Source organism: Bacillus sp. LM 4-2, assembly GCF_000978495.1.
Classification (GTDB): Bacteria; Bacillota; Bacilli; order Bacillales; family Bacillaceae; genus Bacillus; species Bacillus subtilis.
This window is the reverse complement of the sequence record NZ_CP011101.1, coordinates 1,559,256-1,674,598: the sequence shown is the minus strand read 5'-3', so window position 1 is coordinate 1,674,598 and position 115,343 is coordinate 1,559,256. Positions and strand designations below refer to the sequence as shown.

The following is a 115,343-nucleotide window of genomic DNA, read 5'->3' as shown; positions in this document are numbered from 1 at the left end:
AATCCTGATTTAAGAGCACCAGTTCCGCCGTCACCAGGCTGGTTCGCTGCACTGGCCGTTCCAGAGTTTAAAGATTCACGGTATAGGTTGCTTCCGATTTTATCCAATCCATCACTGTTGGCAAAAGTAACAATCCCGATTTGTCCCCCGTCTTGTGTTTTCCCCTCAGCATCAACAATTGACACCTTTCCATCAGAACCAATGCTAAAGCTTTGAGCATCAGTAGGAATTTTAATTGTTCCGCCATTCATATTTAGTACATGGTAGCCATCACCTGTAACCAGTGTTCCAGTATTATCTAAATAGAAGTTCCCTGCTCTTGTATAAGCTGTCCCGTCACCTGTATCAATTCGGAAGTAACCGTCGCCGTCAATTGCTAAATCAAGTGTTCTTCCTGTGCTTTGTGTCGCGCTTGTTGAATGAATTGTATCAATTGTGCCAGATGATGAACCTAAACCGATTTGCTTAGAGTTTGTTCCGCCGATTGTTGCACCAGCAGCAGAACCGCCGGCAATGGTTTGGCTTACCATATCTTTAAAGGTCACACGGCTCTTTTTGAATCCTACTGTATTTACGTTGGCAATGTTGTTACCGATTACGTCAAGCTTTGTTTGAAAGTTCTTCATACCGCTGATTCCAGAATAAAGTGAACGTAACATAATATATTCCCCCAGATGTTTTTATTTAGATGATTGTCCCACAGACATGACATTCGCAGGACTGATCTCGGTCCCATCATCAAGAACGAGATAATAATTTCCTTTAAAATGTTTAACAGAGCTTACTGTGCCTGTTTTATCTGTTGCACTTTTACCATCAGTCCAAGATACTTCTTTTCCCATCCAATCAACATACGTTGTAAACGGATCTTGGTTTTCAACGAATTGAGTCATTGTCGTATTCAGATTCATCATTTGCTCCAAGCTTGAAAAAGTCGCCATCTGGCTGATAAATTCTTTATCGTCAACCGGGTTAAGCGGATCTTGGTTTTGAACTTGAGTCATTAATATTTTTAAAAACTCGTCTTTCCCCAAGCTGCTGTTGTTCGTCGACACAGTGTTCGTTTTTTCAGGCAGTTTATATTCTGAACTTATAGAAGTCATTCTTCTTCCTCCATTTCAACCATCGACACTTCATCGAGCAGATCGCCAAAATCATTTGATTGCTTTTTCTGTCTTTGCTGTCTCTGCCCCTCTTGCTGCTGTTTCTGCTCATCAGCAAGCTGGCCGTATATCGGCTGATCCCCGCTTTGGACCGGAAGAGTAAAACGGTCAATTTGGACGGCCATATTCGGCAATGATTGCTTCAGCTGAGGAAGATGCTGTTCAAGCAATTCTTTTGCTGATTGGCTAGATGCTATGATTTTACTCTGAAACATTCCATTTTCATTTGTCAGCTTGATTGTGACAAATCCTAAATGTTCAGGGTTCAGCCGAATAGTGAAACTTCCCGTCGATCTGCCGAAAGGCGTATATTTCATCTGCTTCCACGCATTAATCACTTGATCAGCCACCGTTTTTGTTTCGGCATTTGGTATATCAGATGACATCTGCTGCAGATCAAGTGTTTGAACTCCTCCTATGCCCCGATACCCCGAAAACAGCATTTGGAGTCCTGATTTACTATCTACAGGCTGAATACTTCCAGAAACATCCGATGCATTTTTGCTGGATGAACTCTGCGAGGGCGGTGTGAGAACACGCTTCCCAAAGTCTTGTGATGATTCGGATGATTTCGATAACAAGAAGGCTTTCAGCTGGCTTTCAGCTAAACTCCATTCTTTGGTCCCTTTTTGAGGAAGCATAGACATTTGATCCATTAAGCTTTGAAAACTTTTCAGCTCTGACGCTGTCATCGAGTAAAGTTTTGAACTTGACTCAGCTTTAGTGAATATTTGCTGTTTAAGATCCTGAATTAGTTGTTGAGATACACCCTTCTTTTCTAATGCAGAAAGGAATTGATCTCCATTTTGGTAAATGGCATGAGCTTCATTGCCATTCCCGCGATCAGTCAGCTTATTCCCTTCTACGAGCTGGCTAATGAACATCTGGATATAGATAAGCTCTTTAGCAGGCTCGGATACTTCATTTTCCTGATTTGATTGCTCTTTATCAGACTTCAGTGCTCCATTAATGTCAGAAGCAGAATCATTGGCACTCAGAGCCGTTTTAGCTTCTGAAAAGATTTTCTCCGTTTCTGTGAGCAATTGATCCGTCCCGCCTGACATTTTTGATTCAACTGCTTGCAAAAGATTTTGCAACATTTGCAGAGCATTCGCATCCAATTGCTTCCCTGTCAGTTTGCTTAATGTTTGCAAAAGATCCGCATTTTGTTTGTCTTGATCTTCAGGACTTGCATTTAGCCATTCACCGATCTTTTTAAGCGCATCTGCTAAAAGCTGATCTTCAGAATTAGGAGTTCCCTTTCCTTGTTCTGAAAGTTCCTTCAATCCAGCCTCAGACATAAGCCAGTTTTGAAAAACTCCCTGGCTACTTTTCATGTTTTTAGCGGCAGAACCCGTTGTGGTTTGCAGCAAAGGTCCGGCTAATTCAAGCAGCTTCACCTTTCATTCCCCCTATTCTTGGCTGGCAGCAATTTTTTCTGTATAGGTTGCTGCTTGCTCAGGAGTCATTTTCGCCAATATGTCAGCAAGCTGCTTTTTGCTTAGGCCATTCAATATTTTCAGTGCTTCTTGCTCCTTTAATTGGGCAATAATTTTAGCAGCCTTTCCGCTGTCCATGCTTTTGTACACACTAATCACTTTGTCATTTTCAGAAGAAGCTTTCGAGTCTGCTGATCCTTCAGTATGATCTTCTGATGACTTTTTTTGATCCTCAGCCGTCTTTTCAAGTGAACGGATCTTTTGATTGAGCCTATCGATTTCTGATTTACTTGTTTCTAAATCTTTATTCAATATACTGATTTCACTTTTTTGATCCTTAATGGTCTTTTCCAGAGCTGCCGTATTACTGCTATCCTTACTTGATGCTGCGCCTTTTTTATTTTCGGTTTCAGGGACCAATTCTTTAAGAACCGGCGTTTTTGCCGCAGCATCCTGTATCGGCTTTAAGACATTGATACCAGCAGCCCAAAGAACAATCCCCCCTGCGATTAATAGAAACATCAGCGGGAGGATAATGATAAGCAAAACCGAACGGAACTTACCTGATTCTTTCTTTTTGCCGGACATTACATTCGCTCCTAATGGCCTTGAATCATAAACTGCTTAATCGAAATATCGTCCATTTCTTTCATTTCTGCAGCTTTATCTTCAAGAGCAAACATTTTAAACTGTTTTTCACGCATTTTTTCAAACTTTTTCACTTCAATGTTTTTCTCTGTCAAAATTTCTTGTTTTTGATTCATTTGATTTCTTTTCATAATGACAAGCTTTTGATAGTGATAGATCGTATTATCAAGATTTGAGACAAATTGTTGGTAGTGCCTCATTTCTTGTACACTCATGCCGCTTTTTAATTTCTTTTCCTTATTTTGTTCCAGCAATTCCTTTTTGCTCATATTCTCATATAATTTTTCAGCAACGTTTTCAAATTCAGAAACTGATTGCTGATATTCGGATAAGGATTGGTCTTTTTCATTTTCTTTTAGTTCCAGCAGCTTTTGGAATCTAAATTGATAAGCCACGTTTATTCCTCATTTCCTGTCAAACTAGTTAATGCAGCAATGCTTTCTTCCAATAAAGCCGGTTCGTCTGTTCCCTGCTTTAAAAATTGAATAAGCTGCGGATAAAATTGTATCGCTTCATCAATTTCTCTGGATGATCCTCTTTTGTAAGCTCCGATATTAATGAGATCTTCCGAATTTTGATATGTCGATAAAAGTTCACGGAATTTATTTGCCGCATCCAGATGCTGTTTTGTTGAAATGTTTGACATCACCCTGCTGATGCTTTTTAGTACGTTAACTGCAGGAAACTGGCCTTTATTGGCAAGCGCCCTGTCCAACACAATATGTCCGTCTAAAATTCCGCGTACGGTATCGGCAATCGGCTCATTCATGTCATCCCCATCTACCAACACTGTATAAAATGCCGTAATGGTTCCATGCTCGTTTGCACCTGTTCGTTCTAGTAAACGAGGTAAAATAGCGAACACTGAAGGTGTATAACCTTTTGTCGTCGGAGGCTCTCCTGCAGCCAGTCCAATCTCTCGCTGCGCCATTGCCACCCTTGTAACAGAATCCATCATAAACATGACGTTTTGGCCTTTATCTCGGAAATACTCGGCAATTGCAGTCGCTGTATATGCCGCTTTCAATCTCATTAATGCTGGCTGGTCTGAGGTGGCAACGACTACAATCGATCGTTTCAGCCCCTCTTTCCCCAGATCTTTTTCAATAAACTCCCGAACCTCTCGTCCGCGTTCTCCGACAAGTGCAATGACGTTTAAGTCAGCCTCTGTCTGCTTGGCGATCATCCCCATTAAGGTGCTTTTTCCGACACCGCTTCCTGCAAAAATTCCAATCCGCTGGCCTTTACCGACTGTCAGCAAGCTGTCAATTGATCTGACTCCAACACCCATCTTTTCACGGATAGGCGGCCGTTTCATCGGGTTGGGCGGTGATTGCTCCGTTGATACAGGCGAAAGCCCTTTAGGCAGAAGTTTTCCGTCAAGCGGTTCTCCAAAAGCATCGATGACTTGTCCGATCAGTCCGGTCCCAACTTTAACCCGAAGTGATTCCCCAGTAGCTTCTACAATGCTGCCAGGTGCAATGCTCGCAGCCTCTAAATAAGGCATAAGCAAAATATTTTCTTCCTGGAAGCCGACTACCTCAGCTTTAATGACTTTCCCAGATTGTCCTTTTGCATAAATCAGGCACACGTCGCCAATTGAGCTTGCTGGCCCTTTTGATTCAATCATCAGGCCGATTACCCGCTTGACTTTTCCGTACCGTTTATACGAGTCTGTCATTTCTATACAATCTATCAGACTCTGTGTCTTCATTCAGCTGCACCTGCTTCCAGCGCTGTCAGAAGTTTATCTTTCAATTGCATCAATTGTGTGTCAACACTCGCATCTACCCTGCCAAAAGGAGTTTCAATATAACAGGTTCCTTTTTGAGCTTTTTCATCAGCATATATGCCAAGCCGGCATTCTTTATAAAGAAGCTGCTGGATTTCATCTTTTTGCTGAAAGATTGTCTCATAGTAATATGGATCAACATAAATTGATATATCGTCATATTCCTTCACTTCGTTTATAACCTGTTGTACAAGCAGGAGGAAAGCCTCTTTATCATCAGACTTTTGCTGCCAAACTTTTTTTGCTAGGGCAACGGCAAGCTCAACGATTTCTTCATTAGCGTCTTCAAGCTTGTCCTCAACAGCTTTTCTGGACATTTCAGTTATACTGTTTGCTTGGCCGATTAGTTCTGCATACTGTTTCATTGCCTCAGCTTTGCCCAGCGCTACTCCTTGTTCAAAGCCCTCGGCTTTTACTTCTTCAATAAGCTTCTGTTTTTCAGCCGCCCAATCGTTTTTCTCCTGTTCAATTTGACGGCGAATATTTTCTATATGACTGTTTGCCTGCTCAGAAATCCGATCAGCTTCCTCTTTCACTCGGGCCATAAGCGCCTCCGGGTTCTCTTCAGCCTGCAAAAGGTGAGAATGATCAATACGCACCTCTTGTATAGAAAGTTTTCTTTTTTCCTTTTGTGGAGAAATAGATGATTCTTGTTTAATGATATTAGACAATAATATCATCCCCTCCGCCTCTTGCTATCACAATTTCACCGGCTTCTTCAAGCTTTCTGACGATGCTTACAATTCTCGATTGAGCTTCTTCTACATCTTTCAAGCGTACAGGGCCCATAAATTCCATTTCTTCTTTGAAGGTTTCAACCATACGCTGTGACATATTGTTGAATACAATTTCTTTGACTTCCTCGCTTGCAACCTTTAATGAAAGGAGCAAATCGTCGTTCTCAACATCGCGAATGACTCTCTGAATGGCACGGTTATCAAGTGTGACAATATCTTCGAAGACAAACATCCGCTTTTTAATCTCTTCAGCAAGATCGGGATCCTGAATTTCCAATGAATCCAAGATCGTCTTCTCTGTCCCTCTGTCTACCCCGTTTAACACTTCCACAACAGCTTCAATTCCGCCTGTTTGTGTATAATCCTGAGTAAATGCAGAAGATAATTTTTGTTCCAGAATCCGTTCTACCTCATTAATTATTTCTGGAGACGTTCTATCCATGACCGCGATTCTTCTCGCAACCTCAGCCTGTACTTCAGGATTCAGCTCGGATAAAATTTGCCCGGCCTGCACTGGATCTAAATAAGACAAGATTAACGCCATCGTCTGCGGATGCTCTTGCTGGATAAAATTCAAAATTTGTTCAGGCTCCGCTTTTCTGGCAAAATCAAATGGTTTAACCTGCAAAGAAGAAGTCAGCCTGTTTAGAATGTTCTCCGCCTTATCCTCTCCAAGCGCCTTTTCCAGAACTTGTCTTGCATAGCTTAAACCGCCTTGAGAAATATAATCTTGCGCAATGGCTATATTATGAAATTCTTCTATGATTTCATCCTTTTTTTGATGATCGACGCTTCGAACACCTGATATTTCCAGAGTAAGCCTTTCAATTTCTTCATCGGTTAAGTGCTTATAGACAGAAGCTGACACATCTAACCCCAAGGAAATCATGAGAATGGCTGCTTTTTGTTTTCCTGTAAGCTTATCTTGATCACGTCTCGCCATTTCTAATTCCTCCTAATCCTCGGCCAGCCAGCTTCTCAGCAGTTTTGCAAAATCTTCCGGCTTGTCTTTCGCCATCTTTTCAAGCTGTTTTCGTCTGACTGATTCCGCTGTTTCATTTTCCTCTTCGTTGATATCAGGCAAATTGATTGGTTCTTGAGGAACCTCATACTCATATTCCTCAAATTCATCCTCTTGCGCCCGTTTCTTTCTGATAAGCATAATGATCAGAACAATGATCGCTGCGATTAAAACACCGCCTACAATATATGCCCACAGCGGGATACCTGAGGATTTTTCCGTATTTGTATCCAAATTGACTTTTCCGTCGAATGGCTGTACGGAGACAACAATCTTATTATTGATATCAGCATCAGATAAATTCTGGTTTTGCGTTTCATCTTTATCCAAAGATGTTCTGACTACAGTTGAAAGGATTTTTTGTATATCATCTTGTCTTTCAGTTGATAGCGACGCTGTGTTTTTGGCATCAGGCGGCTCTACCATTACTTGAATCCCTAAATCTCTGACCTTATAAGGACTTTCAGCGATTTCTTTATGAATTCGGTTAACCTCGTAATTGATTTTGTTGCTGTTTTTTTCATAGTTCCCGCTTTCGATATTTTCACCGTCAGCCTTATAATTTGTTACATCTTCCTCGCCGGTTCCGGCAGTTCCGCCGTTGGCTGCACCGTCGCCCTGATATGTTTCAGATACCTTTTCAGCGCTGACTGCAATGCCTTCCATGTTTTCTTTATCCACAGGTTCGACAATGTCTTCTGTCCGATTTTCTTTTGTGAAATCAATGTCTGCTGTAACGGAGACAACGACTTTATCTTGGCCCATCATCGTACCAAGAAGTGACTGTACATGTTTTTGAATGTCTTTTTCAACTTGAGACTTAATTCCTTGCTGAGAAGAATAACTATCCGCGTAGGACCCTGCATCGCTGTCTGATTTGTCGTAGTATGTAGAATTTTGGTCCATGATGACGATGTTATCTTCTTTTAGGTTTGGCACGCTTTTAGATACCAGATGATATAATCCGTTGATTTGGCTTTGATCAAGTGTATAACCCGGTTGAATTTGCAAAACGATTGATGCAGATGCTGCAGATTGCTCCTCACCGACAAACACAGCGTCTTTCGGGAGATTAATCATTACTTTTGAATTTTTAATACCGTCCATTTCATTGATCAAGTTTGACAGTTCTGTCTGGGTAGCTTTCACTTTCACCATATCAAACTCATTGTCTGTCAAACCAAAGCCGGCATTCTGTCCAAAAAACGAATAATCAATTGATCCCGTTTTAGGAAGTCCTTCTGCAGCCATCTGCACTTTCAAAGAATCAACCTGATCCTCCGGAACACTAATCACTGTACCGCCATTCGAAAGTTCGTTTGGCACTTTTTTTGCATCCAATTCTTCTTTGATTTGTCCTGCTTCTTCGGCAGACAAATCTTTGTACAGCGGCGCCATTTTAGAATTTGAAGCAAAAACACTAATAATAATTCCAATAATAATAATTGCCGCTAAAGCACTAACCATTAAAATCTTTTGTAATTTAGATCTATTTTTCCAAAACTCACTCGTTTTGTTTTTCATTTGCATTAGAGTACGATTCATGTTAACCCCCGGTCATTCCACTCTTTCTCTAAATCGTCAGACCCCCTACATTTGCATTCTCATAATCTCCTGATAAGCTTCCACAGCTTTATTGCGGAACTCTGTTGCTGCAGTTAGAGAGATGCTGGCTTTTTGAGCAGCGATCATGACCTCATCAAGATTTACATCTTTTCCTGCAGCCAAGGCATTAGTCATGTTGTCAGAAGCTACTTGGGACTCATTTAACGAACTAATAGAGTTTTTTAAAAGCTCCGAAAAGCTTGTTTGATTTGAAGAATCTGTTTTTTGGCTATTGTTTACTTGATTTGTTGCATTTTGAGTGTTTTGAGTATTTTGAACCTGAAAAGGAGAAATTGCATTAATCACATTCATTCACCTACTTTCCGATTTCTAACGCCTTCATCAGCATTCCCTTTGTGGCATTCATCGCCGTGACATTCGCCTCGTATGATCTGGTGCTGCTGACAAGATCAACCATTTCCTTTAATGGATCAACATTAGGCTTTTGTACATATCCTTCAGCGTTTGCATCAGGGTCTGTCGGATCATAGACAAGATTAAAATCCGAATCATCCTCCGTAATTTTTGAAACCTTCACACCGTTTCCAGCATTCCCGCTTCCGCTCATTTGAGAATTGAGAATGGAAGAGAACGATTCACCTTTTGACTGAAGGGAGACCATTTTTCTTCTGTAAGGCACCCACTCTCCATTCACCTGCTTAGCTCTTGTCGTATCCATATTTGCTAAGTTAGATGATACAACGTCCATTCTGACTCGCTGAGCTGTTAAAGCCGATGCTGAAACATTTAAGCTATGAAAAGCTGTCATCATTTTCCTCCTGTTAATACGGTCTTCAGCGAATTAAATTTACCGTTCATTCTTTCAACCAAAGCTTGATAGTTGATTTGATTTTGCGCCAATTCTGTCATCTCTTTGTCAACATCAACATTGTTTCCGTTTTGCTGATACGATGTATCTCCGCTCGCAACAATTGAATAATTCGAATCAGTATCAGAAAAATCAACATGACGATAGTCTGTTTTTATCGCTTCAAGACGCGAGGATTCTTGATCTAATAAATTTTGGAAAGAGACTTTTTTCGCCTTATAGTTCGGTGTATCTATATTGGCGATATTATTAGTTATGACTTTTTGCTTAATATCCGCTCTGCTCAAGGCATTTTCAAGATTTTGTATCGTTCCAGAAAATAAGCTCAAATCCACTTACCTCCATTTCAGTTTTTTTCACCCTCAATATCCTTGTCGAGAATTGTAAAACTATATGCTTATTGTAAGAAATAACAGGCATAAAGTCTATGAAGTTCGTGTGAAAAAATGTCCTCACAATTATCTATTTTGCAACTAGGTATAAAGTCCTAGATTGTTAGAACTACATTTCTCGCCTTGATATAAGCCTGAAAATAGCAGAATTTCTGTTTTTTCTCCTTTCTTTTCGGCATTTTTGAAACTTTTTGAAGAAAAATGCAAAATTTATTAAAATTATTACATAGAAAGACTTTCAACCCAGGAAATAAAGCTTATTGATTTCCTTTATTTGAAATAAAAAAAGAACCCTCAAAAAGGGTTCTTTTTGTGATTAATGAGATTTTAGATTTTCTAATTCAATTAGGAATTTGTTGTTAAGTACCTTGATATAAGTACCTTTCATTCCTAATGATCTAGACTCGATAACACCGGCGCTCTCCAGCTTTCTGAGTGCGTTCACAATAACAGAACGGGTAATGCCGACACGGTCAGCAATTTTACTTGCAACAAGAAGACCTTCGTTTCCGTCAAGCTCCTCAAAAATGTGCTCAATTGCTTCAAGCTCACTGTAAGAAAGCGAGCTGATAGCCATTTGTACGACAGCTTTGCTTCTTGCTTCCTCTTCAATTTCTTCTGCTTTTTCTCTTAGGATTTCCATTCCGACAACTGTTGCGCCGTATTCAGCTAGAATTAAGTCATCGTCATTGAATTGATCTTGTAAACGTGAAAGAATAAGTGTTCCTAATCTTTCCCCGCCTCCGATGATCGGCACAATTGTTGTTAAACCAGCTTGGAACAGGTCTCTGTTCTCAACAGGGAAAGCAGTATATTCACTATTAATATCCAAGTTAGAAGATGTTTCAGGGACATTAAACAGATTTTTCGTATATTCTTCAGGGAATTGACGATCCTCAAGCATTTTTTTCATACGATCATTTTCAATTTGCTGGTTAATAGAATACCCAAGGAGTTTCCCTCTGCGGCTTACAACGAAAATATTGGAATCAATTACATCCCGCAGCGTCTCCGCCATTTCCTTGAAGTTTACCGGTTTCCCTGCCGCAGCTTGCAGCATGGAGTTAATAATTCTTGTTTTTTGTAATAAAGCCATGATAAATAATCCTCCTAAACATTCCTCATATTAAATTTTTCACAATATAAATTGACTTAAATCTTTGTTTTTGGCTATCGTTCCGAGCTTTTCTTCGACATACTGTGGTGTAATCGTTATTTTCTCCATCGTTACATCTGGAGCTTCAAACGACAAATCTTCTAATAGGCGTTCAAGTATTGTATGAAGGCGTCTCGCACCGATATTATCTGTGTCCTGGTTCACATGATAAGCAACTTCAGCAATCTTATGAATAGCTTCGTCAGAAAATTCAAGAGATATACCTTCTGTCTGCAATAATGCCTGATATTGTTTCAGCAGCGCATTATCCGGCTCAACCAAAATTCTCACGAAGTCGTCTACCGTGAGTTTGTTCAGTTCTACACGAATCGGGAAACGCCCCTGCAGCTCAGGAATCAAATCAGACGGTTTGGCCATATGAAACGCTCCTGCTGCAATAAATAATACATGGTCTGTTTTTACAGAACCATATTTTGTGACAACGGTTGAACCCTCAACAATCGGCAAGATATCCCGCTGAACGCCTTCTCTTGAAACATCGGCAGAAGAAGATGCACCGCCGTTCTTTGCGATTTTATCAATCTCATCAATAAAGATAATCCCGCTCTCTTCTGCTCTCTGAACAGCTTCCTGGCCGACTTCATCCATATCGATGAGTTTGCTTGCTTCTTCATTCGTCAGGACTTTTCTGGCTTCTCTGACTGTCATTTTGCGTCGCTTCTTTTTCTTTGGCATTAATCCGCTCAGCGCATCCTGCATGTTCATACCCATCTGCTCCATACCCGAGCCCTGCAGCATGTCAAACATAGAAGGCTGCTGTTCTTCGACTTCTACTGTTACATAGTAGTCTTCGAGCTCTCCTAAAGCCAGCTGATGTGCCATTCGTTTTCTTTTTTCTTCGATGTTTGCTTCTTCCTGGCTCTCCGCCTCATCTTCACCATTCGGCTGGCTGCCTCCAAAAAACATTTCAAACGGATTTTTAACGCCAGATTGTTTTTTCTTCCCGGGAACTAACAGACGAACAATGCGTTTGTTTGCATTTTCTTCTGCCTGTTCCTTTACTTCATTCATTTTCTCTTCTTTGATAAGCCGAACAGAAGTCTCCACAAGATCTCTGACCATTGATTCAACATCTCTGCCTACATAGCCGACTTCGGTAAATTTAGTAGCTTCAATTTTGATAAATGGCGCACCTGCAAGCTTAGCGATTCGTCTGGCAATTTCAGTTTTCCCGACGCCGGTAGGACCCATCATTAAAATGTTTTTCGGAACGACCTCGTCCTTCAGCTTTTCATCCAGAAGACTTCTTCTATAGCGGTTTCTTAATGCCACGGCGACAGCTTTTTTCGCATTTTGCTGACCGACAATATATTGGTCTAACCGATCTACAATCTGTCTAGGAGTTAACGGTTTTTTTTCCATGCGCCTCAAGTCCTTTCTATTCAAGCTCTTCCAGTATGATTTGATCGTTCGTGTAAACACAAATTTCGCCTGCTGTTTCTAACGCGGCTCTGGCAATCTCACTTGCAGACATGCTTTCCCCGGCATGCTTTTTCAGTGCTCTTCCCGCTGCCAAAGCGTAATTGCCTCCTGATCCAATCGCGAGAATGCCGTCATCTGGTTCGATCACCTCGCCTGTTCCCGATACGAGAAGCAAAGTATCCTGATTCATAACAATCAGCATGGCTTCGAGCTTTCTTAGCACTTTATCACTGCGCCATTCCTTCGCAAGCTCAACAGCCGCCCGTTTTAAGTTGCCGTTATATTCTTCAAGCTTAGCCTCAAACTTTTCGAATAAAGTGAAAGCGTCTGCAACAGATCCCGCAAAGCCAGCAAGAACTTTGCCGTTAAACAGTTTTCTCACTTTCCGTGCCGTGTGTTTCATGACAACAGCCTGACCAAATGTTACTTGGCCGTCTCCGGACATAGCGCTTCGTCCTTTATGCTGTACGGCAAATATTGTGGTCGCATGAAAAGATGACATAAAGGGCCTCCTTTAATTTTTCTTAAATGCTCTTGGATGGTGAGACATATATGTGTTTCTCAACATTTCCTTCGAAACGTGCGTGTATATCTGTGTAGAAGACAGATTGGAATGCCCGAGCAGTTCTTGAACGCTTCTCAAATCCGCTCCTTCATTTAACAGATGCGTGGCGAACGTATGTCGAAGCATATGCGGATGGATATGTAAAGTGCTTGACGCTTTTTGAACAAGCCCGCTTAAAATATGTCTGATGCCACGGGCTGTAAGCGGTCCGCCTCTTTGATTTACGAATAATAGATCATGAGGTTCTTTTGCCTTCATCAGCAAGCACTGTCTTCCGCTATTCATGTATACCTTCAACGCTTCGCGGGCATAAGACCCAAAGGGGATATAGCGCTGCTTCTTGCCTTTACCGTGAACAAGCACAGTGTCCATAAATAAATCAACGTCGTTAATAGTTATGGAACAGCATTCACTGACCCTCATTCCGGTGGCATAGAGCAGCTCTAACAGCGCTTGATCCCTCATTCCGGCCGGCTGGCTTATATCTGAAACTTCAAACAGCTCCTCAAGCTCTTTTTGATATAGAAACTTCGGTATCCGTTTCTCCTGTTTTGGCAGATGAACAAGCTGAAACGGATTTTCTTCAATAAGCTTTTCCCGCATCAGAAACTTATAAAAGCTTCTTAATGCAGATATCTTTTTGCTTATTGTTCTTCTCGATAAACCTTTTTCATAGGCTTCTGTCAAAAAAATCCTAGTATCTTGATATGCAGCTTCTTCAAATCCATTTATACCTTGAACGCGCAGGAAAGTCTCGAATTCTTCAATTGAATCCACATAATTCACAATAGTATATTGTGAATAATTTTTTTCAATTTGTAAATATTCAACGAATAACTTTACGAAATTCTTAACATTCTCCATGCCTAATACCTCCCCAGGAAGGGCTTTTAAATGGTATCACAAATCGCGCTCAGGTTGCAATCAATACCTATATTGTTTTCGAAATTGTTTGAATTGTTTCAATCGCACGGTTCGCGTATTGTTCATTTCGTTCTTTTTTATTTTTAATTTTAACTGGCAATTCTTTTAAAAGCCCAAAGTTTGCATTCATCGGCTGGAAGTTCTTCTGGTTTGTTGTTGTAATATAATGTGCCATACTGCCAATTGCTGTTTCCTGAGGGAAGATCACAAGCTCTTCTCCCAATACAAGCTTCGCCGCATTAATGCCTGCTACAAGTCCTGAGGCAGCTGATTCCACATATCCTTCTACTCCCGTCATTTGGCCTGCAAAGAACAGATCACTGCGGTTTTTAAATTGATAAGTCGGCTTTAACAGGCTAGGAGAGTTAATAAATGTATTTCTGTGCATCACGCCATATCTGACGATTTCTACATTTTCAAGCCCTGGAATCAACTTGAGGACTTCCTTTTGATCTCCCCATTTTAAATGAGTCTGGAATCCTACAATATTATAAAGTGTTCCCGCAGCATCATCCTGTCTGAGCTGAACGACGGCATAAGGGCGTTTTCCTGTAACAGGATGCTCTAGACCAACTGGTTTCATCGGACCGAAAAGCATTGTTTTCTTACCCCGTTTTGCCATGACTTCAATCGGCATGCAGCCTTCAAAGAAAATCTCTTTTTCAAATTCTTTTAACGGCACTGTTTCTGCTGATGTTAATGCTTCATGAAAACGGTCAAACTCTTCTTCTGTCATCGGGCAGTTCAAATATGCTGCTTCACCTTTATCATAACGGGATTTCAGGTACACTTTATCCATATCAAGGCTGTCTTTTTCTACAATTGGCGCCGCTGCGTCATAAAAATATAAATAGTCCTCTCCAGTCAGCTCCTTCAGCTGGGCAGACAGCGATTCAGATGTTAACGGACCCGTTGCGATGATAGTAGGGCCTTCAGGAATTTCAGTCACTTCTTCATTAATAACGGTTACGTTTGGATGATTTTTCACCCGATTTGTCACACTTGCGGCAAATTCATGACGGTCTACTGCAAGAGCGCCCCCGGCAGGCACCGAACATTCGTCAGCCGCAGCGATAATGGCTGAATCAAGCGCACGCATTTCTTCCTTTAATACACCGACAGCGTTAGCAAGTGTATTAGAGCGAAGAGAGTTGCTGCAGACAAGTTCAGCAAATTTATCTGTATGGTGCGCAGGCGTTTGTTTAACTGGCCGCATTTCATACAATTTGACTTGAATCCCACGTTTGGCAAGCTGCCATGCTGCTTCACTTCCTGCGAGTCCGGCTCCGATTACATTCACTGTTTGTTGGTTCATCTTTCACATCTCCTAGTTTATTATTCAAGGCCTTCTTTTAACACACAAAGAAGGTGAGCAAGACCCTGCTCACCGCTACTTCTGTGGTTCTTCCTTATAATCGCATTCCACGCATTGGACTTGTATGCCTTTTTTGAGTTTTTTCTCGACGAGCATTTTTCCGCATTTCGGGCATTTTCGTTCAATTGGTTTGTCCCATGATACGAATTCACAGTCCGGATAACGGTCACAGCCGTAAAACACCCGTTTCTTTTTCGATTTTCGCTCAACAATGTTTCCTTCTCCGCAGCTCGGGCACTTCACACCGATTTGTTTCACAATCGGTTTCGTGTTCCGGCAGTCAGGGAAGTTGGAGCAAGCTAAGAATTTACCGTACCGTCCCATTTTATATACCATTGGAGAACTGCACAATTCACAATCCTCTCCAGCATACTCTGGTTCAATCTCAACTTCCTTCATTTCCGATTCGGCTTTTTTCACGCGTTTTTCAAAATCGGTGTAGAAATTATCGATAATCTTGACCCATTCGGTATTTCCTTCTTCAACATGATCAAGATCTCTCTCCATTTTAGCTGTAAACTCAACGTTAATGATCTCAGGGAAAAACTCCATGATCAAGTCAAGAACGATCTGACCTAATTCAGTCGGAACGAAACGTTTATTATCCAATGCCACGTAGCCGCGCCGCTGAATAGTATCAAGTGTCGGAGCATATGTGGATGGACGGCCGATACCGCGTTCTTCAAGGGTTTTAACAAGCCGGGCCTCAGTATATCGCGGAGGCGGCTGGGTAAAATGCTGCTCAGGTTCTATATCTTTTGATAATACCGTGTCGCCTTCTTGCAAGTCAGGCAGCATCCGGTCTTTTTCTTCCATTTGATCGTCTTTTCCTTCAACATACACCTTCATAAACCCGGAAAACTTGACTTTACTTCCATTTGCACGAAATGTCAAACCGTTGTTTGTCAGGTCGACACTCATTGTATCGAGAACAGCCGGTGCCATTTGGCTGGCAACAAAACGCTCCCAAATTAATTTATACAGTCTCATTTGGTCTCTGCCGAGGACTGCTTTTAATTCACTTGGTTTTCTAAGAACTGAAGTCGGCCGAATTGCTTCGTGGGCATCCTGGGCGTTTTCATTCTTTTTCGCAGGCTTCCGTTTTCCGCCTAGGAACTCTTTTCCATAAGTCTGATCAATAAATGCAGCTGCTTCATCAACAGCCGTATTTGAAATACGGGTTGAATCCGTTCTCATATACGTGATCAGACCAACCGTTCCTTCTCTTCCTAAATCAATTCCTTCATATAATTGCTGTGCAATCATCATCGTTTTCTTCGCTCTGAAATTGAGCTTGCGAGCCGCTTCCTGCTGCAGGGTAGAAGTGGTAAAAGGCAAAGCAGGATTACGTTTGCGTTCCTTTTTGGTTACTTTTTCAACTGTATATTGATTCCCTTTGAGCTGAGAAAGAATCTCTTTTACATCAGCTTCACTATTTAAAGGAAGTTTTTTGCCGTTTTTCCCGAAAAAGCTCGCTTCAAAGGTTTCTTGACCTTTTAAGAACGTACCGTCAATTGTCCAATATTCCTCAGGCTTAAAGTCGTTAATCCCTTTTTCACGGTCAATAATCAAACGGAGGGCAACGGATTGCACGCGTCCTGCGCTAAGCCCTTTTTTGACTTTTTTCCATAAGATTGGACTGATTTTATATCCGACAAGCCTGTCTAAAATACGTCTCGCTTGCTGTGCATCCACTAAATCCATATTGATCATGCGGGGATGCTTAAACGATTCCTTAATAGCGTCTTTTGTAATTTCGTTAAACACCACACGGCAGTCTGAGTTGAGATCTAAATCAAGACTGTGTGCCAAATGCCATGCAATCGCTTCCCCTTCTCTGTCGGGGTCGGCTGCAAGATACACTTTTTTGGCTTTTTTCGCAGCCGTTTTCAGCTCTTTTAATACCGGGCCTTTACCTCGAATGGTAATATATTTCGGTTCAAAATTCTGTTCTATGTCAACTCCCATTTGACTTTTTGGAAGATCCCGGACATGTCCCATTGATGCTTTTACTTTATATTTTTTACCTAAGTAACGTTCAATCGTTTTCGCCTTAGCGGGCGATTCCACGATGACTAGATAATCAGACATTTTCATCCCCCTCAAGAGGTGTTCTCTCTCTTTTCAAGATATTTCAATTTTATTTTTGCAGCTGTCTTTATTTGGCTTTCAACATTTCATTCTTTATCATGAACGTCATTAATTAAATAGAAAACAATATGCAACTTTAAATCCTCACTATTATTAAATATTACAATACCGTTTGTCAAACGATAATTCAAAAGGGTTCCGTATATTGAACGTTTCTCTCAGGAAGTTCCTCGAAAATATCCTCTGCTGACCATATGGCTTTAGCCCCCTGCTGGATCAGTTTTATAGGACCTCCGGCGTAAGGGTCAAACAATGAACCGGGTACGGCAAATACCTCTCTCCCTTGTTCCAATGCTTGATAGGCAGTAATCAGCGAACCGCTTTTTTCTTTGCCCTGAACGACAATAACGCCTTCACTTAGTCCGCTGATAATACGGTTTCTCATAGGGAAATGCCATTTTTGGGGTTTAGTTTCAGGTGGGTGCTCTGACAGCAGGATATGGTGTTTAGCCATGTGATCTGCTAACTGAAGGTTTTCTCGGGGATAAATGTGTTGAAATCCGCCTGCAATGACGCCAATTGTCCGTCCCTTCGCCTTAATACTTGCAGCATGGGACATTCCGTCTATCCCAGACGCCAGTCCGCTGACAATCACCCAACCTTTACGACAGATCTCTTTTGTAAGATGATTGACAACTTGTTTCCCATAAGCTGTTGGATTTCTTGTCCCTACAATTCCAATTTTTCTCCCTTTCGAAAGAAGAGTCATATCACCTTTTGCAAACAGTACGGCAGGGGGATCATAAATGCTTTTAAGCCAGAAAGGATATTGCTTTGAAGAAATAGGGATGGTGTTAATGCCTTGCTCACGATAAGCAGCAAGTACACGCGGGAGCTTTGGATAAAATTGTTCTATTTCGTTTTTTAATGCAGCTGCTTTTATTTGATCACGAGTAACCGTTTGTAACACGGGTGATGTCAGCGACATAGACGGATCGGCTTTCCACCATTTTAATAGAAGGGATGGGGATAATAATTGATTGATTCTGCAAATCGTTAGGCAGGCAGCGGCCTGATCCAATAGATTGACCTCCTTTTGTTAGAAAAAGCAGGAACAGCCTTGACGGCTGTCCCTTTTTTATTAATGCGTTTTACAAGTTTCGAACAAGTTCTTCTCTTTCAGCACCTTGATTAAGGTTTCACCCATGACAGAAGGTGTCTCTGCAACTTCGATTCCGCATGCATTAAGGGTTTTGATTTTTTCATCAGCTGTCCCTTTTCCGCCGGAAATAATGGCGCCTGCATGCCCCATGCGCTTCCCAGGAGGTGCTGTTTTACCGCCGATAAAACCGACTACCGGTTTTGTCATGTTGGCTTTTACCCACTCTGCCGCTTCCTCTTCGGCAGTACCGCCGATTTCGCCAATCATGATGACTGCGTGTGTGTCAGGATCTTCGTTAAACGCTTTTAAAACGTCAATAAAGTTTGTTCCATTTACAGGGTCGCCACCGATTCCAACAGCTGTAGATTGCCCTACACCCGCTTCTGAGAGCTGGTGCACCGCTTCGTATGTTAATGTTCCTGAACGTGATACAACGCCTACATGACCCTTTTTATGGATGTATCCGGGCATAATGCCGATTTTACATTCTTCAGGCGTAATGACACCAGGACAGTTCGGCCCTATCAGTCTCGTTTTCTTGCCTTCCATGAAGCGTTTGACCTTCACCATATCCAAAACCGGGATATGTTCTGTGATACAAATCACGAGATCAAGCTCCGCATCTACCGCTTCCATAATCGCATCAGCTGCAAACGGTGCGGGCACATATATAACAGACGCGTTAGCGCCGGTTGTTTGAACTGCTTCAGCCACTGTATTAAATACAGGAACACCTTCCGCTTCTGTTCCGCCTTTTCCAGGTGTTACACCGCCAACGATATTTGTGCCGTATTCAAGCATCTGCTTCGTATGAAATAAAGCGGTAGAACCTGTAATCCCTTGCACAATAACTCTTGTATCTTTATTAATGAAAACACTCATTATTTGGTCCCCTGCCTTTCATTCTTTCTTAAACTAAGGATACGATTTTCTGCGCGCCGTCAGCCATTGATTCCGCAGATGTAATGTTTAATCCTGATTCACTAAGGATTTTCTTCCCTAGATCCACGTTTGTGCCTTCAAGACGGACGACAAGCGGCAATGTCAAACCAACTTGTCTAGTCGCTTCAACAACCCCTTCTGCGATGACATCACATTTCATAATGCCGCCGAAAATGTTGACAAAAATCCCTTTAACGTTTTGATCAGAAAGAATGATTTTAAATGCTTCCGTGACTTTTTCAGCGGTTGCACCGCCGCCCACATCAAGGAAGTTGGCCGGTTCTCCTCCATAATGCTTGATAATATCCATCGTGGACATTGCAAGCCCCGCGCCGTTTACCATACAGCCGATATTTCCATCAAGGGAAATGTAGCTTAGATCATATTTGGACGCTTCAATTTCTTTCGGATCTTCTTCATCCAAATCTCTGTATTCCATAATGTCCTTTTGTCGGTACAACGCATTGCTGTCAAAATTCAATTTTGCATCAAGCGCCATCACATTTCCGTCGCCGGTAACAACAAGCGGATTGATTTCGGCGATTGAGCAATCTTTCTCAACAAACGCTTTATATAGTCCAAGCATAAATTTAGCAGCTTTTCCCACGAGCTCTTTTGGAATATTAATAGCGAATGCAATTTCTCTGGCTTGATAGCCTTGAAGGCCGACAGCCGGATCAATGACAGCTTTTTTGATTTTTTCCGGTGTTTTCTCCGCAACCTCTTCAATTTCCGTTCCGCCTTCTTCAGAAGCCATCAAAACGATTCTTGAAGTGGCGCGGTCAAGCACTAGACCGATGTAATATTCTTTTTTAATATCGCAGCCTTCTTCAATAAGTAAGCGTTTTATTACTTGGCCGTCCGGACCCGTCTGATGTGTAACTAGGGTCTTCCCTAATAGTTCTTCGGCATACGCTTTTACTTCGTCTAATGATTTTGCTATTTTTACCCCACCAGCTTTGCCTCGACCGCCAGCATGAATTTGAGCCTTTACGACATAAACCGAGCTGGATAAGCTCTTTGCACTCTCAACTGCTTCTTCTGCTGTAAAAGCCACTTTACCTTCAGGAACAGATACCCCATATTTTCTGAGGACTTCTTTTCCCTGGTACTCATGGATATTCATTTCCCATCCTCCTAACTTATGTAACAAAACTAAAATAGACTGCGCTTTCATTCTATAATAATACTGGAAGAATTGTCTACAGTTCGATGCAAAATCTTTTAATCCTTCTAAACATTCAAACTTTTACTTTATTAAAAACATAAATTTCAAAGGAGGATGGGGAATATTTTAGCTATTTTTTGTTTTTTACGCTTTCGTCCAATTTGTAAATGAATGAAAAAATCTCGGCTACCGTTTCATAAAGAGCTTCAGGGATTTGATCATCTACCGTCAAATGGCGCATTAATTCGACAAGGGTCCGATCTTCTTGAATCGGGACCCCTGCTTTTTTCGCTTCTTTGATAATGTTGTCAGCTACATGGCCCTTCCCTGTGGCAATCACTCTCGGCGCCTTGTCTTTTTGTTCGTCATAATGGAGAGCAACAGCTTTTCTGATCGGTGTCTGCTCTTTCATATTTTCACATCCACTTCCTGATCACTGATACTTGTTATATATTGATCGATTGAAGCCTTTTCTTCGGTGTGAACCCTTTTTTTAGCGTTTACCCCTGAAAGGCTGTACCCCATTTCCTTTAGCCCCTGTTTAAGCGCGGGCACCATCGGATCGATCGCAGCCTGCAGCTCGAAATCAGTCTCTATTGTAATGGTCATGACTTTTTGTTGTACCAAGCAATCAACGACGGTTTCTTTTAGTGTATCAAGCTGCAGCAAAAACAAAAGGCGGCAATGGGAAGGATCAAGCTTTCCATCCGCTTCTTTCTTTCCTTTAAACAGAACAGTCATGTCCTGAACCCCTGACTTCGAAAACATCGGAAATGACATTACAATTTGGCTGTATGATGGATGGTCCTGCTGCATGAAAAGCTGGCCATTTAATTTATGAAAAAGCTGATCGGCTTCTTGTTTGACTGGTTCGGCTACCTCATGCGATGCTCTTAAGGCAGAAAGAGCCAGCTTGATGGATTGCATTTCGCCAGATGTGACTGCGCTTCCTTGTTCAAACGCTTTAATGAACGCAACCTCGTCCCTTGCGCCGATTGCCGTTTTCACTTTGGATAAGAAAGAAAGAACATCTGCCTTATCCGCCAAATGGGGTGCTGTCTGCTGAACAGCCTTTAAAAAGACTTCGGCTTCCTGGTCTGTGACTTGTGCCGCTTGTAAAACAGCTGAAGCTGCAAGTGACTTACTATCACCCGATGAAGCAGCCGCTTTAATCCAATTTGCTGCTTCTTTCACAATTTGGAGACTGTTTTTTTCAGCAGATTCCGTCAGCTTCACCAGCAGCTGGCGGGCTTCTTTAATTGGAATGTCTGCTGCTGTTTTAACAAGCTCTTCTTGTATGCTTCCCTGTTCTGCTGTGTGATTTGCAATCGGCAGGCTGGCTTTTCCGGGGGAGCCAGCTGGTGTGCTAAGCTCCCTGCTTCCAGCTGTATTCGCCGGAGAAGGTGCTTTCGTATTGTCGGTTAAAGAAATAAGCTTATCAATTAGCCGTTCTGCATGGACATCGATTTCACTATTTAAAAGCACCGTAACTGCTTCCTTTAGCTTTGACATCATTTGGCTCTGCTGAGGGTTTTGGTCGATTGCCTGTAGCAGCTGGGATACGTGCTGATGCAACGGAACAGGCGATTTCACAGCGTGAACACCATTCAAAATCTCGGAGTGAATGGGAAGATCACGCTTTAAAGCGAAGAGAACCGTTTCAACTGCTTTTTTTGTGTCTTGCGAAGGCAGCGTGTCCATCCAGCGGACAGCTGTTTTGATATCATTTTCTGTTACGGGTGTTTTGCTCTTCAGCATCGCTCCTGTCATCATGAGAGCTGCGTTTGACGTCTTCACTGACATGGCATTTAAAAGCTTGCCAGCTGCATCCTGAATGGTTTTAGGATTTTGATCAAAGCTTTGAACGACCTGAAGACGGCCTGTTTGCTCTGCCGTTTTTTTTTCGTAGGAAAACCAATAGTATGCCTGAGGACGAAGCTGGGTTTCAAGTTTTCCCTGAACAGTTTGATTGCCGACTTGGATCAGGGCATGCTGATCTCCTAGTAAACGAAGCACTTTTCCTAAGAGGAGACGCTTCTCCCCGTTTAGCGCTTCGTTTACTTTTGATGTAACCTGCGGGTCGGCTGTACGCCCGAAAAGGTGCTGCAGCGCCTTTTGCACATCATTTCGTATGTTCATTTTAAAAAGGTGCCTCCTTGTCCATGGTGATTTATCTGAAAGATTGAACAGGAGCGAAAGTTTTGCGGTGCAATTCAGTTGGGCCGTATGCAGCGAGAGCTTCCAAATGTTCTTTTGTCCCATAGCCTTTATTTTTTTCAAAGCCGTACATGGGATACGTTTCAGCATAAGCGCTCATCATTCGGTCCCTCGTCACTTTTGCGATACACGCACCTGCCGCAATAGACACGCTTTTGGCATCGCCTTTTATAATTGACGCCTGAGCCGTGTCGAGCGGAAGTGTCATTGCGTCAACAAGCAAATAATCAGGTGTATCCGACAAATCCTGTATCGCTTTCACCATTGCCATTTTTGAAGCTTCATATATATTGATCTCATCAATCACAGTAGCTTCTACAATTCCTATCCCGACCGCCAGTGCTTCCTTCATAATAAGCTCGTAATATTCCTCGCGTTTTTTCTCTGAAAGCTTTTTGGAGTCTGTCAGCCCAAGTATTTCACATTCCTCTGGAAGGATGACTGCGCTGGCGACAACTGGTCCTGCCAATGGTCCCCGGCCGACCTCGTCAACACCTGCAATCAAGCGAAATCCTTTGTTTCTTGCCAGCCTTTCATAGGAAGTCATATTCACCCATTGTTCTTTCAGCGCTTTTTCTTTCGCTTGCTTTTTAAGCCATTGCTCTACAAGCGTTTGAACGCTTTTTCTCGGGTCGTTTTCGCATTGGGCAATAAATGGGTCTCGTGCATCCTTCACTTCCTGCAAACGGTCTTTAATGTCCTTTACGGTTAATGTATTCACTTTCTCTTCTCCCTTACTGTATGTATCGGTTCAGCCAAGAAAAAATAAAGACCCGCATTTCTGCGCGCCTTTACATCGTCGGCTGTTCAAATGACAGCCTGCCGAACTTTTCAGTGCGAATATCGCGAATGATGACTTCAGTCGTCTTATCGTAGTTAATAAGCCCACCGCTCATGAGACAGCCCCGCTTTTCACCTATTGCATCAAACAGCTCAGCAATGTCCTCTGGGATCTCCTCAAGGCCATAACGCTCTTTAAGCCGTTCTGGGTAATGTTCTTCGAGAAAACGAAGACCAAACACGGCCACGTCCTGCAAATTGATAATCGAGTCTTTAATAGCCCCAGTGACTGCAAGTCTCAAACCGACAAGCTCATCCTCAAATTTAGGCCACAAAATCCCCGGTGTATCTAATAGCTCTAATTCTTTCCCAACTTTGACCCACTGTTGAGAAGTCGTAATACCAGGTCTGTCTCCCGTTTTTGCTATGTTTTTCTTTGCAAGCCGGTTGATGAGTGTTGATTTTCCGACGTTTGGAATACCGATAATCAAAGCACGAATCGCTCTCGGCTTCACACCTTTCGCACGCATCCGGTCAAATTTTTCTTGGAGGATCTCTTTTGATGCAGGCACAATTTGATTTAACCCTTGTCCATTTACAGAATTAATAGACAGAGAGCGGATCCCCTGCTTCTCAAAGTGCTCTTTCCACCGCTGTGTAACTGCCGCATCTGCTTTGTCAGCCTTGTTTAACAGCATAATTCGCGGCTTGTTTTTTAGAATATCTTCAATCATTGGGTTTCTTGATGACATTGGAATTCTGGCATCTACCAATTCATATACGATATCGATTAATTTTAATTTTTCGGTTACTTCCCTTCTTGCTTTTGCCATATGGCCCGGGAACCATTGAATTGTCATGTGACACGAACACCGCCTTTATCTTCAGTATGCATGATTCATTGTTGTCCTTTATGTATTTTACGATGCCTGTCCGGCATTTTCAAATTCTGTATAAAAAAAGAGCTTGTTACAGGTAACAAGCTCTTTTCGTTCGTTATCATTATCGTCTGATCTCTTTAATACGAGCCGCTTTTCCGCGAAGTTCACGCAGGTAGTAAAGTTTAGCACGGCGTACTTTACCGTAACGTACAACTTCGATTTTCGCGATTTTTGGTGTGTGTACTGGGAAAGTACGTTCAACGCCAACACCGTAAGAAATCTTACGAACTGTGAACGTTTCGCTGATTCCACCACCACGACGCTTAATCACAACACCTTCAAAGATCTGGATACGCTCACGGTTACCCTCAACAACTTTAACGTGTACACGTAAAGTGTCACCAGGACGGAACGCAGGAAGATCAGTACGAAGCTGTTCTTTTGTGATATCTTCAATTAGTTTTTGCATCGTTTTCAACTCCTTCCAACAGATGCTCTTGGCCACAAAAACCGGCACAGCGGAACATCGTTTTCAAGCTTGCAGCGGATAAGCCCGCTTAAGCCACAAGTAGTATCTTATCACAATTTCATAGCCTATGCAATAAAATCTATTCTTTTTTCCATTCAGAAATCCACTTTCTTTGCTGCTCTGTAAGCGGGTAGTCTTTCAACAGATCCGGACGTCTTAGGTAGGTCCTTCTGATCGATTCTTTATTCCGCCATTCTTCAATTTTTGCATGGTTTCCTGACAAGAGTGTTTCAGGCACTTTTAAACCTTTGTAATCTGCCGGTCTTGTATAATGCGGGTGCTCTAAAAGTCCGGTGCTGAAGGAATCCTCAATATGGGAAGCCTCTTTACCCAGTACACCCGGAAGCAGTCTGACCACACTGTCTGCGATCATCATTGCAGGGAGCTCACCGCCCGTCAGAACAAAGTCGCCAATTGATATTTCATCCGTTACCAAGTGCTCGCGAATGCGTTCATCATAGCCTTCATAGTGGCCGCAAATGAACAGCAAATGCTCTTCCTTAGCTAATTGCTCGGCTTTTTTTTGGGTAAAACGCTCACCTTGCGGACATACGAGGATAATACGCGGAGCAGTGGCTGCCTTTGATGTCAGGTCCTCGACCGCGTCAAAAACAGGCTGAGGCTTGAGAACCATGCCTGCCCCGCCGCCATAAGGATAATCATCAACAGTATTGTGCTTGTTATCAGAGTACTCCCGGAAATTTACGACTTGAAACTGCACCGCATCTTTTTCCTGGGCTTTTTGAAGAATTGATGAGCCGAGCACGCCTTCAAACATTTCGGGAAACAGCGTCAAAAAGTCGATTTTCATTCGTCTATTAACCCTTCCATGAGTTCAATCTCAATTTTCTTTTCCCTGACATCGATATGTTTGACCACTGATTCAATGTAAGGAATGAGTGCGTCTTTTTTTCCTTTTCTTCCGATGACCCAAACGTCATTGGCTCCAGGCGTCAAAATTTCTTTGACCTTTCCGATGAGTTCGCCTTCTTCAGTAAATACTTCACACCCAATAATTTCGTGGAAATAAAATTCACCCTCATTCAGCTCTCCTAATTCTTCTTCAGGAACTTTAATGATTGCGTTTTTCAGCTCTTCTACTTCATTTAGGTTTTGTCTTTCTTTAAACTGCAGGAGATGAAATTGCTTATGCAGTCTATGTGTGTTTACCGTTACCTCCACTGGTTCGTTACGGCCGTCCATAAACAAATACAGCGTGTTTCCCGGCTTGTATCGTTCTTCGGCAAAATCTGTTTTTGAAATCACCCGCACTTCGCCTTTGATTCCGTGGGTATTTACGATTTTGCCTACATTAAACCATCGCTTTGTCATATGATCACCTCTGGCGAATTTCAATTACTTTTCCGTCTTTTATGACGATGGTGTTCGCTGCTGTTTTCTCATGCCAGTCATCCCCGGCTTCAATCGTCAGCAGCGCATCGACTTCCTTTTCTTTCAACTCACTGCCAAGCGGCAATGTATGTACTTGAGCAATTTGAAAATCGATGATTTTTATATCATCTTTTCGCTTTTCTATTGCCTTTTTAAATTGTTCAATCATATCAGGGTTTTGCTGTTCTTTCTCATGTTTTCTAAGCTGAAAATAGAGCTGGCTGCATTCTCGTTCAAGCATTTGTTTCTTCTCGGCAAAAGAAGCTAAAAGCTTTTCTTTACTGCGCTCGGTTAAGACTTGCATAACGGCTACACGGTGAATAATTTGCATCGCACCAAGCTCCCCGCTTTTAAAACTTTTTCTCGCCAAGGCTTTTCTATTTTGCCTAAGCTTCTATCAGTTTACCCTTTTTTTGCGTGTAAAAAAAGGGGAGGTGCCGGCCCTCTCCCTTTTAGTCAAATATTTCAAATTGAACTTTCTTAGAAGACTGTGCGCCAGCTGCAAATACAGCTGTTCGAATCGCTTTTGCAGTCCGGCCTTGCTTTCCGATAACTTTACCGGTATCTGACTTATGGACAGATAAGCGCAGCGCAATCTTTTGATCGGTTTCTTCTCTTATGACGCGAATGTCATCTGGATGATCAACAAGCGGCGTCACAATGTGGACAATCAAATCTTCCAAGTGTTGATCAGTCATTACTTGCCTTGTTTAGCGTTGTGGAATTTTTCCATGATTCCTTGGCTAGAGAACAAGTTGCGAACTGTATCAGATGGTTTCGCTCCAGTTTGAAGCCATTTAAGAGCAAGCTCTTCGTCAATTTTTACTTCCGCTGGTTTTGCAACCGGGTTGTAAGTTCCGACTGTTTCGATGAAACGGCCGTCACGTGGTGAACGAGAATCTGCTACAACAATACGATAGAAAGGAGATTTTTTTGCTCCCATACGTTTTAAACGAATTTTTACTGCCATTTTACTAGCACCTCCGAAAATATTTCAACAAGATAGTATATTAACAATGATAAAAGTGTTTGTAAAGTGTTTTTTCTTAACAACGGTTTTATCATGTATAACCGATTACATAAAAGGTAGCTTAAACCCTTTTTTCTTGCCTTTTGACATGTTTGTCATCTGCTTCATCATTTTTTTCATTTCATCAAACTGCTTAAGCAGACGGTTGACTTCCTGTACGGATGTCCCGCTTCCTTTTGCAATCCGCTTCCGCCGGCTGGCATTGATAATATCCGGCTGTTCTTTTTCAAGAACAGTCATTGATTTGATGATTGCTTCCACATGATTCAGCTGTTTTTCATCAACTTGGATGTTTTTCAGACCTTTCATTTTACCTGCACCCGGCATCATTTGCAGAAGCTCATCAAGCGGCCCCATGTTTCTGACTTGCCCGAGCTGCTCCAGAAAATCGTCCAATGTGAAGCTCATCGTTCTCATTTTTTGTTCCAGCTCTTTGGCTTTGTCTTCATCGACGCTCGCCTGTGCTTTTTCAATCAATGTCAGCACGTCGCCCATGCCGAGAATCCTTGATGCCATGCGTTCAGGATGGAACGGCTCTAACGCATCAAGCTTTTCGCCCAAACCTGCGAACTTAATTGGCGTGTTTGTGACAGCGCGAATAGAAAGCGCAGCTCCGCCGCGTGTGTCTCCATCCAGCTTAGTTAACACAACACCGGTTAAACCGAGCTGTTCATTAAAGCTTTTGGCAACATTCACAGCGTCCTGACCGGTCATTGAATCGACAACCAGGAAAATTTCTTCCGGATTCGCGATTTCTTTGACGTTGGTCAGTTCATCCATCAGTTCATGGTCGATATGCAAGCGCCCTGCCGTATCCAAAATGACATAGTCATAATGTTCTTCCTTGGCTTTCTCAATAGCCTGTTTAGCTATTTCTACAGGACTGACCTGATCGCCAAGAGAGAAAACAGGCATATCAAGCTGTTTGCCGAGTGTTTCCAGCTGCTTAATTGCGGCTGGGCGGTAAATATCGGCAGCAACCAGCATCGGTTTGCGATTATGCTTTTTGCGCAGCAGATTCGCAAGCTTACCGCTTGTTGTCGTTTTACCGGCACCTTGGAGACCGACCATCATAATAACAGTCGGCGGCCTTTTTGCGACGGCGATTTTGCTCTCTTCGCCGCCCATCAGCTCAGTCAGTTCCTCTTGAACAACTTTAATGACCTGCTGGCCGGGCGTCAGACTTTTCATGACGTCTTGGCCTACAGCGCGTTCACTTACTTTTTTGACAAAATCTTTGACTACTTTAAAGTTAACGTCAGCCTCAAGCAGCGCAAGGCGAACCTCACGCATCATATCTTTTACATCTTGTTCGCTGACTTTCCCTTTTCCGCGGATTTTAGAAATCGTCTGCTGCAGTCGGTCGGCTAATCCTTCAAATGCCATAGTTTGCCGCCTCCTAATCTAATTTCTCAAGCGCTTCAATCAGAGCTGTAATTTCTTCCTCTTCTTTTGAACCGGAAGCAAGCTCCTTCAGCTTATTAAACATCTCTTTACGCTCCTGAAACTTTTTCAAAAGGAGCAGCTTTTCTTCATATTGTTCAAGCATTGCTTCTGTTCGTTTGATGTTATCATAAACAGCTTGTCTTGAAACCTCATATTCTTCGGCTATTTCGCCTAGGGAGAAATCGTCCAAATAATAAAGCGACATATAGCTCTTCTGTTTTGACGTCAACAACGACTGATAAAAATCAAACAGATAATTCATTCTCGTTGTCTTTTCGAGTGACATTTGAGCTCTCCCCTTTGTTAAGTCAAATCCCTTTACGATAACTTAGTTTACACGGTTTTATTGACACTGTCAAGTTTTTATCTTGTCAAAGCGGTGATTAACTTTTTCCAAAATACGCTAAATATCATCCAATTTATTCCGATATTGTATATGAACCCTATTTAAAGGAGGATTTTTATGAAAAAAATCGGTTTATTGTTTATGTTATGTCTGGCAGCCCTGTTTACAATAGGTTTTCCGGAGCAAGCAGACGCTGCTGAGGCACCTTATAAGGCTTCGATCACAAATATCAGCACAGATGGAGGGGTTTACGGTAAAATCAATTACGGACAAGGTCAATATTGGCGAGTCAAGTACAATATTACAGTAAGCGGCAAATTACTCGACCAAAACGGACAGCCAGTGCCAAACGCGCCCGTAAGATTTGAAGCGGACACGAAGGTCGGAAACACAACACAAACTGCTTCAGGAACCACTGATGCAAACGGAACATTTGAGGTTCCAATGTATTTGGGGCCAGCTGCTGGTTACTATACGTATTACACATCTGTTTCCGTTCATTACTATGACATCATCCCATTCAGAGTTTTTTCTGGTGAATCAAGACTGGTATCCACTGATAACAGCCTTTATCATTTCGCCTATCAAGTAAGAAGATAAAAAAGAAAAGGCCCCAAGATGTTGGGGCCTTTTTCTTAATCGTCGGCTTTTTCCACTAAATCTGAAAAGAGTCCGTACACATAGGATTCTGGATCAAATTCCTGAAGATCATCAACTTTTTCTCCTAAACCGACTAGTTTAACCGGGATGTGAAGCTCGTTGCGAATCGCAAGGACGATACCGCCTTTTGCCGTACCGTCAAGCTTCGTTAAAGCAATGCCGGTAACATTTGTTGCTTTAGAGAACTCTTTTGCCTGAGCCATTGCATTTTGGCCGGTCGTGGCATCAAGGGCAAGCAGCACCTCATGCGGAGCTTCAGGAACTTCTCTTTCGATAACACGTTTCACTTTTTCAAGCTCTTTCATGAGATTTACTTTGTTTTGGAGACGACCTGCCGTATCACAAATTAATACATCGGCATTTCTTGCTTTCGCAGCATGAACAGCATCGTAGATGACAGCCGCCGGATCGCTTCCGGCCGTCTGCTTAATGACAGGCACTCCTGTACGCTCTCCCCACACTTCCAGCTGTTCAATGGCCCCCGCTCTAAAAGTGTCTCCGGCGGCAAGTACGACAGATTTTCCTTCTTGTTTCATTTTATGAGCAAGCTTTCCGATCGTTGTTGTTTTCCCGACGCCGTTTACACCTACCAGAAGGATTACGTTTAAACGCCCATCCTGGATGTTCAGTTCTGAAATTTGCTCATCTCCACTGTTATAAATCTCGACCAGTTTCTCAGAAATCACTGACTGGACTTCCTTTGGATCTTGAATATTTCTGCGTTTGACTTCTTTTTTCAGCTCATCTATTAATTCCATAACGGTTGTAAAACCGACATCAGCGCTGATAAGAACCTCTTCAAGCTCTTCGAAGAAATCCTCATCCACTTTACGGTAACGGGATACAAGATCATTCACTTTGTTTTGAAAGGAGTTTCTTGTTTTTTCAAGGCCGTCCTTAAACTTTTCAGATACGGAATCTGTCTGTTTTGTGATTTTCTCTTTTAATTTTTTAAAAAAGCTCATCTTTTAACCTCTTTCCTCGTTACTGAACGAATTCTTTTGTTTCTTCCAGCTTAACTGAGATTACCTTGGAAACACCGGATTCCTGCATGGTTACGCCATAAAGCACATCCGCTTCCTCCATCGTTCCTTTTCTGTGGGTAATCACAATAAACTGGGTATCACTACTGTATTTTTTTAAATACTGCGCAAACCGGAACACATTCGCTTCGTCGAGCGCAGCCTCTACTTCGTCAAGGACGCAAAACGGCACAGGACGAACCTTTAGGATTGAGAATAAGAGCGCTATAGCAGTAAGCGCACGCTCTCCGCCTGACAGGAGGTTTAAGTTTTGCAGCTTTTTCCCCGGCGGCTGAGCGATAATCTCGACTCCTGAATGAAGCAGATCGTTAGGATCAGTGAGCCTCAGTTCAGCTCGCCCTCCTCCGAATAAGGAGCGGAAAACTTGATCAAAGTGTGAGCGGATTTGGACGAATGTGTCGTTAAAGCGTTTCGTCATTTCTTCATCCATTTCTTCAATCACTTGGAACAAGGTATTTTTCGCTTCTGTTAAATCTTCTTTTTGTTCCGACAGAAACTTGTACCGTTCGTTGACCCTCTCAAACTCATCTATGCTTCCGAGGTTCACGGTACCAAGCTCTTCAATTGCAAGTTTAATCAGCTTCACGCGCTTTCTGGCTTCCTCTGGATCAGTTTCAAGCTGATATTTCTCTTTTGCTCCCTCAAAGGACAAGCTGTATTCCTCCCGCAAGTACTGGAGTAAATTATCAAGCTCGACTTCCATTCGTCCGAGTTTGACTTCTTCGTCTTTTAAGAGCGTTGTTTTTTGTTTATACAGGCGTTTCATTTCTTTCAGCTCACGCTCATACGTATCAAGCCCATGCTGAAGCTTGATGCGCTGATCGCGCCTTAATGCAATCAGTTCGATCGTTTTCGTTTTGTCATTCAATTTATGTTTTGCTGCTTCTTCCAGCTTTTCTTCGCCGCTGGTGCTAGATGACATCTCTGACGTTAAGAAGCTTAAGTCTTCTTTTGCTTCTTTTAACGCAAGCTCTGTTTCAGTGAGCTCTTTCTTTAATCTGGCAAGGTTGTCCTCTTCCCCCTTGCAAGCCTGCTCTTTTTTGGCCGCTGCGATCTTCAGCTCAGTCAGCTCGTTGGAGAGAGACTCTTTCGTTGAGGATTGCGTTTGTTTTTGTTTTGTCAGTCTGTCTATGTCCTCTTCAAGCTGTTTCATCTTTTCAGATACGGCAGAGAGCTCTTCTTCAAGCTTGCGTTTGCGCACTTTTCTCTCTTCATCGCTTTCTGACAGAGCAGATTTTTCTTGGTCATAGAGCTCTAAATGGGTATTTATATTTTTCTCGGCAACTTGAAGTTCGTACAGCTGGCCTTTCACATCCTGCTGCTTTAACCTTAAGCCTTCCCCGGTTTCTCTTAAGTCAGCCAGTTTTTTCTCCATATCCTGAATGGATTGCTTAAGGGTTTTGACCTCTTGTTCAAGCAGTGCCGTTTTCTCTTCCATTTCAGCGAGCCGTTTCGTCACATCTTCTAGCTCCCGGCTTCTTCCAAGGAGGGAGTTATTTTTCTTTTTAACCGCGCCGCCCGTCATTGAACCACCGGGGTTCACAACATCTCCCTCAAGGGTTACGATGCGGTACCGGTGCCCGAGAAGCTTCGCAAGCTCGTTTGCACCCTTTAAGTCCTCTGTGATCAGAACGGTTCCAAGAAGATTCTGGATGACGCTTCGATACGCAGGATCAAATGTGACAAGTTCACTTGCAACCCCGAGAAATGATGAATGCCGGGCGGCTGTTTCCGCGTCACGGCTTTGAAGCTGGCGGTCTCTAATAACAGAAAGAGGCAGAAACGTCGCCCGGCCGAAGGAATTCTGCTTTAAATATTGAATCGCTTTGCGGGCAGATTGTTCATCGTCGGTCACGACGTGTTGAGCAGAAGCGCCGAGCGCTATTTCAATGGCCGTTTCATACTTCTGTTCTGTAGAAATCAGCTCAAGAACCGCTCCGCGAATTCCGCCAAGGCGCTCTTTCGCTTTCAGCACTTCTTTAACACCTTGATAAAAGCCGGAGAAATCTCCCTGCATCGTCTCAAGCATGTCCTTTTTTGATCTCGCTTGCTGAACGTATTGGTATGCCTGATACAGAGCGGATTCATTTTTTTCGTATTGGCGCTTTTTCTGCTCATATTTTGTCTGCATATCACGATATGCACCGACTTGACTGTGAATCTCCTGCTCAATTCGGGCAAATTCCGTTTCACATGCGGCTTTACGCGCTGAAATATCACGCCGTTCCTGCAGGTGCTTTTCATTGTTGTCCGCAAGTCTCTGCAATGTGACAGCGGATTGGGACATCTGGTCATCAAGAAGCTGGAGTTCGTTGCGTATCGAAGCCTGGCTGTTTAACAGCTCAAAATAATCGCTTTTCAGCTGCTCGATTTTCTCTTCGACATTTTCATTGTGAAGACTGAGAGCCTGCTGTTTTTCTTTTACTTGCGCCCTTAACTGCTTCACCTCAGCCTGAAGCGTTTCGAAGACAGCTTCCTGCTTCGAAAGCTCTTCTTTCAGAACCGTTTCTTTTTGCTGAAACTGAACGATGGCTTCCTCAAGCTGTTCTTGGTTTTGCACAGCGTTTTTCTTTCGTTCTTTCAGGACTTCTTTACGGCCTTCAAGCTTTTCCAGCTCTTCACTAGTTACCAGTAAAACTTGCTGGAGCTCATCTACTGACTCATCAAGCGCTTGTATTTTGTCCCTTGTATCCTCAATCTTTGCTTCTTTCGCAGAAATAGCAGACGATTCAGCAAGCTCTTCTTCTTTTGCCATCTGCACTTTCTCTTTAAGAGTCGACCATTTACCATGCAGCTCTTCGATATCATAGGCAGTCAGCGCAATTTCAACATGCTCCAGCTCTTTCTTTTTCTCAAGGTAGTCTTTCGCTATTGAAGCTTGAATTTTAAGAGGTTCAACCTGTCCTTCAAGCTCATGTAATATATCTTCTACCCGATTTAGATTGTCCTGTGTCTCAAACAGTTTATTTTCTGCTTTTTTCTTTCTCGTTTTATATTTAAGCACCCCGGCCGCTTCTTCAAAGATACTGCGGCGATCCTCCGCTTTGCTGCTCAGGATCTCTTCCACTTTCCCTTGGCTGATAATAGAAAATGCTTCTTTACCAAGGCCAGAGTCCATAAATAAATCAATAATATCCTTCAAGCGGCACGGCTGATTGTTAATCAGAAACTCACTCTCACCTGATCTGTACACACGTCTTGTGACACTCACCTCGTGGAAGTCAATTGGCAAGAAATGATCATCATTATCAAGAGTAAGCGTAACTTCAGCTAGATTTAATCGCTTTCTTGAGTCACTCCCGGCAAAAATGATGTCTTCCATTTTTCCGCCGCGAAGAGAGCGTGCCGATTGTTCGCCGAGAACCCAGCGAATGGCATCCGTGATGTTGCTTTTTCCGCTTCCGTTCGGCCCGACAACTGCTGTCACGCCTTTAACGAAGTCTACGGAAATCCGTTCTGCAAATGATTTAAATCCTATAACGTCTAAACGTTTGAGGAACATAGCGATCCTCCTTATGTAATAAGTATTTCAATTCTATCATAAACATTGGTGAAATAAGACGGCATACATACTGAAATCCCCCTGAGTCATAAGGGGGATTTTATTGTTTCGTATGGTGTTTTTGCAATTTAGCTAAAGCTTCCTGAGCAGCGTGCTGTTCGGCTTCTTTCTTTGAACGGCCGTTTCCGACTCCGAGTGGTTCACCTTTTAGAGATACGATGGCTTCAAATTCACGGTTGTGCGCAGGTCCTTTTTCGTTGGAGATTTTATACTCCAGAGAGCCTTTGCCGTCCCGCTGCACGTATTCCTGCAGCTGGCTTTTGAAATCCATCACATGAGAAAAAGCACCATCGTTAATTTTAGGGAACACATAAACTTTTAAGAAACTTTCGACCGGCTCTAATCCTTGGTCAAGGTACAAGGCTCCGATAAATGCCTCAAAAACATCCGCCAATAGAGCAGGACGCTTTCTTCCGCCTGTCATTTCCTCGCCTTTACCCAACAGGACAAGATCGCCGAATGACAGCTCGTGAGCCAATGAAACGAGAGACGGTTCGCAAACAATTGCGGCTCTCAATTTCGTCAAATCTCCTTCACTCATAGCCGGGTATTTGGCAAATAAGAATCTGGAGATCGTCAGTTCCAAAACAGCGTCACCTAAAAATTCAAGCCTTTCATTATCTTCATACGGCTTTTTCCGATGCTCATTCACATAAGATGAATGTGTAAATGCTTGATACAAAAGCTTTTCATTTTGAAAGTGAACCGAAATCCGTTCTTGAAACTCTTTAAATTGTTCTACTTTTTTATAGAACTTTTTTTTATCTTTATAATGTGAGTGTTTTGACATAGTAACCTCCATAGGCACATCAGGTTCACCGCGCTTCTCTGACTAAACCGGATACAGCGCGCGTAAAAGCGGCATGCTGTAATAACTGCACGAATAAAGGGCTAAAGCCCCGCGTTTCGGCGGGACTTTTAGCATCAGCTTATTGCTGGTTTTGTATGTAGTTCACAGCGTCGCCGACTGTTGCAATCTTTTCAGCATCTTCGTCAGAAATCTCCATATCAAACTCGTCTTCAAGTTCCATAACAAGCTCAACTACATCTAGGGAATCAGCACCTAAGTCTTCCTTGAAAGAAGCTTCAAGTTTGACGTCTGCTTCATCAACGCCAAGGCGATCTACGATGATTTTCGTTACACGCTCTAATGTGTCTGCCATAGCAATTCACCTCCCCTCAAGTATTATAGTGGATTCGTTTTTAAAAAACTAGAGAAACTATGATGAAATTTTCGAGAAAAAACTTACATCACCATTCCGCCGTCAATATGAAGCGTTTGGCCTGTCATATAACGAGCTCCCTCTGAAGCTAGGAACGTGACAACACTGCTGACATCGCTAGGATCACCAAAGCGCGCGAGCGGAATTTGTTTCAGCATTTCGTCTTGAACGTCTTTTGCAAGTTTATCTGTCATATCAGTTGAGATAAATCCTGGCGCTATTGCGTTTACCGTAATATTTCGGCTGGCGAGCTCTTTAGCAGAAGACTTGGTTAAACCGATGACGCCGGCTTTTGCAGCCACATAGTTGGCTTGTCCAGGGTTTCCGCTGACGCCGACGATAGACGATACGTTAATAATGCGGCCTGAACGCTGTTTCATCATTTGTCTTGTAACAGCTTTCGTGCAGTTGAAAACACCCTTCAGGTTAATGTTAATAACGTCATCCCATTCGTCTTCTTTCATTCTCATGATGAGATTGTCTCTTGTAATCCCGGCATTATTAACCAGAATGTCAATCGTAGAAAAAACTGATAGCGTTTCTTTTATCATGTTTTGTACATCTTCGGGATTTGATACATCCGCTTTGACAGCAATTGCGTTTCTGCCCATAGATTTGATTTCATCAACCACTTCATTTGCTTTCGCTTCATTGCCGGAGTAGTTCACGACAACATTGACGCCGCTTTTTGCCAGATCAAGGGCGATTGAGCGGCCGATTCCGCGGGATGCGCCAGTGACAATAGCCGTTTTATCATTAAGCATTATCATTCTCCTCCTTAAGCGTTTGAATTGCCAGCTCGATCGTTTCCGGATCTGATACAGCAATTGTTTTTAACCGTCTATTTACTTTTTTCACAAGGCCTGAAAGCACTTTTCCGGGACCGATTTCAATAAAAGTCGTAACACCCTCTGCGATCAGCTTGTTAATGCTTTCCTCAAAACGAACCGGAGAGTAAAGCTGCTCAATAAGTTTTTCTTTGACATCTGCTTTTTCAGTCATCACGTCAGCAGAAACATTTGAGATGACCGGAACGTCAGCGTCTTTTATGTCACAGGCGTCCAATACCTCTTTCAGCTTTTCAGCAGCCGGTTTCATCAGTTCAGAATGGAACGGACCGCTTACTTCAAGCGGAATTGCGCGTTTTGCGCCGTTCTCTTTTGCCAGTTCAGATGCAAGCTCAACCCCTTTAGCTGTTCCGGAAATGACGATTTGGCCAGGACAGTTGAGATTCGCAAGCTGTACAAGGTTGCCTTCCTCTGTGACTTTATCGGTTACTCGCTTTAATGCTTCAGCATCCATGCCGAGAATCGCAGCCATTGCTCCTTCGCCAGCCGGCACCGCTTCATTCATAAACTCTCCGCGCTTTCTGACGGTATAAACAGCATCTTTGAAAGACAGAGCGCCAGCCGCAACCAGTGCAGAATATTCACCAAGGCTGTGTCCTGCTGTGAAATCAGGTGTAATGCCAGATTCTTTAAATTTCTCAAGAACAGCGATGCTTGTCGTAAGCAAAGCAGGCTGCGCATTGTATGTAAGTGTTAATTCTTCAGCATCCCCCTCAAAAATAAGCGAGCTGAGTTTTGTTTCCAACGTTTCATCGGCTTCATCAAACAGACGCTTTGCAGCAGGCACCTGTTCATAAAGCTCTTTTCCCATGCCGATAAATTGTGATCCCTGACCCGGGAATAAAAATGCAATCTTACTCATGATGTAAAAACCTCCAGACTACTCATCTGTTTTTTCTTCTTTCACTTCTTCCTGAATGAGCGCAGCCACATTTTGGCTGACCATCTCTCTTGCTTGCCGAATCGCATGGAATACAGCATTTGAATCTGAAGAGCCGTGCGCCTTGATCACAGGCGCTTTTAAGCCAAAAAGACTTGCTCCGCCATAATTCGAATACTCCATTTTCATTTTCATTTCTTTCAATTTTGGCTTCAGCACAGCTGCTGCAAGCTTGGATGTCAAAGTAGACGTCATTACGTCTCTCATCATTTTAAAAATAGACAACGCAGAGCCTTCCAGCGTTTTGAGTGTAACATTCCCGGTAAAGCCGTCTGTTACTACAACGTCCGCCACATCATCTAAAAGGTCTCGCGCTTCCACGTTTCCGATAAAATTGATGTTTGCTGTTTCTTTTAAAATTTGAAACGTCTGCTTCGTCAGTTCGTTTCCTTTTTTATCTTCTGTTCCGACATTTAAAAGTCCGACTCTCGGTGAAGTGACACCGCGCACTTGCTGAGAATAAACAGAACCCATGATGGCATATTGAACGAGGTGCTCCGGTTTGGCATCGACATTGGCGCCGACATCAAGGAGAAGAAATCCGTCTCCCGAAACAGTCGGAAGTGTCGGGGCAAGCGCCGGACGGTCAATTCCTTTAATTCTTCCGACAATAAAGAGACCGGCTGTCATTAATGCACCGGTATTTCCTGCTGAAATGCAGGCGTCAGCTCTGTTTTCCGCAACCTCCTGCGCCATAAGAACCATAGATGAGTTCTTTTTTCTTCGCACGGCACGGACAGGTTCATCCGTAGGCTCAATCACTTCATCTGCGTGCAGCACCGTGATGCGATCTGATGTAGTTGTTAAATGTGATTCTATCGTTGTTTTGTCACCGACAAGTGTGATATGGAGATCATCAAATGCCTCTATACCTTTTATAACTCCGTCAATAACAGCTTTGGGAGCGTGGTCTCCTCCCATTGCATCTACAGCTATTCTCATGCATGCTCCACCTTTATGAATGTTTTGAACGATACATGTCAAAGCGTCCAGAAAAAACAATTTCTTCGCCAACGTAGCTGTTCACTTCGACAACCGTTCTTCCTTTTTCTTTTTCGACAGCCGTCACTTTCGCTTTTGCTACGACACGTTCACCCTGCTTTACCTGTCTTGTAAAGCGGATGTCTGCACTTGCAGTCAGCGCCAGCTCGTCATCAATGACTGCAACTGCCAAAGAATTCGCCTGTGCAAATAAATGGTGTCCTCTCGCAATCTGATTCCGGCTGAACACGTGCTCCTGTTTTATTTCTAAAATGGATATCGCCTGATCATCCAGCTCAAGGTCAATAATTTCTCCGATAACTTCATCAAGTGACAGAGACTTCACTTCGTCCTCAAGTGTTTTCTCTGCCACGTTCTTAATTCTTTCTCTCAGTTCAGGTATGGAAAGCTCTAAGCGGTCCAAACGTATCGTCTGGATGCTCACCCCGAATTTACCCGCTAATTCTTCATCTGTAATAAAGGGGGTTGCTTGAATCGTCTGCTGAAGTAATTCCTGGCGTTCTCTCTTATTTCTTCTCATATCTAAACACCATCCGGACAATTAAGACTAGGTACTAATAGTAGTATATAATTTCATAGATTGGAATGCAACGATTGTTTCTGGCTGAACACCAAAAACTTCTGATACTCAGCTTAATTTTTCCCCGTCCATTACTCCGCTCTTCAGCAATTCATCTCTTAACACAGCGTATTCCGGCTCCTTCCAGAACGCGTCAGAAGCCACAAGATTCGCAGCATCCTGCCTTGCCGTTTCAAGCGCTCTGTAATCATGAACCATGTCCGCCACTTTAAATTCCGGCATTCCGCTTTGTTTTTTCCCGAAGAAATCACCGGGACCTCTCAGTTCCAGATCCTTTTCAGACAGCTCGAAACCGTCATTGGTCTCCGACATGATCCTCATCCGTTCTTTCCCTGTTTCTGATTTTGGATCAGCCATCAGAATACAGAAAGATTGATGCTCACCCCGTCCAACACGGCCGCGCAGCTGGTGAAGCTGTGATAGTCCGAAACGGTCGGCGTCATAAATCACCATAATTGTTGCATTCGGAACATTCACGCCAACCTCCACAACAGTGGTTGATACGAGAATTTGACAGTGATTTGCGCTGAATTCTCTCATGACCTGGTCTTTTTCATCGGAATGCAGCTTTCCATGCATAAGGCCGACATTCCATTTTCCCCGAAAAATATCAGAAAGCATATTGTACACGTCAATGGCGTTTTGCACATCAAGCTTGTCTGATTCTTCAATCAGCGGACAGATGATATAAGCCTGCCTGCCTTGCTTTAATTCTTTTTCGACAAATGCCAATATACGATCCAGCATGTCATGTTTTACCCAATAGGTTTCGATTCTCTTTCGTCCAGCCGGCATCTCATCGATGACAGATACATCCATTTCACCGAACACTGTGATCGCTAACGTTCTTGGGATTGGAGTGGCTGTCATAAAGAGAACATCGGGATCCTGCCCTTTGTTCCGAAGCTTTTTGCGCTGCTCAACTCCAAATCTGTGCTGTTCATCAGTAATAACGAGACTCAGCGCCTTAAACTCCACCTCGTCTTGGATTAAAGCGTGGGTTCCTACAAGAATATCAATCTCACCCGCCGCAAGACGCTCAAGCAGTTCTTTTCGCCGCTTCCCTTTAACAGAGCTTGTCAAAAGAGCAACGCTGACGTCCCATTTTTCAAATAGCGAAACGAGCGAATCAGCATGCTGCTCGGCCAGAATTTCTGTCGGCACCATGAGCGCTCCTTGGTATCCGGATAGGATCGCGGCATACAGTGCAATGGCGGCGACTGCCGTTTTTCCTGATCCAACGTCCCCTTGAAGAAGACGGTTCATTCTGTATGGAGAAGACATGTCTGCTGTTATTTCGCGAAGAACGCGTGACTGGGCGTTTGTGAGGGGAAACGGGAGGCTTTTGATAAATCTCATGAGTTCTTCGTTTGAAAAACGCTGCCGTATCCCTTGTGTCTGCTCTCTTTCCGCCTTTCGGAACGCCTGCATTTTCAACTGAAACAACAAAAATTCTTCATAAACAAACCGCCGTCTGGCAAGCTTTAATGCTTCCCTTGTTTCAGGCTGGTGCATTGCTTTTAACGCTTGATAATAGTCAGGCAGTTTATAGCTTTTTCTTAGCTTTTCCGGAAGAGGATCAGGAAGTGAGTCTGCATATTGGGTCAGCGCCTGCTGAATAAACCGCCTCATCATTTTGACGGTAACATTTTCTTTCACAGAATACACTGGTTCAATGCTTTTGTCTTCTTGATGCGGCCCGTTTTTCAACTCCTGAACAGAGATGGTTTGGCGGTGCTTGTCCCATTTACCTGAAACCGTCACCACAGAGCCGAGCGAAAGCTGCTTCTTCAAATAAGGCCGGTTAAAACATACGGCTGTAATTAAATAGTGGCCGACCAGAAGCCTGAATGTCAGCCTGTTTCGTTTTTTTCCGTAATAGGTAAGAGAAGGCTCTGAATGAACCTTCCCTTCAACTGTGACTCTTTCATCATGCTTTACTTCTTCTAAATCCCTCAGCTCGTAGTCATCATAGCGATAAGGGAAATAATTCAGAAGATCAGAAATGTCATAAATACCGAGTTCGTGTAATGTTTTTTCTGTTTCCGGCCCAATACCCTTAATGTTAGCTATACTAGTTTGCTGATGTTGTTTCACGTGAACCTAGCGCTCCTCCGAAAATTTTTTTCTCTAATTCTCTTCCTGTCGGTGTTGCCGCTAAACCGCCCTGGCCTGTTTCTCTAAGTGCAGTTGGCATCGTTTGGCCTATTTTATACATGGCATCGATAACCTCATCACATGGAATACGGCTTGTAATGCCCGCCAATGCCATATCAGCGGCAATCATTGCATTTGACGCGCCCATCGCATTCCGTTTCACGCAAGGCACCTCAACAAGCCCTGCAACAGGGTCGCACACGAGGCCTAGCATATTTTTTAATGTAATGGCCATGGCTTCCGCGCTTTGTTCGGGTGTTCCTCCTGCCATTTCAACAATGGCCGCAGCCGCCATGCCTGAAGCTGATCCAACCTCTGCCTGACATCCTCCGGCGGCGCCGGAAATGCTTGCGTTATTAGCCACGACAAATCCGAAAGCCCCGGCCGTAAACAAAAAGCGGATCATTTGTTCTCTTGTTGGATTCAGCTTTTCTTTTACAGCAAATAACGTACCGGGCACCACACCGGCAGAACCTGCAGTCGGTGTCGCACAGATGGTTCCCATTGCTGCATTTACTTCATTTGTTGCAACGGCTTTCGATACAGCATCTAAAATCAGCGGGCCAGACAGGCTTTTTCCTGATCGAATATAGGCCTGCAATTTAACGGCATCTCCGCCTGTTAAGCCCGTTTGGCTCGTAACTCCCTCGAGTCCTTTCTGAACCGCCGCTTCCATAACAGACAGGTTATGATCCATCTGCTGAAAAATGTCCTCTTTTGTTTTTTCTGTTACTTCCATCTCTTGAGCTATCATCACATCAGAGATCAATATTTGTTTTTCTTTAGTAATCTCAATTAATTCTTTTACATTACGAAACATAACTGGCTCCTCCTGACCCTTTTCGCTAGTCAGCAATCTTTGTCACTTGAATAATATTCGGCAGTTTCGACAGCTCGTCGAGAATGTGGTCGTCAATATTTTGGTCGACCTCTATTGTCATCAGCGCAAGCTGGCCGATATCTTTCCGGGCTACTTCCATATGTCCTACGTTGATTGAAAATTTCGCCAGAACATTGGCAACACCGGCAATTGTGCCAAACTTGTCATTATGAACAACTAATATGGCCGGATGATTTCCTGACAGCCGGAGCTCAAAACCATTCAATTCTGTGATTTCAATCTTTCCTCCGCCAATCGAAATACCCGTCAGTTCCAGCTCACCCTTTTCATCAGAAATGGTGATTTTTGCTGTGTTCGGATGGACCGGGACTGCGTCTTCTACCCGAAACTCTATATCAATTCCTTTAGCTTCTGCAATTTGTATAGCGGTTTTAATCCGTTCATCGAATGTATCAAAATCAAGCAATCCGCCGATAATCGCGACATCTGTGCCGTGGCCCTTATACGTTTCCGCAAACGAGCCGTAAAAAGATACAATGATGCGCTCAGGCTCTCTGCCAAATAAACTTCTGGCCACTCTCCCGATTCTAGCAGCTCCCGCTGTATGAGAGCTGGACGGACCGATCATAACCGGGCCGATAATATCAAAAACGCTTCTGTATTTCATGCTATTCCTCCTTATGAACCAGAGCTTATTAGCGCTTTGCTTCTAGACTAATTGATCAGATATAAAATGGCAAGCGGGCGCGTTACAGCGCTGCCGCACTTAAAAGCAGACATAAGAATAGAAGGGCAAATTGCCCTTCTATTCTGCTGAAACTATATACGAATACAGAGGCTGTTTCCCATTGTGGATCTCAACCTCAATCTCCTCGTACTTTTCACTGAGAAACGCTTCAAGCTGCTCAGCTTCTTCCTGAGACGCATCCTCACCATATAGAATGGTCACGATTTCATCATCTTCTCCGATCATTTCTGACAGCAGCATTTTCGCGGCTGACAGCTGATTTTCAGAAGTGCCGATAATCGTTCCATTCAGAATGCCCATAAAGTCGCCTTTTTTAATATCTTTACCGTCAATATGAGTATCTCTGACTGAGAACGTCACCTGTCCGCTTTTTACTTGCTGAATGGCGCTTAGCATATTGGCCTCGTTCGCTTCAGCTTCTTGATCCGGGTTAAAAGCCAGCAGGGCTGACATCCCTTGCGGAACCGTTTTAGCAGGAATGACAAAAACCTGTTCATCCACTACGCTGGCCGCTTGGTTAGCAGCCATGATAATGTTGGAGTTGTTAGGCAGGATAAATACCGTATCTGCATTTACAGACTTCACGGCATCAACAATATCCTCAGTGCTTGGGTTCATGGTCTGGCCGCCTTCAATCACAACAGAAGCGCCAATGCTTTTGAATAGGTCTGAAATTCCTTCTCCCATCGCCACAGTCACAATGCCATACGGCTGCTTTGCCGGCGGTATTTCGTTGTCTGCAGGTTTGCTTTCTTGACTGATGATAGAGGTATGCTGTTCTCTCATATTTTCTATTTTTATTTTGATCAATTCACCGTAATGCTGGGCGTAGTTTAACACGTTTCCCGGCTCTTCAGCATGAATATGAACCTTCGCCAGCGATTCATCCGCAATCACAAGCAGAGAATCTCCGAACTGGCTGAGGTCTTGCCTGAACGTGCCTTCGTCGAACTCTCTTTTTGTCTGATCAAGCCTAACCATCACTTCGGTACAGAATCCAAATTCAATATCTTCGGTATTCATCATGCTTTGCGCGCTCTTGTGATGCTCTGCGCTGACCATGTCGTCAAGTGACGGAAGAACTGCTTTCTGAGGTACAGTTTCACCTTTTAATGAAGCAAGGAAACCTTCATACACACAGAGCAGGCCTTTGCCCCCGCTATCGACAACTCCTACTTCCTTTAGGACAGGTAGCAATTCAGGGGTGCGGTTTAAAGACGCCTCTGCTTCTTCTGTCACTGCAATCATCAGCGCAGTGATATCGGTTTCTTTTTCTGCTAAGATCATCGCTTTTTTTGCAGCGTCTTTTGCAACTGTTAAAATGGTGCCCTCTACAGGTTTCATGACAGCTTTATACGCCATGTCTACACCTGCTTGCAGCGCAGCGGCAAACTCAAGTGCATTAATTTCTTTTTTCGTTTCAATGCTTTTGCTAAATCCGCGGAACAATTGGGATAGGATAACTCCTGAATTTCCGCGTGCTCCCATGAGCAGCCCTTTAGATAACGCGGAACCCACCTTCCCGATATCATCCGTATCCATTTGTTCAACTTCTCTTGCTCCGGAAGTCATCGACAGGTTCATATTTGTTCCCGTATCACCGTCCGGCACCGGAAACACGTTCAGTGCATCAACTGCACTGGCGTTTTGAGACAGATTCTGCGCTCCCGCAAGAATCATCTCGGCAAAGGTTCTGCCGTTTAATGTTCTGATAGACAATCCTACTCCTCCTAACTACGGGTTCGTCACTCGTACGCCTTGGACATAAATATTGACAGAGTCCACTGCCAGTCCGATGGTTTGATTTACTGTGTACTTTACTTTTGTTTGGACATTATGTGCCACTTCAGAAATTTTCGTGCCGTAGCTGACAATGATATACATGTCGATATGTATCTGTTCTCCTTCTTGGCGAACTTGGACACCCCTGCTGAAATTCTCTTTCCGAAGGATTTCAGTCAGTCCGTCTTTAATCTGGTTTTTAGAGGCCATGCCGACAATGCCGTAACAGTCAACCGCCGCGCCTCCTGCAACCATCGCGATGACTTCATTAGATATATCAATCTGTCCGTACTTCGTTCTTAATTCAATGGACACACTAGTTCCTCCTTCGAATGCATAGAGTTACAGCTATTCTACTATATGGTTTCCATTATGAAAAGACCAGGCAATAATCGCTGGCCGTACCTCTACATATACTATAGCGCTGCTGTTTCCGCAAGATGTCAAGTGAATTTTCTTGAAAGATGATGAAACAATAGTTGCAAACGTTTTTTAGCTGTGGTAAATTATTTAAAGTATCCATATCGAAAGCATCTAAGATTATATGAATGTTAAAAAGTAGATGTTTTGTGCAAGTGAGGAGGGAAACAAATGGCACGTAAATGCGTTATCACAGGTAAAAAAACAACAGCTGGGAATAACCGTTCTCACGCAATGAACGCTTCTAAGCGCACTTGGGGCGCGAATCTTCAAAAGGTTCGTATCCTTGTGAACGGAAAACCTAAAAAAGTATATGTATCTGCTCGAGCTTTGAAATCCGGTAAAGTTGAGCGTGTATAACAAAATGAACGCCTGCCCCGATATGTGGCAGGCGTTTTTATGTGGTGAAAGAGGGCTTTGAACCCCTGGGCATTAATCTTTTCTAAATGAGCCCAGCATCGCCCGGACAATTCCTCCTAAAAACTTCGGCAATTTAATGGTGTAAAATTTCATTTTTGTCCCCTCCTATAACGTCCCGTAACCGCCTTGTTCATTGTTTTCAGCAATTGAATGAAAGCACATGCTTAATCCGTGCTTCTTATCATTATTAATATGCCTTTTGCAAACGAAAAAGTACCTCGTGAATGAATGAGTTCGTTACTAATACATAGTGTTGAACCGAGCGTAATATGACAATTATTTAGAGGATATTTAAAACCGGTCAGGGTCAGCTCATGTATGTCTTCGGAAAACGGTATGAAGGAGATATATCGCTTATTTTCATCCTTCTCAATATCATATTCACCAGGAGGGAACATTTGAATATGATTTTGTTTGTCTATCAGCCTAATTTTTATGTTCGTTTTTACACCTCTATACAGTAGCTGAATGTTTCCTAAAAAATGATCAGCTCTGCCGCCTGTAATGCCGAAAATCTGAATAATATCCGGCTGCTTTTCCAGCGCCCAATCAAGGGCGAGGTCTAAATCTGTTTGATCTTTTTCTGCTTGATACACATGAAGGGCGGGAGCGGCTTTTTCTATTCGCCGGCGTTCTTGCTCCGTTATGCTGTCAAAATCTCCGAAGGCTTCAACAGGAATGATCCCGGCATCTAAGAGAGTGACGGTGCCTTTGTCAACACCGATCCAAAGCGTGTGTTCATCCGTATAGCCGGTTAGATCGGGAATGAGATTTTTCGGGCCTCCCGCAACGATATTAATTGTTTTCATCTCTGATTCCTTTCTCTGCATACAGGAAAAAGAGCTTAGGCTATTGTATGCCCAGCTCTTTTCTAAAGCTGCTTATTTACTTCCTCTGATTTCAGAAATTGCTTTTTTGCGGTCAGACTGGCCATAAACAGCTGAACCGGCAACGAGTAAATTTGCGCCCGCTTCAATGACGAGCGGAGCGGTTTCTTTGTTGACGCCGCCGTCTACTTCAATTAACAGATCTTTTTTTCCTTTTTCATCCGCCATTCGCTTAACCTCTTTTATTTTAGGAAGGACTGAATGAATAAATTTCTGCCCGCCGAAGCCCGGGTTCACCGTCATTAAAAGAACAAGATCGAGATCGTCGAAAACATGCTCGATGACTTGTACAGGGGTATGCGGGTTTAGAACCACTCCGGCCTTCACTCCTTGCTCTTTAATGAGCTGGATGGTACGGTGCAGGTGCGGACATGCCTCAGCATGCACAGACAGGATATCTGCGCCTGCTTTCGCAAAAGCCGGGATATAACGATCCGGCTCTTCTATCATTAAATGGACATCAAGCGGCAGATCCGTTACCGGCCGGACGGCTTCTACAATCAGCGGACCGATTGTGATATTCGGGACAAAATGGCCGTCCATAACATCAATATGAATACAATCGGCTCCGCCTTTTTCTACATCTTTAATCTCATTGCCTAAAGCGGCAAAATCAGCGGAAAGAATAGATGGTGCAACCTTTATCATTATGCTAATACCTCGGCTTTCTGTCTTTAATCTCCGTCATAAATTCAACATAATGGTCATAGCGATACTGCTTTAATTCTCCGTCTTCAACAGCTTGTTTCACCGCGCATTTCGGCTCTTTCAGATGTAAACAGCCTCTAAATTTGCATGAAGAGCTTTTTTCTCTGATATCAGGGAAGGTATAGCCCAGCTCTTCTTCCTCAATGTCTGTAAATTCAAGCGAGCTGAATCCTGGTGTATCTGCAACCAAACCTCCGGACGTATGAATCAGCTCCACGTGGCGGGTTGTGTGTTTCCCGCGGCCCAAATGCTCAGAAATCTCGTTTGTTCTTAATCCAAGCTCCGGACTGATCGCGTTGAGAAGCGAGGATTTCCCAACACCGGACTGACCGGCAAATACCGTTGTTTTATCCTGAAAATGCGGGATGATGTCCGTTAAACTGTCTTGGTCCTTAGAGGAGGTAAGGTATACGTCATAACCAATATTCCGATAGTCTTCTGCATAGGCTTGTATCGTATCTTCTGTATCTTGATCTTCAATCAGATCCATTTTAGTAATGCATATAATCGGCTGAATATCATTGGCCTCAACGAGAACCAGGAAGCGGTCGAGCAATGCCGTGCTGAAAGAAGGCTGAACCGCTGAGAAAACCAGGACCGCTTGATCAACGTTGCAAATTGGCGGCCTGATAAGCTCGTTGGTTCTTTCTTTAATTTCCATTAGATATCCTTCTTTGTCATTTTCAGCCTGGTACACAACGTAATCACCGACAAGAGGGGTAATTTTGTTTTTTCTGAAAATGCCTCTTCCTCTGCATTGTATTACTTTATCTGAATCCTCTGATTCATCCAGTACATAGTAAAAGCCGCTTAGCGCCTTAATAATTTTGCCCTCAGGCATATTTTCCCTCCTTGTTATTCATCTTTCGGATACTCAATGGTTTTGTAGCTGACAACTTTATTGTTTACCATTACTTGATAGTACCCTTTTTGGCCGGGTTCAATCTTTAGTTCGATCGTTCGTTCAGTCGGCTCTTTTATCTTAAATTCTTCGTAAGTGTCAGAGATGCTGTGATCCGCATCGTCAACCGCGATTTGCACTTGAAGCTCGTCCCCTTCATTTTCTGGTTCGTAGGGGATCTTGACCTTTTCTTTCACTGTTTTCGCAGGTTTTTTCTCTGGTCCGAGAGAGAATGTCACTTCAACTTCGTTTCCCGGCTTTACTGCCGTACCTGCTGCTGGTTTTTGTTTGACAACCTGTCCTTCTGGAACATCATCTGAGTATGCTTCTTTTTCTACAAGCTTCAATCCGTTGTCTTCCAGATATCCAGACGCTGCTTCTTTACTGTAGGTTTTCAAGTCTCTAAGCGTAATGTCTTCGGGTCCGATACTGACTGTAAGTTTGACTTGATCTTCACTCGGGACAAGCTCAGTCCCTGCTGAAGGATTTTGGTCAATGACAGTGCCCGCATTTTTCTCGTCATTCACTTCATTTACTGTTACATGTTTAAACCCTTGGTCCTTCAACGCTTTTTTTGCCTGGTCGACCGTTTGGCCTGTCACATCACCGATCTCCGTTTTTGCTTTTCCGGTGCTCTTATAAAGGGTGACCGTGGCGCCTTCTTTGACTGTGGTATCCGCTTTAGGATCCGTTTTTACCATCAGGCCCTCTTCAATTTTTTCATCTGAGATTTCCAACACCTCGGAATCAACCTGTAAACCTTCTTTTTCCAAGAGCCCTGCGGCTTTTTCGTATTCCATTCCGGAGACATCAGGTATTTTGACATCCTTAGGCATGAAAAGCGACGGAAAAACAGTGACAGCAAGAATTCCAGCTGTGATAAAAACGAGGCATATCGTGAGCAAAACCCACGGCCACTTTTTTCTTTTGCCGTTCTTCTTTGTTTTGTTTTCTTGTGCGGTTGTCACTTCTGCTTCTTTTTCGCCAGCAGCTTTAGCGAGTTCTTCATCTTTAATGATAGGTATCGCTTTTGTCATTTCTTCATCTTCTTGAATCGTAAATCTCTTTTCATTGAGTCTGTCGGCATCAAAAGCTGTTTTTATGTCTGCTTCCATGTCTTCAGCCGTTTCGTAGCGATGAAAAGGATCTTTGGCAGTTGCCTTGAGTATGATGTTTTCAACGCTTTGGGGGACCGATGGATTCCACCTTTTTGCCGAAGGAGTTTCCGCTTGAAGATGCTTCAAGGCGATGCTGACTGCTGACTCTCCATCAAACGGAATACGGCCGGTTAAAAGCTCAAATAGAACGATTCCAAGCGCATAAATATCCGATTTTTTTGTGGCTAAGCCGCCCCGGGCCTGTTCAGGTGATAAGTAATGGACCGAGCCCAGAACTGAATTGGTATGGGTGATTGTGGTCGAACTTAGTGCCGTCGCAATTCCAAAATCCGTTACTTTGATATTTCCCATATGATCAATCAAAATGTTATGCGGCTTGATGTCTCTGTGAACAATCTGGTTTTGATGGGCATGAGCGATGGCTGAGACAATTTGCTCCATGATGTTCAGCGCTTCTTTAGGGTGAAGCGGCCCATTTGCTGTTATGTATTCTTTAAGCGTCATGCCTTCAACATATTCCATGACAATATAATAAATATCATCTTCCTCGCCCAAATCGTAAATGCTAACAATATTCGGGTGATCGAGGCTTGATGCGGATTGGGCTTCTCTGCGGAAACGTCTGATAAATTCATTGTCATTTGCATAGTCAAACCGCAGGATTTTAATTGCGACTTCACGGTCTAGAATGATATCCTCAGCTAAATACACGTTGGCCATTCCCCCGCCGCCTATAACGCGGAGAATTTGGTAACGCCCGCTGATCCGCTTGCCGATTAGCACTGATCTTCACCCTCTTCAACTTGTAAAGCAAGCTCAAGCAAAACTGCTGTTATGTTGTCTTCTCCGCCATTCTGATTGGCTTTGTCCACAAGCAGGTTTACTTTTTCCTGAGGAGCTGAATCGCTTTGCAGGATGTCTTTTAACTCAGTGCCTTCCACTTTATTCGTCAGTCCGTCAGAACATAGAAGCAGTTTGTCTCCGGGTTCTATATCAAAGGAACGGGTGTCAATACTGACTGACTGGTCTGTTCCAAGCGCCTTCGTCAACACATTTTTTCGCGGATGATGTTCAGCGTCTTCTCTGGAAATCTCTCCAGTGCGAACCAGTTCATTTACAAGCGAATGGTCTTCTGTCACTTGAACGAAATCATCGTCCTGAAGCAAATAGCATCTGCTGTCTCCGATATGGGCAACAGAAACCGTTTTCCCCGTAAAAAGCGCACATACAATCGTCGTCCCCATGCCTTGGCATTCTTCGTGGGCTTGAGCGTGATCGTATATTTTGCTGTTTACCGAAAGAATCTGTTCAATGAGCCATTTTTCACATTCCGAGGGCGCAGTTGGAATCGTCTCTGCTTCATTCCATTTCTCCCCCATGGCTTTCACAGCCATCTTGCTCGCAACATCTCCAGCAAGATGGCCGCCCATGCCATCAGCGACAACCGCTAATATAAATTCATCTTTCCCCTTGAATATCCCCGCATCATCTTCATTATGCTGGCGGATTTTTCCTGTATCTGTTTTTAAGGCTGTTAACAACCCTCATCACCTCGTCTCGTCTTGACGCTCCTTCGCGCGAAGCTGACCGCAGGCTGCGTCAATGTCATGTCCTTGCTCTCTTCGGATTGTGACATTTACTCCGCGGGATTTCAGCGTTTTTTCAAAAGCAAAAATCTGATCACGCGGTGTGCGCACATAGTCCCGTTCAGGCACGTAGTTTACCGGAATCAAGTTCACGTGGCATTTGACTCCTTCCAGCAAGTCGGCAAGCTCTTCGGCGTGTTCCACCTGGTCGTTTACGCCTCCGAACAGCCCGTATTCAAAGCTGATGCGGCGTCCCGTTTTATTAATATAATATTTAACGGCTTCCATTAGATCAGGCAGTTTATATGCTCTGTTAATCGGCATCAAACGGCTTCTGATTTCTGTGTTCGGCGCGTGCAGAGAAATTGCAAAGTTAATCTGCATTTGCTGATCAGCAAATTCGTAAATTTTCGGGATGATCCCACTCGTAGAGACCGTAATATGGCGAGCACCGATATTCAGGCCCTTGTCATGGTTAATGATTTTCAAGAAAGCGAGCATTTCGTTAAAGTTATCAAAAGGTTCGCCGATTCCCATGATCACGACAGAGCTGACGCGTTCATCCGTTTCATCAAGAGCTTTTTGCACTTTGACTACTTGAGCGACAATTTCCCCTGCTTCAAGGTTTCGTTTTAAGCCTCCAAGCGTTGACGCGCAGAATGTGCAGCCAATACGGCAGCCGACTTGTGTCGTTACACATACAGAATTGCCATACTCGTGTCTCATTAAAACGGTTTCGATGGTATAACCGTCATGAAGCTCAAACAAAAACTTCATCGTACCGTCTTGAGAAGTTTGTTTAACAGCCGTTTTCAGCGTTGTTAACACAAAGTGAGTGTTTAATTTCTCACGCAGATCCTTTGAGAGGTTTGTCATTTCTTCAAAAGAAGATACGCGTTTTTCATATAGCCATTCAAAGATCTGAGCCGCACGGAACGGTTTCTCTCCGTTGTCTGTCAGCCATTGTTTAATTTCATCTAATTCAAAAGAATAAATAGACGGACGCTCTGTCCGCAATTCTTTTCTTACTTTTGTTTTATTAAGTTCTGCCATTGCTTATCCCTTCTTTCTCATGCTGCAAATAAAGAAACCATCTGTTCCGAAATAATGAGGAAGGATTTGAAGCCTTCCATCCCGAACAAAGGGTCTCACCTTTTCAGGCAGCCGCTTTTCAAGAGACAAATCGGGTTCAAAATCAGGATGTTCTTGTATAAACGCATGTATTACTTCATCATTTTCTGTCCGGTCCATTGTACACGTACTGTAGACAAGAGTGCCACCTTTTTTTACTAATGGTGCGATTTCCCTCAAGATCGACAGCTGGATTTCAGCTAGACGGGCGCTGTCGTCAGGCTTTTTCGTGTATTTCATGTCCGGCTTTCTTCTGATAACACCGAAACCTGAGCACGGGGCATCGACCAATATTCGGTCAAACTGTTCGTTTTCAAACGTTTCCCCCGCTTTTCTAGCATCCATTGTTTCCGCATGAATGATTGTCAGGCCAAGCCGGTCTGCCGCTTCTTTGATCAGCTTCACTTTATGTTTGTGAAGATCAAGCGACGTAACGCTCCCCTTGTTCTTCATTAATTCTGCGATATGAGCCGACTTTCCGCCAGGCGCCGCACACGCGTCAAGCACTGTTTCATCTGACTTAGGATCAAGGGCGCGGGCGACGAGCATGGAGCTCTCATCCTGGATGGAAACTTCACCGTTTTGGAAGAAATGAGTTCCGGCAATTGTTCCCTTTAAGAGCTTCACAGCATCTTCAGCGAGGTCGCCTTTTTCAACTTCGATTCCCTCAGCAGCCATTTGGTCAAGCAGCTCAGCTCTGTCTGCTTTCATTTGATTGACACGCAGCGTCTGTTTCGGCGGAATGAGATGGATGCAGCAAATCTTTTCCGCAGCTTCAAATCCATACGCATCCGCCCACTCTTTCACAAGCCACTCCGGATGGCTTGTTTCTGTCGCCAGCCGGCGTACAGGATCTTCGATCGCGTCAAAGGATGGAACACCTTCGCGCTGAATAGAACGGAGCACGCCATTGACAAAAGAAGCAATGCCTTTGTGTCCGCGGATTTTAGCAATCTCAACCGCTTCATGGATGGCTGCCCTGTCTGGAATCTTCTCTAAATACTCCATTTGATATAAGGATAGGCGAAGAAGCTGAATCACCCACGGCTTTACCTTTTGAGGCTTATTGATAAACGGTTTAAGCATATAATCAAGCGCGATCTTATTTTGTAATGTACCATAGACAAGTTCAGTCAAAAGCCCTCTGTCCTGATCACTCAGTTCATTTGATTTAATGACCGATTTCAGCAGCAGGTTGCTGTATGCCTGGTTTTGTTCTAATTTGATCAGCGCCTCAAGGGCGATGTCACGAACACTAGTTTTTTTCATTGTTTACTCCTAACACATCACCGACTTCAACATGAGCGCCTCGCACAAAGTCTTCGCCTTTCATTCGTTTTTTGCCGGCCGGCTGGAGTTCGGTTAATAACAGAGCCGTCTCGTTACCTGTGGCAACGATAATCCCTTCCTTTTCAACCGCAACGACTGTGCCTGGCTCAGCTTTGGTTGGTGCGGGTGTTTTTTTGGATTCCCACACTTTCAAGTTTTGTCCATTAAGCGTCGTATAGGCAACAGGCCATGGATTTAAGCCGCGGATCTGGTTGTAAAGCTCTTCGCCCGTTCTGGACCAGTCGAGCAGCTCTTGCTCTCTTTTAATGTTAGGCGCGTATGTCGCTTTCTCTTCATCCTGCTTTTCAGGTGAAATGCTGCCGGCAATAACGTTTGGAACCGTTTCTGACAATAGCTTCGCGCCAGCAACGCTTAATTTATCGTGCAGTGTTCCGACATTGTCGGTTTCTTCAATGTCCACTTCCACTTTTGAGATCATGTCCCCGGCATCCAATTTTTCTACCATATACATAATGGTAACCCCGGTTTTTTTCTTTCCCTGCAGAATGGAATAATGGATCGGAGCACCGCCGCGCAGTTCCGGCAAAAGGGATGCGTGAACGTTAATGCAGCCGTATTTTGGACTGTCGAGAAGCTCTTTAGGCAAAATTTGTCCGAATGCCGCCGTTACAATCAGGTCAGGCTTTAATGCCAGCACTTTTTCAATTTCTTCTGTCAATCTGACTTTTTCCGGCTGAAGAACCGGGATGCCGTGGCGCAATGCCTCTTCCTTGACCGGAGGAGGTGTCAGTACTTTTTTTCTGCCCTTCGGACGGTCCGGCTGTGTGACGACCCCCACTACTTCATATCCGTCCTCTATCAGGGTTCTTAAAACAGGAACTGAAAAATCCGGCGTTCCCATAAATACGATTCTCGTCATCAAATCATCCTTCCATATCCGCTAGTTCATCTTCTGTATAGTATTTACTTATTTTAGATGTAAACAGCACACCGTCTAAGTGGTCCATTTCATGCTGCACGGCTCTTGCTAAAAAGCCTCGCGCTTCCAGAATGAACGGTTTTCCCTGACGGTTAAACGCACGCACTTTGACATAATCGGCACGTGTGACATCACCATAGACGCCAGGAAAGCTCAAGCATCCTTCAATTCCGGTTTGCTCGCCGCTTTTTTCTAAAATTTCAGGATTAACGAGATCAATTCTCCCTCTGTCATCCCCGATGTCTACAACTGCCGCTCTTTTTAAAATGCCAATTTGCGGCGCTGCCAGTCCGACACCATCCATTTCAAGCATGGTGTCGTACATATCATCAAGCAGTTTTTTTAGCTTTTTATCAAAAACAGTCACGGTTTCCGCAGGTGTTTCCAAAACCTCCGCAGGATGTGTGACGACCTTTTTTACTGCCAATTTGTTACCCTCCAAGACGTGAGATCTTACATCATCATATAAGGATTCATATCAATTGAAATCATTACATGTTTTTGTTCAATTTCGCGTTTATAATGTTCCAGTATCTTCTTCAATAAAGCGGATAACTGGGTTTCCTGTTTGTATTTTATCACGCATTGATAGCGATATCTATCTTTGATCCTGGCTATCGGCGACGCGCTTGGTCCGAGAATTTTCGTGTCAGCTCCGCAGTTTGCTTTCAAAAAATGAGCGATCTTTTCAGCTGTAACCGCTGCTTTCGCCACTTCCTCATGAGAAACAGTCACAAGAGCCAAATAGTAGTATGGCGGATAGGATTGCTCTCTCCTGTGCGCCATTTCATGCTGATAGAACGTTTCATAATCGTGTGTTTTCGTCAGCTGGATACTGTAATGAGACGGTGTATACGTTTGAATGATGACATGGCCGGGCTTTTCATGCCTGCCTGCCCGGCCGCTGACTTGCGTTAACAGCTGAAATGTTTTTTCAGCCGATCTGAAATCAGGAATATGAAGTGTTGTATCAGCACTTAACACTCCGACAAGCGTGACATTCGGAAAATCAAGTCCTTTCGCGATCATTTGCGTTCCGAGAAGAATATCCGCTTTTCCTTCTCCGAAAGCTGACAGTAATTTTTCATGGGCGCCTTTCCGTGATGTCGTGTCAACATCCATCCGAATCACTCTCGCACTTGGCAGCACTTTTGTCAGCTCTTCCTCCACTCGCTGTGTTCCCGTTCCGAAAAAGCGGATATGCTCGCTTGCGCATTCAGGACAAGTGTGCGGAACAGGCTCTTCATGTCCGCAATAATGGCATTTCAGCCTTTGGCCATAACGATGATACGTCATGGAAATGTCGCAGTGCGGGCATTGCGGGACATAGCCGCAATCCCTGCACATCACAAAGGAAGAATAGCCCCTCTTATTTAAAAACAGCACCGCCTGCTCACCCTTGGCAATCGTTTCTTCAAGCTTTTCCATCAATTCAACTGAAAACATTGAACGATTGCCGTTTCTAAGCTCCTCTCTCATATCGACAAGCGAAACCTCAGGCATCACCCGGTGGTTAACACGGTGCTTCAGTGAAAGAAGCTCGTATACGCCCTTTTGCGCTCTTGCATATGACTCTAATGTCGGCGTAGCACTCCCTAATACAACCGGGCAGCTGTGATGCTCAGCCCGCTTGATTGCCACCTCTTTCGCATGATAGCGCGGCATTTCTTCCTGTTTATAGGAAGACTCGTGCTCTTCATCGATGATTATCATTCCGAGATTTTCAAACGGAGCAAAAATCGCGGATCTGGCACCGACGACAAGCCGTACTTCCTTCCGGTGGATTTTACGCCACTCGTCATATTTTTCTCCTGTGGATAAACCGCTGTGCATGACTGCCACCTGGGAGCCGAAGCGGCCCTTGAAGCGGTTGACCATTTGCGGCGTCAGCGATATTTCCGGTACGAGGACGATGGCTTCTTTTCCTTTCGCCAGTACTTTTTCAATTGATTGCAGATAAATTTCCGTTTTTCCGCTTCCTGTCACGCCGTGAAGGAGGAACACTTTATGCTCATCGCTGTCCAATGTCTCGCGTATGGGCTCGAAGGCAGCCCTCTGTTCGTCTGTCAGCGGCAGGGGCTCTGTTTTTTTGAACATTTTGTCCTGATAGGGATCTCTGTAAACCTCTTCATAGCTTTCCTTCAAAAGCCCTTTTTGGATAAGGGTTTTGATGGTTGCAGAGCTCGTGTCCGTTTTTTTGCACAATTCCGCCGCAGGAATTTTCACACCTTCCGGCTCAGAGATGAGAAAGTGAAGAATCGCCTGCTGTTTTGCTGCTTGGCGGGACAATCCCTCAGCCTGCTTAGCAAGCTCTTCTTTACTCGCATTTGCCTGAATATGCCTGACCATTTTTTTATTGGTTTTTTGCGCGACTTTATACGTCACGTCAATGTCCCCTTTTTGAACATGCCTTTGAATCAGTTTCAGCGTCTCATGATCGGGTATATCTGAATACAGCAGCGTCTTTGTTTCAGAAAACAGCCGTTCCACTTGCGGCGGAAGATCGGCTTCGTGTGCAATTTTTAATTCTTTTTCATATTTCGCCTTTAAGGCGGCAGGCAGCATTGCTTGAAGCGCCGTTATTTTAAAAGACAGCGTTTTGTCTGACAGCCATGATGACAGAATCATAAGCTCCTCTGTCAGAACAGGTGTAAGATCTAATAAATCCTCTACTTCCTTGACAGATTTTCCCGATAGGTCAGATGCTTCTTTGACTGCTGTCACAAACCCTTGAATCTTACGGGGGCCAAACGGAACAATGACCCGCATCCCCGTTTTGATCATGCCCTTCAGATGGTCTGGGATTTTATAATCAAAAGGCCTGTCTATATTTTTGGTGCTGACATCAACGATGACTTCTGCAAAATTCATGAGCGCTCTCCGGTTTGTTTTGAGAGGGCTGCGATCTCCTGAAGGATTTCAAAAGAAACATCGAGCTTAGACATAATCGGGAGTTCGCGTTTATGCCCGTCTTTGAAAAAGATTGTCACGATATTCGTATCAGCACCAAAACCGGCCCCATTTGCTTTCACATCATTTGCCACAATCAAATCAAGGTTTTTAGCGGCGAGCTTTTTACGTGCATAGTGTTCAATGTCTTGTGTTTCGGCGGCAAATCCGACCAAAATCTGCTCTTTCTTTTTCTCGCCCAATTCTTTCAAAATATCGACTGTTCTTTTCAGTTCTAAGGTCATGCCGCCGTCTTGTTTTTTCATTTTATGGTCAAATACTGTTTTCGGCGTAAAATCGGCTACCGCAGCTGTTTTAATGACTATATCGCTTGCGTCATACACAGAGAGCACAGCTTCGCGCATATCCGCAGCCGATTGAACAGGGATAAACTCAGCAAGGCCTTTAGGCTGATCAAGTGAAACAGGCCCAGAAATTAAGGTTACCCGTGCGCCGAGCTGAACAGCAGCCTCCGCTAGTGCGTAGCCCATTTTGCCCGTCGATTTATTGGTAAAAAACCGGACAGGATCAACCGCTTCCCGCGTTGGGCCGGCTGTAATGACCACATGCTTGCCTTCTAAAGGAGCGGATGTTTCTTCAGCAAAATGTTTTTCGGCCAGCTTTACGATGTTTTCCGGCTCTTCCAATCTGCCTTTTCCTACGTAACCGCATGCTAAATAGCCCTCACTTGGCTCAATAAAACGATAACCGTCCTGATAAAGAACAGAAATGTTTCGTTTGACTGCCGGGTGGTCATACATATGAACGTTCATCGCCGGCGCGATCCAAACGGGAGCCGTTGCTGCCAACAATGTTGTCGTCAGCATATCATCAGCGATGCCGTTTGCCAGTTTTCCAATCACATTAGCCGTAGCCGGCGCTACAATAATCAAGTCGGCCCAGTCTGCGGCATCAATATGAGAAATGACGCTTGGATTTTGTTCTTTAAATGTATCTGTATAGACTTCGTGGCGGCTCAATGCCTGAAATGTCAGCGGTGAAACGAATCGGCAAGCGGATTCAGTCATAATCACTTTGACATTTGCTCCTGCCTGAACCAGCTTGCTCGTTAACGCACAGGCTTTATAAACAGCGATGCCTCCGCTCACGCAAAGTAACACATTTCGATTGTTTAGCAATGAATTCTCCCCCTCTGCACTTTACAAAACCGCACGGAAAAAAATAACAACCTACATGTGATATAGGTTGCTACTTGTGCTACTATTCGCGGTCTTCCTTTTCAAACGAAAGCAGGCCTGCATCAATTTCTTCTAAAGCTTTGCCTACATATTTGTGTGAAATCGTATGTTCAATCATTTGGTCTTTTTTGATTTGCATTTCACGTGCGCGTCTCGCAGAAACAGTCACCAGCGTATATTTTGAATCTAATTTATTCATTAAAGAATCAATTGACGGATCTAACATTGATTATTCAACCTCCAGCATTTTCTTATATCTTGGTGCAACGCGTTCACGCTTCAAATGTTCAGCAAGAACGATTGCTTTGATTTTATCGCAAGCCGTTTCGACATTATCGTTTTCAACGACATAGTCATAAGCATCCATCATTTCGATCTCAGCTTTTGCGGCTTTCATTCGATTTTCAATCAGAGCGTCTGTTTCTGTGCCTCGTGTCACGATTCTGTTTTTCAGTTCAGAAAGGCTTGGAGGCGCAAGGAAAATAAATAGGCCTTCCGGGAAAGCATTTCTCACTTGAAGAGCCCCTTGAACTTCAATTTCTAAAAAGACGTCTTTTCCATCTTGAAGCGTCTGTTCAACATAATCGACTGGCGTGCCGTAATAATTGCCGACATACTCTGCCCATTCAAGCAGCTTGTTGTCCGCAATCATTTGTTCGAATTCGTCTCTTGTTTTGAAAAAATAATCGACTCCGTTCACTTCGCCCTCTCTTGGACTTCTTGTGGTTACTGAAATCGAATATTCAAATTTTGTGTCTTCCTGCGAAAAGATCGCTTGTCGAACCGTTCCTTTACCAACTCCTGAGGGACCTGAGAGAACGATTAATAACCCTCTTTCTTTCATGCGGCAATTACCCCTGCCCTTCATCCATAATTTCTTCTTTAACAGAAAGTCTGTGTGCAACTGTCTCAGGCTGGACGGCAGATAAGATAATGTGATCACTATCCATGACGACAACTGCACGGGTTCTTCGTCCGTATGTAGCGTCAATTAGCATTCCGCGGTCTCTTGCATCCTGAATCATCCGTTTGATTGGCGCAGACTCCGGGCTGACAATCGAAATCATCCGATTGGCGGAGATGATATTGCCAAATCCGATATTAATCAGTTTAATCGTCATCTTCTACGTTCCCCCTGTAAAATAGACGTCTCTAGTTTAGCCTAGTAAGACCGTCTGTAAACAATACGCACAGTCACTATTCTATATTTTGCACTTGTTCTTTTATTTTTTCAATAGAACTTTTCATTTCAACGACAAGCTTTGTGATCTGATGATCATTTGCTTTTGAGCCGATCGTATTTGCTTCCCGATTGAGCTCCTGAACAAGAAAGTCGAGTTTGCGCCCGACAGCTCCGCCACTAGCTAATATATCACGAAACTGGGCGAAGTGGCTCTTCAGCCTTGTAATCTCTTCAGTGATATCAGAGCGGTCTGCAAAAATAGCGCATTCTGTTACAAGCCGGCTCTCGTCTAATACGTCTTCAGTCCATTCTTTGATTCTGGCGTACAGCCGTTCCCGGTAACGAGATACGACATCTGCAGCCAGCAATTCAGTTTCTCTCACCAGCTCTTCAAGCTGATCAATATGCATCAGGCAGTCTTTCGCTAAGAGCAGCCCCTCTTTTTCACGCATTTCACAGAGACCTTTTACCGCTTCTTCTGCAGCATCGATGATCAACGCCTCCAGCTTGTCATTTTGCGTCTGTTCTTCATGAATCTGGACGACATGATCAAGCTTAAAGAAATCCATTACATCGGGCTCTGCAGACAATTGATACCGCTTCTTCATATCTCTCGCGGCTGCGACAAACTCATCGAGCAGCGGCCAATCAATTTCAAGCCTTTTCTCAACAAGCATATCGCTGTCAACAGATACGAAAAGCTCAATTCTTCCGCGCTGAATATGCTGCAGAATGGTCTGTTTCAGCTTATCTTCAAAATATAGCAAAGGCCTTGGCAAACGAGCGTTCACTTCTTTAAATCTGTAGTTCACAGATTTAAGTTCAACGCTTACAGAGAGATCGTCTTGTGTTTTGCTTGCACTGCCGAAGCCTGTCATACTTCGTATCATTTTAAAACACCCAATTCTTCCCTGTTCTCATAATAAAAGGGCAATAGACACGCTATTACCCCTAAGATTATATCATATGAATTTATTTTTTTCTTGTTAAAAGTGACCCCGCCAGCAAAAAAGTAGGGATCGCGGACATACCGATGACGAGCATCCAGTCCCCCGGCGTGATGGCTACAGTATGGAAAATCGGCTGAAGCGGCGGATAGTAGATTACTACAAGCATCAGCAAAATGGATGACAATACCGCGCCGATTAAATACAGGTTTTGAAACGGATTTCTAGAGAAAACAGAAGTTTCGCTGCGGCAGTCAAACACGTGAATAAGCTGAGCGAGCACCAATGTGGCAAACGCGATCGTCTGGGCATAAGCCAAGTTTTCCGGATTGCGGTGGTACACAATGATAAACGCTAAAATAGTGGCAACTCCGATTAAAAATCCTCTGGAAACGACCTTCCATCCTAGCTTGCGGGCAAATACCCCTTCTTTCGGATGACGGGGCTTGCGCTTCATGACATCTCCTTCCGGCTGATCCATGCCGAGCGCCATTGCCGGCAATCCGTCCGTCACCAAGTTGACCCACAAAATCTGAATCGGAACGAGCGGTAAAGGAAGGGCGAGCAGCATCGCAAACAGCATGACAAGGATTTCTCCGACGTTAGACGCCAACAGGTATCTGATAAACTTCCTGATATTTTCGTAGATGTTCCTGCCTTCTTTTATCGCCGATTTAATCGTCGCAAAATTATCATCCACGAGAACAAGAGATGATGCTTCTTTGGCCACATCTGTCCCGGTAATGCCCATAGAGACGCCGATATCAGCTTGTTTAATGGCAGGAGCATCATTGACGCCGTCTCCCGTCATCGCCACAATATGCCCGTTCTCCTGATAGGCTTTTACGATTTTTAGTTTATGTTCAGGGGAAACGCGGGCAAATACATACACATCCTCCACCACATGAGAAAGCTCTTCTTCAGAAAGTTCATTCAGCATCTTGCCGTCCATGATTTTGCCGCTTTTCGGAAGGAGGCGCAAGTCTTTCGCTATCGCTTTAGCGGTTTCTACATGATCACCTGTAATCATAACGGTCTTAATTCCTGCTTCACGGCATTCTTTTATCGCCTGCCTGACTTCCGGCCGCGGGGGATCAATGATACCTGAAAGGCCAAGCATGGTCAGATCTTTTTCCGCCTGCTCCATTGACGGTGTTTCGCCTGCTTTTATCGGCCTGTAGGCGACCGCTATCGTTCTGAGTGCCTGTGATGCCAAATGTCTTAATACCGCCTCTGTTTCTGCTTTTCTTTCATTTGAAAAAAGAGCCGCTGAGCCGTCATAATAAATACGGGAAGATCGCTGCATCAGTACATCCGGTGCACCTTTTGTAATGATATAGCGCTTTCTGTCTTGATCCTCTACGATGACAGTCATCATTTTCCGTGCAGAATCAAACGGAAATTCTTCGATCACCCGGTAGTTTGATTCAACAAACTCCTTTGAAAAACCGCCTTTTCTTGCCGCGGTGAGCAGCGCTCCCTCTGTCGGATCTCCGTCAAGCACATATTCGCCGTCTCTTTTCTCAATATTGGAGTTGTTACAAAGCGCTCCGAACAGAAGCATCTGCTGAAGCGGCTTATGTTCATTGACACTGATCTCTTTTTCGTTTAGTGTGAAGCTTCCTTTCGGTTCATAGCCGGCCCCTGCCACTCTCCATGTTTTCCCTCCGGACCAGACATGTGTCACCGTCATTTTGTTTTGGGTCATTGTCCCTGTTTTATCTGAACAAATGATAGACGCACACCCAAGCGTTTCAACAGCAGGAAGCTTTCTAACAATGGATTTTTGTTTAATCATCCGCTGTACACCAAGCGAAAGCGCCACTGTCACAATCGCCGGCAGCCCCTCCGGAATAGCGGCTACCGCTAACGAGACACCTGCTAAAAACATACTGTACAGATCATGACCCTGAATAACACCGACAGCAACGACAAGTACGGTCAGAAGCAATGCAACAACAATCAAAATCTTCCCGAGCTGCTCCAGTCTTCTTTGCAGCGGGGTTGACAATGTCCCTGCCGATTCAAGCATGTCGGCAATTTTCCCCATAGCCGTATTCATTCCTGTCCCGACGACAACCCCCACACCGCTGCCGCGGGTCACAATCGTACCCATAAATGCCATATTGGTAATATCGCCAAGTGAAACATCCGGTTTTTTCAATTTATCAGCATGCTTCACAACCGGGATTGATTCCCCGGTCAGCGCTGATTCTTCTATTTCAAGGCTTCTCGCTTCAACAATTCGAACGTCTGCGCCAATTCTGTCCCCGCTCGTAAATTTCACAATATCCCCCGGCACAAGTTCCTTAGAAGGAATCTTTGTCCAGCTTCCTTCCCTGAGTGCCATGACATGCGGTGTTGAAAGCTCTTTTAAAGCCTGAAGAGATTGCTCAGCACGCCTTTCTTGAAAGAAACCGAGTATGCCATTCACAAACACAATCGCAATAATCGCAACCGCATCTACATATTCACCAAGAAAACCTGAGATTAACGTTGCCGCCAGAAGAACAAGCACCATAAAATCTTTGAACTGCGCGAAAAACAAGAGAAGCGCTGAAGTTTTTTTCCCTTCTTGCAGCTCGTTTGGTCCATGCTTGTCAAGACGTTTTTTTACCTCTTTTTCAGTTAATCCTTGTTTCATGGACGTATTGGTTGCCTCTAGTAAATCTGTTTGTCCCATTTCATGAAACTTCATTCCGCTCGTCCACTCCCCTGCTCTCTTATAGAGATATCACTCTATAAGCATGCTTATTCTGACTCGTCCCATTTCATGCTATAATTATCGAATGCAGGAAGAATGAGAGGGTGTATTGCATATGTCGTTTGATGGCATGTTTACATACGGAATGACACACGAACTTAACGAGAAAATAATGGGCGGACGAATTACAAAAATCCATCAGCCATATAAGCACGATGTGATTTTCCACATCCGTGCCAAGGGAAAAAACCAAAAACTATTATTATCGGCACATCCGAGCTATTCACGGGTGCATATCACGACACAAGCTTATGAAAATCCAAGCGAACCGCCAATGTTTTGCATGTTGCTGAGAAAGCATATCGAAGGCGGATTCATTGAGAAAATTGAACAAGCGGACTTAGACCGCATTATGATTTTTCATATCAAAAGCCGAAACGAAATTGGCGATGAAACCGTACGAAAGCTTTATGTAGAAATTATGGGCCGCCACAGCAATATCATTTTGACTGACGCAGCAGAAAATGTGATCATCGACGGACTTAAGCATTTATCACCGTCAATGAACAGCTACCGTACAGTACTGCCCGGCCAAGATTATAAGCTTCCGCCTGCTCAGGACAAAATATCGCCTCTTGAGGTGTCAGAAGATGATATTTTGCGTCACCTCAGCTTTCAAGAAGGAAGGCTTGATAAACAAATTGTCGACCACTTTTCAGGCGTGTCTCCGCTTTTCGCCAAAGAAGCGGTTCACAGAGCAGGCCTTGCCAACAAAGTCACACTGCCAAAAGCGTTGCTGGCACTGTTTGCCGAAGTGAAAGAGCACCGTTTCATTCCCAACATTACGACTGTAAACGGAAAGGAATATTTTTATTTACTGGAGCTGACTCATCTAAAGGGCGAAGCACGCCGTTTTGATTCATTAAGCGAACTGCTCGACCGTTTTTATTTCGGAAAAGCTGAACGAGACCGGGTCAAGCAACAGGCTCAGGATCTTGAGCGTTTTGTTGTGAACGAACGGAAGAAGAATGCCAACAAAATCAAAAAATTAGAGAAAACCCTGGAGTATTCGGAAAACGCGAAGGAATTTCAGCTTTACGGAGAGCTTTTAACCGCTAATTTATATATGCTAAAAAAAGGTGATAAACAGGCTGAGGTCATCAATTATTATGATGAAGAAAGCCCGACAATCACGATTCCTTTAAACCCGAACAAAACGCCTTCTGAAAACGCACAGGCCTATTTCACGAAGTATCAGAAAGCGAAAAATTCGGTCGCAGTTGTCGAGGAGCAAATCAGGCTGGCACAGGCAGAGATCGAATATTTTGATCAGCTGATTCAGCAGCTTTCGTCCGCTTCTCCCCGGGATATCAGCGAAATCAGGGAAGAGCTTGTTGAGGGCAAATATTTACGCCCTAAGCAGCAAAAAGGCCAGAAAAAGCAAAAACCGCACAATCCGGTGTTAGAAACATATGAATCCACCTCAGGCCTGACTATTTTAGTGGGTAAGAACAATCGTCAAAATGAATATTTAACGACCAGAGCGGCGGCCAGAGACGATATCTGGCTTCACACGAAGGACATTCCCGGCTCCCACGTTGTGATCAGAAGCAGCGAACCGGATGAGCAAACAATCATGGAAGCCGCGACAATTGCAGCTTATTTTTCAAAAGCTAAAGATTCAAGTTCAGTGCCTGTAGATTATACAAAAATCAGACATGTCAAAAAACCAAACGGCGCGAAACCCGGTTTCGTCACCTATGACAGCCAGCATACCGTCTTTGTCACGCCTGATGCTGATACTGTCATCAAGCTCAAAAAAAGCTGAGCCGCATAAAGAAAAGCCAGAGCATTTGTATGCTCTGGCTTATTTCTTTCTTCTCACCTGATAAAGCCTGTTCACTTCAGCAATAAAATCGCCGTCAATCAGCTTATCCACGTTTTCAGCAAGCTCTTTCGTGTGCTTTGGACTGGCTCCGCTTGTAGAAACAGACACAGTGACATGCCCTCTTTTTACGATTTTCGGCATATATACATTGCCAAGCTCAGCGTCACTGACACAATTGACAAGCTGAAAAGGCGAAGCGGATTGGGCAATTTCTTTATTCACTGCCGCATTATCCGTCGCAGCAATAATGAAGAAAGCATTGAGATAATCTTCTTTTGCAATTGTCCGTTTTTCCCATTTGATACGCCGCTCTTCTGCCATTTGCTTGATTTCCGGTTCAACATCCGGACTGACGAGCGTTATATCAGCTCCCTCAGAAATCACCGTTTTCAGCCTTCTGAGAGCGATGCTGCCGCCTCCCGCAATCACAACCTTCTTCTTTTCCAGGCTAATGTGCAGCGGAAGCATATGAACCTCCATCAAAATCAAATTGTCCCTCAGAATTTGCCGCAGTTTCTCTCACACGGTTCAAAAATGCGTTTTTCACATGAGGATGAAAACCGATATAGGAAGAGAGGTAGACGTTCGGATTATGGGCTTTTAATTTCTGAACCTCTCGTTCGATTTCATTCATCAGCATACCCGTAAAAAGCAAATATGGAACGATAAAGGTTGTTGTGCCGTCATCTTTTTTAAGTTCTGAAAAAACCTCTTTGTAATTAGGGCCGCATGCTGTCAAAAAGCACGGAATGACTTCCTTGACTGGAACCATTTCCTGAAGAAGATTAGCAATTCCGGTTACGTCTCTTTTGACATCTGGATCTGAACTTCCCCTTCCGATGAGCACCACTCTGGCATTTTCATACGGAACACCTATGTCTTTCATTCGGTGATATACAGCCTTGACTACTTCTTCGTCAATCCCGATCGGCTTTCCGTATGAAATGCGGACTGATGGATATCGAGATGCAACACGGACAATTTCTTCCGGAATATCATGTTTTGCATGCGCAGCTGTTAAAAGAAGCAGAGGCACCACTGCGATATGAGTGGCGCCTTGCTTCACACATGCTTCAAATCCTGTCTCAATTGTCGGCTCCTGAAGCTCTAAAAAGCTGATTTCTTGTACTGGCACAGAGATGTGGGCCTTGCATCCTTCCAAAAAGGCTGCGGCTTCTTGCTGCGCTTTTTTGACCCGGCTGCCGTGGCCGACATATAAAATTGCTTGTTTCATTTTTACAACGCCTCGCTTAAATCTTGTTTTTTCAGTTCAGATTCAAACCATTCCAGCTTATAGTGATAATTTACAACATTTCCAATGACAATTAAACTCGGATTTGTAATGTTTTCTTTTACCACTGTTTCTGAAAGGGTGTCAACTGTACAAAAAACAGATTTTTGCTTGTCCGTTGTTCCCCAATGAATAAAGGCTGCCGGCGTAGAACCGTCCCGGCCGTTTTCAAGGAGTTTTCTTTCAATCTGCTGCACGTTTTTGATACCCATATAGATGACAAGTGTATCAATTCCTGTAGCCAGCGCTTTCCACTTTTCCTCAAAATCTTCTTCTTTTTTATAATGACCCGTTACAAAAGCGACGTTAGAGCCCGCCTCCCGATGAGTAACAGGAATCCCGGCATAAGCGGCTGCCGCGATTCCAGACGTAATGCCAGGGATGATTTCAAACGGAATTCCATTTTCAGAGAGGCATTCCGCTTCTTCCCCTCCTCTGCCGAACACAAAAGGGTCTCCGCCTTTCAGTCTGACAACCATTTTCCCTTTTTGCGCATACTTCACAAGAAATCGATTGATGGTTTCCTGCTTCATCGTATGAAAATCTGGAAGCTTCCCGCAGTAGATCAGGTCTGCTTGCTCTTTGGCATATTGTAAAATCTCTTTATTTACTAATCTGTCATATAAGATGACATCAGCTTTTTCAATGGCTTTCAGCGCTTTAATTGTCAGCAGATCAGGGTCACCAGGACCCGCTCCTACAATATATACTTTCCCCATCGTATTTCCCCCGATCTATTCGAGTTCTTCCAGAGCAGTCGCTGTGATGATGTTCTCGCTTGCATTCCGGCATCTGAGAAGAACGCAGCAGATCATATTCAGCTCAATTTTTGTTTAACAAACTCGATCAGCTGATTTTTACACGCTTCACGATCATGCTGTCCTGAATCAAGAACGAGCTCTGGAGCTTCCGGTTCTTCATAAGGAGAATCAATTCCTGTAAAAAACGGAATCTCGCCGTTTCTTGCTTTTTTGTAAAGCCCTTTCGGATCTCTTTGTTCACAAATATCAAGGTCGCATTTAATGTAGACTTCATTAAATTCGCCCGCTTCCACAAGCTCGCGAACCTGTTGTCTGTCCTCGCGGAAAGGAGAGATAAAAGCAGTAATCACAATGGTTCCCTGCTGAACAAAAAGCTTTGCCACCTCTCCGATTCGGCGGATGTTTTCTTTTCGGTCTTCATCAGAAAAACCAAGATCCTTATTTAAGCCGTGACGGATATTATCCCCGTCCAGCACAATCACTTGGTAGCCTTGCTCAAACAATTCTCTCGCAGCGGCGTTGGCAATGGTTGATTTGCCTGAGCCGCTTAACCCTGTCAGCCAGAGAATGGAGCTTTTATGCTTGTTTTTTTGCTGGTACTCTTCTTTTGTGATAGAGGCTTCATGCCATACAATATCGCGATTTGTCACTGCCAGTCCTCCTTAAGATACGCCTACTTCTTCTTTTTTCTTCATCCCTTTGATTAACACTTCTACGACTTCTTTTCGACTGAATTCAGCAGGCGGCAGCACACCGTCTCTCAGCATGCCTCTTACCTTAGTGCCTGATAAAATGACGTGATGCTCTCTGCCATGAGGGCATGTTTTCGCTGTTCCCATATTTCCGCATTTTTTACAGAAGAAGCTGTGCTCAAATTTCAGCGGTGTAATTCCGAGTTCTTCAGGTTTAAATGTGTCAAACAGCTCCTGTGCTTCGTATGTTCCGTAATAGTCGCCTACACCTGCATGATCACGGCCGACGATGAAATGTGTGCAGCCGTAGTTCTTTCTGACAAGCGCGTGGAAAATTGCTTCTCTCGGGCCTGCATAACGCATCGCCGCTAAAAAGACACCAAGGAAAACGCGATCTTTCGGGTAATAATGATCAAGAAGCACTTGGTAGCTTTCCATCCGTACATCAGCTGGAATGTCATCAGATTTTGTTTCACCCACTAACGGATTCAAGAACAAGCCGTCTACTGTTTCAAGAGCCGTTTTTTGAATGTATTCATGCGCTCTGTGAACAGGGTTTCTTGTTTGGAAACCGACAATGGTTTCCCAGCCTTTTTCCGCAAACTGGCGTCTCGTTTCTGACGGTTCAAATGTAAATTCAGAGAACTGTTTTGAAGCTTTTTTAATCAACGTAATCGGCCCGCCGACATATGTATTGCCGCGGCTGAACAGCTTTTTAACACCAGGATGCTCCTGTTCATCTGTTTTGTACACATTGACTGCTTCTTTTTGTTTGTCAGGCACGTACAGATCTTCGATTTGGATAACGCCGTATGTTTCTCCTTCATACGTTAACTTTACCGTTTCACCAAGTGACAGTTCCGCTGCTTTTTGCGCATCGACCGGAAGCGTGATCGGAAGAGACCAGACAACGCCGGAAGAAAGACGCATGTTTTCGACAACAGATACGTAATCTTTTTCATTAAAGAAACCTTCAATCGGGCTGTATGCACCGATACCGATCAATTCCAAATCCGCGAAAGAAATTAAATCAAGTTCAATTTCTTTTTGAATGCCGCTCACATCATATGATTCATCTACTCTGTTTACTAATGTTCCTCCGTGTGGTGCTAAGCTCATAATATCCATCTCCTCCTAGTTAACTTATAAAATTACTCAGATTAATGATCAGATTCCCCCGCCTTGTTCGTGGACTGAGCGTCTCTCTTTACGAATGGCCTTTGTCAGGCTGACGGCACCGCCCGTCGCTAAAAGCACACTTACCATGATAAAGATCGAATAATAATCTGCTTTTAAAAACAAGGATACAAGCAGATAAGAAATCGATAAAGATAAAAACGGCGATACGATCCATACCTTCAGCATCGTTTGAACAACTTGTTTATGGAACACGTTCGGACCGTTTTTTGCCATGCCTATTCCGATAATAGACGATGACGTGACTTGCGCCAAGGGCACCGGCATCCCAAATACAGAACTGATGATCACCAGTCCCGCTCCTGTACCGGATAAGAGAATGCCTTCCCCTTTGGAGAATCTCGTAATTTTCTTCCCGTTTGTTTCTAGCACTCGCCGGCCTAATAACAGTGCGCCAAGAGCAACAAAAGCTCCTCCATACAAGGTTCCTTTTCCGACATCAAGCACATCGGCAGCTACTAACGGGCCAACAGCATTCGCCACGTTATTCATGCCGGCAGAGAATGCTTCGAAAAATCCGGCAACTAACAAAACAATGCCGAGGATTTTTTGTTTTTTAGAAGATTTTACTTCAATCTTAAAATAACGAAACAGCTTAGATACGAAATAGGTGAAGCCGAAAGCGAACAGCGGGACAAAAACCCAAAATGACACAATGATCAGAAGATTGTTCACAAACAATACTTTATAAGCCACTCCCACGCCGACAACCGCGCCGACTGTTACTTCACTTGTCGACAAAGGAATGCCGAGCAGGTTAGCAGTAAAGAGCGACAGGGCAGCAGCTCCAATAATGATGCAAACAATCGTCAGTGTAATCGTCTGCTCAGGAATAATGCCGGAGCTGATTGTTTTTACAACCTCGCCTCCGCCAATGACCGCCCCCGCAAAGACACCGACTGCGCATAGGATCAAAGCGTAGGTTTTCTTTTTGATGGCTCCGGAGCCGTAAGCAACCCCCATCGAAGCTGCAGCGCCGCTTGCACCAATATTCATCGCGAAAAACAAGCTAAATAAAATAGCGGCTAATTCCATTTTGCAGCTCCTTATTCATGCAGTCCGCATTCTGTTTTCGCCATACCATTCCATCTGCCTGAGCGCAAATCCTCTGCCGTAAAAGCGGGAGCAGTGCAAGGCGCACAGCCAATACTTGGATATCCTTGGTCATGAAGCGGATTGTAGTCCAGTTCATTCCGGGATGTGTATCTCCAAATGTCTTTCCAAGTCCAATGGATAAGCGGGCAAACTTTTACTGACTTGAATTTTTCATCTTTGTTTAAGAAATTCGTATTGGCACGGCTTGGCCCTTGATCACGGCGCAGGCCGGAAAGCCAGGCTGGATGTCCTGAAAGCGTCTCTCTTAAAGGAACAACCTTTCTAAGATAGCAGCACTGATTCGGCTCTCTTTCCCACAGTTTGTCACCATGTTCTTCGGCTTGTTCCTCAAGGGTGAGATCTGGTTTTTTCAGGATGATATTAAGACCCGGATAACGCTCTTTCACTCGTTCAATTGTTTCATAGGTTTCTTTAAAATGAAGTCCTGTATCAAGAAACACAATCTCTGCGTCTTTTTTCACTTTATAAATTAAGTCAATCAGAACGATTCCCTCAATTCCGAAACTGCAGGCATAAACAAGCTGATCGCCGTAATGGCCGTATGCCCATTTTAAAACTGACAGCGCTCCTTTATAAGGATCGTCTTCCGGAAATGTAATCGTTGGTTCTTCCCAATTATCATACGTTAACATTTCTTCTTTCCTCCTTTCGGAGACAAACAAACAGTAGCTTTCTGCCGGTTGTCTTTTCCCATGTAATGTGATTCGCGGCTGCTGATATACAGATAGCCTTTTTACCTCTTAAAATAAAAAACTTTCAATCCGGCGGAAAGAAAGACAGGAACAGCATGCAGCCCTTATCTTTCAAAATGGAATTCATTTTGCTGGAAGTAGCACCTTACAAACTATGCAGGTTGCCGGGCTTCATAGGTCCAGTCCCTCAGCCGCTCTTGATAAGTTTTTAGATTTGTAGTAAATTTTAGCACAATTCTAACATAAGTCAACCCGACTTTTTTTATAGGATTAATAAAAAAACAGGCCTCACAGCCTGTTTTCAAGTACATCAAGGCTTTGAAGCCTCTTTATATCATTTGAATTTATTTTTTATTTTTTAAACCAATCTTTTGACTCGGGATTTCGTTTCCATGTTTGCAGCTTTTTTAGATCATCTGAATGAATATTTCCGTTTTCAAGCGCGACCTCTGTGAGCGTATCATAATCGGTTAATGAGTAGTATGGCAGTTCTGCCTTTGCGAAGGCTTCCTCCGCTTTAGGAAGTCCGTACGTAAAGATTGAGACGACACCAAGCACTTCACAGCCGGCCGCTTGTAAAGCTGCACAAGCTTCAAGCACGCTGCCTCCTGTGGAAATTAAGTCTTCAATGACAACTGTTTTTTGCCCCTCTTGCACAGCTCCCTCAATCTGATTGCCTTTTCCGTGCGCCTTCGGCTTGCTCCTCACATAACACATCGGAAGATTCAAACGGTCAGCCGCAAGAGCAGCATGAGGAATACCGGCAGTTGCTGTTCCCGCAATCATTTCAGCTTCAGGAAAATGCTCTTTGACAAGCTTGCTGATACCTGAAGCAACATCGTTTCTGACCTCTGGGAAAGATAGCGTAAGGCGGTTGTCACAGTAGATCGGTGATAAAATGCCGCTTGCCCATGTGAACGGCTCGTTCGGGCGTAAAAATACAGCTTGGATGTCTAATAGATGTTTTGCGATGATTTGTTTCAAGATTTGATTCCCTCCCATTCAAGTCTGACAGCCTTATAGGCTTTTACCGGGTCTTCCGCTTTTGTAATCGAGCGTCCTACTACAATCGCTGATGAACCTTTCTCTCTTGCAATGGCAGGCGTCGCTACGCGGACTTGGTCATTCGCAGCGTCCTCTGACATTCTGATCCCCGGAGTGACAGTCAGAAATGAAGGCGACACCGCTTGGTAAATGGCTTTTGCTTCATGAACAGAGCAGACCACTCCATCCAGTCCGCTTTCTTCCGCCTGTTTGCTGTAGTGCACAACCGTATCAATCAGAGACTTTTCGATCAGCAGTTCATCTTTCATGATTTGTTCAGATGTGCTTGTCAGCTGGGTTACCGCGATAAGTGACGGACGTTTTTTTCCAGCCGGCGTACCTTCTTCTAAGCCTTCGAGAGCTGCCTGCATCATTTTTTTGCCCCCGGCAGCATGAACATTGACGAGGTCTACTCCAAGACTGGCAAGGCGCTTCATCGCTTTGTTTACAGTAGTCGGGATGTCATGAAGCTTTAGATCTAAAAATAGCTCGCAGTTTCTTTCTTTTAGTTGTTTCACGATAGATGGCCCTTCTTGATAAAAAAGCTCCATCCCAACCTTTACAAATAACGGTTCTTGCTGAAAAGGCGCTAAGAACGCAAGTGTTTCTTCAGCTGACGCAAAATCAAGCGCGATGATGGGCAGGTTGTTTTTCATGATTCCAGCTCCTTCCGATGCATTCTTCAATTGATTGATAGCCGTATTGGAGCAAAACAGATGGGAGCTGTTCAATAATCTCTGGACATGCAAAAGGATTCACAAAGTTTGCTGTTCCGACAGCGACTGCGCTTGCTCCCGCGAGAAGAAATTCCAGGGCATCTTCAGCCGTTTGCACGCCTCCCATTCCGATAATCGGGATGTTTACCGCCTGGCTGACTTCATACACCATGCGAATGGCAACCGGCTTCACAGCAGGGCCTGAAAGTCCCCCTGTTTTATTCGCTAATATCGGTTTGCCGGTTTTTAAATCGAGTCTCATGCCGATTAGTGTGTTGATCATCGTAAGACCGTCCGCTCCCGCTTCCTCGATCGCTAAGGCAATTTCTGTGATATTAGCCACGTTCGGGGAAAGCTTCACATAAACGGGTACATCCGAAACCTCTTTCACCGCTTTTGTCAAATCGGCAGCCATTTCAGGATTCGTGCCAAAAGCGATTCCGCCTGTTTTCACATTCGGGCAGGAAATATTCAATTCAAGTGCATGAACATTAGGCGCTTTGCTAATATGCTCTGCAACTTCAACATAATCCTCGACTTGAGAACCTGCGACATTGGCAATGATCGGCGTATCAAACTGCTCAAGCCACGGCAGCTCATTATGCAACACACTATCCAGCCCCGGATTTTGGAGACCGATCGCATTGAGCATTCCAGCACCAGTCTCAGCTACCCGCGGCGTCGGATTCCCAAAGCGCGGCTCCTTTGTCGTAGCCTTAATCATGATGGCTCCAAGACAAGACAAATCATAAAAACGTGAAAATTCTTTTCCAAAACCGAAGCAGCCTGATGCAGGAATGATTGGGTTTTTCAAATCAAGTCCCGGCAATTTCACCTCTAGCATTACAGCGCCACCTCCTGAGCTTTAAATACAGGCCCGTCGAGACATACTTTTACATAGGATGTCTCACTTTCGTTTGTATGGCACACACACGCGAAGCATGCGCCGATTCCGCAGCCCATTCGTTCCTCCATGGACAGATATACTTCTTTATGGGCATATTCCTGTTTTAACGCCTTAAGCATCGGTGTCGGCCCGCAGCTGAGGAGGATATCAAACTCTAGATTTTTCCGTTTAATCACATCTGTGACAAATCCGGTTTCCCCGTAGCTTCCGTCAGCTGTTGCCACATACGTGTCTCCGTACTGCCGGCATTCTTCCTCGTAAAAAACATCCTTTGCCGATTGGAATCCTAAAACGTGGATGACATTTACCCCTTTTTCATTCAAGCGTTTCGACAGCTCTTGGAGAGGCGGCACACCTACTCCGCCTCCTACCAGCAAAGCCGTCTTTCCGGGTTGAACTTCATTAACAGGAAAGCCATTTCCCAAAGGCCCGAGGACATCCACAAATTCTCCCTGCTGCTTCAGTGACAAGAGTCTTGTCCCTTCCCCATCTACCCGATAAATGATGGTGACTTCATTTTTTTCAAAGTTGACGTCTGCGATGCTGATTGGTCTTCTCAAAAGAGGCGTAACCGCTTCGCTCACTTTAAGATGAAGGAACTGTCCAGGGGTTGTAAACCCTTGGACAAGCTCCCCTTTCAGAACCATTTGATACACCCGGTCTGCAATTTGCTGGTTAGAACATACTGTCAAATACGCTTTTTTCATATAGTGACTGCCGCCTCCTGATTTGTGTTGACTGCCGGCATTTGATCAGCACGGAATGTCATGCTTTCCAGCACTCGCAATATCGCCTCTGCCGTATCTAAAGATGTTAGGCAGGCAACACCATTTTCTACTGATTCACGTCTGATTCTAAAACCGTCTCTTGCCGGCTGCTTTCCTTTTGTCAGCGTATTGATGACAAACTGCGCTTCTCCGTTTCTGATGACGTCAAGCAGGTTCGGGCCATCCTGACCGATTTTTCCGACGACCTTCGCTGGAATGGAAGCTTCTTTCAAGTAGCCTGCCGTTCCTTCCGTCGCTAAAATGTTGTAGCCGATCGCGTGGAACCGCTTAGCAATGGCAAGCCCTTCTTCTTTGTCCTTATCAGCTACTGTTAAAAGCACGGAACCGTAGTTCGGGATTTGAATACCTGAAGCAATCAAGGCTTTGTAGAGCGCCTTTTCAAGTGTCGAATCTTTCCCCATGACTTCACCTGTTGATTTCATTTCAGGCCCTAACGTAATGTCCACTCTTCTCAGCTTGGCAAAGGAGAAGACCGGCGCTTTTACAAATACACCTTGCTGTTCAGGCTGAAGGCCCTCTGTATAGCCAAACGCAGCCAGCTTTTGACCAAGAATGATTTTTGTTGCGAGATTCGCCATTGGGATACCCGTAATTTTGCTTAAAAACGGTACGGTTCTGCTTGATCTCGGATTCACTTCTAGCACGTACACCTCGCCTTGTGACAAGACGAATTGAATATTGAGCAAACCGACAATATTCAGCCCTTTAGCAAGTGCGATCGTGTATTGTTCAATTTTTTTCTTAATGTCCTCTGTGAGAGACTGAGGCGGATAAACAGCGATCGAGTCTCCGGAGTGAACGCCCGCACGTTCAATGTGCTCCATAATTCCCGGAATGACGACTGTTTCACCGTCGGATACTGCATCGACTTCAATTTCTTTTCCTGTCAAGTATCTGTCAATTAATACAGGGTGCTGTGGATTGATTTTAACTGCGTTTTTCATGTAATGAAGCAGCTCTTCTTCATGATACACAATCTCCATCGCCCGGCCGCCAAGTACATAGGAAGGACGCACCAGTACCGGATAACCGATATCACTCGCGATGCTTACCGCCTGATCAACTGATGTCGCTGTTTTGCCAAGCGGCTGAGGAACACCAAGTTCTCCAAGCGCTTGTTCAAATTTATCCCGGTCTTCTGCACGGTCTAAATCTTCTAATGAAGTTCCAAGGATTTTCACTCCGCGTGCAGAAAGCTCGTCAGCAAGGTTAATCGCAGTTTGTCCGCCAAATTGTACGACAACGCCCATTGGCTGTTCGAGGTCAATGATGTGCATAACATCTTCAATCGTAAGCGGTTCAAAATACAGCTTGTCTGAGATGCTGAAGTCTGTTGAAACGGTTTCCGGGTTGTTATTGACAATAATGGCTTCATAGCCTGCTTGTTTAATTGCCCATACAGAGTGAACCGTCGCATAGTCGAACTCGACACCCTGACCGATTCGAATCGGACCCGAACCAAGCACCATCACACTTTTCTTATCTGTAACGACAGATTCATTTTCTTCTTCGTATGTGCTATAGAAGTATGGCGTTTCTGACTCGAATTCCGCAGCACATGTATCTACCATTTTGAATACCGGAGCAATCCCCGCTTGTTTTCTCAAGCTGTAAAGCTCGGATTCTTTCATTTTCCACTCGCGGCTGATGTACTGATCAGAGAAGCCGAGTTCTTTTGCCCGTCTCAGCACATCTGTATCGCCCGCATTCGCCTTCAATTCTTTTTCAAACTGTACGATTCCGAACAGCTTATGCAAGAAGAAGACATCGATAGCGGAAAATTCATGGAGGTCTTCTACCGTGTAGCCTCTTCTGTAGGCTTCAGCTAAGTAGAATAAGCGTTCATCACCGGCCTTTTTAATTCGCTTTTCAAGAAGCTCATCTGAAATGTCAGCGGCGTCCTTCAATTCAAGATGATACACATCCGCTTCCAGTGATCGCACTGCCTTCAGCAATGACTCTTCAAGCGTGCGGCCGATTGCCATGACCTCACCTGTCGCTTTCATTTGCGTGCCAAGCTTTCTGTTTGCTGATTCAAACTTATCAAACGGCCAGCGCGGAATTTTGGATACGACATAGTCAAGAGCAGGTTCAAATGCTGCATATGTTTTTCCTGTCACCGGGTTCATCATTTCATCTAATGAAAGTCCGACTGCAATTTTAGCAGCGAGCTTAGCAATCGGGTATCCCGTTGCTTTTGATGCAAGGGCAGATGAACGGCTGACACGCGGATTTACTTCAATAATGTAATATTGGAAGCTGTCTGGGTCTAAGGCGAGCTGCACGTTACATCCGCCTTCGATTCCAAGCGCGCGAATCAGTTTTAACGATACATTCCGCAAGAGCTGATATTCGCGATCGCTGAGCGTTTGGCTCGGCGCGACAACAATACTGTCTCCAGTATGGATTCCAACCGGATCAATGTTTTCCATGTTACAAACGACAATGGCGTGATCTTGGCTGTCTCTCATGACTTCATACTCGATTTCTTTATAGCCGGCGATGCTTTTTTCAAGCAGACATTGGTGTACCGGGCTTAATTTCAAGCCGTTCTCAACGATTTCTTTTAGCTCTGTTTCATTCGAGCAGATGCCTCCGCCTGTTCCGCCTAATGTATATGCCGGGCGGACAATGACAGGGAATCCAATTTGACTGACGAATTTTTCTGCTTCTTCAAGGGAGTGGATAATCTCACTTTCAGGCACCGGTTCATTCAGTTCATTCATTAATGTTCTGAACAAGTCACGGTCTTCAGCTTGCTGAATCGCAGACAGTTTCGTGCCAAGCACTTCGACGCCGCATTCTGCCAAAACGCCTCTTTCAGAAAGCTCAACCGCAAGATTCAAACCAGTTTGGCCTCCGAGTGTAGGAAGAATGGCATCCGGGCGCTCTTTTCTGATGATTCGTGTCAGGAATTCAGGTGTGAGCGGTTCGATGTAAACCCGGTCAGCCATTTCTGTATCTGTCATGATCGTTGCAGGGTTTGAGTTGACAAGGATGACTTCATAGCCTTCTTCTTTCAAAGCAAGACAGGCTTGTGTTCCCGCATAGTCAAATTCTGCTGCTTGGCCGATGATAATCGGTCCAGATCCGATTACTAAAATTTTGTTAATGTCTACGCGTTTTGGCATACCGCTTCCCCTTCTTTCTCTGTTGTTTCGATCATTTCGATGAATCTGTCAAATAGATGGTTGGCATCCTCAGGACCAGGTGAGGCTTCGGGATGATATTGAACCGTAAATGCCGGCAATGTTTTATGCTTCAGCCCTTCAATCGTATCGTCGTTAATTGCGATATGCGTCACTTCCAGTTCTGTTTTACTGATAGACGAAACTGTATATCCATGGTTTTGAGATGTTAAGGCAACTTTTCCTGTAGCCAGCTCTTTTACCGGGTGGTTTGAGCCCCTGTGGCCGAATTTCATTTTTTCAGTATTCGCCCCGCACGCCAGCGCGAATAATTGGTGGCCGAGACATATTCCGAATAATGGCACTTTTCCAAGAACACCTTTAATCATTTCAATCGCTTCAGGCACATCCTTCGGGTCTCCAGGTCCGTTAGAAAGCATGATACCGTCCGGTTTCAGCTGAAGCACCTCTTCCGCTGTAATGTTGTAAGGCACAACGATGACGTCACATTTCCGTTTGTTCAGCTCTCTTAGAATCCCGTGTTTCATGCCGAAGTCAACCAAGACAATGCGTTTGCCTCTTCCCGGGCTCGGATATGCTGTTTTTGCTGATACTTGGGATACTTGATTTCTTGGCAATTCCGTTTCGTTCAGTCTTTTCAGCACTGCTTCGATATCTTCATCAGATGAAGCGAATGTTCCTTTTAGCGCGCCTGCCGTGCGGATCATTCTTGTCAGCTTCCTTGTATCAATCCCCTGGAGTCCGGGAATGTTTTTCATTTTTAAATACTCGTCTAAGGTGTATGCTGAACGCCAGTTGGAAGGCAGCTCACATAATTCTTTGATGATCAGCCCTTTGACAAAAGGGGTAATAGATTCAAAATCATCACGGTTAATGCCGTAATTTCCGATAAGCGGGTATGTTAATGTTACGATCTGTCCGCAGTAAGAAGGATCAGATAAAATTTCCTGATAGCCTGTCATCCCAGTATTAAAAACGACTTCTCCCATGTTGTGTTCTAAGCTTCCGAAGGCTTCTCCCTCGAATACCGCTCCGTTTTCCAGTACTAATCGTCTCTTCATTTGACAAGTCTCCCCTCTTCATAAGCAAGCTTCCCTGCCGCAATTGTAGCGACCGGCCAGCCGGTGCAGCTGATGCCGTTGAATGGTGTATTTTTTCCTTTTGATAAAAATGTCTCTTTGTCTATAACTGCTTCTTTTTCTAAATCGATTAACGTAATGTCCGCAGCTTGCCCCGTTTGTAATGTTCCATATGGGAGACCGAACGCTTCGCATGGCTTGATTGTCATGTAGTCAATCAACTGCTTCAGCGACCAGCTGCCATTTTTGACAAAGTGTGTGTAAAGAAGCGGGAATGCTGTTTCTAAGCCGACAATTCCGAATGGCGCCAGTTTCATTTCTGTGTTTTTCTCTTCTTCCGTATGCGGTGCATGGTCTGTTGCGATAAAATCAATTGTTCCGTCTAAAAGACCTTCAATTAAAGCAGCTCTGTCTTCTGCACTGCGGAGCGGCGGATTCATTTTATAGTTTGTGTCCAGCCCCGGGATGTCCTCATCACAAAGCAGCAAATGATGCGGCGACACTTCTGCTGTCACTCTGATTCCCGCTTTTTTCGCATCGCGTACAACTCTGACAGATTCTTTCGTGCTGATATGGCATACATGATAATGGCAGTTTGCCGCCTCAGCCAGCAGCACATCGCGGGCAATATGAACCGATTCACACACAGAAGGAATGCCGTTTAGCCCGTTCGCTTTGGAGAATGTCCCCTCATGTACGCTTCCTCCGTAAATTAAGGAGTTGTCCTCGCAATGTGCAACAATTGCTTTGTCAATTGCAGCTGCCCGTTTCATCGCTTCATACATCATACCTGCTGTCTGTATACCAACACCGTCATCTGTAAAAGCAAATGCCCCGGCTTCTTTTAATGCTTCAAAGTTTGTCATTTCATCGCCGATTTGTCTGATCGTAATGGATGCATATGGAAGAACTCTTACGCATGATGTTTCTTTAATTCTGTTTTGCACCCATTCCATCTGCTCCTTTGTATCAGGAACCGGCCGCGTATTCGGCATTGCTGCTACTGTAGTATAGCCGCCGCGTGCCGCCGCTTTGGCCCCGGTTTCAATAGTTTCTTTTTTCTCTCCGCCCGGCTCTCTGAAATGCACGTGGAGATCAACAAACCCAGGTGAAACGAGCAAACCTTTTGCATCAATTACCGTTTCATTATCCGTTGCATCAAGCTTGCCGATTGCGGTGATGGTTTCTCCAGTCACTCGGATATCCGCTTCTGTTTTTTCACCATTTTCGTTTAGTATCCAGCCGTTTTTAATGAGATATGACATACGCTGCTTCTCCTCTTTTCACATTGGTTTGTAAGGCACGCTGTATCACTGCCATTCTGATAAATACGCCATTTTGCATTTGCTTGAAGATTCTTGATTTTTCGCTTTCTACTAAGCTGTCATCAATCTCCACTCCTCTGTTTACCGGAGCAGGATGCATGATGATCGCATGCCGCTTCATACGCTCAGCCCGTTCTACGGTCAAGCCGTATTTGTTTAAATAGCCTTCCTGGCTGACAGCGGACTGATGTCGTTCATTTTGAATGCGCAGCAGCATGACAACATCGGAAGACTCAACTGCTTCATCCATTGAGACATACGTGCCGAATGTATTTTCTTCATCCTGCCATTCCGAAGGGCCGGAAAATAGGACCCGGGCACCCAATCTTGTCAACACTTCCGCATTTGACCTTGCCACTCTGCTGTGCTTGATATCGCCGTGAATGGAAACGGTAATCCCTTTGAACGTATTAAACTCTTCATAAATCGTCATTAAATCCAGCAGTGATTGTGTCGGATGCTGGCCGCATCCGTCTCCCGCATTCAGAATCGGGATATTCACCTGGCTGACAAGCGCTTGATAGTATTCATCCTCACTGTGCCTGATGACACAAACGTCCACACCGATTGATTCAAGCGTCCGGATGGTGTCATATAAGGTTTCGCCTTTTTGCACGCTTGTGCTTGTTCCATCAAGATTCAGGACATTCATGCCGAGCTTTTTCTCCGCCACTTCAAAGCTGAATCGCGTTCTCGTGCTTGGTTCAAAAAACAGGTTAGCTGCAAACGTTCCTGTCAGCTGATTGTCTGTTTTTCCGCTTTTGAGATCTTGTGCTGTTTGAAGCAAATCTTTGATTTCCTCAGTGCTGAGTTCACTCATCGTCGTTAAATGCTTCATGTTCTTTCCCCTCTCTTTTCAACTTAAGGCTGAAAAAAACCCCGGTCTAAGATAGACTCGGGGTACGGTTAAATAGAGGGCAGCATTGAAGCTTCCTTCTCTTCATAACCCTTCCAAGCCTCTCTGGACTTTCATTAAAAGGTTTTAGATATGATGTTGTTCAGATGTGTCTGCCTGCTCTTCCTTCGCCTGCGGAAGAATCAGGTTTAAGATGACACCGACAATTGCGGCAAGCGCCATTCCTGACACTTGGAATCCGCCTTGAGACACTTGGATAAAAGCGCCTCCTACACCGATGACAAGGATAACTGATGTAATAATGAGGTTTCTGTTGTTTTCATAATCAATTTTGTTGTCAATCAGCATTCTCAGGCCGCTTGAAGCAATGATTCCGAACAGCAGGAAGGAGACGCCTCCCATGACCGCTGACGGCACTGAACTGATCAGCGCTGAAATTTTGCCGATAAAGCCGAAGCAACAGGCAATCACTGCCGCTCCTCCGATGACAAAGACGCTGAATACTCTTGTGATGGCCAGCACGCCAATGTTTTCTCCGTAAGTCGTTGTCGGCGGACCGCCGATCAGGGAAGCGAGGATTGTCGCCACACTGTCACCCATAATAGAGCGATGAAGACCTGGCTTTTTAATGAAGTCTTGTCCGACAACCTTGCTCAGCACCATTTGGTGGCCGATATGCTCTGACATTGTGACAAATGCGACAGGAACCATTGCGGCTGCGATGCCGAGTGTAACTGACGGTGAATAATCTTTGAACGGAATGATAAATTCAGGCACTGCAAACCATTTCGCGTCAAGCACCGGCTGGAAGTTGACAATCCCTTGAGTAAGGGCAAACAGGTATCCGCCGATGATTCCGATCAGAACCGGAATCAGGCTTAGAAATCCTCGTAAGAAAATCGCACAAATAATCGTAATTGCCAGCGTAACTCCTGCGACACTAAAGTGCTTTAAGCTGTAGACCAACTCACTCGCGTTCGGATCAGCATACATCGCCATGTTTACCGCAGTGCTTGCCAGTCCCAGCCCGATGACGATAATAACAGGCCCTACGACTACAGGCGGGAGAATCTTCATCAGCCATCCTGTTCCAAGCTGCCTGATCAATAAGGCAATCAGCCCGTACACCAGCCCTGCAAGAAACGCTCCAACCATTGCCGCTCCCGGCCCGCCGGTCGCTTTTACCAGAATGATCGGAGAAATAAAGGCGAAGGATGAACCGAGATACGCCGGAATTTGCCCTTTCGTAATAAGAAGGTACGCCAGTGTTCCGATGCCGCTTGTCACCAACGCCACAGCAGGACTCATTCCGACGAGCTTCGGAACCAAAATGGTTGAGCCAAACATGGCAAACAAATGCTGAAGGCTGAATGAAACCCAAGAGAAAGGTGTCGGGACATCCCTGACCCCTAAATTTACTTTTTTCTTACTCATGATGATTTCCCCCTGATTGATGACTTTCATTTTAGGATGACTCAATGACTGTATAAAAAAACCTCTTTGCTTTTTTACGCAAAGAGGCATACAAAGACCTGCCGAATACTTTTTGGGCCTTTGTTGTGCACCTCTTTGCAACCTCTCTGGATTGCCCTTAAAAAGGTGATTTATTATTCGTTTTCATAAATGGCGACGAGATCGTTTTGGTCTACCTCATCAAGCTGAACCATAACCTTTTCAGACTTTGATGTCGGGATGTTTTTCCCGATATAATCCGCTCGGATCGGCAGCTCCCGGTGTCCTCTGTCCACAAGCACTGCAAGCTGAATGGAGGAAGGTCTGCCTACATCAACAAGCGCATCCATTCCTGCTCTGACTGTTCTTCCGGTATACAGAACATCATCAACGAGAATGACTTTTTGATCTGTAATATCTACCGGAATATCTGCACCTTTTACAAGCGGTTCATCGTTGCTTGTTTTTTTAGAAAGATCGTCTCTGTAAAGAGTAATATCAATTTCACCGACTGTAACAGGATTTCCCTCAATCTGTTCAATGCGTTCCGCAAGGCGTTTTGCCAGGTAAATCCCTCTTGTCTTAATGCCGACAAGAATGCAGTTATTCATTCCTTTATTGCGTTCGATCATTTCGTGAGCAATCCTGGTCAGCGCCCGTCTGATTGCCTGTTCGTCGAGAATGACAGCTTTTTGATTCAATGTGTGACACCTCACAGTTCATATAGAAGAAAAAACCCCTCCTGCCAGAGCATAGAGGGGTTTTAGGACAAGGTGCGCGCCTGTACACGCATCCCGTCTATCCGTTATCCTTCTCAGTCTCTCTGGACTGTTTTAAAGAATCTATTCAGCTTCGTTTATTATTTCAGAAAAGAAACCCTCTGTCAACCATTTTTTCTGAGGTTTTCGATTAATTCTGCCATATCCTCAGGAAGCGGCGCTTCAAATTCGACATATTCTCCTGTTCGTGGATGGTCAAAACCTAAAACTCCCGCGTGAAGCGCTTGGCCATTAAAGTCGATTGTTTTTCTTGGGCCGTATTTCGGATCGCCTGCTAATGGGAAGCCGATATATCTCATATGAACACGAATTTGATGGGTTCTCCCTGTTTCAAGCTGGCATTCCACTAACGTAAAATCCTGAAAACGCTCTAGTACATGAAAATGAGTGACAGCGCTTTTGCCATCACGTGTCACGGTCATGCTTTGACGGTCTTTCTTATCTCGTCCGATCGGCGCGTCAATTGTGCCGTCATCGTGAGAAATAAGCCCGTGGACAACGGCCGTATATTTTCGGGTGACCGTTTTGTTGACCAATTGGTTTACGAGTGACTCGTGTGCCATATCATTTTTCGCCACCATTAATAAACCGGACGTGTCCTTATCGATTCTGTGAACAATACCCGGACGCATCACGCCATTTATTCCGGAAAGGTCTGTGCAATGAGCCATAAGGCCGTTTACAAGTGTGCCCGTAAGATGCCCGGGTGCTGGGTGAACAACCATTCCGCGAGGTTTGTTGACGACCAGCACATCCTGGTCCTCATAATAAATATCCAGATCCATAGGCTCTGCCAGGACGTCGAGCGCTTCCGGTTCGGGTACAGTGACGGTCACCTGATCACCCGGCTGAATTTTATAATTCGCTTTCACCGCGCTTCCGTTCACGACAACCTGTCCGTCTTTTACCCATTGCTGAACCTGGGTTCTTGACCAATCATTCTCAGACGATGCCAAAAATTTATCAATCCGCTCACTTTTTTGTTCTTCTGAAGCGGTTATATCAATTTGATTCATGCTATTGCTCCTTTTTCTTTTTCCCGCTGTCCAACAGCATTTGTATAAATAAAAGCATTACGCCGACACATAATGAAGAGTCCGCGATGTTAAATATCGGGTAATTGTAATTGACAATAATAACATGGATAAAATCCACAACTTCCTGTCTGACAGCCCGATCGATAAAGTTGCCGATGGCACCGCCAAGCATAAGTCCGAGGGCAACGCCAAGAAGCCTTTGTCCCTTTGTATAACGCTGTATGTAATAAACAATACCAATAATAACAGCGGTTGTTATGAGGTAGAAAAACCACATCTGACCCGCTAATATCCCCCATGCAGCACCCGTATTGCGATGGGAGGTGATATAGAATACCTGATCAATGATCGGAATGCTTTGGCCAAGTTCCATGTTCTTAACAACTAGCCATTTTGTCAATTGATCGGCTGCAATAATAAGTAGTGCAATCATATAATACAGCACAAACGTTCCTCCAGTTTACGGTTACTTTAATCCATTATGCATTTTATCAATAAAAAGCACTGGAGTAAAGAAATATCAGGCATATTAACCAGCCAGACACTGTTATTCATACAGTGCCTGACCATATTCGATATCCGTTGATTTCCATATCGGAAGCGTTTTTTTCTCAAATTGGACAGAATAAAGAAAATCGTTTGCTGTTCGGGCCGTCGGCAGCACTGCCAGCTTTGCAAGAGGAATGGGGGCCCCAGTTTCTTCACAGTATCCGAATGTACCGTTTTCGATTTTGGACAATGCAAGGAGAACGTCTTGAAGTTCTTCTTTAATATGATAGATCAGAGTTGCTTTTTGTTTTTGATTGATTGCTGCTTGCGGGCTTGTAGAAACCTGAAAGCAAGAATACTCAAATAATCTCGACTGTAATTCTTCTTTCATCAGAAGAAGTTCCGTATAAATTGCGGTCAGTTGATCATTCATTCTTCACAACTCCTGCTCTTAACGTAGTATCTTTATTGTTGCCTGTGAATGATGATCTAAAGCCCATAAGATTTTTCCTGCCGTTCTAAAGGATGTCACTCTTGGCACAAAAAAAGCCCGGCTTTTACGCCGAGCTTTTTTGCATTATTTTTGATAGTATTTTTCAACGATTTCAGCGTTGCGTAATGAAAGTGTAGGATATTTCGGATTTGCCCCTACATCTTTTGAAATCACACGAGATCTCTCACACATTTCGCCTTCCGCTTTCTCGACAGCGATTTTACCCGTCGCAAAGCTTTGCGCATCGTTCGGCGCTTCATTTTCTTCGCTGATTGTCAGTTCAGACACAATAAACAGCTGAGAAAGGTTTTCTTTTATGGAAGCCAAGAGCTCCTTGTTTTCTTTGTTTGGATACAATTTCAGGTTTGCTTCCAAAGATTTACCAATAATTTTTTCATTTCGCGCAGTTTCTAATGCTTTTAGCACGTCATCACGAAGAGCCATAAAGCGGTCAAATTTTTCTTCAGTCGCTTCACTGTTTGGAACCGCGATTGTTTCCGGCATATCGGTCAGCTGAACGCTCTGCTCTTCAACAAATGTTAAATGAGACCACAATTCGTCTGCCGTATGTGGAAGGATAGGCGCTGAAAGCTTCACTAATGCAAGAAGCGTTTCGTAGAATACTGTCTGCATGCTGCGTCTATCCGGATGATCCGCATGCTCGATGTAGACAATATCTTTTGCAAAATCAAGGTAGAATGAGCTCAATTCGATTGTGCAGAAATTATGAATGCTGTGATACACAACCGCAAATTCGTACTCATCATACGCTTTTTTCACTTTATCAATCAGCTTGTTCAGCTTAATCAGCATATACTGATCCACTTCACGAAGATCTTCGACAGCCACCGCATTTGTTTTTGGATCAAAATCGAAAAGGTTGCCGTGAAGGAAACGGAACGTGTTGCGGATTTTACGATATACTTCCGCAACCTGCTTTAGAATGGCGTCAGACACGCGAACGTCCGCCTGATAATCCACTGAAGATACCCATAATCTTAAGATGTCGGCACCAAGCTGTTTCATGACTTTAGCCGGAACAACAACGTTACCGATTGATTTACTCATCTTGCGTCCTTCTCCATCCAGTGCGAACCCATGGCTGAGCACACCTTTATACGGCGCTTTCCCTGTTACGGCTACTGCTGTAGAAAGAGAAGAGTTAAACCAGCCGCGATATTGGTCAGATCCCTCTAGGTATAAATCAGCCGGGCGAACGAGGTCATCACGTTCTTCAAGCACTGCTTGATGTGAAGAGCCTGAATCAAACCAAACATCCATGATATCCTGTTCTTTTGTAAATGTGCCGTTCGGGCTGCCAGGATGCGTAAAGCCTTCCGGAAGAAGATCCTTTGCTTCTTTTTCAAACCAAATGTTTGATCCGTGCTGTCTGAACAATTCAGAAACATGTTCAATGGTTTCATCTGTAATAATCGGTTCTCCGTTTTCAGCGTAAAATACCGGAATCGGCACACCCCACGCACGCTGTCTGGAAATACACCAGTCTCCGCGGTCCCGAACCATGTTGTGCAAACGCTGCTCGCCCCATTCAGGAACCCATTTGGTTTCTTTAATGGCATCCAGCAGGTCTGATCTGAAATCTTTAATAGACGCAAACCATTGCGCTGTCGCTCTGAAAATGGTTGGTTTTTTCGTTCTCCAATCATGCGGATAAGAGTGAGTAATGAATTCAAGCTTCACAAGTGCGCCTTTTTCATCAAGCTGCTGTGTGATCGCTTTGTTTGCATCATCATAGAACATGCCTTCAAAGCCAGGAGCTTCGCTTGTCATTACACCTTTTTCATCGACCGGGCAAAGCACATCTAAACCGTATTTTTGGCCGATGATAAAGTCATCTTCCCCATGTCCTGGCGCTGTATGAACACAGCCTGTTCCGGCATCAGTTGTTACGTGTTCACCAAGCATAACGAGAGAGTCTCTGCCATATAGAGGGTGTTCAGCGATAATGTTCTCAAGATCTTTCCCTTTGACCGTTCTTGTCACTTCATACTGATCAAATCCGCATGCCGATGCAACATTTTCGACTAAGGCACTTGCTACGACAAAGCGGTCTTCACCTACTGCAATCACGCTGTACTCAAGATCAGGGTGCACTGAGATTCCGAGGTTCGCCGGAATTGTCCAAGGCGTTGTTGTCCAAATGATGATGCGCTCACCGTTTTCAAGAACGCCTTTTCCGTCTTTTACACCAAAAGCGACGTAAATAGATGCTGAACGTTTGTCTTGATATTCGATCTCGGCTTCAGCCAGAGCAGACTCACTTGAAGGTGACCAGTTAACCGGTTTAAGGCCTTTGTAAATGTAGCCTCGTTTTGCCATTTCACCAAATACGCGGATTTGCTGCGCTTCGTATTCCGGTTTTAATGTCACATATGGGTTTTCCCAGTCACCGCGGACACCAAGACGTTTGAATTGCTCACGCTGTCCCTCGATTTGCTTCCAAGCGTACTCTTCGCATAGTTTGCGGAATTCCGCTACTGACATTTCTTTGCGGTTGACCTTTTTGTTTTTTGTCAGAGCTGTTTCAATTGGCAATCCGTGTGTATCCCAGCCCGGCACATACGGTGCGTTGTAGCCGCTCATTGATTTATAGCGGACAATGAAGTCTTTCAAAATCTTGTTAAGTGCATGGCCCATATGGATGTCGCCGTTTGCATACGGAGGTCCGTCATGTAAAACAAATTTCGGGCGGTCTTTCGTCCGTTCCTGAACAAGACGGTAGATATCCTCTTCCTCCCATTTTTTTTGAATGTCAGGCTCACGGTTTGGCAAATTTCCACGCATCGGGAAATCTGTTTTCGGCATTAAGAGCGTGTCTTTAAAATCCATTTTCATTCCTCCACTGCATTTTTTCAGAAAATAAAAAAGCCCTCTCATCCCATAAGGGACGAGAAAGCTTATCTCGCGGTACCACCCTTTTAGAAAAAGCAAGCATACACTTTTTCCTCTTGAGCATCGTAACGTGATGAACGTCCTAACCTACTGTGAGTTCAGCAAGGAAACTAAAGGGCTGATCTACATGATTCCGGCCATCCCGGACTCTCACCATCTCCGGGTCGCTATGAAGGCCTGAAGGAAACATGACTGTCCCTTTCAACCGTTTTTTCATCTGAATTTATGAACGTATTATATTCGACAAGCTAAGAAAATGTCAAGATAATCAGAGAATTTATTCCTTTTCCTCAAATACAGCGTCGACTTCATACTCAAGGAGATGATCCCAATCGTCATTTTTCAGAAGATCAAGCTGAGCTTCAATCAGCATTTGGAAACGTGTTCTGAACACTTTAGACTGTTTTTTCAGCTCTTCAATTTCCATTGCAATTTTTCTTGATTTTGATAACGATTCGTTGATAATGCGATCAGCGTTTTTCTCCGCTTCCCGAACGATCAGCTTTGCCTCTTTTTGAGAATTGCGTTTTACGTCTTCAGCCGCTTCTTGAGCAACTAAAATTGATTTATTCAATGTTTCCTCAATATTGGCAAAGTGTCCGATTCTTTCATCTAGCTCATTGACTTTCGCTTCAAGCTCAGTTTTCTTGCGGAGAACAATTTCGTAATCTTTTCTGACTTGGGCTAGGAATTCATTTACTTCATCTTCATCATATCCGCGAAAACTTTTTGTAAACGTCTTGTTGTGAATATCATTTGGCGTTAATGGCATGATGCCACCTCCATTTTTACATTTCAGTACGGTTATCTAGTTCACATTATAAAACAAATTTCGCACAGATGGAGAAAAAAACTGAAAAACCGACTATTTTTGTCGTTCAAACGTAACTCTCCATTTGTCTTTTTTGGTTTTTCCTTCGATTTTTGTTAAGCTGCACCGGCCAAAACCTCTGATTGACAGCATGTCCCCTTCCGCGACTATGTATGAAGGATCTTCAACCACCTTCCAGTTCACTTTCACAAGGCCGTTTTTCACAAGCGTCTGTGATTTCTGGCGGGATTGCCTGCTCATAGAGGCGCAGACGGCGTCAAGCCTTAAAGAAGAAACCGTGTCATCTCTTATTTCGACATCAACTGCTGGAATGTTAAGGTCTGACAAGTCGATTTTCTCTAGGCTGACCGCCGCTTTGCCTGCTTGGGTCAGCTGTGCAGCCACAAAATCAGCGGTATCGGCTGAGACAATCAATTGCACTGCTGTCTCAGAAAACACGATGTCACCGAATTTTTGCCGCTTTAATCCTATGCCCATTAATGCACCAAGCAGAGAACGATGATCTACTGAGACAAACTTGTCAGCATAACAAACGTTAAACGCCTGAAGTTCAAAATCTGATACTTCCGGAGTAATGTACTCTGGATACAGAATCGCCCGTTTCCGCTCCGCTCTGTCATAACCGCCGGAAAAAGCAAGCCCGACGTCAGCCTGTCCCGTAACAGCAGAGAGGATGACCTGCTCTCGGGGGTCTAAAAAGTCGGTCAGCTTCATCCGGTACTGCTCCTGGACAATTCTTTTCCATTCGAGCGCCTGATCAATAAAGGCCCGCTCGTCTTTTCTGAAGTGCTGATAGATATCGCTCATCGTCTTTCCCTTCTATGTAAAGAGGCTTGGCTGCTGCCAAGCCCCTATCAAACTGTCACATTAAAACGCAATCATGCGATAAAGTCCCCACAAGCCGGTTGTCGCAAACCGAAGCACAAGTATTGCTACGATTGGTGAAATATCCAGCATTGCAATCGGAGGGATGATTTTTCTGAATGGTTCGAGATATGGTTCACAAATCGAAGCCAAAAAACGCCCGACTGCTGTTTCCCTCGTACTCGGCACCCATGACATAAAAATATATATGATCAGGGCAAATGAGTATATTGTGATTAATAAGTTTAAAACCGAAAAAACTTGATAAAGGATCATCTCGCTTTACCACCTCTGATGTTCGTCTTCAGATATGAGCTCAGAAATTGTGCCTGATACATCTACGTTGTCAGGCGTGCAGAGGAAAATATCTGAGCCGATTCTTTGAATATCGCCGCCGATGGCATAAACGGTTCCGCTTAAAAAGTCAACAATCCGCTTCGCCTGGTCATGCTGTATCCGCTGAAGATTGACGACAACTGCCCGCCGGTTCTTCAAATGGTCGGCTATTTCCTGCGCCTCCGCATAAACGCGCGGCTCACTCAACACCACTTTAGAGGATTTCTGAACACTTTGCAAGCTCACTACATTCTGTTTGCCCGCAGGTTTATTCCCGTTGTAAGCCGGCTTTTCTTTTTGCTCATGCTCCTCATGAGATTCCCGCTCTGTCTCAATATATTCATATTCGTATTCTTCATCTTCCATTGAGAAAAAGTTTTTCAGTTTATTTTTCATACTCATTGCTGTACACCCCCTGTTTCATTTCCGACTAACGATGAGCCGATTCTAATATAAGTAGCTCCTTCTTCAATTGCAATTTCAAAATCATTTGACATGCCCATCGACAGTTCAGTACACGGAGCGTTCGGCTGGTTCAGCTTCTGAACCTGGTCACGGAGTTCTCTCAGCGACCTGAAACAGCTTCTGATCTGATCTTGATCATCAGTCAGCGGAGCCATTGTCATCAGCCCGGCAACAAGGATATGTTCGAAACCGGAAAGCTCCTGTATGAATGGAATGACTTCTTCTTTTTTCATGCCGTGTTTAGAAGGCTCAAGAGAGGTATTGACCTGCACAAAGCATCGTACAGTACCTTCAGCCCGTTTTTCAATTTCTTTCGCTAATGAGAGCCGGTCTAGGGAATGGATATAGGAAACCGAATTGACGACAGATTTTGCTTTTCTTGATTGCAGACTGCCGATAAAATGCCATTCCGGATTCCCTTTCATCAATTCCTGTTTGCGGAGCAGTTCCGCATCCCGATTCTCTCCGAGGCAGGTGATGCCAGCATCTACTGCCTCCTGTGCTCTTTCAGGTGATACATATTTTGTGACTGCAATAACCGTAACTTCATCGGAGCTGCGGCCCGATCTGTTACATGCTTCGTTTATTCGTTCGTTTATATGTCGTAAATTATCAACAACACGCAAGATCTTTTATGCCTCCTTCATTCCGATAAAGGACATCATCCGTCCAGTTTTCCCCTGATCGCGGCGGTGAGAATAGAAAAGAGACGGCTCGCTTTCCGTGCATAAACCGCTGACAGAAATTTGTTCACTTGCCAAACCGCTGTCCATCAGTATAAGACGGTTCAGCTCTTTCAGATCAAGCTGATATTGTGCCTTTGCCGTCTGATTAACGACAAGGTCTGCTGAAACCGGCAATGCGCGGACAGCATCCATGACGCGGTCGTCTACCGTATAGCATGCACCGCTGATAGACGGGCCAATAACAGCGTAAATATCTGAGGGATTTGAACCTTCCTTCTCAGTCCATTGCTTCACCATTTCTCTGCCAATCTGTTTGACGGTGCCTTTCCACCCGGCATGGGCGACTCCGACAAGCGACTTAACCGGATCATAAAAGAAAAGAGGCACACAATCAGCAAAGCATAATGCTAAAAATACATTTTTTTCATTTGTATAGAGCCCGTCCGTTGCTTTTAGAGCCGTGTGATACTCACGGGCGCCTTTTCCCCTATCCCTCTGCGTCACTTTCTGAACGCGATTATCATGTGTCTGATCAGCGAATACCCAAGACTGCAAATCAGTATTAAACATATCGGCAATATATTCACGATTTTTAACTACATCTGCATCTTTGTCATGAACGTGCAATCCTGTATTTAACGATTCAAAAGGCTTTTGGCTGACACCGCCGTTTTTTGTCGTAAATCCGGCAATGACCTCTTTGTTGTTTTGATTCGTTTGAGCCCAGTCTTGTATCATGAGTGTCGAGGGTGTGGTAAGACTGAATGGGTGATATGTATTCATGATGATCCAACCTTTCGACAAACATTAAAAAAGCGGAATTTCCCACTTATTTTACCACATCTTACTGCATTCGTTGAGCGCCGATTTGCATATTTCTAAATGAAATGTGCCGGAAGAATCGAGACTTCCGGCATTTGCCAATCTGCGGCAGACAAGCAGGTTTATGCATGTGGTTCACTTAATCGGACTAAGATTACATCTTCCCCGATTTTTACTATATTTCGCCATGGAATGACCAATTCCTCTTCTTTTCCAAAAAATCCGAGAACTTTCCCATTTCCTCCGAGTATGATCGCCTGAATTTTTCCAGTGGTCACATTGATATCAATATCACCAATACTCCCCAGCTTTTTTCCGTTTGAGACATTGACGACATCCTTTACCTGAAATTCTGAAATGCTGATCATTCCATCACGTCCTTTTTCCGTCCTTTTGTTCAAGTATATGAACGGGCAGGCTGAACCTTGTCAGCAAGAAGAAATTTTCATGTCATTGTTCTTTTTTCCGGCTGCACCAGCTGATGATAAAATCGAGTATAATTTTTGTATACTCTACTAGCTGCTCAATCGATACCTTCTCGTTCACAGAGTGTGCATTGTGCAGATCTCCAGGACCGTATATTACGCATGGAATACCGGCATCATACAGCCATCCGCCATCTGTAACTGATTGAGAAACGTCAATAATTGGACACTCCCGTTTCACTTTCTGATGAGAGGCAGTTAGCACTAAGACGCCTGGGTGGCCAGGGTCAACTTCCAATGCCGGAAAAATTTCTCCTCTGTCTTCAATCATAGATGAGCCTCCCCACTTGAATACAGGGCGGTTTTCCCTAAGCCAAATATCACTGTCACTCAGCCGATTGACGTAATCCTCTATTTCCGCTGCCACTTGGTCATGGGTTTCATTCGGATAAAAATGGACTGTGATCCACAGCCGGCATTCGTCCGCTATAAAAGCCGCATGTCTGCCGCCTTCTATAACTGCCGGGTTAATCGTATTTGTGCCTGGTTTAAAACCGGGATAACTTTTCATAATAGACCAGTGGCGCTCAAGTTCACCGAGCCCCGCAATGATTTTTGCCATTTTTTCAATTGCGCTTGCTCCGAATGTTCCTCCGCCTGCGTGAATCATATTCCGTCTCGTTCCATCATGAAATGTTTGACTGCTTTTGATTTCGATCCAGCCTGTAATGACACCCCCTTGGCCTTGAATATGCATATCGCTCGTATCCGCGACAATTGCAAAATCAGCGTGGTAGCCCCTCTTGCAGCATTCAAGTGTGCCGGCCTCTCCAACTTCCTCCCCAATAACCGATTGCAGAATCAGATCACCTGGAAGCTCAATGCCGGCTTCACGAATTAATTTGACAGCAAACAGCACACAAGCCATTCCGCCCTTCATATCGGAAGCGCCTCGCCCGATTAAGAGACCGTTTTTTTCAATGGGATGAAACGGATCGTGCTTCCATTCTTCATCCTCTTTTACCTCTGCCACATCTACATGACCATTGATAATCAGGCTATAATAATCTGCTGAATCTGTTCCCTTTAGCTTGCCGACAACATTGGGATCTCCAGGGTACACATCCCATTTGTCGATCGAGAATCCCAATTCATTTAAAAATCCCGCAATCCATGACTGAATGCCCTCTGTATTTCTTGCAGGCGGAGCGGGTGTTTGATAAGAAATCAGTGTTTTAGCAAGCTGAATAAGCTCCTCCTTTTGTTCTTCCACTTTTTTTTGCAAAGAGTCTATTTGTTGATCCAATGTAAATCCGCTCCTATTCTTTAAAATCAAAAAAGCCGTTTCAAATGTGATGAAACGGCTTAATAAAAACAAACGAAGTCCGATGTACTCCGCTTTTCACCGCTTCCCTCCGCTGGCATGATCCAGATCAGGTCAAAAGGGTTGAGACAAAGTCTCTCTCAGCTTCGCAAAGCACCCCTAGGATGAATCTATATATGTTTGTCAGGCATTCGTTATCGGCTCAGCTCTTGTTAAAAACGGCCGATCCTGATTCCATAATACATGGATTGGCGTATCAAAAAAAGCGGAAAGTACTTGATCAGTAAGCATTTCCTTTATTTCTCCGGATCCAAAGACCTCTCCCTGTTTTAATAAAAGGGCTTTATCAAAGACAGGCAGAATTTCTTCAGCATGATGAGTCACATAAAGGATAGATGGTGCATTTTCTTTGTTTGCAATGTATGTAATCGTATCTAACAACTTTTCCCGGGCAATAAAATCCAGCCCTGTGACTGGTTCATCCAGTATCAGCAACTCCGGATCGGCCATTAGTGCTCTAGCAATCAACGCTCTTTGTTTTTCCCCTTGAGAAAGGGTTTCATAGCGACGATCGGCATATTCAATTGCTCCCAAGTCCTCTAACAAACCAATCGCTTTTTCCCTGGTTTCCTTACTTGGCGTTTCATATAACCCAATCGAAGCGTAAGCTCCGCTCAAAGCAATTTCAAAGGCTGAATCTGCCGGATACAATTTTTGCTGAAGAGCTGCTGAGACGAGGCCAATTTTACGTCTGAGCTTTTCCCCAAGCTCTGTTTTGCCAAATTCATGGCCAAGCACCTGCATCTCGCCTGATGTTGGAAAATAATATGAGCAAAGCATATTTAACAGCGCTGTCTTCCCGGCGCCATTTAGGCCGTAAAGCACCCAATTTTCCTTTTCTTCCACCTTCCAATGAATATCTCTCAGTATCCATTTCCCATTCCGTTTTAGTGAGACATTGTCAAGCTGCAAAATCATCGTGGTCCTCCTCTTTATTGCCTTTTATAATTGTTTTAATTTTCATAAAACTTTGTACGAACTAGGATACCTTACTTTTTCCAAAACGTAAACCATCCGTAATCAATAGAAAAGCCTTTAAAACAACATCGTTTTAAAGGCTTTTCATTATTGATGAATATTTTTATTCATTTGTTTGATAGCCGCTTTTTCAAGTCTGGACACCTGCGCCTGAGAAATTCCGATTTCCTCGGCGACTTCCATTTGGGTTTTCCCTTGGAAGAATCGCTTTCTCAAAATCATTTTTTCCCTATCATTCAGCCTTCTCATGCCCTCTTTTAAAGCCAGCTCTTCAATCCATTGTGAATCTGTGTTACGCTCATCACTGATTTGGTCCATCACATAGATCGGGTCTCCGCCGTCGTTATAGATCGGTTCAAATAGAGAAACCGGATCCTGGATGGCATCAAGCGCAAATACAATTTCCTCATGCGGTACTTCAAGAACTTTTGCGATGTCTTCTGCAGTCGGCTCCTTGCTTGTCTCACTGATTAACCGCTCTCTTACCTGAAGCGCCTTGTAAGCGATGTCCCGGAGTGATCTTGAGACACGGATCGGGTTATTATCGCGTAAATACCTGCGGATCTCTCCGATAATCATAGGTACAGCGTATGTTGAAAACTTAACATTGTGGCTTAGGTCAAAATTATCAATGGATTTCATTAGTCCGATGCAGCCGACTTGAAATAAGTCATCAACATACTCCCCTCTGTTATTAAATCGTTGAATGACACTTAAGACAAGACGCAAGTTCCCGTTTACAAGCTTTTCTCTTGCTGAATCATCGCCTTCATCCTGCAGCTGCCTAAACAGCTTTCTCATCTCTTCATTCTTGAGTACTGGTAATTTGGAGGTATCCACCCCGCAGATTTCGACTTTATTTCTCGACACTTTTTTCCCTCCCTACAGGAGCTGCTGTACAACGTTAAGTATCTCCTTGGGTGGGAAAAATATGCACTGCACTCAGACCGAAAAACTGTCGAAATCAGGAAATCCCTGTAAAATCAAGGGGTTCTAACCATAAAATTTTTTACACCATTTTGTTGAACTCTTTTCTCAACCTTTTTATAATTCTTTTCTCAAGCCGCGAAATATAAGACTGAGAAATCCCCATCATATCCGCTACATCCTTTTGGGTTTTTTCTTCTTCACCGACAAGCCCAAACCGCAGCTCCATGATTTGCTTTTCTCTCTCATTAAGCTGTTCAAGCGCTTTTTTCAAAAGCTTTTTATCGACGTTAGCTTCTATGTCTTTAGTGATGATGTCATCGTCAGTGCCGAGCACATCAGAAAGCAAAAGCTCATTGCCGTCCCAATCAATATTAAGCGGTTCATCAAAGGAAACCTCTGAACGGATTTTGTTATTTCTTCTTAAATACATCAGGATTTCATTTTCTATACACCGGGAGGCATAGGTAGCAAGCTTGATTTTCTTTTCTGGATTGAATGTATTCACAGCTTTGATTAGACCGATGGTACCGATGCTGATTAAATCCTCTATATTAATTCCCGTATTTTCAAATTTACGGGCGATATATACGACCAGACGCAAATTGCGTTCAATTAGAATGGCGCGCGCCGCCTGATCGCCGTTTGGGAGCTTCATTAACAAAACCTGCTCCTCATCTTTAGATAATGGAGGCGGCAGGGCTTCACTCCCGCCTATGTAATAGACTTCATCACTTTTCAGCCCAAGTTTCATCAGCAGCTTATACCAGAGGTGCGTCAACCGTAATTTCAGTTTTTTCATCTTCCTCTCCCTTCTAAATGTCACGCCGTTTGAGTATGATAAGTAACGGACATTTGCGAACATTATGAAACGTGTTTTACAGCCTTGCCCGAAAGCATTTTCGGATGAATAATCGCGTCAAACTCTCCATCTGCCGACAGCTTTGTTGTGCTGATACCGATTAAACATTTATCTGCAGAAATCATTTCTTCTTTTGTCATAATCGTTACGTGATCCGGTTTAACGCATAATAAAAATTGATTTTGCTGACCAACTCCCCTGTATGGAATCAACCTCATTTTATCTAAAAAGCGAAAGGAATCATCGAGCTGTTCGATGGCTTCCAATGGGTCTGTGTTTCGAATGATCATCGTTTCGGCTGTTCCGAAAATCGGCTCCAATTTATCAATGTAAATGATCATTACCGGTGTTTTTGTAAGAGGATCGTACAGCTGATTACCGGAATCAATCAGGCCTCTGACATGAAGTGTTTGGCTGCCCAAATCTGCCTGCACGCTGACTCGTTCCTCATATTGAATGTTTTTTGTTTCAATATCTTCAATTCTTCTTTTAGAAAAAAACCATAATGCTGGAAAGCCACCAACAATAAACAACCAGCTGATCGGGTCTCCAAACCCTGTTTGATTGGTAATCATAACACCGTTTTGAACAATAGAATTTGACTGCAGCAAAGAATGGGCTCCGATAATTCCTCCCCCCATTAAAAAAGTGGCAAAATAAAAGGAAAACAAATTTTGAAAGAAAAACCGAAATCTTTTAAAGCCAAATGTCACCACCACAATCACAACTGAAAAAGCTAGCTTCCCAGCCGGATGTTCAACAATCGGCGAAAAAGGAGTAAACATCAAAAGGACAATACTGGAACCGATGAACGCTCCGCCTACCAGTCTTCTTTTTTTTACATGCCGTTTTAAAATAAATGCCGTGAGCAAAAGCAAAAGTGCATCAAAACAAAAGTTTAACAGCCAAATGACATCTAAATAGATTTTCACATCTGACTCCTTTCTTTCTTGCCTCACGCTGTTCCCCTTCTTGCTTCATAAGTATAAAGCAAGCTCTGTGGGAAAGTCTGTCAATTAATGTTGAGAGGAAAATACAATTTTTCAGGGAAATCTGCTTAATTTGTCGAGGAAGTATAATGAGAGGATATAAAAAAAGCTGCCAATGACGGCAGCTTTTTTTCCACTTAATTTTCTGTGTTGATATTAAGTTTTCCATTCGCAGTTTTTCTTGTTTCATTTCCATAATCATCTCGGACGATCACTTCTACTTTTGCTCCTTTTGCTTTAATAGAAGAAGTGGCAGTCCAATAGCCTTCATATCTCCCCGGAGAGATTTCTCTTAACGGGAGTTCGGTGGCATTTTGCACACTCGCTCTTGCATTGGTCAGCGGCATACGAATGGTAAACGTTGCATCTAAATCCTCAGCGCTTGAGAAAGCGATTTTCACAGATTCACCGGCTTTTAAGTTTTTATCCTCTCCCGGAATTAAGCCGGAAATGACAGGCTTGTCAAAATTGACATCAATGACAGCCTTTTTCGTCGTTTTGTTGCCTGCTAAGTCTGTAGCAATCACCTTGATTTCATTTCTTCCATTTTCCAAAAGAATACGGGCTGAGTATGAACCATCAGCTACTGTTGCTTTTTTGCCATTCACCTTGACGTCTTTCAGATTGTCATCGGATACAGCCCCTTTGACAGTCAGCGTTTCTTTATTTGTTTTCCCGCCATCCTTTGGAGTGTCCAGCGTTAACTCAGGCTTTTCTTGATCAAGCGTGACCGTGATTGGGCTGGAGGCATCTGTTGTTCCGTTGTCAGTTGATGCAGTTGCCGTCAGCTCATTTTCACCCTTGTTGAGTGTGATGCCTGCATGGAACGTGCCATCCGCAGCGGCTTTCGTTTCTCCTGCCTCTTTCTCTCCATTATAAATGTGTACCGTTGTACCAGGAGAAGCTTTTCCTTTTACAGTGACGCTATCCTTATTTGTGTATGATTTGTCTGTCGGTGAAGTAATCTCAGGTACAGCAGCTTCGTAATCAACTAATGCGCGAATCATATAGTTGCCGTCTGCTTTGTCACCCGGCTCCCATTGTCCACCTATATACTGCCAGTTGCGGCCGGAATTCTTGCCGGTTTCATCCATTGCCAGTCCAGGTGAATACGGGTCAGGTTTCGACTGGATATATACGAGATAAAAGTCTTTATCGACCATAATCCCTTTTGAACTGAGATCTACCTTAGTCCACTCGCCATTGCGAAGAGCTTCAGCGTTAAATGGCCCGGCAATTTTCTTGCCCGGTGCTCCGTCTTTTCCTGTGGCATCGTATACCTCAACCTTAAACTCTGTGCCGCCCGGATCTGGGAACTCTGTATCCCAGAATCTGAACAGCCCTCCTGTAAGCATGCCTTTGTCCTTGCCGTCAGCGAGCGTCATTTTTACCGCCCATCCGTTACCGGCAGCAAAATAGGAATTGGCATTCTCCGCTGTTCCGTCATCATATGCAATTTCACCCGGATAACCGACGAAAGGCTTCAATGCAGTTTCTTTTGTAACATCACCTTTTAACTCAACGGAAAATTCATCACTGTAATAACCCGGTGCAGCGACTTTAATCGTATAAGCGCCTTCATAGGCCTCCAGCGTATATTCACCTTTATCGTTTGTCATAGCCGGTTCCACCGCAGCATCCTCTACAACATAAACGGAAGCGTCTTTTACCGGCTCTCCTGTCGTTTTATTGATGACCGTGCCTTTTAATGTGCCCTTCTTCATCTCTTCTAACGTAAAATTAGCTTGTGTCGTCTGATCCGTCTTTAAAGACACTTTTTGTGTTTTCGACTGATAACCATATGCTTCTGCCATAAGCGTATAGTCTCCCGCTTTGTGCTTCAGCGTGTACTGCCCTGTGGATTGATCTGAATATGTTGATTTTCCTGTTTCCACTACACTGACTTGTGCCCTGAGCGGCAAAACTTGAGGCTGTATAGCCTTGTTCTGATGTTTTACCGCTGTGTTTGCAGATGGCTTAGCCTTTTTCGGATTTACTGGCTTTTTCTTTTGCTTTCCAGACGGCTTTTCGACGCCCAGCTTATTCTTTTTGACTGTTTTTCCGGCTGATTTGTCAGAAAGCACTACATCATCAATGTACCAGCCCTCTTTTGCAATGCTTTCATCTGATTGAAGGTTAAACATCACTTGAATGTTTTGACCTTTATAAGCCGATAAATCAATTTCTTCGTCCGTCCAGCTTGATGTCTTTCCGTTATAGACACCAGCCTGCTCCCAATTCTTTTCACCTTCCGGAAGAACAAAAACGTAGCCGTAATCAAAATCATCCTCTAAATTGTGCCAGCTTTTAAATTGAAGGAACAGACTTCCTGAATCAGGTGCTTTAATAGGAGGCATAACAAGGTTCATGTTTGCTGAGTTGGCATAATTTCCTGTCAAATTCGTTCCATATACTTTTTCTCCGGATGCTGCTGTATTTGGGCCAGTTGACGGAACTCCCCATTCCCAGTTATTATTTGTTCCGCTCGCAACCCAGCCGCCGGGTGCAGTTTCAAAGTCCTGTTTATATCCCACCGTGATGCTTGGTTTCACTGTTACATCGTATATGTCAGATGAAACGACATGACCGCCAAAATCTTGAATCATCCACTTATAGCTTAGTTTAGTTCCTTTTATATCTGGGATCTCTGCCTGATACGTTCCTTTTAGATGATCACCGCTGATTCGTTTAGCCGTTATTTCTGTCCATTCACCTTGATCAAGCTTGTAGGACAGCTTTACAGATGTCACACTCACATTGTCTTCAGCTGTCAAAGTCAGTGGCAGGCTGCCACCTTCATAAGCTTCAGTTACTTTCTCATGCTGATAGACAGGAGGCTCTTGGTCATCCCCCTCTACAGAAACTTGTCCTTCCGCTTTCCCTAAACCATCTGTAACAGCGGATACAGCATCAAAAGCATTCACCAGACCATGGCCATATCCGTTATTCGGTGAATCAGGAAATGTTGAATCCGTGAGCGGTTCAGCCGTGCTGGTTAATATATCCTCCATCTCATCAACAGAAAGTGAGGCATTCGCCTGTTTCAGCAGTGCAGCAACAGCGGATACATGCGGCCCTGCCATTGATGTTCCGTCCCAACCATCCTCATATGTCTGACCGGGAACCGATGAACGAATATTAACGCCCGGTGCAGATATTTCCGGCTTTATTTCATCATATGGAGATGGCCCTTGAAGAGAAAAGTCAGCGAGCTTTTTATTGATATCAGTCGCTCCAGTTGCAAACGATTCTGGATAGTTTGCCGGATTTGCGATAGAACCAGGCCCGCCGGGAATAAAGAGATCCGTATTCCCCGCTGAAAACTCAGGGAAAATATCGGCCGCACGCCAGGCATTGACCATGTCTCTGTACCATTCATCAAGTCCAGAGCCCCCTCCCCATGAGTTATTGACAACATCAGGAGCCATTTCCGGGTGGGGATTTCCTTCCGCGTCCTTTGGTGCTAAAACCCATTCACCAGCTTCCAAAATGTCAGCATCAGTGCCGCCATCTTCAGAGAACGCTTTAACAGCAATCCATTTTGCGCCAGGCGCTACACCGATTTGATTTGTTCCATCAGGTTCAGAGCCCACCATCGTGCCTGTCACATGGGTTCCATGAGCCAAATCATCATAAGGGCTTGCCTCGCCTGCTACGGCATCATACCAGTTCATTTCATTTTCAGGCTCATTAGGATTTTCCGGATTATATCCGCGATATTTCTCTTTTAATGCCGGATGATTCCATTCCACCCCGGTATCAATGGACGCAACAACCGTGCCAGTTCCATCATATCCAAGTGCCCAAGCTTTTGGGGCATCGATTTGGTCTACATTCCATTCCACACCGTCAGTTGCTTTAATAGCTTTCTGTGCTTTTTTCATATTAAATGGTGAGGATGACTTAAAAAGCTGCCGTTTCTCATTAGGAAGCACCTTCTCCACTTCGGGAAACTGCGCCACTTTTTCCATAACCTCTTTTGAGGCATGAACAGCAATCCCGTTCACCACATAATAAGAATGAATTTGGTCTGCATTTCCTTTATCTTTCTGGGCGTTCAAATATTTTAGGACATCTTGCTGGGATTCATCGGCTGTGACTTTTAAAGATGACACAACAGCAGAACGCTTTTGATATTCCGTCTTAGCAGCAGACAGCTTCTTCGATTTCGCTTTTTTAACAGCCGCTTTTGCCGCTTTTTCTGTGTTAGCCTGATCTTTAAATTTAATCAGAAAAGTCGTTTTTTCTTTCTTTTTAAAGTTTTTCTTTAATGAACTCGAAATCTTGTTTTGAATGGATTCCGCAGATTGAAGCTCCTTTTTAACAGAAGGTGAGGTGACTTTACTGCTTGCCCCGGCTGCTCCCGGAAACAGCAGTGAACTGATGACAACTGTACTTAAAACAGAGCTGATGAGTCTGTTTTTCGTTTTTTTCTTCATTTTCATCCCCCTTTTTCAACATGCTTTTTAAAAAAAGTGTCGTCCCTCCTTTTAATAATGAATGGTTTGTCAGAACATCGCTGTATATTAACTGTAGACAATCTGAATTACAGATATTGTCGCTTCATGTCATTCAATTTCCATATATATGAAAATGATAAAAATGTCACAAAAATAAATAGGTCTAATTATCTGTTTTGTTACTAAGCGAAGGAAGCAATAGGGAAAAAGACTTTATAAGAAGGAAAGTGTGAAGAGAAAAACAAAAAAGGACAAAATCGAAAACGATTTTGTCCTTTACATTAGCCGCGTTTATTACGGTTTCTTAAGAATGTCGGGATGTCAAGCGTATCATCAGCCGGCTGTGAAGTATGACGGCTTACTGTGTTCTGCTGCTGAGGCTCCTCACGTTTTGGTTCGCGCTTCGGAACACTTTGATTGTGTGTTTTGATGCTTTGATTTAAGCTTGGACGCTGAGGCTTCGTCACGTCCTTCTCTTGTTCGATAAAGCCGGTTGCAATAACTGTCACCACAATCTCATCTTTTAGATTTTCATTAATAACAGAACCGAAAATCATGTTTACGTCTTGATCAGACGCCGAAGCGACAATGTCTGCTGCTTCCTGAACCTCATATAGGCTGAGGTTTGTTCCTCCAGTGATGTTCATGAGGACGCCTTGCGCACCGTCAATGGCCGCTTCAAGAAGCGGGCTGGAAATTGCTTTTTTTGCTGCCTCTGCCGCGCGATTTTCCCCAGTAGCAATACCGATACCCATCAAAGCAGATCCTTTGTTTGACATGATTGTTTTCACATCAGCAAAGTCAAGGTTGATAAGACCAGGTGTAGCAATCAAGTCAGAAATACCTTGAACCCCTTGGCGAAGTACGTTATCCGCTTCACGGAATGCTTCAAGCATCGGTGTGTTTTTATCAACAATTTCAAGGATACGATCGTTCGGGATCACGATCAATGTATCCACCGCTTCTTTCATTGCCGAGATTCCGCCTGCAGCCTGAAGCTGTCTTTTGCGTCCTTCGAAGGTAAACGGTCTTGTCACAACGCCGACTGTTAATGCGCCTAAGTCTTTCGCGATTTGTGCGATAACCGGTGCGGCACCTGTTCCTGTTCCGCCGCCCATACCAGCTGTCACGAATACCATGTCAGCACCTTTAAGTGCTTCTTCAATCTGCTCTTTGCTTTCTTCAGCGGCTTTTTTCCCGACTTCCGGATTCGCACCTGCTCCCAATCCTCTAGTCAGCTTTGCGCCGATTTGCATTTTCACTTCTGCTTTTGACAGGTTAAGAGCTTGAGCGTCCGTGTTTACCGCGATATACTCTACTCCTTGCACTTCATTTTCAATCATTCGGTTAACGGCGTTGTTACCGCCGCCTCCTACTCCGATTACTTTAATTGATGCTAAGCCGTCTATGTTTGTTTCGAACTCCAACATGCTAAATCCTCCTAATCTGCCGAATGACTATCTATCTATTCCCAAAACATGCTTAATAGTTTTTTCATTTTGCTCTGTTTATTATGTTCGGCTTGTGTTTTTTGTTTTCCTTTTGGCCGCTGCTGCACCTCATTTTGGTGATGATGCTGCTCTTGTTCCTCAGATGATGAGACTGCGATTTCCTGTATCGCTTCTTCAGGCATCTTAAAGCCTATTTTTCTGCCTTGGATTCTTGCATTCCGGCAGGCGAATTGGATCAGGCCCACTCCCGTCATATATTGAGGATCTCTTACACCGATATAATTCGGGCTTGCCACTCTGACATTGTTTTGCAGCACATCCTGTGCCAAAGACATGACACCCGGCATAGCTGCTTGTCCTCCTGTCAGCACGAAGCCTCCCGGCAGATCGGTAATTCCCATACTGCGAAGCTCTTCTGAAACAATTTCAAGAATTTCTTCTACTCTCGCTTCAATGATATTCGCTGCTTCTTGCTGTGTAAATGTTTGTTTTTGATTGGTGCCTATAACGGTTACCTCAAATATTTCATCTTCCGAGGCTTCGTCATAGTAGGCATGTCCAAATTGCTTTTTCACGCGTTCTGCTTCTTCTGTTGACGTTCTCAATCCGATGGAGATATCTTTGGTGATATTTTCGCCTCCGAGAGGAATGACACGGGTAGAAGTGAGATGTCCGTTCTGGAATACGGCAATGGTTGTTGACCCTCCCCCTATATCAATGAGAGCCACACCAAGGTTTTTCTCGTCCTTTGATAATGCAGCAGAACCGGCTGCCAGCGGCTGAAGGCAAATATCAGTTATTTCAATACCAGCTCTTTCAACGCAGCGGAGTAAGTTATGTAAGATTGTTTTTGAACCGGTGATCAAGGTGCCCTCTACTTCTAAACGCACACCCAGCATTTTTTTCGGGTCGGTGATTTCATCTCTTCCATCTACGATAAACTGTTTAGGAATGACGTCAACAATCAGCTGTTCGTGCGGTACTGAAACAACCTGTGCCGCCTCCATGACACGGCGTACATCTTCAACCTGAATTTCTTTATTTTCACTGGAAACTGCTACAACACCGTTTGTATCTTGAATATTGATATAATTTCCATTAACGCCGACAATAGCTTTTCTAAGCGGAAAACCTACCATTCTTTCAGCTTGGTCAAACGCTTTTCTTATAGAATGAACGGTCTCATCTATATCAACGATTGAGCCTTTTTTCAACCCTTCAGACGGTACATTTCCCACACCGATAATATTAAGGGAATCATCTGTCATTTCTCCGACGATCACTTTTGTATTGGACGTACCGATGTCAAGACTGACGTAAAGTTCATTGTTGTTCATTCTATGGCACCTCCTCACATTTCGATCATTTCTATTCTATTATTTGCGGAACAACAATACAATGAATGTGGCTTTACAAGTGTGTAACAAAAAATAACAACAGAATATTTTTATGTGCTTTTCACATTTTATGTTTATTGAAAATATTCGTTATATCCTATGTATATCCTCTTTTATATCACATTTTTTTTATTTTTTTAGAAAGAGTCCACTTTGTTAGTAGATTTCTTCTGATAACGGCTATATTCTGAAATAATCTGACTCCAAATGCGAATATACCTGCTAAATACAAGTCTACACCAAGATGGACTCCCAGAAAAGCTAAACTTATTGCCAATATAATATTAAAAAAGAAACCGGAAACAAATACCATTTCATCATATGTACCTTGTAAATGCGCCCTGATTCCGCCGATTAATGTATCAAGTGCGGCAAGCACCGCAAGCGATAAATAGTTTGAGTATTCACTCGGTATCGTTAAGTTTGTCATTAGTCCAATCGCTATTCCGAGCACCAGTCCCAACACGGGCAGCCACATGACAATTCTCCTCCTTTTCAGTCTTTAAGCAGTTTCAGCTGTTGTACGTCCAGTGGTCTGTCATATGCTTTTAATGTTAGTTTGCTTTCAGATTTACCGGCTTTTAATGCTAAATTTTCAGATGCAAAAAGATCCTCAAGGCCTGACCCCTTCACTCTGCTGTGTAACATGTCCGGATCTTTGGCAAGCACTTTTACTGTTAAAGGATAATCGTCAAGGGCGTATCCGTCTATTTTTGTAGTGCCGTTTATATCTCTGATGACTGTATGATTCACAACTCTTCGCTCGTTAATCGAGATATGCTCTGCACCGTATGAGTTGAGTTCATTAATCAGCTTTTTCAGCAAATCCGGAGGCGGATTTTCGACCGGCTCTCCTGTTAAGCTTTCAGAAAAAAGCAGGGAAATCGTAATGACAATTCCGCTACCTGTTATATCGGTCATGCCGGCTGTTTTTTTTAAGGATTGCAAGGTATTATTTAGCGCGGTTTCTTTTGTCATTTCTTTCGTTTGCGAATAGCTATTCAGAAGTTTGTCATATTTGTTTATTTCAGACAGCAGCTTTTCCTGCTTCTTCTGCTCTGATGTCAGCTCTTCCCTAATATCCCACATATCTCTTGTATCCCGGACTTTGGGGTGCTTTAACGAATTAAACTGAACAGATATCATCAGGCCGAAGATGACCATAAGCACACTGATGCTTATGAAGGAACGCTTTATTTTCAATCTATTTCACCCGCTTTTTCAGTCATTCCTTCGTTTTCAGAATCGGTTTCATTTGTACGTTTTTCTCTTTTTCTGCCGACACAGAAATATGATCCATTGACAGCTGATCAATTAGGCCTCCAGCGATATTTAACGAGGGCAGCAGGACATCTGGATCTCCAATAGCGGATACCGTAAATGGAGCGGGATGCTGCACCCCGTCTACCGTTACCACAGGACCATTGCATTTGATATACGAATCATGCGTCAAACGCTGTCCATTAACGGCGACAGCTGCCGCTCCTGAGATATACATTTCGTTTACTACTTGGAAGATATGGCTTTCGTGAACGATGTAACTATTCACATTCTCCCCTTCCGGTATGTATGACGCATCTTCCAATGTCACCTCAACGCCTTCTCCCTGCACACCGACTTCCCCAATATACATCCTGTATTTTTCTGTATCTTCGAGGACATTATAGTATTCCGACTTCTCTTTCTTCAGCTTATTTTCCGCCTGGCGGACTTTGTTTTGCTTTTGATATAATTCTTTTTCAAGCTTCTTATTTTCTTTCTCTTGTTTCAGAAGTTCATCTCTCAGCGCATATTCTTTTTTCCACTCTTCCGTCTCAGCCGCGCTTTTGTTGTTTTCTTTTGTCATTTGAAAAGAAAATGAAATCAAAAAGCCTGCGATAAGCATAATCAAGGAAAGAAGGACTGCTGATTTGCCCCTCAATTTTCATCTTCCTTTTTAGCAGCCTTATCGTTTTTCCCAAACTCTTCAAAATAGGTGGCAACTTCTAAATGAATGATTCCTTTTTTATTGCTGCTTAGCTGAGAAATGATAGAAGGATACGTCTTCATTCGGTCTGCAAACGTTTTAATAGATGCAGTGACAACATAACCGTCGTTCATATACAACTTAATACGGTTTTCATCCATTTTTACAGGCGTATAATAAATTTCTGAAATCGACTGTTTTAACGAATTTGACAACGCATCGAGCTGCTTGGCCATTTGAGACCGCTTCTTCGCGTTTGTCCAATTCACTAAAATCGGTCCGGCATCATCTGGCGTTACTTCGTTTGGCAGAACTGAGCCGTTTTCAAGCACTTCATAGTACACATCGTCTTTTTCTAAATAAGCAATCGCTTTATATTCTTCGATTGCAATGTTGATTTTATTAGGAAGCGATTTGCTGATCTCCGCTTTTTTCACTAATTTATTTTGCTGAATCTTCTTTTCTGTTTTTTGCTTGTCCAAACTCCAAAACTCAGTATCTCCGCTGTTAATATCGGAAAGGTCGATAATTTCCTTTTTTGATACATTTTCATTCCCTGTAACAGAGATTGTTGATACTTTACTGATTGGTGTTTGCAGGTACACAATGATCAGCACCATAATAAAAAAGAGCATAATAAATGAAATGAGACGGCGGTTTGCCTTTTGTTTCCTCTGCTCTTTAATTTTAGGGATCCGCTCTTCAATGTTAACGATTTTTTCTCGGTCTTGACCCGGGTTCATTGCCTGTTCACCTCATTCAAATGAAACAGCTGTTAAAAGTCTGTCTATTCCAAAACAAACGGCATACTATGATGCCGTTTGTCGTTTGCTTACAGTATATCATATGAACAGCTTCAGTCAGAACTTGAATCAGCGATTTCCGCCGATGATTTCAACCTCTGTGTGCATATCAATCTCATATTTTTCACGGATTGTCTTTTTCACATGGTCAATGAGATCAAGCACATCTTTTGCTGATGCTCCTCCCGCATTGACGATGAAGTTTCCGTGCATCTCCGATATCTTTGCACCGCCGATTTGATATCCTTTCAAGCCTGCTTTTTCTACAAGGTTCCCGGCATGATTCGGAAGCGGATTTCTGAATATGCTTCCCGCACAAGGGCTTGAATACGGCTGTGTATTTTTTCTATAGTCTTTATTGCTTTGCATTTGCTGAACGATTGATTCCTTATCCTTCTGCTCCAGCTGCAAAACAGCTTCAAGGCAAACGCCCGGGCGTTTCTTTTGCAGTACAGATGTCCTGTAGCTGAAATCCATCTGCTCATTTGTCAGCCACTCAATCGTTCCGTCTTCAAACAAAATATGCGCTTTGACGAGGATCTCGCTCATATCAGAACCGTGAGCGCCGGCATTCATATAAACCGCTCCGCCGACTGATCCTGGAATGCCGGCAGCAAATTCCAAACCGGACAGGCCTTTTTTGCTCAATGATGTAGCAAGGCGGACCACTGAATAACCGCCTCCGACTGTTACTTGTTCCCCTTCAAGCTCCAAATGGTCAAGACCCGCCCCCAGCTTGATCACTACGCCTCTAATTCCTTCATCTAAAACAAGAAGATTTGATCCGCGGCCGATGACTGTCCACTTCACATCATATTTTTTAATCACGTCCATGATGTCTTTAACAGCATCCACACTGCTTGGAATGACCAATACATCCGCAGGTCCGCCGATTTTCATCGTTGTATGATTCGCGAGCGGTTCATTTGCAAGAACCTTGCCGACTTCGCGTTCTTTTAATTCCTGTATCACTTTCTCCATCGTAAACCTCCGCATTCCATTTGCTTTTCTACTATTTTTTTAATTCCTCGAGTACGCTGTATAAACGGGCAGCCGCGTCAGGAACACCGAGTGACTTTGTTCGTTCGCTCATTTCCTTTAACGTTTGCTCATTCAGTACAATCCGGTCTAGCGCTTCAATCAGCTTCTCCCCGCTGAGCTCTGTTTCTTTCAGTACAATCGCCGCATCATGCTGGCCAAGAGACCTCGCATTGACCTCCTGGTGATTCGCTGTCACATATGGACTCGGGATCAGAACACTTGGGATTCCGAGAGCAGTAATTTCGGCAATCGTTGTCGCACCGGCTCTGGCCACAATGACATCAATGGCCTTTAAATACTCAGGCATTTGATGAAGAAACGGCTTTGTGACCATATTATCAGCGGCACCCTTGCTTTTCAGCTCATTCATTACTTTTTCATAGTGAACTTCACCGGTGATATACAGCACTTGATAGTCTCTTGTTTTCAGCGCATCCTGCATGTCAATGACAGCGCGGTTAATCGGTGCAGCGCCTCGGCTTCCGCCGAAAATTAAGACCGTTTTTTTGTCTTCAGAAAGCCCAAATTCAGCCAATGATCGTCCCGTCTTTATTGAGACGACTTCAGAGGCTCTCGGGTTTCCCGTAAATACAACTTTCTCGCTAGGAAAATGTGATTTCGCTTCTTCAAAACAAATCGCTACTTTATTAACATATTTTGAAAGAAACTTATTCGTGATGCCCGGCAGGCTGTTTTGTTCATGGACAATAGTCGGAATTCCCATTTTCGCAGCGGCATAGACAACCGGCCCGCATACATAACCGCCCGTTCCAATTACGGCATCGGGCTTAAATTCCGCTAAATACGATTTACTCTTTTTGACGCCCTTCAGAAAACGCATCACAGTCTTGACATTTTCAAATGACAATTTTCTTTTAAATCCTGTAATTTCAATTGAACGAAACGGTATATTCTCCCGCTCAACAATTTTTTTCTCCAGCCCGTTTTCTGTTCCGATATATAAAAATTCCACATTAGGATGACGTCTTTGCACTTCTTTAATAAAAGCAAGCGCAGGATAAATATGTCCCCCTGTACCGCCTCCGCTTATTGCAATTCGCATTTCTTTTCCCCCAGTCTAAGTTTCTCTATAACATAACGATAACCCTGTTTTGTTGGACAGGGTTATCGCATCAATTGTTTCCAAGCTTCATGTTAGACAGGAAGCTTGGACATACATTCGTTAATACCTCGAGTAGCGGCTTACATTCAGCAGCACCCCAACTGCCATCAGCATTAGAGTCAATGAAGAGCCTCCGTAGCTCAGAAACGGGAGCGTGATGCCTGTTACAGGAATCAGGCCCGTGACTACGCCGATATTGATCATGACTTGAATGGCAATCATTGAAATAATGCCGACTGCGACAAAGCTTCCGTACAGATCAGGGGCACCAAGCGCAATTCTGATTCCTCTCCACAGCAGGACGCTGAAGAGGAGCAAAATAAGTGTTCCCCCGATAAAGCCCAGCTCTTCTGACAAGATGGCGAAAATAAAGTCTGTTTGCGGCTCAGGCAGATAAAAGAATTTCTGTCTGCTTTGTCCGAGCCCCATTCCGAACAACCCGCCGGGCCCCACTGCATAAAGCGATTGAATGATCTGAAATCCGCTTCCGAGCGGGTCTTCCCATGGATTTAAGTATGAGGTAATCCGCTTTATCCGATATGGAGCCGATAGTACGAGCCCGACAAATCCGCTGAGGCCGATCAGCCCGAGAAAGACGAAATGGGCGATCCGTGCGCCGGCTACAAAAATCATGACAATACAAGTTCCGACCATTACTGTCCCCGTTCCGAGGTCAGGCTGGCACATGATAATCAAAAATGCTGAAAACACGATGCCAAGTGCAGGGACGAACCCCCGTCTGAACGATGTGATGTTTTTTTGTTTTTCAGAGAGAAATTTAGCAAGGAATGCAATCATCGCAAGCTTCATAAACTCTGAAGGCTGTATGCTGAATGCTCCGACTCCGATCCAGCTTCTTGAACCGTTCCGCACCATTCCGACGCCCGGTATCAAAACAAGCACCAGAAGGAAAAAGCAGATAACCATCAGCAATTTGGACCATGTCCTCCAAGTCCAATAATCAACATTCATGATAAAAAACATAGCAATGACGCCGATTCCCGCAAACAAAAGCTGCCGTTTCGCGAAAAAGAATGAGTCGTCAAATTTATAATCCGCCCATACCGCACTCGCACTGTACACCATAATTAATCCGATTGTTAATAATAATAACGTAATGATGACCAATAACAAATCAGGCGATGTTTTTTTAGTAGTCAAAGCAATCGACACCCCAAGCTTAAAGTCATTAGGGCTGCCGATTTACTTCAAGACAAGCCCTTACTTAAGCATATGCACGGCATCTATAAACATGTCACCGCGTTCTTCAAATGTTTTGAATTGATCCCAGCTCGCACACGCGGGTGACAGCAGGATGACATCTCCTTCATTTGAGAACGCAAACGCCGCAGATACTGCTTGTTCAACATTATCGACACGTTTGACATGTTGTATTCCCAGTTCATTGCCGAGTTTCTCGAGTTTTGGCGCCGTCTGGCCAAATGTAAGCACTGCTTTGACATGCTTCATATAAGGTTTCAAGTCATCAAACCCATTTCCGCGATCCAGTCCGCCCGCAAGCAGAATGACCGGCTTATCAAAAGCTGAAAGCGCCTTGCTTGTCGCCAGAATGTTTGTTGCTTTACTGTCGTTATAAAATTTGCGGCCACTCACAGTTGTGACATATTGGAGGCGGTGCTTCACACCAGTAAAGCTTGTCAGCACCTTTTTAACCGCCTCATTGGATGCTCCTGCCGTTTTCACAACTGCAATAGCTGCTAAAATGTTCTCCAGGTTATGAGCACCGGGCAGCACAACCTCTTCCAAAGGAAGAATGGCTTCGCCGTTAAACATAATCATACTGTCTTTTACATATGCGCCCTGTTCAAGCGTTTTGCTGACTGAAAATGGGACGATTTCGGCTTTTCCGGCTTCAGCAAGACGCACGACGGTTTCATCATCCTGGTTGACAATGGCTTTATCTGAAGCAGTCTGATGAAGGTACACTTTCTGTTTCGCTTTTTCATAGTTTTCGCGCGTATGGTGATAATCCAGATGGGCGTCAAATACATTTAAAATCAGGCTGATTTCCGGTCTGAAAGCGTGTGTTCCCATCAGCTGAAACGAAGACAGTTCAGTAACGATCCATTCATCTCCATCAGCATGATAGGCAACCTCACTTGCGACTGTGCCGATGTTTCCGGCAATCAGTGCTTTTTGCGAGCCAGCTTTGAGCATTTCGTAAATTAGCGTTGTCGTGGTCGTTTTACCGTTCGATCCGGTAATCCCAATAAACTTGGCGCTGGTCAGGTAGTAAGCGAGCTCAATTTCCGTCCAAACCGGAATGCCTCGTTTCTCCGCTTCCTGAACCATAATATTTTCATAAGGAATTCCCGGGTTTTTGATCAGAATCGTGATTTGATGCTGATCGAACAGAGAAACTGGATGCTCTCCGCAAACAACTTCGATTCCTTTTTCAGAAAGCTTTTGTGCCGGTTCATTTTCTTCAAAAGGCTTTTGGTCATTGACTGCAACATAAATGCCTTTTTCATGAAGAATGGAGGCCGCCGCATATCCGCTTTTCGCAAGCCCAAGGATTAAAAAATGCTGTTTCTGTAAAAATTGATCATTTTCCACTTATAACCACACCTCGATGTAAATTCCTAAAACGGCAAGCAAAAGTCCCGCAGCCCAAAACGTCACGACTACTCTCCATTCAGACCAGCCGACAAGCTCATAATGGTGATGAAGCGGACTCATTTTAAAGATTCGTTTACCTGTCGTTTTAAAGCTGATGACCTGCAAAATAACAGATAATGTCTCGATAACGAATACACCGCCGATGATAACCAGCAGGATCTCTAATTTCGTTAAAATGGCAATGGTAACGATTGCTCCTCCCAATGCAAGCGATCCCGTATCTCCCATAAAAACTTTGGCCGGATGAGCATTAAATACAAGGAAGCCCAGAACTGCACCGACAACGGCAACTGAGAAAATCGCTACGTCATATTGAGACTGATTCCATGCCAGAATGGCAAAGGCGCCAAAGGCAATCGCCGCAGTACCGGATAATAACCCGTCAAGGCCGTCAGTCAGGTTAACTGCGTTTGATCCGCCGACAAGCATAAAGAGCACAAGGATAAAGTAAGCCCAGCCAAGATCAAATGATAAGTCAGTTCCAGGAATGCGAATATCCGTCGCAAAATTGTAGTAATGATACACGGCGTAAAATACAACTGCAATAATAATTTGTCCGATCAGCTTTTGCTTTGATGTCAATCCAAGATTGCGCTTCATGACAACCTTGATGTAATCATCTAAAAAGCCAAGCAAACCGTAGCCTAGCGTAACAAACAGAAGCAGCACCATTTCGGGGCTTATTTCTGAAAACTTCTGTGTCATAACAATTGTTGTCACTATGATAGAAAGTATAATCATGACCCCGCCCATTGTCGGTGTCCCTGATTTTTTCTGATGTGATTTCGGTCCTTCTTCTCTAATACTCTGGCCGAATTTTAATCTTCTTAAAAACGGAATAAGAATCGGAGAGAGCAGAACACTAATTAAAAACCCCATTAAAATTGTAAACAGAATGACTTGCTCAAGCATTGTCCTTTTCTCCTCCTGTTTCTTTCAAACGACATACGTAGTTATCATATTCATGATTTTTTTCCATATGAAAAATCTTTTCAAGCTCCATTATTCAGTAACATCTCTTTCCTATGAATTCGTCTTATTCTTATTGAGTTCAACAATGGCTCTCGCCGCTACTTCAGCATCATCAAAATCGAAAGTTTCATTTCCGATCTGCTGATAGGTTTCATGTCCTTTTCCGGCAATGAGGACAACGTCGCCTTTTTTGGCATTGGCAATTGCGAAAAAGATCGCCTGCTCGCGGTTTGCAATACTGTGATAGTATGCGTTCTCTACTCCGGCTTCCATATCTCTTAAAATCGCGCGAGGATCTTCGCTTCTCGGGTTATCTGACGTGAAAATCGGCTCGTCAGCCAGCTCCACAGCAATTTTAGCCATTTTCGGGCGCTTCGTCTTATCTCTGTCTCCTCCGCAGCCGACAACGACAAATAGCTTTCCTTCCGTCATGTCTCTGCATGTCTCCAGCACATTTTCAAGGCTGTCCGGTGTGTGCGCGTAGTCTACAATGACAGGAAACTCCTGCTGCTGATTGACCAATTCAAAACGGCCTCTTACACCATGCAATTCTTCAACAGCCTCAGTGATGATTTCAAACGGTATGCCTGCTGCAATACATGTCGCAACAGCGGCCAGCACGTTATACACATTAAATTGTCCGACGAGAGACATCGTGATGTGCTTCGTGCCTTTGTTTGTCACGAGATCAAAGCTTGTGCCCTGTGCAGTGATACTGATGTTCTTCGCCATCACATCAGCATCGTTTTTAATTCCGTATGTAGAGATATGCGCAGCTGTTACCTTTTCAAAATAAGCGCTCGCCTCATCGTCAGCATTCAGGACGGCACGCTTTGGATGTTCATGGTTGAAAGCCCCGCCAAGTTGGGAAAAGAGCAAGCTTTTTGCATGCCGGTACTCATCCATCGTTTTATGATAGTCCAGATGGTCCTGTGTTAAATTCGTAAACACGGCAATATCATAATCACAGCCATGGACGCGTCCTAAAGACAAAGCGTGGGAAGAAACCTCCATGATTGCAGTGTCAACATGCTTGTCATTCATTTTCTTAAACGTTTTCTGCAGCGTGACGCTTTCCGGAGTCGTGTTTTTAACAGGAAGTGTTTCGTCTCCGATTTTCATGTACATTGTACCGATCAAGCCTGTGCGTTTTCCCGCTTTTTTCAGAATCTCATCGACCATGTGGGTCGTTGATGTTTTGCCGTTTGTCCCTGTTATCCCAATCAGCTGAAGCTTCTTCGTCGGCTGTCCGTAAAACGCATCAGACAAAACGCTGAGCGCGCGAAGTGACTGCCGGACAATAATAACAGGAACATTCACATCGACCTCTCTTTCTGCCACAATAGCCGCTGCACCGTTTTCTACTGCTTTTTGCGCAAAATCGTGGCCATCCACCGTATACCCTTTTACACATACAAAAAGACTCCCTTTCTTTACTTCCCTGGAGTCCATCTCAATTGAAGTTATTTCAGGGTCTTGTGAGTCGTTTACAGAAGGTTCGGTTGTTAAGTATGTAAGCAGCTTTGTAAGTTTCATCGTATCAAACCTCTCAACATTCTAATTCGTTCTTTTTATCATTGAAGTCACATCAAATGATGTGGTAATGATTTTAAGCATACAGTTCATATTTTAGCGTAAATAAAAGGATACATCCAGCTAATCTTGAAAGATATCAGCATTTTTTCTGCAATAAAAGAATAGGCAGCCCGAATCAATCGGCTGCCTCCTTTTCATCTTCTTCAGTCAAATACACGCGTATCTTTGAGCCTTCTTTTACTTTCGTTCCGGCAGCTGGCGATTGTTTAACGATTTTGCTCCCTTTCCCGGAAGCATCCACATTGAGATTCACCAATAGTGACTCAAGATCTGAGACAGACATCCCTACAACATTCGGAACTTCTATTGTTTTTGTGTCGTTCCATTGGTATTTTTTCTCGATTTGATTTTTCCGGGGCTTCACACCAAGTTCCGGCAGACTGTCTCTCATAATATTTCCGACAATAGGCGCTGCAACCGTTCCGCCAAACTGAATCGTGCCTTTCGGGTTATCCACCGCAACGTAGACGACTAGACTCGGATCATCAGCGGGCGCGAAACCAATAAATGATACAATATGGTTGTTTTCAAGATATTTTCCATCTTTAACCTTTTGTGCAGTTCCCGTTTTTCCTCCGACACGATATCCTTCTACAAATGCATTGCGGCCGGTTCCTTCTGCGACGACGCTTTCTAGAGCATAGCGGATTTGTTTGGATGTTTCCTCAGAAATGACTTGTTTCTTTGCGATTGGTGATTGTTTTTTGACCGTTTTCTTCGTAACAGGATCGATCCATTCCTTTGCAATATAAGGTGTGTAGAGCGTTCCTCCGTTTACA

At 44.0% G+C, this 115,343-nt stretch carries 113 protein-coding genes, 2 riboswitches and 1 other annotated feature (2 of these 116 cut by a window edge); of the genes, 3 read left to right on the top strand and 110 right to left on the bottom strand.

Annotated features, from left to right (window positions below):
* The 33 genes from flgG to bslm_RS08345 form a co-directional block, all read right to left on the bottom strand.
* A protein-coding gene (flgG, locus tag bslm_RS08505) for a flagellar basal body rod protein FlgG (protein ID WP_003231968.1) crosses the window boundary here: on the bottom strand, window positions 1-659 show its 5' portion. 136 nt of this gene lie to the left of the window's left edge; 659 of the gene's 795 nt are visible here — the first part of the coding sequence; its start codon is at window positions 657-659; the stop codon falls past the left edge of the window.
* Between the two features lie 21 nt (window positions 660-680).
* A complete protein-coding gene (gene flgD / locus bslm_RS08500; protein ID WP_014479786.1) occupies window positions 681-1,103 on the bottom strand; it encodes a flagellar hook assembly protein FlgD in 423 nt (140 codons plus the stop codon).
* The gene (locus bslm_RS08495) at window positions 1,100-2,563 is read right to left on the bottom strand and encodes a flagellar hook-length control protein FliK (RefSeq protein ID WP_046381025.1); all 1,464 of its coding nucleotides are present in this window, start codon (window positions 2,561-2,563) and stop codon (window positions 1,100-1,102) included. The genes flgD and bslm_RS08495 overlap by 4 nt, the downstream gene beginning before the upstream one ends.
* A 12-nt stretch (window positions 2,564-2,575) precedes the next feature.
* Window positions 2,576-3,190: a MotE family protein gene (locus tag bslm_RS08490; RefSeq protein WP_003231975.1), complete on the bottom strand. Its 615-nt coding sequence runs from the start codon at window positions 3,188-3,190 to the stop codon at window positions 2,576-2,578.
* A gap of 11 nt (window positions 3,191-3,201) precedes the next feature.
* Window positions 3,202-3,645, bottom strand: a complete 444-nt coding sequence (gene fliJ, locus bslm_RS08485) for a flagellar export protein FliJ (RefSeq protein ID WP_003231977.1) — start codon at window positions 3,643-3,645, stop codon at window positions 3,202-3,204.
* A gap of 2 nt (window positions 3,646-3,647) precedes the next feature.
* Window positions 3,648-4,964, bottom strand: coding sequence for a flagellar protein export ATPase FliI (gene fliI / locus bslm_RS08480; RefSeq protein ID WP_015715886.1), 1,317 nt, complete (start codon window positions 4,962-4,964; stop codon window positions 3,648-3,650).
* Complete coding sequence (gene fliH, locus bslm_RS08475; protein ID WP_038430009.1) at window positions 4,961-5,713, bottom strand: flagellar assembly protein FliH; 753 nt, start codon at window positions 5,711-5,713, stop codon at window positions 4,961-4,963. Before fliH ends, fliI begins: the two co-directional genes overlap by 4 nt.
* On the bottom strand, window positions 5,706-6,722 hold the full coding sequence (gene fliG, locus bslm_RS08470) for a flagellar motor switch protein FliG (protein ID WP_003231981.1): 1,017 nt from the start codon (window positions 6,720-6,722) through the stop codon (window positions 5,706-5,708). The genes fliH and fliG overlap by 8 nt, the downstream gene beginning before the upstream one ends.
* A 12-nt stretch (window positions 6,723-6,734) precedes the next feature.
* The gene (fliF, locus tag bslm_RS08465) at window positions 6,735-8,345 is read right to left on the bottom strand and encodes a flagellar basal-body MS-ring/collar protein FliF (RefSeq protein WP_046381024.1); all 1,611 of its coding nucleotides are present in this window, start codon (window positions 8,343-8,345) and stop codon (window positions 6,735-6,737) included.
* A gap of 45 nt (window positions 8,346-8,390) precedes the next feature.
* Entirely contained in the window at window positions 8,391-8,711 is a 321-nt protein-coding gene (fliE, locus tag bslm_RS08460) for a flagellar hook-basal body complex protein FliE (protein WP_003238544.1), read from the bottom strand.
* Window positions 8,712-8,721: 10 nt separating this feature from the next.
* Window positions 8,722-9,174, bottom strand: a complete 453-nt coding sequence (flgC, locus tag bslm_RS08455; protein WP_003245521.1) for a flagellar basal body rod protein FlgC — start codon at window positions 9,172-9,174, stop codon at window positions 8,722-8,724.
* Window positions 9,174-9,563: a flagellar basal body rod protein FlgB gene (flgB, locus tag bslm_RS08450; RefSeq protein ID WP_003245656.1), complete on the bottom strand. Its 390-nt coding sequence runs from the start codon at window positions 9,561-9,563 to the stop codon at window positions 9,174-9,176. Before flgB ends, flgC begins: the two co-directional genes overlap by 1 nt.
* Window positions 9,564-9,942: 379 nt before the next feature.
* Entirely contained in the window at window positions 9,943-10,722 is a 780-nt protein-coding gene (gene codY / locus bslm_RS08445) for a GTP-sensing pleiotropic transcriptional regulator CodY (protein ID WP_003220850.1), read from the bottom strand.
* Between the two features lie 39 nt (window positions 10,723-10,761).
* Window positions 10,762-12,165, bottom strand: a complete 1,404-nt coding sequence (gene hslU, locus bslm_RS08440; RefSeq protein WP_046381023.1) for an ATP-dependent protease ATPase subunit HslU — start codon at window positions 12,163-12,165, stop codon at window positions 10,762-10,764.
* Between the two features lie 16 nt (window positions 12,166-12,181).
* Window positions 12,182-12,727 carry an ATP-dependent protease subunit ClpQ gene (clpQ, locus tag bslm_RS08435; protein WP_003238555.1) on the bottom strand — a complete coding sequence of 182 codons (546 nt, stop codon included), beginning with the start codon at window positions 12,725-12,727 and terminating at the stop codon, window positions 12,182-12,184.
* Window positions 12,728-12,739: 12 nt separating this feature from the next.
* A complete protein-coding gene (xerC, locus tag bslm_RS08430; RefSeq protein WP_003231988.1) occupies window positions 12,740-13,654 on the bottom strand; it encodes a tyrosine recombinase XerC in 915 nt (304 codons plus the stop codon).
* Window positions 13,655-13,721: 67 nt separating this feature from the next.
* Window positions 13,722-15,029: an FADH(2)-oxidizing methylenetetrahydrofolate--tRNA-(uracil(54)-C(5))-methyltransferase TrmFO gene (gene trmFO, locus bslm_RS08425; protein ID WP_003244725.1), complete on the bottom strand. Its 1,308-nt coding sequence runs from the start codon at window positions 15,027-15,029 to the stop codon at window positions 13,722-13,724.
* A gap of 75 nt (window positions 15,030-15,104) precedes the next feature.
* The gene (topA, locus tag bslm_RS08420) at window positions 15,105-17,180 is read right to left on the bottom strand and encodes a type I DNA topoisomerase (protein ID WP_046381022.1); all 2,076 of its coding nucleotides are present in this window, start codon (window positions 17,178-17,180) and stop codon (window positions 15,105-15,107) included.
* Window positions 17,181-17,367: 187 nt separating this feature from the next.
* Entirely contained in the window at window positions 17,368-18,261 is an 894-nt protein-coding gene (gene dprA, locus bslm_RS08415) for a DNA-processing protein DprA (protein ID WP_014479775.1), read from the bottom strand.
* Between the two features lie 60 nt (window positions 18,262-18,321).
* Window positions 18,322-19,224 carry a succinate--CoA ligase subunit alpha gene (sucD, locus tag bslm_RS08410; RefSeq protein WP_003238566.1) on the bottom strand — a complete coding sequence of 301 codons (903 nt, stop codon included), beginning with the start codon at window positions 19,222-19,224 and terminating at the stop codon, window positions 18,322-18,324.
* 28 nt (window positions 19,225-19,252) lie between these two features.
* Window positions 19,253-20,410, bottom strand: a complete 1,158-nt coding sequence (sucC, locus tag bslm_RS08405; protein WP_003244732.1) for an ADP-forming succinate--CoA ligase subunit beta — start codon at window positions 20,408-20,410, stop codon at window positions 19,253-19,255.
* Between the two features lie 172 nt (window positions 20,411-20,582).
* The gene (locus tag bslm_RS08400; RefSeq protein ID WP_003232001.1) at window positions 20,583-20,864 is read right to left on the bottom strand and encodes a FlhB-like flagellar biosynthesis protein; all 282 of its coding nucleotides are present in this window, start codon (window positions 20,862-20,864) and stop codon (window positions 20,583-20,585) included.
* Window positions 20,861-22,591, bottom strand: a complete 1,731-nt coding sequence (locus bslm_RS08395) for a hypothetical protein (protein ID WP_046381021.1) — start codon at window positions 22,589-22,591, stop codon at window positions 20,861-20,863. The genes bslm_RS08400 and bslm_RS08395 overlap by 4 nt, the downstream gene beginning before the upstream one ends.
* A 31-nt stretch (window positions 22,592-22,622) precedes the next feature.
* Window positions 22,623-23,390 carry a ribonuclease HII gene (gene rnhB, locus bslm_RS08390; protein ID WP_038828231.1) on the bottom strand — a complete coding sequence of 256 codons (768 nt, stop codon included), beginning with the start codon at window positions 23,388-23,390 and terminating at the stop codon, window positions 22,623-22,625.
* A 70-nt stretch (window positions 23,391-23,460) separates the two neighbouring features.
* On the bottom strand, window positions 23,461-24,309 hold the full coding sequence (gene ylqF, locus bslm_RS08385; protein ID WP_046381020.1) for a ribosome biogenesis GTPase YlqF: 849 nt from the start codon (window positions 24,307-24,309) through the stop codon (window positions 23,461-23,463).
* 142 nt (window positions 24,310-24,451) lie between these two features.
* On the bottom strand, window positions 24,452-24,799 hold the full coding sequence (gene rplS / locus bslm_RS08380) for a 50S ribosomal protein L19 (RefSeq protein ID WP_003220825.1): 348 nt from the start codon (window positions 24,797-24,799) through the stop codon (window positions 24,452-24,454).
* 139 nt (window positions 24,800-24,938) lie between these two features.
* Entirely contained in the window at window positions 24,939-25,670 is a 732-nt protein-coding gene (gene trmD, locus bslm_RS08375; protein ID WP_046381019.1) for a tRNA (guanosine(37)-N1)-methyltransferase TrmD, read from the bottom strand.
* Window positions 25,667-26,191, bottom strand: a complete 525-nt coding sequence (gene rimM, locus bslm_RS08370) for a ribosome maturation factor RimM (protein ID WP_003232013.1) — start codon at window positions 26,189-26,191, stop codon at window positions 25,667-25,669. Before rimM ends, trmD begins: the two co-directional genes overlap by 4 nt.
* A gap of 4 nt (window positions 26,192-26,195) precedes the next feature.
* Window positions 26,196-26,582: a YlqD family protein gene (locus tag bslm_RS08365; protein ID WP_014476793.1), complete on the bottom strand. Its 387-nt coding sequence runs from the start codon at window positions 26,580-26,582 to the stop codon at window positions 26,196-26,198.
* Window positions 26,583-26,703: 121 nt separating this feature from the next.
* Complete coding sequence (locus bslm_RS08360; RefSeq protein WP_014476792.1) at window positions 26,704-26,949, bottom strand: KH domain-containing protein; 246 nt, start codon at window positions 26,947-26,949, stop codon at window positions 26,704-26,706.
* The gene (rpsP, locus tag bslm_RS08355) at window positions 26,949-27,221 is read right to left on the bottom strand and encodes a 30S ribosomal protein S16 (RefSeq protein WP_003220815.1); all 273 of its coding nucleotides are present in this window, start codon (window positions 27,219-27,221) and stop codon (window positions 26,949-26,951) included. The genes bslm_RS08360 and rpsP overlap by 1 nt, the downstream gene beginning before the upstream one ends.
* 105 nt (window positions 27,222-27,326) lie before the next feature.
* Window positions 27,327-28,667 (bottom strand): signal recognition particle protein, encoded by a 1,341-nt coding sequence (ffh, locus tag bslm_RS08350; RefSeq protein WP_014479771.1) that lies wholly within the window; start codon window positions 28,665-28,667, stop codon window positions 27,327-27,329.
* Between the two features lie 13 nt (window positions 28,668-28,680).
* Window positions 28,681-29,013 (bottom strand): putative DNA-binding protein, encoded by a 333-nt coding sequence (locus bslm_RS08345; protein WP_003238590.1) that lies wholly within the window; start codon window positions 29,011-29,013, stop codon window positions 28,681-28,683.
* Window positions 29,014-29,190: 177 nt separating this feature from the next.
* Between bslm_RS08345 and bslm_RS08340 the strand changes: the two genes are divergently transcribed.
* Complete coding sequence (locus bslm_RS08340) at window positions 29,191-29,673, top strand: Ig-like domain-containing protein (protein WP_046381018.1); 483 nt, start codon at window positions 29,191-29,193, stop codon at window positions 29,671-29,673.
* Between the two features lie 35 nt (window positions 29,674-29,708).
* Here the strand turns inward: bslm_RS08340 and ftsY are convergent, their stop codons facing one another.
* From ftsY to bslm_RS08275, 13 genes are all read right to left on the bottom strand, one after another.
* Complete coding sequence (ftsY, locus tag bslm_RS08335) at window positions 29,709-30,698, bottom strand: signal recognition particle-docking protein FtsY (protein ID WP_003232026.1); 990 nt, start codon at window positions 30,696-30,698, stop codon at window positions 29,709-29,711.
* 19 nt (window positions 30,699-30,717) lie between these two features.
* Window positions 30,718-34,278, bottom strand: a complete 3,561-nt coding sequence (smc, locus tag bslm_RS08330) for a chromosome segregation protein SMC (RefSeq protein ID WP_046381017.1) — start codon at window positions 34,276-34,278, stop codon at window positions 30,718-30,720.
* 100 nt (window positions 34,279-34,378) lie between these two features.
* Entirely contained in the window at window positions 34,379-35,128 is a 750-nt protein-coding gene (gene rncS / locus bslm_RS08325) for a ribonuclease III (protein ID WP_003232030.1), read from the bottom strand.
* 139 nt (window positions 35,129-35,267) lie between these two features.
* Window positions 35,268-35,501: an acyl carrier protein gene (gene acpP, locus bslm_RS08320; RefSeq protein ID WP_003154310.1), complete on the bottom strand. Its 234-nt coding sequence runs from the start codon at window positions 35,499-35,501 to the stop codon at window positions 35,268-35,270.
* Between the two features lie 83 nt (window positions 35,502-35,584).
* Window positions 35,585-36,325: a 3-oxoacyl-[acyl-carrier-protein] reductase gene (fabG, locus tag bslm_RS08315; RefSeq protein ID WP_046381016.1), complete on the bottom strand. Its 741-nt coding sequence runs from the start codon at window positions 36,323-36,325 to the stop codon at window positions 35,585-35,587.
* On the bottom strand, window positions 36,318-37,271 hold the full coding sequence (fabD, locus tag bslm_RS08310) for an ACP S-malonyltransferase (RefSeq protein WP_046160398.1): 954 nt from the start codon (window positions 37,269-37,271) through the stop codon (window positions 36,318-36,320). The genes fabG and fabD overlap by 8 nt, the downstream gene beginning before the upstream one ends.
* Before the next feature lie 18 nt (window positions 37,272-37,289).
* On the bottom strand, window positions 37,290-38,291 hold the full coding sequence (plsX, locus tag bslm_RS08305) for a phosphate acyltransferase PlsX (RefSeq protein ID WP_003232041.1): 1,002 nt from the start codon (window positions 38,289-38,291) through the stop codon (window positions 37,290-37,292).
* Window positions 38,292-38,304: 13 nt separating this feature from the next.
* Window positions 38,305-38,871, bottom strand: coding sequence for a transcription factor FapR (gene fapR / locus bslm_RS08300; protein ID WP_003232044.1), 567 nt, complete (start codon window positions 38,869-38,871; stop codon window positions 38,305-38,307).
* 108 nt (window positions 38,872-38,979) lie between these two features.
* Window positions 38,980-41,028, bottom strand: a complete 2,049-nt coding sequence (gene recG, locus bslm_RS08295) for an ATP-dependent DNA helicase RecG (RefSeq protein WP_014479767.1) — start codon at window positions 41,026-41,028, stop codon at window positions 38,980-38,982.
* On the bottom strand, window positions 41,006-41,908 hold the full coding sequence (sdaAA, locus tag bslm_RS08290) for an L-serine ammonia-lyase, iron-sulfur-dependent, subunit alpha (protein ID WP_003232049.1): 903 nt from the start codon (window positions 41,906-41,908) through the stop codon (window positions 41,006-41,008). Before sdaAA ends, recG begins: the two co-directional genes overlap by 23 nt.
* 25 nt (window positions 41,909-41,933) lie before the next feature.
* Window positions 41,934-42,596 (bottom strand): L-serine ammonia-lyase, iron-sulfur-dependent subunit beta, encoded by a 663-nt coding sequence (gene sdaAB, locus bslm_RS08285; protein WP_003232050.1) that lies wholly within the window; start codon window positions 42,594-42,596, stop codon window positions 41,934-41,936.
* Between the two features lie 138 nt (window positions 42,597-42,734).
* Window positions 42,735-44,396 (bottom strand): DAK2 domain-containing protein, encoded by a 1,662-nt coding sequence (locus bslm_RS08280; RefSeq protein WP_003232052.1) that lies wholly within the window; start codon window positions 44,394-44,396, stop codon window positions 42,735-42,737.
* 15 nt (window positions 44,397-44,411) lie between these two features.
* Window positions 44,412-44,774 carry an Asp23/Gls24 family envelope stress response protein gene (locus bslm_RS08275; RefSeq protein ID WP_003232054.1) on the bottom strand — a complete coding sequence of 121 codons (363 nt, stop codon included), beginning with the start codon at window positions 44,772-44,774 and terminating at the stop codon, window positions 44,412-44,414.
* Between the two features lie 276 nt (window positions 44,775-45,050).
* On the opposite strand from bslm_RS08275, the gene rpmB reads away from it, so the two are divergent.
* Window positions 45,051-45,239, top strand: a complete 189-nt coding sequence (gene rpmB / locus bslm_RS08270) for a 50S ribosomal protein L28 (protein ID WP_003221548.1) — start codon at window positions 45,051-45,053, stop codon at window positions 45,237-45,239.
* 72 nt (window positions 45,240-45,311) lie between these two features.
* On the opposite strand, the gene spoVM is transcribed toward rpmB, so the two are convergent.
* The 17 genes from spoVM to bslm_RS08185 form a co-directional block, all read right to left on the bottom strand.
* Entirely contained in the window at window positions 45,312-45,392 is an 81-nt protein-coding gene (gene spoVM, locus bslm_RS08265) for a stage V sporulation protein SpoVM (RefSeq protein ID WP_003221545.1), read from the bottom strand.
* 71 nt (window positions 45,393-45,463) lie between these two features.
* Window positions 45,464-46,108, bottom strand: a complete 645-nt coding sequence (locus bslm_RS08260) for a thiamine diphosphokinase (RefSeq protein ID WP_014479765.1) — start codon at window positions 46,106-46,108, stop codon at window positions 45,464-45,466.
* A gap of 72 nt (window positions 46,109-46,180) precedes the next feature.
* Window positions 46,181-46,834 (bottom strand): ribulose-phosphate 3-epimerase, encoded by a 654-nt coding sequence (gene rpe / locus bslm_RS08255; RefSeq protein ID WP_003232058.1) that lies wholly within the window; start codon window positions 46,832-46,834, stop codon window positions 46,181-46,183.
* A gap of 4 nt (window positions 46,835-46,838) precedes the next feature.
* Complete coding sequence (gene rsgA / locus bslm_RS08250; protein WP_015715871.1) at window positions 46,839-47,735, bottom strand: ribosome small subunit-dependent GTPase A; 897 nt, start codon at window positions 47,733-47,735, stop codon at window positions 46,839-46,841.
* Between the two features lie 14 nt (window positions 47,736-47,749).
* A complete protein-coding gene (gene prkC / locus bslm_RS08245; protein WP_015252109.1) occupies window positions 47,750-49,696 on the bottom strand; it encodes a serine/threonine protein kinase PrkC in 1,947 nt (648 codons plus the stop codon).
* Window positions 49,690-50,454, bottom strand: a complete 765-nt coding sequence (prpC, locus tag bslm_RS08240) for a protein-serine/threonine phosphatase PrpC (RefSeq protein ID WP_014479762.1) — start codon at window positions 50,452-50,454, stop codon at window positions 49,690-49,692. Before prpC ends, prkC begins: the two co-directional genes overlap by 7 nt.
* A 6-nt stretch (window positions 50,455-50,460) precedes the next feature.
* A complete protein-coding gene (rlmN, locus tag bslm_RS08235) occupies window positions 50,461-51,552 on the bottom strand; it encodes a dual-specificity RNA methyltransferase RlmN (RefSeq protein ID WP_014476780.1) in 1,092 nt (363 codons plus the stop codon).
* A 3-nt stretch (window positions 51,553-51,555) separates the two neighbouring features.
* On the bottom strand, window positions 51,556-52,899 hold the full coding sequence (gene rsmB / locus bslm_RS08230; RefSeq protein WP_046381015.1) for a 16S rRNA (cytosine(967)-C(5))-methyltransferase RsmB: 1,344 nt from the start codon (window positions 52,897-52,899) through the stop codon (window positions 51,556-51,558).
* Window positions 52,886-53,839, bottom strand: coding sequence for a methionyl-tRNA formyltransferase (gene fmt, locus bslm_RS08225; protein ID WP_046381014.1), 954 nt, complete (start codon window positions 53,837-53,839; stop codon window positions 52,886-52,888). The genes rsmB and fmt overlap by 14 nt, the downstream gene beginning before the upstream one ends.
* A gap of 4 nt (window positions 53,840-53,843) precedes the next feature.
* Complete coding sequence (gene def, locus bslm_RS08220) at window positions 53,844-54,326, bottom strand: peptide deformylase (protein ID WP_015383630.1); 483 nt, start codon at window positions 54,324-54,326, stop codon at window positions 53,844-53,846.
* A 26-nt stretch (window positions 54,327-54,352) separates the two neighbouring features.
* A complete protein-coding gene (gene priA / locus bslm_RS08215) occupies window positions 54,353-56,770 on the bottom strand; it encodes a primosomal protein N' (protein ID WP_046381013.1) in 2,418 nt (805 codons plus the stop codon).
* A complete protein-coding gene (gene coaBC / locus bslm_RS08210; RefSeq protein WP_017694849.1) occupies window positions 56,767-57,987 on the bottom strand; it encodes a bifunctional phosphopantothenoylcysteine decarboxylase/phosphopantothenate--cysteine ligase CoaBC in 1,221 nt (406 codons plus the stop codon). Before coaBC ends, priA begins: the two co-directional genes overlap by 4 nt.
* Window positions 57,988-58,069: 82 nt before the next feature.
* Window positions 58,070-58,273: a DNA-directed RNA polymerase subunit omega gene (gene rpoZ / locus bslm_RS08205; RefSeq protein ID WP_003221520.1), complete on the bottom strand. Its 204-nt coding sequence runs from the start codon at window positions 58,271-58,273 to the stop codon at window positions 58,070-58,072.
* Between the two features lie 3 nt (window positions 58,274-58,276).
* Window positions 58,277-58,891 carry a guanylate kinase gene (gene gmk / locus bslm_RS08200; protein ID WP_003232083.1) on the bottom strand — a complete coding sequence of 205 codons (615 nt, stop codon included), beginning with the start codon at window positions 58,889-58,891 and terminating at the stop codon, window positions 58,277-58,279.
* A gap of 7 nt (window positions 58,892-58,898) precedes the next feature.
* The gene (gene remA / locus bslm_RS08195; RefSeq protein ID WP_003154355.1) at window positions 58,899-59,168 is read right to left on the bottom strand and encodes an extracellular matrix/biofilm regulator RemA; all 270 of its coding nucleotides are present in this window, start codon (window positions 59,166-59,168) and stop codon (window positions 58,899-58,901) included.
* 76 nt (window positions 59,169-59,244) lie between these two features.
* On the bottom strand, window positions 59,245-60,120 hold the full coding sequence (locus bslm_RS08190; RefSeq protein ID WP_015252115.1) for a YicC/YloC family endoribonuclease: 876 nt from the start codon (window positions 60,118-60,120) through the stop codon (window positions 59,245-59,247).
* 82 nt (window positions 60,121-60,202) lie between these two features.
* On the bottom strand, window positions 60,203-62,875 hold the full coding sequence (locus bslm_RS08185) for a calcium-translocating P-type ATPase, SERCA-type (protein WP_046381012.1): 2,673 nt from the start codon (window positions 62,873-62,875) through the stop codon (window positions 60,203-60,205).
* A gap of 121 nt (window positions 62,876-62,996) precedes the next feature.
* On the opposite strand from bslm_RS08185, the gene rqcH reads away from it, so the two are divergent.
* A complete protein-coding gene (gene rqcH / locus bslm_RS08180) occupies window positions 62,997-64,709 on the top strand; it encodes a tRNA modification protein RqcH (RefSeq protein ID WP_046381011.1) in 1,713 nt (570 codons plus the stop codon).
* Between the two features lie 39 nt (window positions 64,710-64,748).
* Here the strand turns inward: rqcH and sirC are convergent, their stop codons facing one another.
* The 47 genes from sirC to bslm_RS07945 all read right to left on the bottom strand — a co-directional run.
* On the bottom strand, window positions 64,749-65,237 hold the full coding sequence (sirC, locus tag bslm_RS08175; RefSeq protein ID WP_046381010.1) for a precorrin-2 dehydrogenase: 489 nt from the start codon (window positions 65,235-65,237) through the stop codon (window positions 64,749-64,751).
* Window positions 65,218-66,003, bottom strand: coding sequence for a sirohydrochlorin chelatase (gene sirB / locus bslm_RS08170; RefSeq protein ID WP_015252119.1), 786 nt, complete (start codon window positions 66,001-66,003; stop codon window positions 65,218-65,220). Before sirB ends, sirC begins: the two co-directional genes overlap by 20 nt.
* A 2-nt stretch (window positions 66,004-66,005) precedes the next feature.
* The gene (cobA, locus tag bslm_RS08165; protein ID WP_015383623.1) at window positions 66,006-66,779 is read right to left on the bottom strand and encodes a uroporphyrinogen-III C-methyltransferase; all 774 of its coding nucleotides are present in this window, start codon (window positions 66,777-66,779) and stop codon (window positions 66,006-66,008) included.
* 98 nt (window positions 66,780-66,877) lie between these two features.
* Window positions 66,878-67,471 (bottom strand): adenylyl-sulfate kinase, encoded by a 594-nt coding sequence (cysC, locus tag bslm_RS08160; RefSeq protein WP_015252120.1) that lies wholly within the window; start codon window positions 67,469-67,471, stop codon window positions 66,878-66,880.
* 12 nt (window positions 67,472-67,483) lie between these two features.
* Window positions 67,484-68,632 (bottom strand): sulfate adenylyltransferase, encoded by a 1,149-nt coding sequence (sat, locus tag bslm_RS08155; protein ID WP_046381009.1) that lies wholly within the window; start codon window positions 68,630-68,632, stop codon window positions 67,484-67,486.
* 48 nt (window positions 68,633-68,680) lie between these two features.
* Complete coding sequence (gene cysP, locus bslm_RS08150; protein WP_024572289.1) at window positions 68,681-69,745, bottom strand: sulfate permease; 1,065 nt, start codon at window positions 69,743-69,745, stop codon at window positions 68,681-68,683.
* An 11-nt stretch (window positions 69,746-69,756) separates the two neighbouring features.
* Window positions 69,757-70,458, bottom strand: a complete 702-nt coding sequence (locus bslm_RS08145; RefSeq protein ID WP_042975738.1) for a phosphoadenylyl-sulfate reductase — start codon at window positions 70,456-70,458, stop codon at window positions 69,757-69,759.
* 161 nt (window positions 70,459-70,619) lie between these two features.
* Window positions 70,620-70,725: riboswitch (SAM riboswitch) on the bottom strand.
* 144 nt (window positions 70,726-70,869) lie between these two features.
* Complete coding sequence (gene pyrE / locus bslm_RS08140) at window positions 70,870-71,502, bottom strand: orotate phosphoribosyltransferase (RefSeq protein WP_015715860.1); 633 nt, start codon at window positions 71,500-71,502, stop codon at window positions 70,870-70,872.
* Complete coding sequence (gene pyrF, locus bslm_RS08135) at window positions 71,499-72,218, bottom strand: orotidine-5'-phosphate decarboxylase (protein ID WP_003232107.1); 720 nt, start codon at window positions 72,216-72,218, stop codon at window positions 71,499-71,501. The genes pyrE and pyrF overlap by 4 nt, the downstream gene beginning before the upstream one ends.
* On the bottom strand, window positions 72,187-73,122 hold the full coding sequence (locus tag bslm_RS08130; protein ID WP_029317780.1) for a dihydroorotate dehydrogenase: 936 nt from the start codon (window positions 73,120-73,122) through the stop codon (window positions 72,187-72,189). Before bslm_RS08130 ends, pyrF begins: the two co-directional genes overlap by 32 nt.
* Complete coding sequence (gene pyrK, locus bslm_RS08125; protein WP_032725668.1) at window positions 73,122-73,892, bottom strand: dihydroorotate oxidase B electron transfer subunit; 771 nt, start codon at window positions 73,890-73,892, stop codon at window positions 73,122-73,124. The genes bslm_RS08130 and pyrK overlap by 1 nt, the downstream gene beginning before the upstream one ends.
* Window positions 73,889-77,104: a carbamoyl-phosphate synthase (glutamine-hydrolyzing) large subunit gene (carB, locus tag bslm_RS08120; RefSeq protein WP_015252124.1), complete on the bottom strand. Its 3,216-nt coding sequence runs from the start codon at window positions 77,102-77,104 to the stop codon at window positions 73,889-73,891. Before carB ends, pyrK begins: the two co-directional genes overlap by 4 nt.
* Window positions 77,089-78,183 (bottom strand): carbamoyl phosphate synthase small subunit, encoded by a 1,095-nt coding sequence (locus tag bslm_RS08115; protein ID WP_003232115.1) that lies wholly within the window; start codon window positions 78,181-78,183, stop codon window positions 77,089-77,091. The genes carB and bslm_RS08115 overlap by 16 nt, the downstream gene beginning before the upstream one ends.
* The gene (locus bslm_RS08110; RefSeq protein ID WP_003232117.1) at window positions 78,180-79,466 is read right to left on the bottom strand and encodes a dihydroorotase; all 1,287 of its coding nucleotides are present in this window, start codon (window positions 79,464-79,466) and stop codon (window positions 78,180-78,182) included. Before bslm_RS08110 ends, bslm_RS08115 begins: the two co-directional genes overlap by 4 nt.
* Window positions 79,450-80,364 (bottom strand): aspartate carbamoyltransferase catalytic subunit, encoded by a 915-nt coding sequence (locus bslm_RS08105; RefSeq protein WP_046381008.1) that lies wholly within the window; start codon window positions 80,362-80,364, stop codon window positions 79,450-79,452. The genes bslm_RS08110 and bslm_RS08105 overlap by 17 nt, the downstream gene beginning before the upstream one ends.
* A gap of 144 nt (window positions 80,365-80,508) precedes the next feature.
* On the bottom strand, window positions 80,509-81,816 hold the full coding sequence (pyrP, locus tag bslm_RS08100) for a uracil permease PyrP (protein WP_015483210.1): 1,308 nt from the start codon (window positions 81,814-81,816) through the stop codon (window positions 80,509-80,511).
* Between the two features lie 173 nt (window positions 81,817-81,989).
* Window positions 81,990-82,535: a bifunctional pyrimidine operon transcriptional regulator/uracil phosphoribosyltransferase gene (gene pyrR, locus bslm_RS08095; protein WP_003232127.1), complete on the bottom strand. Its 546-nt coding sequence runs from the start codon at window positions 82,533-82,535 to the stop codon at window positions 81,990-81,992.
* A gap of 182 nt (window positions 82,536-82,717) precedes the next feature.
* Window positions 82,718-83,629 carry an RluA family pseudouridine synthase gene (locus bslm_RS08090; RefSeq protein ID WP_014479742.1) on the bottom strand — a complete coding sequence of 304 codons (912 nt, stop codon included), beginning with the start codon at window positions 83,627-83,629 and terminating at the stop codon, window positions 82,718-82,720.
* A gap of 1 nt (window position 83,630) precedes the next feature.
* Window positions 83,631-84,095, bottom strand: coding sequence for a signal peptidase II (gene lspA, locus bslm_RS08085; protein ID WP_003245047.1), 465 nt, complete (start codon window positions 84,093-84,095; stop codon window positions 83,631-83,633).
* 102 nt (window positions 84,096-84,197) lie between these two features.
* On the bottom strand, window positions 84,198-84,572 hold the full coding sequence (gene ylyA / locus bslm_RS08080) for a sporulation-related RNA polymerase-binding protein YlyA (RefSeq protein ID WP_003245479.1): 375 nt from the start codon (window positions 84,570-84,572) through the stop codon (window positions 84,198-84,200).
* Window positions 84,573-84,716: 144 nt separating this feature from the next.
* Entirely contained in the window at window positions 84,717-87,482 is a 2,766-nt protein-coding gene (gene ileS, locus bslm_RS08075) for an isoleucine--tRNA ligase (protein WP_029946171.1), read from the bottom strand.
* A 51-nt stretch (window positions 87,483-87,533) separates the two neighbouring features.
* Window positions 87,534-87,760 (bottom strand) — a binding site (T-box leader).
* Window positions 87,761-87,822: 62 nt separating this feature from the next.
* A complete protein-coding gene (divIVA, locus tag bslm_RS08070; protein ID WP_003221468.1) occupies window positions 87,823-88,317 on the bottom strand; it encodes a septum site-determining protein DivIVA in 495 nt (164 codons plus the stop codon).
* 93 nt (window positions 88,318-88,410) lie between these two features.
* On the bottom strand, window positions 88,411-89,184 hold the full coding sequence (locus tag bslm_RS08065; RefSeq protein WP_014479737.1) for a YlmH family RNA-binding protein: 774 nt from the start codon (window positions 89,182-89,184) through the stop codon (window positions 88,411-88,413).
* A 60-nt stretch (window positions 89,185-89,244) separates the two neighbouring features.
* The gene (locus bslm_RS08060; RefSeq protein WP_014479736.1) at window positions 89,245-89,517 is read right to left on the bottom strand and encodes a YggT family protein; all 273 of its coding nucleotides are present in this window, start codon (window positions 89,515-89,517) and stop codon (window positions 89,245-89,247) included.
* A 6-nt stretch (window positions 89,518-89,523) separates the two neighbouring features.
* Complete coding sequence (gene sepF, locus bslm_RS08055; RefSeq protein WP_003244791.1) at window positions 89,524-89,979, bottom strand: cell division protein SepF; 456 nt, start codon at window positions 89,977-89,979, stop codon at window positions 89,524-89,526.
* Window positions 89,976-90,668 (bottom strand): YggS family pyridoxal phosphate-dependent enzyme, encoded by a 693-nt coding sequence (locus bslm_RS08050; RefSeq protein ID WP_003245324.1) that lies wholly within the window; start codon window positions 90,666-90,668, stop codon window positions 89,976-89,978. The genes sepF and bslm_RS08050 overlap by 4 nt, the downstream gene beginning before the upstream one ends.
* A 6-nt stretch (window positions 90,669-90,674) precedes the next feature.
* Window positions 90,675-91,511: a peptidoglycan editing factor PgeF gene (gene pgeF, locus bslm_RS08045; RefSeq protein WP_033883316.1), complete on the bottom strand. Its 837-nt coding sequence runs from the start codon at window positions 91,509-91,511 to the stop codon at window positions 90,675-90,677.
* A gap of 161 nt (window positions 91,512-91,672) precedes the next feature.
* Window positions 91,673-91,918 carry a YlmC/YmxH family sporulation protein gene (locus tag bslm_RS08040; protein ID WP_003232153.1) on the bottom strand — a complete coding sequence of 82 codons (246 nt, stop codon included), beginning with the start codon at window positions 91,916-91,918 and terminating at the stop codon, window positions 91,673-91,675.
* An 82-nt stretch (window positions 91,919-92,000) separates the two neighbouring features.
* Window positions 92,001-93,281 (bottom strand): N-formyl-4-amino-5-aminomethyl-2-methylpyrimidine deformylase, encoded by a 1,281-nt coding sequence (gene ylmB, locus bslm_RS08035; RefSeq protein ID WP_033881661.1) that lies wholly within the window; start codon window positions 93,279-93,281, stop codon window positions 92,001-92,003.
* 87 nt (window positions 93,282-93,368) lie between these two features.
* Window positions 93,369-93,470: riboswitch (TPP riboswitch) on the bottom strand.
* 12 nt (window positions 93,471-93,482) lie between these two features.
* Window positions 93,483-94,277 carry an ABC transporter ATP-binding protein gene (locus tag bslm_RS08030; protein ID WP_014479731.1) on the bottom strand — a complete coding sequence of 265 codons (795 nt, stop codon included), beginning with the start codon at window positions 94,275-94,277 and terminating at the stop codon, window positions 93,483-93,485.
* Window positions 94,278-94,424: 147 nt separating this feature from the next.
* A complete protein-coding gene (gene sigG / locus bslm_RS08025) occupies window positions 94,425-95,207 on the bottom strand; it encodes an RNA polymerase sporulation sigma factor SigG (protein ID WP_009967190.1) in 783 nt (260 codons plus the stop codon).
* Window positions 95,208-95,346: 139 nt separating this feature from the next.
* A complete protein-coding gene (gene sigE, locus bslm_RS08020; RefSeq protein WP_003221446.1) occupies window positions 95,347-96,066 on the bottom strand; it encodes an RNA polymerase sporulation sigma factor SigE in 720 nt (239 codons plus the stop codon).
* Window positions 96,067-96,128: 62 nt separating this feature from the next.
* On the bottom strand, window positions 96,129-97,058 hold the full coding sequence (gene spoIIGA, locus bslm_RS08015) for a sigma-E processing peptidase SpoIIGA (RefSeq protein WP_003232163.1): 930 nt from the start codon (window positions 97,056-97,058) through the stop codon (window positions 96,129-96,131).
* Between the two features lie 194 nt (window positions 97,059-97,252).
* Window positions 97,253-101,554, bottom strand: coding sequence for a bacillopeptidase F (locus bslm_RS08010; protein ID WP_046381007.1), 4,302 nt, complete (start codon window positions 101,552-101,554; stop codon window positions 97,253-97,255).
* 302 nt (window positions 101,555-101,856) lie between these two features.
* Entirely contained in the window at window positions 101,857-103,005 is a 1,149-nt protein-coding gene (gene ftsZ / locus bslm_RS08005; RefSeq protein ID WP_003232167.1) for a cell division protein FtsZ, read from the bottom strand.
* Window positions 103,006-103,040: 35 nt separating this feature from the next.
* The gene (gene ftsA, locus bslm_RS08000; RefSeq protein WP_003232169.1) at window positions 103,041-104,363 is read right to left on the bottom strand and encodes a cell division protein FtsA; all 1,323 of its coding nucleotides are present in this window, start codon (window positions 104,361-104,363) and stop codon (window positions 103,041-103,043) included.
* A gap of 178 nt (window positions 104,364-104,541) precedes the next feature.
* A complete protein-coding gene (locus bslm_RS07995; protein WP_046381006.1) occupies window positions 104,542-104,901 on the bottom strand; it encodes a small basic family protein in 360 nt (119 codons plus the stop codon).
* A 17-nt stretch (window positions 104,902-104,918) separates the two neighbouring features.
* Window positions 104,919-105,626, bottom strand: a complete 708-nt coding sequence (locus bslm_RS07990; protein WP_046381005.1) for a DUF881 domain-containing protein — start codon at window positions 105,624-105,626, stop codon at window positions 104,919-104,921.
* A gap of 22 nt (window positions 105,627-105,648) precedes the next feature.
* A complete protein-coding gene (locus bslm_RS07985) occupies window positions 105,649-106,344 on the bottom strand; it encodes a DUF881 domain-containing protein (protein ID WP_015252137.1) in 696 nt (231 codons plus the stop codon).
* Entirely contained in the window at window positions 106,341-107,132 is a 792-nt protein-coding gene (divIB, locus tag bslm_RS07980) for a cell division protein DivIB (protein WP_003232178.1), read from the bottom strand. Before divIB ends, bslm_RS07985 begins: the two co-directional genes overlap by 4 nt.
* A gap of 129 nt (window positions 107,133-107,261) precedes the next feature.
* Entirely contained in the window at window positions 107,262-108,173 is a 912-nt protein-coding gene (gene murB, locus bslm_RS07975; RefSeq protein WP_003232182.1) for a UDP-N-acetylmuramate dehydrogenase, read from the bottom strand.
* A gap of 31 nt (window positions 108,174-108,204) precedes the next feature.
* On the bottom strand, window positions 108,205-109,296 hold the full coding sequence (gene murG, locus bslm_RS07970) for an undecaprenyldiphospho-muramoylpentapeptide beta-N-acetylglucosaminyltransferase (protein WP_029317768.1): 1,092 nt from the start codon (window positions 109,294-109,296) through the stop codon (window positions 108,205-108,207).
* Between the two features lie 120 nt (window positions 109,297-109,416).
* Window positions 109,417-110,517, bottom strand: coding sequence for a stage V sporulation protein E (spoVE, locus tag bslm_RS07965; RefSeq protein WP_003244810.1), 1,101 nt, complete (start codon window positions 110,515-110,517; stop codon window positions 109,417-109,419).
* A gap of 60 nt (window positions 110,518-110,577) precedes the next feature.
* Window positions 110,578-111,933 carry a UDP-N-acetylmuramoyl-L-alanine--D-glutamate ligase gene (gene murD / locus bslm_RS07960; protein WP_046381004.1) on the bottom strand — a complete coding sequence of 452 codons (1,356 nt, stop codon included), beginning with the start codon at window positions 111,931-111,933 and terminating at the stop codon, window positions 110,578-110,580.
* Entirely contained in the window at window positions 111,934-112,908 is a 975-nt protein-coding gene (gene mraY / locus bslm_RS07955; protein ID WP_003232192.1) for a phospho-N-acetylmuramoyl-pentapeptide-transferase, read from the bottom strand.
* Between the two features lie 111 nt (window positions 112,909-113,019).
* Window positions 113,020-114,504, bottom strand: coding sequence for a UDP-N-acetylmuramoyl-L-alanyl-D-glutamate--2,6-diaminopimelate ligase (locus bslm_RS07950; protein WP_003245326.1), 1,485 nt, complete (start codon window positions 114,502-114,504; stop codon window positions 113,020-113,022).
* A 175-nt stretch (window positions 114,505-114,679) separates the two neighbouring features.
* Window positions 114,680-115,343 carry the final stretch of a stage V sporulation protein D gene (locus tag bslm_RS07945; protein ID WP_003245048.1) on the bottom strand. The gene runs 1,277 nt beyond the window's last position, so the window shows 664 of its 1,941 coding nt (coding positions 1,278-1,941); its start codon lies beyond the right edge, outside the window — the gene reads right to left on this strand; it ends in the stop codon at window positions 114,680-114,682.

Excerpts from the sequence above, each read along its gene's own strand:
- flgD (WP_014479786.1), bottom strand. The coding sequence starts at position 1,103 with ATGACTTCTATAAGTTCAGAATATAAACTGCCTGAAAAAACGAACACT.
- bslm_RS08490 (WP_003231975.1), bottom strand. The coding sequence starts at position 3,190 with ATGTCCGGCAAAAAGAAAGAATCAGGTAAGTTCCGTTCGGTTTTGCTT.
- fliI (WP_015715886.1), bottom strand. The coding sequence starts at position 4,964 with ATGAAGACACAGAGTCTGATAGATTGTATAGAAATGACAGACTCGTAT.
- fliG (WP_003231981.1), bottom strand. The coding sequence starts at position 6,722 with ATGGCGAGACGTGATCAAGATAAGCTTACAGGAAAACAAAAAGCAGCC.
- fliF (WP_046381024.1), bottom strand. The coding sequence starts at position 8,345 with ATGAATCGTACTCTAATGCAAATGAAAAACAAAACGAGTGAGTTTTGG.
- flgC (WP_003245521.1), bottom strand. The coding sequence starts at position 9,174 with ATGACAGCTTTTCATAGCTTAAATGTTTCAGCATCGGCTTTAACAGCT.
- codY (WP_003220850.1), bottom strand. The coding sequence starts at position 10,722 with ATGGCTTTATTACAAAAAACAAGAATTATTAACTCCATGCTGCAAGCT.
- hslU (WP_046381023.1), bottom strand. The coding sequence starts at position 12,165 with ATGGAAAAAAAACCGTTAACTCCTAGACAGATTGTAGATCGGTTAGAC.
- clpQ (WP_003238555.1), bottom strand. The coding sequence starts at position 12,727 with ATGTCATCTTTTCATGCGACCACAATATTTGCCGTACAGCATAAAGGA.
- xerC (WP_003231988.1), bottom strand. The coding sequence starts at position 13,654 with ATGGAGAATGTTAAGAATTTCGTAAAGTTATTCGTTGAATATTTACAA.
- trmFO (WP_003244725.1), bottom strand. The coding sequence starts at position 15,029 with ATGAACCAACAAACAGTGAATGTAATCGGAGCCGGACTCGCAGGAAGT.
- topA (WP_046381022.1), bottom strand. The coding sequence starts at position 17,180 with ATGTCTGATTATCTAGTCATCGTGGAATCGCCCGCTAAGGCGAAAACG.
- sucD (WP_003238566.1), bottom strand. The coding sequence starts at position 19,224 with ATGAGTGTTTTCATTAATAAAGATACAAGAGTTATTGTGCAAGGGATT.
- sucC (WP_003244732.1), bottom strand. The coding sequence starts at position 20,410 with ATGAATATCCATGAGTACCAGGGAAAAGAAGTCCTCAGAAAATATGGG.
- bslm_RS08400 (WP_003232001.1), bottom strand. The coding sequence starts at position 20,864 with ATGAAAGAGCAGACACCGATCAGAAAAGCTGTTGCTCTCCATTATGAC.
- bslm_RS08395 (WP_046381021.1), bottom strand. The coding sequence starts at position 22,591 with ATGAACATACGAAATGATGTGCAAAAGGCGCTGCAGCACCTTTTCGGG.
- ylqF (WP_046381020.1), bottom strand. The coding sequence starts at position 24,309 with ATGACAATTCAATGGTTCCCGGGCCATATGGCAAAAGCAAGAAGGGAA.
- rplS (WP_003220825.1), bottom strand. The coding sequence starts at position 24,799 with ATGCAAAAACTAATTGAAGATATCACAAAAGAACAGCTTCGTACTGAT.
- trmD (WP_046381019.1), bottom strand. The coding sequence starts at position 25,670 with ATGAAAATCGACTTTTTGACGCTGTTTCCCGAAATGTTTGAAGGCGTG.
- rimM (WP_003232013.1), bottom strand. The coding sequence starts at position 26,191 with ATGACAAAGCGATGGTTTAATGTAGGCAAAATCGTAAATACCCACGGA.
- bslm_RS08365 (WP_014476793.1), bottom strand. The coding sequence starts at position 26,582 with ATGCAAATTATTCACCGTGTAGCCGTTATGCAAGTCTTAACCGAGCGC.
- bslm_RS08360 (WP_014476792.1), bottom strand. The coding sequence starts at position 26,949 with ATGACTGATCAACACTTGGAAGATTTGATTGTCCACATTGTGACGCCG.
- rpsP (WP_003220815.1), bottom strand. The coding sequence starts at position 27,221 with ATGGCAGTAAAAATTCGTTTAAAACGTATGGGAGCAAAAAAATCTCCT.
- ffh (WP_014479771.1), bottom strand. The coding sequence starts at position 28,667 with ATGGCATTTGAAGGATTAGCCGACCGACTGCAGCAGACGATTTCTAAA.
- bslm_RS08345 (WP_003238590.1), bottom strand. The coding sequence starts at position 29,013 with ATGTCACTCGAAAAGACAACGAGAATGAATTATCTGTTTGATTTTTAT.
- bslm_RS08340 (WP_046381018.1), top strand. The coding sequence starts at position 29,191 with ATGAAAAAAATCGGTTTATTGTTTATGTTATGTCTGGCAGCCCTGTTT.
- ftsY (WP_003232026.1), bottom strand. The coding sequence starts at position 30,698 with ATGAGCTTTTTTAAAAAATTAAAAGAGAAAATCACAAAACAGACAGAT.
- smc (WP_046381017.1), bottom strand. The coding sequence starts at position 34,278 with ATGTTCCTCAAACGTTTAGACGTTATAGGATTTAAATCATTTGCAGAA.
- rncS (WP_003232030.1), bottom strand. The coding sequence starts at position 35,128 with ATGTCAAAACACTCACATTATAAAGATAAAAAAAAGTTCTATAAAAAA.
- acpP (WP_003154310.1), bottom strand. The coding sequence starts at position 35,501 with ATGGCAGACACATTAGAGCGTGTAACGAAAATCATCGTAGATCGCCTT.
- fabG (WP_046381016.1), bottom strand. The coding sequence starts at position 36,325 with ATGCTTAATGATAAAACGGCTATTGTCACTGGCGCATCCCGCGGAATC.
- fabD (WP_046160398.1), bottom strand. The coding sequence starts at position 37,271 with ATGAGTAAGATTGCATTTTTATTCCCGGGTCAGGGATCACAATTTATC.
- plsX (WP_003232041.1), bottom strand. The coding sequence starts at position 38,291 with ATGAGAATAGCTGTAGATGCAATGGGAGGAGACCACGCTCCCAAAGCT.
- fapR (WP_003232044.1), bottom strand. The coding sequence starts at position 38,871 with ATGAGAAGAAATAAGAGAGAACGCCAGGAATTACTTCAGCAGACGATT.
- sdaAA (WP_003232049.1), bottom strand. The coding sequence starts at position 41,908 with ATGTTTCGTAATGTAAAAGAATTAATTGAGATTACTAAAGAAAAACAA.
- sdaAB (WP_003232050.1), bottom strand. The coding sequence starts at position 42,596 with ATGAAATACAGAAGCGTTTTTGATATTATCGGCCCGGTTATGATCGGT.
- rpmB (WP_003221548.1), top strand. The coding sequence starts at position 45,051 with ATGGCACGTAAATGCGTTATCACAGGTAAAAAAACAACAGCTGGGAAT.
- spoVM (WP_003221545.1), bottom strand. The coding sequence starts at position 45,392 with ATGAAATTTTACACCATTAAATTGCCGAAGTTTTTAGGAGGAATTGTC.
- bslm_RS08260 (WP_014479765.1), bottom strand. The coding sequence starts at position 46,108 with ATGAAAACAATTAATATCGTTGCGGGAGGCCCGAAAAATCTCATTCCC.
- rpe (WP_003232058.1), bottom strand. The coding sequence starts at position 46,834 with ATGATAAAGGTTGCACCATCTATTCTTTCCGCTGATTTTGCCGCTTTA.
- rsgA (WP_015715871.1), bottom strand. The coding sequence starts at position 47,735 with ATGCCTGAGGGCAAAATTATTAAGGCGCTAAGCGGCTTTTACTATGTA.
- rlmN (WP_014476780.1), bottom strand. The coding sequence starts at position 51,552 with ATGGCAGAACTTAATAAAACAAAAGTAAGAAAAGAATTGCGGACAGAG.
- rsmB (WP_046381015.1), bottom strand. The coding sequence starts at position 52,899 with ATGAAAAAAACTAGTGTTCGTGACATCGCCCTTGAGGCGCTGATCAAA.
- fmt (WP_046381014.1), bottom strand. The coding sequence starts at position 53,839 with ATGACGAGAATCGTATTTATGGGAACGCCGGATTTTTCAGTTCCTGTT.
- priA (WP_046381013.1), bottom strand. The coding sequence starts at position 56,770 with ATGAATTTTGCAGAAGTCATCGTTGATGTCAGCACCAAAAATATAGAC.
- rpoZ (WP_003221520.1), bottom strand. The coding sequence starts at position 58,273 with ATGTTAGATCCGTCAATTGATTCTTTAATGAATAAATTAGATTCAAAA.
- gmk (WP_003232083.1), bottom strand. The coding sequence starts at position 58,891 with ATGAAAGAAAGAGGGTTATTAATCGTTCTCTCAGGTCCCTCAGGAGTT.
- remA (WP_003154355.1), bottom strand. The coding sequence starts at position 59,168 with ATGACGATTAAACTGATTAATATCGGATTTGGCAATATCATCTCCGCC.
- bslm_RS08190 (WP_015252115.1), bottom strand. The coding sequence starts at position 60,120 with ATGATACGAAGTATGACAGGCTTCGGCAGTGCAAGCAAAACACAAGAC.
- bslm_RS08185 (WP_046381012.1), bottom strand. The coding sequence starts at position 62,875 with ATGAAGTTTCATGAAATGGGACAAACAGATTTACTAGAGGCAACCAAT.
- rqcH (WP_046381011.1), top strand. The coding sequence starts at position 62,997 with ATGTCGTTTGATGGCATGTTTACATACGGAATGACACACGAACTTAAC.
- sirC (WP_046381010.1), bottom strand. The coding sequence starts at position 65,237 with ATGCTTCCGCTGCACATTAGCCTGGAAAAGAAGAAGGTTGTGATTGCG.
- sirB (WP_015252119.1), bottom strand. The coding sequence starts at position 66,003 with ATGAAACAAGCAATTTTATATGTCGGCCACGGCAGCCGGGTCAAAAAA.
- cobA (WP_015383623.1), bottom strand. The coding sequence starts at position 66,779 with ATGGGGAAAGTATATATTGTAGGAGCGGGTCCTGGTGACCCTGATCTG.
- sat (WP_046381009.1), bottom strand. The coding sequence starts at position 68,632 with ATGAGCTTAGCACCACACGGAGGAACATTAGTAAACAGAGTAGATGAA.
- cysP (WP_024572289.1), bottom strand. The coding sequence starts at position 69,745 with ATGGAATTAGCCGCTATTTTATTTAGCTTGTTTTTCGCGATGAATATT.
- bslm_RS08145 (WP_042975738.1), bottom strand. The coding sequence starts at position 70,458 with ATGTTAACGTATGATAATTGGGAAGAACCAACGATTACATTTCCGGAA.
- pyrF (WP_003232107.1), bottom strand. The coding sequence starts at position 72,218 with ATGAAAAACAACCTGCCCATCATCGCGCTTGATTTTGCGTCAGCTGAA.
- bslm_RS08130 (WP_029317780.1), bottom strand. The coding sequence starts at position 73,122 with ATGCTAGAGGTGAAATTGCCGGGACTTGATTTGAAAAACCCAATCATT.
- pyrK (WP_032725668.1), bottom strand. The coding sequence starts at position 73,892 with ATGAAAAAAGCGTATTTGACAGTATGTTCTAACCAGCAAATTGCAGAC.
- carB (WP_015252124.1), bottom strand. The coding sequence starts at position 77,104 with ATGCCAAAACGCGTAGACATTAACAAAATTTTAGTAATCGGATCTGGA.
- bslm_RS08115 (WP_003232115.1), bottom strand. The coding sequence starts at position 78,183 with ATGAAGAGACGATTAGTACTGGAAAACGGAGCGGTATTCGAGGGAGAA.
- bslm_RS08110 (WP_003232117.1), bottom strand. The coding sequence starts at position 79,466 with ATGTCATATCTCATTAAAAACGGCTGGATACTAAACGAAAATGGTGAA.
- bslm_RS08105 (WP_046381008.1), bottom strand. The coding sequence starts at position 80,364 with ATGAAGCATTTAACGACGATGAGTGAACTCAGCACTGAGGAAATCAAA.
- pyrP (WP_015483210.1), bottom strand. The coding sequence starts at position 81,816 with ATGAGTAAGAAAAAAGTAAATTTAGGGGTCAGGGATGTCCCGACACCT.
- bslm_RS08090 (WP_014479742.1), bottom strand. The coding sequence starts at position 83,629 with ATGAATCAAATTGATATAACCGCTTCAGAAGAACAAAAAAGTGAGCGG.
- ylyA (WP_003245479.1), bottom strand. The coding sequence starts at position 84,572 with ATGAATGATCAACTGACCGCAATTTATACGGAACTTCTTCTGATGAAA.
- ileS (WP_029946171.1), bottom strand. The coding sequence starts at position 87,482 with ATGGATTTTAAAGACACGCTCTTAATGCCGAAAACAGATTTCCCGATG.
- divIVA (WP_003221468.1), bottom strand. The coding sequence starts at position 88,317 with ATGCCATTAACGCCAAATGATATTCACAACAAGACGTTTACAAAAAGT.
- bslm_RS08065 (WP_014479737.1), bottom strand. The coding sequence starts at position 89,184 with ATGAGCGATATCTATCAGCACTTCAGAAAAGACGAGCGGGCCTTTATT.
- bslm_RS08060 (WP_014479736.1), bottom strand. The coding sequence starts at position 89,517 with ATGATCCTTTATCAAGTTTTTTCGGTTTTAAACTTATTAATCACAATA.
- sepF (WP_003244791.1), bottom strand. The coding sequence starts at position 89,979 with ATGAGTATGAAAAATAAACTGAAAAACTTTTTCTCAATGGAAGATGAA.
- pgeF (WP_033883316.1), bottom strand. The coding sequence starts at position 91,511 with ATGAATACATATCACCCATTCAGTCTTACCACACCCTCGACACTCATG.
- bslm_RS08040 (WP_003232153.1), bottom strand. The coding sequence starts at position 91,918 with ATGATCAGCATTTCAGAATTTCAGGTAAAGGATGTCGTCAATGTCTCA.
- bslm_RS08030 (WP_014479731.1), bottom strand. The coding sequence starts at position 94,277 with ATGATTTTGCAGCTTGACAATGTCTCACTAAAACGGAATGGGAAATGG.
- sigE (WP_003221446.1), bottom strand. The coding sequence starts at position 96,066 with ATGAAAAAACTGAAATTACGGTTGACGCACCTCTGGTATAAGCTGCTG.
- bslm_RS08010 (WP_046381007.1), bottom strand. The coding sequence starts at position 101,554 with ATGAAGAAAAAAACGAAAAACAGACTCATCAGCTCTGTTTTAAGTACA.
- ftsZ (WP_003232167.1), bottom strand. The coding sequence starts at position 103,005 with ATGTTGGAGTTCGAAACAAACATAGACGGCTTAGCATCAATTAAAGTA.
- ftsA (WP_003232169.1), bottom strand. The coding sequence starts at position 104,363 with ATGAACAACAATGAACTTTACGTCAGTCTTGACATCGGTACGTCCAAT.
- bslm_RS07995 (WP_046381006.1), bottom strand. The coding sequence starts at position 104,901 with ATGTGGCTGCCCGTGTTGGGACTGGTGCTCGGAATAGCGATTGGACTA.
- divIB (WP_003232178.1), bottom strand. The coding sequence starts at position 107,132 with ATGAACCCGGGTCAAGACCGAGAAAAAATCGTTAACATTGAAGAGCGG.
- murB (WP_003232182.1), bottom strand. The coding sequence starts at position 108,173 with ATGGAGAAAGTGATACAGGAATTAAAAGAACGCGAAGTCGGCAAGGTT.
- murG (WP_029317768.1), bottom strand. The coding sequence starts at position 109,296 with ATGCGAATTGCAATAAGCGGAGGCGGTACAGGGGGACATATTTATCCT.
- mraY (WP_003232192.1), bottom strand. The coding sequence starts at position 112,908 with ATGCTTGAGCAAGTCATTCTGTTTACAATTTTAATGGGGTTTTTAATT.
- bslm_RS07950 (WP_003245326.1), bottom strand. The coding sequence starts at position 114,504 with ATGAAACTTACAAAGCTGCTTACATACTTAACAACCGAACCTTCTGTA.